We start from the raw sequence: 112,716 nt of genomic DNA on the forward strand, positions 1-112,716 counted from the left end.
CAGCACCTCGTGTTGCTGCAAGACTTCGGCGTACAGCTGCAGCATGCGCTCGCTGCGTTTTTGCCAGTCGAAGTGCTGTTCGGCACGCAGGCGGGCGGCCTGGGCACGTTGCTGCCAGGCTGGCGCGTGCTGGCAGATGTCGGCAAAAGCCGCCTGCAGACCGGCGATCAGGCCCGCCTCGTCGCTGGCGGCAATCTTGCGGCCAACCTCATCATCAACCAGCTCGGCCGGGCCGCCCCAGTCAAACACGATGCAGGGCCGTGAGCAGGCCATCGCCTCCATCAGCACGGCACCGCCCGATTCGCGCAGCGAAGGCAGTACCAGCGCGTGCCAGTCGCGCATGCTGGCGGCGACGGCATCATGGGGCAGCTGACCGAGAAAGCGCACGGCAAGCTGGCGGGCGCTGGCCTGATGTTGCAGGCTGGCGCGCAGCGGGCCGTCGCCGACGATGTCGAGCGTCACCGGCCAGCCCTGTTCCTGCAGGGCATGGCAGGCATCCAGCAAGAAGGTGATGCCCTTGACCGGAATCAGCCGGCCGACAAAACCCAGTTGCAGCGGGCGTTGCTGTGAAGGCGCCTCCGGCCACGGCAATGCCTGAAACTGGCGGATATCGACACCGTTTTCCAGCATGGCAGTGGCGTGCGGCAAGGCTGAGGCCGGCAGGCTGTCACGGGTGGCGCGGGTGGCGTACAGCACGCGGCTGGCCTCGTCACTGCTGTGGCGCAGCCGGTCCAGCCAGCGGCCGAGGGCGGCCAGCGGGTAGGCCCAGCCGTGCTCGGCACGCAAGGTTGCCTTGAAGCCGGCAGGACGGCCAAGGCCGCCATTAAGCGGGCCGATGATGGTCGGGTAGCCCAGCCGTGGCAGCAGGCTGGCGGCACTGGGAGACACCGGTGTCACCCGGTGCAGCACGGTATGCGCCGGCATCGGCAGGCTGCGCAGCTGCTGGCAGGCCAGATAGTCGAACAGGAAATAATCGAGCGAGGCCAGCATGAAGCGCACATGCTCGCTGCGCGGAAAAAGCATCTGCGACAGGCGGTAGAGCGGGCCGGCAAACCATTCGCTGTCGATGTAGACAATGCGGCTGTGCGCCAGCGGTGCGCCGGCTTGCTCGATCGCCGTGCGGTTGCGCACATGGGTAATCAGCGTTACCGGCAGGCGGGCGGCGAGGCGCTGATACCATTCCCAGCCTATCTGCGACACCGAGCCTTGCTCGGGCGCGCACTGGTAGGCCACCAGAATCAGATGGGCGGGCTGGCTCATGATTTCGGCTCCTGGCGGTATTCGATCAGCGACACGCGCTGACCGTGCCGCCGCGCCCAGTGATAGGCCAGTTGGCCGCAGGCAATCGGCCATTGCTGGAAGTGGGCATGCACGCCATAGGCAAACAGGGTCGCCAGCTGATTGCTGCGCCAGCGATGCCGCCACATGGTGCGCAGTACCAGCAGCAGCGGCAGTACCAGCAGCAGCGGCTGCCACAGGCACAGCAGCATCAGCATGCTCAGCAACGTGGCCTGGCGCAGATTGTGGCGGGCAACGTCCTGCCACAGCGGCTTGTCGCTGTCGCGATCGCGCCAGCTGACTTCGGCATAAGCATGGCCGGTGCGGAAGGCGCGCCGCCAGTAGGCGCGAAAACTGGTGATGCCCAGATCGTGGCGTGTCATCGGCAGGTCGGCATGCAGCACCTTGCCGATGGCGGCGAGGCGCCGGCCCAGCTCGGGATCTTCGCCGGCGATCAGGGTTTCGTCATAGCCGTAGCTGGCTTCCAGCGCGCTGCGCCGTACCAGCGCATCCCCGGACAAGGTATTGCTGGGGCCGCAGGGCTGCAGCCAGTCCAGATCCAGCACCCGCATATACCAGGACTGGCGGCTGCACGCCTCGCGGCGATGGCCCCACAGTGCGACCAGTTGATCGTCCTCGACAAAGCAGGGGATGCTGGCCAGCAGGAAAAGCGGGTCCAGCTCGGTATCGCCATCAAGAAACAGCACCAGCTCGCCGCGTGCGCGCCACCAGCCGGCATTGCGGCCAACTGCGGCGCAGGGGCGTACCGGCTGCATCGCAATTACCTCGGCACCCAGTGCGGCAGCCAGTGCCGGGCTGCCATCCTGCGAATGGCTGTCGACATAGATGATCTCGCGTTGCCAGTGTGGCGGCAGCAGCGCCTGTTGTGCCGAACGCAGGCAAAGCGGCAGGCGGCGGGCCTCGTTACGGCCAATCACCACGATGGAGAGCAGGCGGCTGTTCATGATCAGACTCCCAGAAGTTGTTGCCAGGCGGCGATGGCCTGGCGGCCGTTGTAGCAATCCTGCAGGCGGCGGTGAGCGGCAGCGCCTTGTGCGAGGCGCAGTTCGGGGGCCAGTTGCTGGTAGTGCAGCAAGCCTTGGGCGAGGGCGGCGGCATTGCCGGCGGCAAAGTGGCGGCCGCTGCTGTCATCCCGTACCAACTCGGCGGTGCCGCCCTGATCGGGCACCAGCGCCGGTAGGCCGGCGGCCATCGCCTCCAGCACCACCAGACCGAATGGCTCCTGATCGCACAGATGCAGCAAGAGATCAGCCTGTTGCAGTCGTGCGGCGACATCGCCAACCACGCCGTGCAAGGTGACATTGGGAAAGGCCAGCGCGAGGCCTTGCAGGCGCACGAAGTCACTGCCCTGGCCGTAGATGTCAAAACGGATATCGCGCAGTGCAGCCTGCTGCTGCAAGGCGGCGAACAGCAGATCGACGCGCTTGATCGGGTCCAGCCGCGAGACCACGGCTACTCTTTGCAGTGTGCGCGGCGGGCGCTCGGGCAGGGGCGGGATCTCGCTGAGGAAGTTCTCGATCACATGAATGTCTTCGGGCGTGGCACCATGGCTGAGCAGGCGCTCGCGCACAAAGCCCGATACCGCCACCAGCGGAATGCCCAGCCGGCTCAGCCACGGCTTGCGCGCATAGCTGAGTTTTTCGTCGGCACCGCCGTGCACCACCTCGAACAAGCGCACGCGGCAGCCGCATAGCCGCGCGGCCAGCAGCGCACACATCGCCAGACTGACACCAGTCGACAGCACGGTAATCTCGCGCTTGCCGCGCCACAGCTGGCACAGGCGGCGCAGCAGCTCGCCTTTGCTGTGAAAGTCATGATGGGCGATGCCTTTTTGCCGGCAATCGTCGGCCAGCGGGCCGGGCGGAGACAGCAAGGTGCTGTGGCAGGCATCCGCCAGACCGTGGGCGGTGGCCTGTGCCATACGCTCGGTGCCGAACAGCATGCCGCTATGCAGCAGGTAGTAGAGGTTTTGCATGGCTTAGCTCCGGGTAATGCCTTGCGGCCAACGTGGACGATATTGCTGCCAGATGCGGCGCAGGCGCTGGGCAGGGGTGAGTCTCGCGGTCTTCTGGCCGCTGTTGAATTCTTCGACCAGCTGGGCGAGGTAGCCGCCGCCGTGGTAGACCGGCACGCGGTTGAGCACCACGGCAAACAGCTCGGGGCCCAGTTTTTCCATCACCCGGCCAGCGCGTAGCGCCTCGCCGCGATTGATGCCCAGCGCTTCGGTCACCAGCATGGCCTGGCGCAGCTCTCGGATCAGGATTTCGGTATCGGCCGACAGCAGAATCGGCGGGGTATCCAGCAGGATGATGTCAAACTGCTGCTGCAGCTCGGGCAGACGGCCCAGCAGCGCCGGCATGAAGCCCAGATTGTGCTGGCCGTCATGCTCCAGTCGCATGCGTTCGCCGAATTGCTCGTTGGCCGGCGCGATGCAGTTGGCCGCAGTCTGCTGGTTGGACAGCCAGGCACGCACGCCGGGCTGTTCGCCATAGCGGGCATCGCTGCTGAAGGCATTGAGCTCGATCACCAGCGTGCGTTTGCCCAGCTGGCTCAGGGTCTTGCCCAGGCGCAGCGCCAGCGTGCTGGTGCCGCCACCGGGTTTGGCCGAGCTCAGCAGCAAGGTCTGGTGCGGGCCGTTGGCCAGGCCGGCAGCAACGTTGGCCGCAAGGCGGCGGTATTGGTCGATGGCAAAGCGTTCGGTGGCGGCGTTTTCGGTCTGCACGATCCAGCCGGTCGGTGCAAAGCCGAACAGGCCGTGCAGATCGTTGACGTTGTGCAGACGACGGTCGCTCATATCCAGCGCGATCGGGGCAATCAGCGCGGCCAGCGGCGCCAGCAGCAGCACCATGATCAGCAGCTTGCGGCGGCCGCCTTCGCTGGGCTGGTACGGTGGCAAGGCCAGGCTGTTCAGACGGACAAAGCCCGGCGCGGTGCTTTCCAGCTGCAAAAAGCCGATGCGCTGGGTGATGTCGTCCATCTCCTTGCGGATGCCGCCGACGTCGGCATTGAGATTCAGCGCCTCGTTGTAAAGCGTGCTGTAGCGGCTGCTGCGCTGGCGTTGCTGCTCGATCACCTTGTTCAGCTCGTCCAGCACCTGTTGCGCCTCCAGCACCGCGCTCTGGTAGCGCTTCTGCTTTTCGGCTACCACACTGCCGGTCAGCTTGCTTTCCTGTTGTGCCAGTTCGCGCTCGATGTCGGCGATTTCCTGTTCGGCGGCAATGCGCGCCGGGTGGCGCTCGGTCAGCCCGCTGATCTGGCTGATCAGGCTGGCGCGGCGCTGGTTGAGATTGGCTTTCAGGCTGTTGAGGCCGGGATCGACCTGCACGATCTCGGCGACGGCGCGGCTGTTGTCGCTGGCCGTGCCGCGCTTGCTGAACGATTCAAACTGCGCCTGCGCCTCGATCAGCTTTTGCTTGGCCGCCTGCTGGCCGGATTGCAGCTCGACCAGCAGCTGGTCGTAGGGGTTGATCTGGCTGTCGATAAAGGTGGTGACGCCGAGTTCTTCGGCGATGGCGGTGCGGCGCTGGTTCTTGCCAGCCACCTGCTGCAGCAACTCTTTCTGGCGCAGCTGCAGATTGCGCACCCGTTTGTCGGCAGCATAGATATCTTCAGTCTGCGCAATCACCAGATAGCTGCGCAGCACCGCATTGATGCTTTCGGCCAGGCCGGCGGGCTTGTCGCCCGCCAGCGAGACTTCGATCAGATAGGTATCCGGCACGGCACGGATGCGCAGCGAGTTTTGCAGCGCGCCAATCACCTTGCGCTGGTTGGTTTCCTTGCGTGTCCAACCGGCGAGATCTTGCGGGAAGTTTTTCAGGGCGGCGGCCAGTACATCATGGCGGCGCAAGGAGTTCACCTGCTGCTCGACATACTGGCGGTATTGCGAGTTGGACTGGAAGTCGAGTTCCTGATCGTCTTTCAGGTTCTTGATGAAGCGTGGCGACACATACAGCGAGCCACTGGCCACGTATTGCGGCGTGCCCTTGAACCAGGCAAACGGTATCCCGAGCAGCAGCACCAGCAAGAGCACGGCTGCGGCCAACCTTGGGTGCGCGCGCAGGCTGACCCAGGGTTTGATGCCGCGACCGGCGATGGCGCTGTTGCTGACCGGCATGATGCTCTCCAATATTTCATTTTTTTCATTATTATCAATTTTTGGAGAATGCCAAGGCGAATTTTCCTTGCCTGATGGTAAGGGCTGGCAGGCGTGCCGGTGAGCTGGGCTGATGCGTGGCGGGCAGGGCTGATGTCAGGTGAGCCGCAGGCTGTATCGGGGAGCGTCAGCGGGCTTAGTGGCTGCTTAGCGGCAGCCACAGCGTGAAGGTGCTGCCTTTGCCGTGCTCGCTGCTGAGGCTGACTTCACCATGCAGGTTTTGCATGATTTCGCGCACCAGCGCGAGGCCGAGGCCGCTGCCGGGTGTGCTGCGGGCCGAATCGACGCGGAAGAATCGGTCGAATACTTTTTGCTGCAGATGCGGTGCAATGCCCGGCCCCTGGTCGCTGATCGACAGGCCCAGCCGCGGCGGGTGGCCGTTTTCAGCCGGACGCAGTTGCAGCGACAGGCTGACAAGGCCGTGCTCGGGCGAGTATTTGTAGGCGTTGAACAGGATGTTGTTCAGCGCCATGGTGAATTTCTCGCTGTCCAGCAGCACCTCGGCAGCCGGGATGAACTCGGGCAGCTGCGGCGGCTGGCGGCCGGCCGGAGTCGGGAAAGTGGCGAGATAAGCCCGCAGCCAGCTGGTGAAATCATGTGGCTGGATGTTGAAATCCTTGCCGGCCTTGGCTTCCAGTCGTGCCAGATCCAGCAGCTGGTTGACCAGTGACACCAGATGGCGTGACTGGCGATGGATGGTATCCAGCAAATCCTGTCGCGTTTCCTCGTCAAACTGGCGCTGGGTGATCAGCTCGGCAAAACCGAGGATGTTGGCGACCGGTGTGCGCAGTTCATGCGCGGCGGTGGACAGGAATTCGCTCTTCATGCGGTCAAGATCGGTCTCGCGCGTGATGTCGCGCAGGTAAAGAATGCCGCCGCTGTGGCGGCCGCGTTCGGTCTGCTGCAGGCGCAGGCTGCGTTTGAGCACCTGACGATGTGGCTTGATCAGTGTGATGCTGTCGGTTGCGCCGTCTTCGAGCTGGCTGATGGCCTGATAGGCGGCCGGGTCGTGGCTGGCATTCATCAGCAGCTGATCAAGACCGGCCACATCGCGTGGCAGCAGGCTGCTGTCGTCCAGCCCCAGCATGGCCAGCAAGGCCGGATTGGCCATGGTGACGCGCTGCTGGGTGTTATAACTCAGATAGCCATCGGGGCTGAGGTCGAGAATGGTTTTCAGCTCGCTGCCCAGCTGGCGGATGTGCGCCTCGGTGGCCTTGCGTTCGGTAATGTCACGCAACACCACATTGAAGTGCTGTTCATCCTGCTGTGACAGACGGGTAATGGCGAGTTCGACAGGGAAGCGCTCGTGCCGGTCGCGCAGGGCATAGACTTCGAGCAGGCGGCCGTTGAGCATGCTGTCCTGGTCTTCGCCGACCCGTGCCAGGGTCAGGCGCAGGTCATCCTGATAATCTTCGGCCAGCAGGCTGGCGATGTGGTGTCGCAGCAGGTCGTCTTGTTCGCGGCGGAAAATCTGCCGTGCGGCCTGGTTGGCCGACAGGATGCGGCCGTGCTGATCCAGCATCAGCATGCCGTCGGTCGAGGTTTCGACAATGCTGTGCAGGTATTGCTCGCGCTCTTGCAGCAGCTGTTGTGCCAAGTCGAGCGCCGCGCGGCTTTTCAGCGCCAGCAGCAGTTGGCCGCAAGTACGTAATAGTGGCCCCAGCAGCTCCAGTTGCCTTGAACTGAAGCCCTCGGGGTGATTGGCCAGCGCCACGCTGCCGATGACTTCATTGCCCAAAATGATGGGCATGCCCAGATAGTTGTTCAGCGGCGGGTGGCCGTGCGGCGTTCTGGCACTATCAGCCAGCGGCTGATTATGCAGGATGGGCTGGCGGGTCATCACCGGCTGGCCCAGCAGATTGTGCATATCGTCAAAATAGATCGGCTCGCCGGCCAGATGGCCCTGATAGATCGCCTGGCTGGATTCGTTCCAGCTGATATCACTGAGTGCCAGAATGCGCAGGCGGTTTTCCTGCGGCTGGTATTCGGAAAGCAGGCCGAAACGGGCACCGGTCAGGTTCAGCAGAATCTGCAGCGCTTCGTCAAACAGCGCCTGGTGGCCCATATTGGCGATAAAGCACTCCTGCAGACGGTTGATCGCATCGAGCACCTGCTGTTTCTGCAACAGGTCACGCTCGCGTTGTTTCAGCGCCTCGGCACTGGCTTTTTCGTGCTCGAGTGCCTCGCTCATCAACTGATGGCTAATTTCGAGTTCGCGCGACATCTGGTTAAAGGCATGGGCGGTCCTGGCCAGCTCGTCCTGGCCGCTGACCGGAATCTGGTAACCCAGATCGCCGCTGCTGATGGCCTGGGTGGCCTTGCCCAGTATCGCCAGTTGGCGCGTCAGATAGATGCCCAGCAGCAGCGACATCAGCGCCGTCAGCACGATTTCCAGCAAGGCCAGCGAGAAACCGCCCTGGCGTGCGGCGGCCATCAGCTCTTGATGGCTGGCAATGCTGAAGCCGACCTGGACGCGGCCAACCTCTTGCTGGCCGATGCGGATGATGGCTTCGCTGTCCAGCAATTGGTCGCTGGCAGCCGATTCGATGCTGTCGTCTTCCCTGAACGGCTTTTGCAGCAGTGCCGCATCGCCGGACTGGGCCAGTACCCGGTTGGTCGCCAGAATGCGGACATAGCCGACTTCCGGGGTGCGGTCGAACTCCTCAGCCGCACCTTGCAGCGTGGCCAGATCCGTACTCAGCACCGCATTCTGGATGGCCTGGGCGAACAGCTCGGTCATGCCCTGACTGCGTTTTACCAGCTCGTCACTGCCGTTCTGGTCTATCAGACGCAGACCAAAATGCAGCAGCATGCCCAGCATCAGGATTTCGATCAGGGCAATGCCGAGTATGGTCTTCAGCCGGAAGCTCATGGTTTGGTGTTCTGATCGCGCGACAGTTGGCGGATATCGTCCCAGTCGCTATCGCGTGCAGCGACAAAGGGGCCAAAACCGGCGGCTTTCAGCAACTGGCGGCCGGCGTCATCCTTGCCCAGTGCCAGCAGGGCCTGCAGCAGCTTGTTGCGCTCGGCCGGCGCTACCCGGCTGTGATAGACCAGCGGATGCGGGGTGTAGCTGGCGGTTTGCCACAAGATGCGCAAGCGGGCGCGTTGCTCGGCTGGCAGATTGTTCAGCGTGCGGGTAATGCCGCCACCGGCCGGCACCAGCCCTTCGATTACGGCGAGATAAACCGAATCATGCGAGCCAACATAGCGCGAGCTGAAGCTGATCTTGCGTTGCCTGAGTTCGGCTTGCGGCAATACGGTGGCGGCAAAGGCCGCCGGTGCGGGGAAGGCCAGCGCCTTGCCCTGCAGTTCGTTGATGTCCTGGATCGGGCTGTTGGCCGCGACCACCAGAATGCCTTGCAGACTGCTGTTTTCGCGCGCCAGTGCCTTGTAGCCGGGGTTGCGCGAGAAGGACACGAAATGCAGCGGGTTCATATAGGCAAAGTCGTATTCGCCCTTCAGCACTCTTTGTTCGAAGGCGGGGATGTCGGGGGCGGTGGCGAATTGCAGTTTGAGGCCGCTCTTGGCCGACAGCTGATTCAGCAGGGGCAGCCAGGCGGCGGCGAGGGTGACGGCGGCCTGTTGCGGCACCACGCCGACGATCAGCGCTCGTTCGGCCGCTTGCACGGCAAAGCTGCCCAGGCACAAAAAGATCAGCAGCAGGCGTTTCATCGTGCCCCCTTTCGCCGGCTGGCGGCTATGCGCTTTGGCTGGTGCCTGACAGCCAGGATTCGACATGCTGGCGCAGTGCAGTGAAGTCCAGCGGCTTGTGCATCAGCGTGCAGCCTTCCGGCAGGCCGCCCTGATCGTGCACATCAGCCGCGCTCATCGCGGTCACCACGATGGTATGCAGGTCGTTGAAGTCGGCATTGGCATTCAGCGAGCGCAGCATGGCAAAGCCGTCCATGCCCGGCATCATCAGGTCGGTAATCACGATGTCTGGCCGCTGCTGGCCGATCTGCACCAGCCCTTCAAAGCCGTTGCAGGCGGTGACGATGTCGGCATCCAGCCCCCAGCCGCCAATCAGCAGGCGGTAGAGCTTCAGCAGGTCCGGTTCGTCTTCGATGATCAGCACGCGCTTGCGGGCCGGCTTGTCAGCCTGGACGGCGCTGTCGGCCTCGGGCTGGATCGCGTGCTGTTTTTCCTGCAGCAGCTTGTCCACCGAGTCACGCGATACGCGGCGGTGGCCGCCGGCGGTTTTCCAGGCGCGCAGCACGCCGCTCTCCACCCACAGCTGGATGGTTCTGAGCGAGACGCCTAGCAGGCTGGCCGCCTCTCGTGTGCTGAGCAAATCGGTCTGTTTGTTTGGCATGGTCATTGTTCCGTTTTTTAATTGTTATCATATTTTGCACAGAATACGACTTTTATCTGGCGAACGGAAAGCGCTTTGCCCGATGCCCCTTTCGACGAAGTTGCCGGCTGTTGCGTGGCAGCTCGTGCGGTTTCAGTGATGCGCGCGGCGCTGGGCGGCCTGCCACAGAAAGCGCAGATTCCCCAGCAGATAGCGCCGCCACAGCCGGCTAGGCTCCTGATACAGACGGAACACCCACTCCAGCCCCATTTCGCGCATCCACACCGGTGCACGCGGAATGCGCCCCGAGTAGTAATCAAACAAGCCACCCACGCCCATCGCCAGCCGGCAGGGCAGTTGCGACTGATAGCGGGCTATCCATTTTTCCTGTCGTGGTGCGCCCATGCCGACCAGCAGCACATCCGGCTGACAGGCGGCCAGATTTTGCAGGATGGCAGGATCAGATTCGAAACCGTGGCAATGTCCGGCAATGCGCAGGCGCGGGTAGTGGCGGCGCACCCACTGGCTGCAGTCGGCGGCGACGCCAGCTTGGCCGCCGAGCAGGAAGACCGACCAGCCTTCGGCCTCGGCCAGCGCCAGCAGATGTGGAAACAGGTCGGTGCCGTTCAGATTGCAGCGCAGGCGCTGGCGGGCAAACCAGGCGGCGGCCAGCTTCACGCCGATACCGTCAGGCAGCACCAGCGGCAGGCGTTGCAGAATCGCCCGATAGTCCGCATCAAGGTTGGCCGCATTCAGGCAGTCGGCATTGGCAAAAGCCACTTGCTGGCAGCCTTGCCGCCGCGCAAGCAGGGTACGCAGACGCAGCATGGCTTGTGGCAGGGTCAGGTTGTCGAGGCGGGTGCCCATGATCTGCAGCGTATTGCCATGCTGGCGGCAACGTGGCAGCAGCCAGCACAGCGCATAGCGCAGCAGTAGTGTGAGGCGTGCGCGCTTGCCGGGGTGGCGGCAAAACAGCAGATCGGCCTCGGCGCTGTCCAGTGACAGACCTTGCCGGCGCAGCAGGCCGCCGGGCGACAGCAGCCCCGGGCGGCGATGGCAGCGGGTCCACGCTGGTCTGGCCTGTGCCTGCCATATCATGGACGGGCCGGTCAGCCGCAGTTGGCCGCAGGCAATCGCGCGCAGCACATCCAGATAGTTGAGGCACCACAGCCAGTGGCCGCGCGGCCAGCGCCGCTCGCAGCGATAGGCCAAGGTGCTTTGCAGCGGGCCATGCAGCCGGATGGTGCGTACACGGCGTAGCGGCTTGAGCCGGCACAGCGGATAGAGCAATGCCCACAACAGGGCGGCCAGCAGGCGTTCGAACAGGGCGATCAGCATGTCTGCATCCTCCAGCCGTGATGGTGGGTATGGCTCAGCAATAAGGGGTCGTCTATCACCAGAATGCAGTGACGGAAGGGGTCGATCACGCGGTTGCCATCGACAATCTTGCGGTACAGATGCATATGGCCGCCGATGTGGCTGCCGGGCAGGATGATGCTTTGGTCGATCTCGCAGTTCTCGCCGATCAGGCAGTCATGGCCGATCACGCTCTGGCGCAGCACGCAGCCGGCCTCGACCCGCACAAAGTCGCCCAGCAACAGCGCATCATCCAGCAGCACGCTTTCGTCGAGTTTCAGATGATGGCCGGCCAGCATCTGTTCGCCGATGCGCCGTTCGTAACGCTGCCAGTGCGGCAGATGTGCGAGCGCCTGCATATGCGCCTCGTAATAGCGCATCACGCCATCCAGCTCGGCCACCGGTTCGACACCGATTTCCAGCCAGGCGTGGCACGGTGCATCTTGTGCCAGGGCGATGGCGACCAGCTGGCGGTCAGGCACGCTGATGCCTTGCAGATGATGCTGGCTGCTGACGGCCAGCATGGCTTGCAGCGAGGCCTGATAGGGCAGGCAATCGAGTGACAGCAGCAGCTCGCGCTCGCTGCGATCCGCCAGCATGCGTTGGCCGGCGAGTGCCTGCATGCTGCTGGCGGCCTCGCAGCCGGTGATTTCGATGCCGAAGGTCTGCGCCTCGTCCAGATCCGGCAAGTCCTGGTCTGGCAGGTGCAGGCTGAGCTTGCCGACCTGCAGTGCGGCCAGCAGGTGCAGAAACTGCTGCCACAGCGAGCGGTTCATGAAGGGCAGGTCGGCGGCCGGGCGGCCGTTGAGCAGGCTGGCCAGCGCGGCATGATGTTGGCCCTGGCAAAGACGGGCGTGCAGGGTATTCATTTCAGTAAGCTCCACGACCGCTGATGACTGCCTGCGGGGTAGCCAGCAGGATTTTCCAGTCGGTCAGCAGCGACTGCTGGCCGATGTAGTCGATATCGAGTGCCACTTGGCCGGCAAAGTCGATATCGCTGCGGCCGCCGATCTGCCACAGGCAGGTGAGGCCGGGCTTGACCCACAGGCGCAGGCGGTCGTGCGGACTGTATTTGGCGACTTCATTTGGCAGCGCCGGACGCGGGCCGACGATGGCCATATCACCGCGCAGCACATTCCAAAGTTGCGGCAGCTCGTCTATCGAGAAGCGGCGGATAATGCGGCCAACCCGGGTGATGCGCGGGTCGCGGCGCATCTTGAACAACACACCGCCGGCCGATTCGTTCTGCTTCAGCAGCAGGGCTTTCTGCGCATCGGCATTGGGGATCATCGAGCGAAGCTTGTACATGCGGAACAGGCGACCGCGCTGGCCGACGCGTAATTGCGAATACACCAGGTTGCCGCCGTCCTCGAGTTTGATCGCAGCAGCAACGGCCAGCAGCAGCGGCGACAGCAGCAAGAGCGCGCTGCCGGCCACGGCAATATCGGTGGCACGACGCAGGCGGTTTTCCAGTGTGCGCCAGAAGTCGGCACGCGGACGAGGCTTGGCAACGGCCGGCTGTTCAAAGCGCTGGCGCATGGCCTGATGGCTGCGGGCAGTCATGTCGGCTTGCAGGCTGGCAGGTAGCGGGGTGGTGGGCTTGGCCATGATTTGCTCCTCGGGAAGTCGCACAGCGTTGTATCACTATTTTGTTTTATATCATTTTTATCATTTTCCAAGATTTATCTGCGGCCAGATCCGGCGCATAGCCCATCGCGGGTGCGGCCAACATTGTCGGCTGCAAAGTCGCGGGTTAAGCTTTCCGTATTAGCCAGACGGGATACCGCATCATGAAAATACCGCTCGCCGACAGTCTTTCCCTGCTGCATGCCTGCGACAGCATTGCGCTGGCCACTCATTCGCAGGCGGTGCCGGGCTACCCCTTTGCCACCGTGCTGCCGTTTGCGCTGGATAGCGCTCACCAGCCCTGGGTGCTGATGAGCGAGCTGGCCGAGCATTGCCGCAATGTGCGGCTGGATGGCCGCGTCAGCATGCTGTTCAACGAATCGGCCGAAGAAACGCTGACCGCACGGCGCATGACGATAGTTGGTGATCTGTACGCGCAGTCACCTGATGCGCTGACACGCCAGCGCCTGCTGCGCTACCAGCCCGAATTCGAGGATTATCTCGAGCTGGGTGATTTCAATTTCTTCCGCCTGCAGCCGCGCCGCGTGCGCTATATCGGCGGCTTTGGCCAGATGGGCTGGCAAGAGGCCGACAGCTGGCAGTGGCTGCCAGTGCTCGACGGTGCGGTGGAGGAGGCGACGCTGGCGATTCTGGCGGCGCAATATCCCGAGCAGCGCTTGCTGGGGGTGGATTGTTTCGGGCTGGATCTGCAGCAGCACGGCCGCCGTCTGCGTCTGGATTTTGCCGAGCCGGTCGGCAGCGGCAATGTGCTGGCGGCCGCCCAGGCACTGCTGAAGGCATAAGGCCAATCAGCTTGCGGCCAAGCTTGTGTCGAGCCGATCTGCAATGACAAAGGTCAAGGCCGCGCCGCAGGCGCGGCCTTGACCTTTGCTACGCGAATACTCTTACCACTTGCCGTGCAGCTTCAGCCACAGCGAGCGTCCCGGCTCGTTGACCCGTGTGCTTTGCGCGTAGCCGGCCACCATCGCGCCGGCCTTGCTGACAAACTCGGCATAAGTCTTGTCAAAGACATTGTCGATGCCGCCGGTTAGCGTCCATTGCTTGCCGGCGCGCCAGCCGGCATGCAGGGCCAGCACGCCCAAGCCGCTGCTGGCGGCGATATCACTGCCGACGATATTGCCTTGGCCTGCGGCAAAGCGGTGCTGCGGCGCAACCAGTCGCCAGTTGCCGCCAAACGCCAGCTGGCCATCATCCCACATCAGCCCCAGATTGCCCTCCAGCGGTGGCGTTTGCGCCAGCGGTCGCTGGTCGCTGCGGTTGTCGCCACGGCTGTAGGCGAGGCTGGCACGTGCCTGCCATTGCGCAGCCAGACGCCAGCTGGCCTCCGCCTCGAAGCCGTAGCGGCGTGCGTCGATATTGCGGGCCTGGCCATCGGACTGGATCAGGATGAAGTCGTCGATGCGGCTCAGATAGCCGCTGAAGCTGGCCTGCCAGTTGCCGTGCTGGTAGCGGCTGCCAAGGTCAAGCTGGCTGTTTTGCTCCGGGCGCAGGCTTTTGCTGCGGTTGCGCTCCCAGTAGTCGGGCGTGCGTTCGGCATGGCCGAGGGCGACATAAGGCTGCCAGCTGCCCCATTGCCCCTCGTAACGGGCAAAGCCGGCGCGGGTGCGGTAGTCCTGTACCGTGCTGGCAAGGTTGGCCGCATCCTGATCGTAACGTGCGCGGGTGTGATCCTGTCGCCAGCCGGCCAGCAATTTGCCGTGGTGGATGGCGCGGCTGCCCTCGATAAAGTAACCCTGGCTGACAAAGCTCTGGTCGGCGACAAAAGCCTTGTCGGCATAGTCGGTGCCGCTGCGAAAGCGGTGGCGGTCAAACTGGTAATTGCTGCCCACAGTCAGTGCGTAGCTGCCCAGCGCCAGATCGGCCTCTATGGCGGCGGTGTCGGTCTGGCGATCGGGATTGCTCAGCCGGCGCATGGCGGCGGCGGTGCCGTTACGCAGGCTGAAATTGTCCATGATGTGATCGACATAGCTGCGGCCAGCCTGCAGCCGCACCGCTTCCAGCCACGGGCTTATCGCTTGTTGCTCCAGCTTGAAGGCAAAGGCATCGCGGTCGAACTGGCTGCCATCCATCATGCGGTCGGCGTAGGCGGCCTCGCCACGGCTGCGGTCGGCAGTCAGGCTGATGCGGGTGTAATCGGCCGGGGTAAAGCCGACGGTCAGCGTCTCGCTGCGCCGCTCGAAGGCCGAGTGCACGGCCTTGCCATCGCCATCGTGATAATCAGCGCCACGGTTGTGGCTGAGCATGGCGCGGACATAGGCCTGCTCGTTGCCGGCACTGGCTTCGGCAAAGGCATCCAGCCGGCCGCGGCTGCCGGTCAGCACGCTGAGCTGGCCCTTGCTGCCGCCCTCGGCAAAGCGCGGCTGCTCGCGGCTGAAATTCACCGCCCCGCTGATCAGCGCGCTGCCATAACGCACCGACTGCGGCCCCTTGATGATGTCGATCTTGTCGTAGGCATCAGGAAAGATATACGCGGTTGGCGGGTCCATGCGGCCGCCGCAGCCACCGTACAGATAGTCACCATCGGCCAGAATCGCCAACCGCGAGCCGCCCAGCCCGCGCAAGAGCGGGTCGCCACTGGCGCCGCCTTTGCGGATCACGCTGATACCGGGCACGGTTTTCAGCAGGGCGGCGCCATCGGGTGCGGCCACCGGCTGTGCGGCCTGTTGCGGGTCGATCTGGCTGTGCAGCGGCCGCACGATGTGCGGTGCAGTAACAATGATGGCATCGAGCTGAGTTGGCGCTTGCTCGGCCCAGGCCTGGCCTACAGCCAGGCTCAGGGGCAGCATCAGCAATATGGTTTTCGGCATGAGGGCTATCCGCACAAGAAAACCGCAATGCTAGTAGGGGATAGGTCCAGCCGGAATGTGGCATTTTGTCGCAGCAGTCAGGCGGCGAGGCTGGCTCATCGCCGCAGCCGTGGTTTGCGCAAAATTCAAACAAGTGTTTTACTGTATCGAGATCAAGCTCGGCCAACACGGGCAAACGCACACACGAGGAATCCCACCATGCTGCACGGCCAACCCCGCAAAGTCGCCATCGTCGGCGCCAACCGTATTCCGTTTGCCCGCTCCGGCACCGCCTACAGCCAGCTGTCCAACAGCACCATGCTGACCGACACCCTGAAAGGGCTGGTCGACAAGTGCGGCCTGCAAGGCAAGCTGCTGGGCGAGGTGGTCGGCGGCGCGGTGATGAAACATGCGCGCGACTGGAATATGGTGCGCGAATGCGTGCTGTCCAGCGGCCTGCACCCGCATACGCCGGCCTACGACATCCAGCAGGCCTGCGGCACCGGCCTTGAGGCCACCATCCTGATTGCCAACAAGATTGCGCTGGGCCAGATCGACGCCGGTATTGCCTGCGGCACCGACACCACCTCGGACGCGCCGGTGGCGGTCAGCCGTGGCCTGCAGCGCGCGCTGATGGACATCAACGCCGCGCGCAGCACCGCCGCCAGGCTCAAGCTGCTGCCGCGTCTGCTGAATCCGGCCAACCTCAAGCCCGAACTGCCGGCCAACGCCGAGCCGCGCACCGGCAAGAGCATGGGCCAGCACGCCGAGTTGACCGCCCAGCGCTACGGCATCAGCCGCCAGGCGCAGGACGAGCTGGCGCTGGCCAGCCACCAGAAGTTGGCCGCAGCCTACGACCGCGGCTTTTTCGACGATCTGGTGATGCCTTATCACGGCCTGACGCGCGACAACAATCTGCGCGCCGACAGCAGCCTCGACAAAATGGCCAAGCTTTCGCCCGCCTTTGCCCGTAATGGCGGCAGCATCACTGCGGCCAACGCCTCGCCACTGACCGACGGTGCCTCGGCGGTGCTCTTGGCCAGCGAAGACTGGGCGCGAGCCAATAATCTGCCGATTCTGGCCTACATCACCGCCGGCGAAGTCGCCGCCGTCGACTACATCGACGAGCGCGAAGGCCTGCTGATGGCCCCGGCCTACGCCATTCCGCGCATGCTGCAAAAACATGGCCTGACGCTGCAGGACTTCGACTTCTACGAAATCCACGAAGCCTTCGCCGCCGTGGTGCTGTGCACGCTGGCCGCATGGGAGTCTGACGATTTCTGCCGCAACAAGCTGGGCCTGTCGGCCGCGCTGGGCAGCATCGATCGCAGCCGTCTGAATGTGAATGGCAGCTCCATCGCCGCCGGCCACCCGTTTGCAGCCACCGGTGGCCGCGTGGTGGCCACGCTGGCCAAACTGTTGGCCGAAAAAGGCAGTGGCCGTGGCCTGATCAGCATCTGCGCCGCCGGTGGCCAGGGCGTGACGGCGATTCTCGAACGCTAAGGCTTTGCGGCCAACCCTGGCTATAGCTGGCCAGCATTGCCGCCCGACAGGCTTTCGGCTAGAATCCGCCTCCTGTCTGTGCCCGAGTGGTGAAATTGGTAGACACAAGGGACTTAAAATCCCTCGGCTTCGGCTGTACCGGTTCGATTCCGGTCTCGGGCACCAGACAACACAAACAACCCGCTAACGAGCAATCGTGGCGGGTTTTTTGTTTGCCTTGGCGTAGCCGTGCACGGCTTTACCTTTGTGCCTTGCCATGTTTTGATGCCGCTTTTGAGAAGTGCGGGAGAGAACCATGCGTTATGGCAAGGCGGGCGGGCTGGTTTACAGCACCGAACATGGCCAGATGTGTCCGGCCTGTCGTCAGCCGCAGGCTGCGTGCACCTGTGCCCAGGCGGTGCTGCCCAAGGGCGACGGTGTGGTGCGGGTGGCGCTGGAGCGCAAGGGGCGCGGTGGCAAGACGGTGACGCTGGTGCGGGGCGTGCTGTTGCTGCCTGACGAGTTGGCCGCACTGGGCAAGGCCTTGCGTAGTGCCTGTGGCAGTGGCGGCACGGTGAAGGACGGCGTGATCGAGGTGCAGGGCGATCATGTCGATCTGCTGCTGGCGCAATTGCAGCAGCGTGGCTTTAGCACCAAACGCGGTTGAGGCGGTTGCCTGACAACCAGCCGGCCGCTAGCGCTGGTCTGGTAGTTTGAAACTGTCTATCTGTTGTTCCAGTTGTCTGGCCATGCCGTTGACCTGCTCGGCGGTGGCGGCCAGCTCTTCGCTGATCGAGGCGTTCTGCTGGGTGGCGCTGTTCATCTGCTGGATGGCTTGCGAAATGTGGCTGACGCCATCGGCCAGCTGCCGGCTGGTTTCGCTGATCTCGAGCACCAGTGTTGAGGTCTGGTCGCTGCCGCTGGTGATGTCCTGCAGCGCTCGGCTGGCGGTTTCGGCCTGGCCAAGATTGCTCTGGGTCGCCTCGGCAATACTGTTGGCTATCTGCAGGCTGCGGTCGGCCAGCTTGCGTACTTCTACTGCGACCACGGCAAAGCTCTTGCCATGCTCGCCGGCCCGCGCCGCCTCGATGGCGGCATTCAGCGCCAGCAGGCCGGTCTTGTAGGCGATATCGTCCACCAGCAGGATTTCACGGTTGATGTCGCGCAAGCGGCTGACGGTTTCCTGCATGATTTCCTGCCCGCGCTGGGCATGGCTGGCGGCCTCGCTGGCGATGCGGGCGGTGCTGCTGGTGTTTTCGTTGGCCAGCATGATGGACGTGGCCATCTCATCCAGCGCACTGGCGCTTTCTTCCACGCTGTTGGCGGTGTTTATGCTGCTTTGTGCGAGCAGTTGCGAGCTGTCGGTCAGCTGGCCGGCCGCGGCGACCAGCTGCTGGCTGGCTTCCTGGACATGCGCCAGCGTGGCGGCCAACTTGCTGCTCATCTGGTTGATGCTGTCCTGGATGGAGCCGCGCGGGGCCGGCAGTGGCGGGCTGCGCAAATCACCGTCGGCGATACGGGCCAGCAGCTTGCGTGCGGCACGCGGGTCGTTGCCGATTTCACGCAGTAGCTGGCGCGACAGCAACAGCAGGATGCCGAGACTGACAATGACCAGTGCCAGCAGGGTACTGCCTGTCCACAGCAGGGTATGGCGGAAGGCATCGGCCTGCTGCTCGTCGTGCCTTGCACTGGCGGCCAGATGGTGTTGCAGCAGTTTCTCGCTGGCTTCATCGAGCATGCTGTTGCTGGCGCGATCGACACCGCGCAGGCGCTGGTCGATTTCCTTGCCGATCTCTGCACGCTCAGGATCAAAGTCGAGCAGCGTCTGCTGGTACGCGCTGTTGAGCACTTTCATCGACTGGCGGATGGCGGCAATGTCGATATCACGAATGCCCAATTGCGGCAGACGGCCTTCTACCTCTTGCAGCAGCTTGTCGGTCTCGGCACTTTCTTGGTCAAACTGCTGGCGATAGCGGCCAAAGGCCTCGAGATTGTTGCCGCGCAGCAGGATGTTTTTCCATTCCTGAACCTGTATCTTGAAGTGCACCTGGGCGGTACGCAGCGTCAGCATGCTGTCGTTCAGGCTATTGATGCGCTGGCTTTCACTGCGAATCTGCTGTTCCAGCTGGCCGAGTTGATGGTAGTTGAGCGCACTGGCCAGCATCAGGGTCAGCAGTAACAGGGCGCCGAAAAGCGACAGACGTTGTTTGAGCGTCAGGGCCATGATTGCACTCCGTCATCGGCAAGCCGAGGGGCTGCCGGTGGTGATTTCATTTTTTATAGTTTTTCGGGAGGCGTATGTCACTGCATCCGCAACTGGCGAATTGGCTGGCGCAAATCAATCTGATTACGGCGCAAAGGTTGGCCGCAGGCCAAAAGCTGACACCGATAGGTGCGCGCGAGGCGCTGGCACGGCTGATTGCCGCCTATGTGCCGGCCGGCCCCGAGTTGCCGTGGGTGAACGAGACCATGGTGGCGGGTGACTATGCGGTGCCGGTGCGCGTTTATCATCCGGCACCGGACGAGGCGCTGCCGGTGCTGCTGTATTGCCACGGCGGCGGCCATATGGCGGGCAGTGTCAGCAGCTACGACCCGCTGTGCCGGCGGCTGGCGAAGCAACTGCGCCACGTGGTGGTGTCGATCGAATATCGCCTCGCGCCCGAGTGCCGCTACCCGGCGGCGCGGGATGATGTCGCCACGGTGCTGCGCGGCTGGCAGTCTGCCTTGCAGGCGCTGGGAGTGCGCTTTGCCGCTGGTGCGCCGGTACTGGCCGGTGACTCGGGCGGCGCGGCATTGGCTGCCACGTTGGCGCAGAGGGCTCAGCGCGATGCCAGCCTCGCCATCAGCAAGCTCATGCTGATTTACCCTAGCGTCGATTACCGCATGGTGTTGCCGTCGGTGAGCGCGCTGGGTCAGGGCTATCTACTGGAAGCCAGCCGCATGGCCTGGTATTTCGATCATTACTTCGCACCGGATGCCGACCGTCTCGCCGCCTCGCCCTTGCTGGGCGACATCACTGCAGATCATGTGCCGACGCTGATCCTGACAGCCGGCCTCGACCCCTTGCGCGACGAGGGGGCGGCCTATGCGCAGAAGTTGGCCGCAAGCGCGGTGGCAGTTAGCCATCACTGTGCCGAAGACATGATTCACGCTTATCTCTTGCTGGAAAGCCTGGTGCCCGAAGCCTGCGACAGGGCGTATGCGCAGATGGCGGCCTTTGTGGCCGCTTAATCCAGTGTGCGGCGATAACTCTTCACGCTCAGCAGCAGCACCACCAGCATGAATAGCACGATTGGCCACAGCTGCGGCCACAGCAGCGCGAGGCCGTTGCCCTTCAGCAGGATGCCCCGAACCAGTACCAGAAAATGGGTAAGCGGCAGCAGCTGGCCGATGGCTTGCGCCCATTCCGGCATGCCGCGAAACGGGAACATGAAACCCGACAAAAGCATGGATGGCAAAAAGAAGAAAAAGGTCAGCTGCATCGCCTGCAGCTGATTGCGCGCCATCGCGCTGAAGCTGATGCCCAGCGTCAGATTGGCGAGGATGAACAGCAACACCACCGCGTACAGCAGGGCAAGGCTGCCCAGCATCGGCACCGCAAACAGCCAGCGTGCGGCCAACAGGATCAGCGTGACCTGGATCAGCCCGATCAGCACATAAGGCATGATCTTGCCGGTCAGCACCTCCAGCGGCGTGGCCGGCGTCGCCAGCAGGGTCTCGAAGGTGCCGCGCTCGCGTTCGCGCGTCATCGCCAGCGAGGTCATCATCACCATGGTCATGGTCAGGATTACCCCCATCAGCCCAGGCACGATGTTGTAGGCGCTGATGCCTTCGGGGTTGTAGCGGCGCTGTACCTGCCATTGCACCGCCGGCTTGCCCGCGCTGTGGTGCAGCGCCGGATAGTCGGCGGCCAGCACCTGATTGCCAAGATGGCTCAGCGCCGCCAGCGCGCTGGAGGTTGCCGCCGGGTCGGTGGCGTCGGCCTCGACGAGGATGGCCGGCGTCTGGCCGCGCACGATCTGGCGGTGAAAGCCGGGCGGAAAAGTCAGCACGAATTGCACCTCGCCGCGCTGCAGCAGCTCGGCAGCCTGTTGTTCGCTGACCGTGCCGTGTATGGCGAAGTAGTTGCTGTTCTGCAGCGCCGCCACATAGCTGCGGGCAAAAGGGTCGGCCTCGGCCTGCACGATCGCCGTCGGCAAATGGCGCGGGTCGCTATTGATGGCAAAGCCGAACAGCAAGAGCTGGATCAGCGGAATGCCGACCACCATGCCGAAGGTCAGGCGGTCGCGTCTGAGCTGGGTGAATTCCTTGATCAGGATGCCCAGCCAGCGGCTGAAGGAAAATCCGCGCATCTCAAGCCTCCATCGGGTCGCTAGCGCTGTTCATCAGATGCATGAAGGCATCTTCCAGAGAAGGCTCGGCCGGCGTCAGCATCAGTGCGTGTTGCCGGCAGAACGCCGTCAGGCTGGCCGCCAGCGTGGCATGGTCACGGCCGCTGATGTGCAGGGTGTTGCCGAAGCTCGCGACCTGCTCGACCGCCGGCAACTGGCGCAGCTGGCTGGCCAGCAGGCTGTCATTGTGCGGCAGCGCAATCTGCCAGGTGGCCAGGCCTTGGGCGGCGATGATGTCGGCGACGCGGCCGTGGGTCAGCAGCTTGCCGTAGGCGATATAGGCAAGGCGATGGCAGCGCTCGGCCTCGTCCATATAGTGGGTGGACACCAGTACGCTGATGCCGCGCGCGGCCAGACGGTGGATTTCCTCCCAGAAGTCGCGCCGCGCCTTGGGGTCAACCCCGGCGGTCGGTTCGTCCAGCAGCAGTAATTGCGGCTGGTGCAGCAGGCAGGCGGCCAGTGCGAGGCGCTGCTTCCAGCCGCCGGACAGGGTGCCGGCCAGCTGCTGTTGCCGCCCGGCGAGGCCCAGTTCTTCCAGCGTCTGCGTCACGCGTTGCTTGCGGTCCGGCACCTCGAACATGCGGGCGACAAAATCGAGATTCTCGCGCAGGCTCAGGTCTTCCCACAGCGAAAACTTCTGCGTCATATAGCCGACGCGCCGCTTGATCTCGCCGCTTTCGCGCAGCACATCAAAGCCCAGACAATGGCCGCTGCCGCTATCAGGGGTCAGCAGGCCGCACAGCATGCGGATGGAGGTCGTCTTGCCGCTGCCATTGGGGCCGAGAAAGCCGTAAATCTCCCCGCGGCCAACTTGCAGCGCCAGATTATTGACCACATGTCGCGGGCCGAAATGCTTGTTGAGGCCGCTGACATCGATAACCAGCTCGCGTTCAGCCATGTCCGGCCTCCGCGCTGATATCTACCGGCTGGCCGGGTAGCAGTCGCGCAGCATCTTTGGCATCCGGCCGTGCCTCGACGCGGAAAACCAGCTTGTCGCGCTGGCTGCGGTTGTACAGCTGTGGCGGCGTGTATTCGGCCTGTGGCGACAGATAGTCGATGCGGGCGCTGAAGGGTTGGCCGCAAGCCTCGCAGCTGACACGGATACGGCTGCCGGGGCGGAACTGGGCCAATTGCGGCTGGGCAACATAAAAACGCACCAACCGGCCATCGTCGGGCAGCACGCTGAGCACCGGCTGGCCGGCAGCCACCCATTCGCCGGGGCGGTAATAGCTGTCAAACACCACGCCGCCAGCCGGCGACTTGCCTTCGCGCTGTGCCAGCAGCCAATCCTGGCGTGCGCGATTGGCGGCGCTGGCACTGGCATCGGCACGGGCGGCGCGTACTTCGGCCGGGCGGCCGATCTGCTGGCGCGCCAGCTGCAGCTGGGCGCTGGCGGCTTCGCGCTGGGCGCGTGCCTGCTCAAGGCCGCTGCGGGCGTTGTCCAGCACCGCATTCGAAACGAACCCCTGCTTTGCCAGCTGTTGTTGTCTTTGCAGGGTCTGGCTGGCCAGCTGTTCGGCGGCTTGCGCCGCGGCAAGGTTGGCCGCCAGTGCCGCCAGCTGCGGCTGGCGCTGGGCGCTGTCCAGATTGTCGGCACGGGCGTTGGCCGCCTCGCCTTGCGCGCGGGCGATTTCGCTGGCGTAGCGCTCGTTATCGGCGCTGAGGCGGAACAGCAATTGCCCGGCGCTGACGTGTTGGCCTCGCGCTACCGGCAAGTCTTGCAGATAGCCGGCAAGCGGGGCGGCAAGGTAGCGGTATTCGCCTTCGATATAGCCGGTGAGGGTGTCTGGCGGGGTGGGTGCTGGCGTACAGGCTGCCAGCACAGGCAGGACCAGCAGCAGGGCGTTTTTCATGATGCAGCTCCGGTGGCGGGCTGTGCGTCATGGCCAGCCTGTGCTGATTATGTCATGTCATCCCTCGCCCTGCCTTTGCGAGCGCGCAAGAAAAAAGGCGCGAAGATTCGCGCCTTTGGGGATTGTTGCGGCCAACTTAGCCGAGGAACTTGATGATGTTCCAGATCGACAGGCCTGAGATCAGGATGCCGACGATGAACATCAGCGCCCGCGCCGGCAGATAGCGGGTGGTGTAGGCGGCCAGCGGCGCGGCAATCATGCCGCCGATCACGAGACCAGCGATCAGCTGCATCTGCTCGAACACGCCGATAAACACCGCAAACGAAGCCGCACCAGCCACCGACAGGAAGAACTCGGCCGCATTCACCGAGCCGATCACAGTGCGCGGCGTGCCGCCACGGCCGATCAGCGAGGTGGTAACGACCGGGCCCCAGCCGCCGCCGCCAATGGAATCCAGTGTGCCGCCGAGAAAGGCCAGCGGGCCGATGCGCTTGGGTTCTTTGCGTTCGCCGATTTTCTGCATCGCCTTCAGCAGGATGTAGCCGCCCATGATCAGCAGATAGCCGGACACCAGCGGCTTGATGATGGCCACATCGACATAGGCGAGGATGGCCGCGCCGAAAATGCCGCCGAGCACGCCCGGAATCACCAGACGCTTGAACAGTGCCTTGTCGATATTGCCGAATTTCAGATGCGACAGGCCGGAGGCACCGGTGGTGAAAATCTCGGCCAGATGAATACCGGCACTGGCCGCGGCCGGTGGTACGCCAACCGAAATCAGCGCGGTATTGGCGGTGACGCCATAAGCCATGCCCAGCGCACCATCAACGATTTGCGCGGCAAAGCCGACCGCGATGAAGGTCCAGAACAGCGGGTCGGATGTCCAGCCGGCCGCCGTGATGCTCAGATGGGTGGCCGCTTCGCCAAGATGCAGCACGCCGGCCATGTGAATCAGGGCGGCGGTGGCAACAACAGCGAGGACGGAATAGAACGTCCAGTGACGGCGCAAGCGATGGAGCATGGTATGGGCCAGATGCGTGAATGAGGCTGCAGTGTAGCTGGCCTTCTTATGCTTCAAAATCTTGATTTGTGCTTTCTTTATCATGAATTTGCATAAGTTGGCCGCTGTTGCAAATGCCTGTTTTCATTGCCTATCCAGCCGGCATGGCGGGGGCTTGGTACGGATGTGGCAGATGTGGCCGTCGGTACGGTAGCCAGTCGTGCGCTGCTGCCGTGCAACAGGTATCATGCCGGGTCGCGGCTTGTGGGCGCAGGCAGGGAATATTTTCGCCGCGATCAGGATCCATCTCCCTTGCCTATGCTTTTTTCTGTTTTGAAATCAATATGATGAAGTTTCTGGATGCCAGCCCGGCCGGGCTGGACGAGGCGGCCGCCATTTTGCGGGACGGCGGCCTGGTCGCATTGCCGACCGAAACGGTTTATGGCCTGGCGGCCGATGCGGCCCAGCCAGAGGCTGTACGCAAGATTTTTGCTGCCAAGGGCCGGCCGGCGGATCATCCGCTGATCGTGCATGTCGCGCATCTGGATGATCTGGCGCACTGGTGTGCCGAGGTGCCACCGCTGGCGCGACAGCTGGCCGAGGTTTTCTGGCCCGGCCCGCTGACGCTGGTATTGCCGGTGGGTGACAAGGTGACACCGCTGGTGACTGGCGGCCAGCCGACCATCGCCGTGCGCATGCCGGCGCATCCGGTGATGCTGGGCGTGCTGCAGCGGCTGGGTAGTGGTCTGGCCGCGCCATCGGCCAATCCGTTTGGCCGCATCAGCCCGACCACGGTCGAGCACGTGGCGCAGGGCTTGGCCGAGCGTATCGACGCCGTCGTCGATGGTGGTGCCTGTGGTGTCGGCATCGAATCGACCATTCTGGATCTGAGCTCGGTGCAGGCGGCGATCTTGCGCCCGGGTGCGATTACCGCCGAGATGCTGGCACCGTATCTTGAGGTGCAGCAGCAACCGGCGCGCGAGGCGCCGCGTGTGCCGGGCGCGCTGGCGTCGCACTATGCGCCGCGCACGCCGACTTATCTGTTTGCCGATGCCGCCGAAGCGGCGGCGCTGATGGCCGCTACCGGGGCGCAGCGCGTCGGCGTGCTGTCGTTTGCGGCCAACCCTGTGCCGGCGCATTGTCACTGGACTTTGCCGGCCAGCGCCGAGGATTGCGCACGCGAGCTGTATGCCTTGCTGCACGAGGCGGATCTGTCGGGCTGTGATCTTTTGCTGGTCGAACGCTTGCCAGAGTCCGACGACTGGCTGGCGGTGCGTGACCGTCTCAATCGCGCAGCACTGGCCGCGCCGGCGCTGTGATTGCCTGTGATTCAGTAAACAAGAAAGGGAGCCGAGGCTCCCTTTCTTGTTGGCAAGGTTGGCCGCAAGGCTGGCGGCCAACCTTGTTCAAGCCTTGTTGCTGGCGGCTTCGCGTCGCGCCGGCCACAAGGGCTGCTTGCGCTGGCTCAGCATCACCCCGGCCAGAATCAAGCCGCCACCCAGCCAGTGGTAGCCGTGAATGGTCTCCCCCAGCAGCACGCTGGCGAGCAAGGCGGTAAACAGCGGCAGCAGATTCATGAAGATGGCGGTGCGATCGCTGCCAAGGCGTTGCAGACCCTGCATCCAGAAATAGGCGGCCAGAATCGACGAGGCAATGCCGGCAAACAGCACCAGCGGCCAGGCGGCTGGCGCGATCGCCAGCGATTTAGCCGTACTTGCCAGCGGCAGCAGCACCAGCAGGGCCAGCAGGATCTGCACATACAGATTCAGCCACTGGCCAAACGGCGGCGACCAGCGCTTGAACAGGATGCCATACAAGGCATAGGCGCTCGAGCCGATCAGCATCAGGCCGTCACCGGGATTGATGCCATGCGCCAGCAGACTGGCCGGATTACCCTGGCCCAGCAGCCACAGCACGCCAGCCAGCGAGACCACCACGCCGATGGCGCTATTACCGCTCATGCTCTGGCGAAACACCACGGTATTCAGCAGCAGGCCCAACAGCGGAATCAGCGCGCAGATCACCCCCATATTGGTGGCGGTGGTCAGATGGGCGGCGTAATAGGCGAGGCACTGGTAGGCAACCATGCCCAGCAGGCCCAGCACGGCAAAGCGCGGCAGCCACGGGCGAATGGCAGCGCGCTGTCGCCACAGCGGAAGCAGCATCAGCGGTGTCAGCACCAGTGCGGCCAACAGCCAGCGATAAAGCGAGATGGCGGCAGGGTCCAGCACGCTGGCGGCGGCCTTGGATACCACGGTATTGCCGGCCCAGATCAGGACGGCAAACAAGGGAAACAGCATCGGCATGGTAGGCTCCGGTAAGCGATGGCTGCCAGTGTAGGGCTGACTGTTTTGCGATGTATAATGATTTTCAGACATAAACTGTCACGAAACCGGACAAGATGCACGACTACCTGCCTGCCGATCTGGCGCTGCCCGAGCCAGCGCCCATGTATTTCCGCTACGCGCAGTTTGCGGCCAACACCGACTACAGCGCGCATGTGCATCCGTGGGGGCAGCTGAACCGCATCAGCGTCGGGGTGATGAAGTTCACCTTTGCCGAGGAAGAGTGGCGGGTACCGGCGGACTATCTGGTGTGGATTCCAGCCAATGTCAGCCACGGTGCGCATATCCGCGAGGCGATGGATTACCAGTCGGTGTATCTGTCGGCCGAGGTGGCGGCATTATTGCCGGCCCGGCCGTGCCAGATCCGGCAAAGCCCGCTGATTCGTGCCTTGCTGGACGATTTTTCGGCGCGCAGCGTGCAACAGGCCAGCAACGAGCTGGACAGTCTGCAAGCCCGGTTGTTGGCCGCACATCTGCAAAGCGCGGGTGCCGAGCAGCGTTATCTGCCCGACAGCCGCGACCGCCTGCTGGCTCCTTTGCTGGATGCACTGCGCGAGCGGCCGGGTGATACCACCAGCCTGTCGCAATGGGCACAGCGGCTTTACAGTACCGAGCGCACCCTGGCGCGGCGTTTCGAGCGATTGCTGGGCATGAGCTTTGTACAATGGCGGCAGCGCGCACGGCTGCTGCAGGCACAGGTCTGGTTGCAGCAAGGGCGTAAGGTGGGCGATATCGCCGCCGAGCTGGGCTATGCCGGTGCCTCGACCTTTATCGCGCTGTTCGTGCGCGAGCTGGGGCAGACGCCACAGCAGTATCAGCGACGTTGCCAGCATCTGGCACGCGCTTTGCCGTAAGATCCGGCCCGTCCGGACGACTGATCACCACAGGGCTGCACGGGGCAGCAAGGAGAACACAATGCAAGCAACAGCAACATTCGGCGGTGGCTGCTTCTGGTGCACCGAGGCGGTATTCCAGCAATTGCGCGGCGTCAGCGATGTCAGCAGCGGCTATGCCGGCGGCGAGGGGGATGCGCCAAGCTACGAGGCGGTCTGTCGCGGTAATACCGACCACGCCGAGGTGGTGCAGCTGCAGTTTGATGACGAGTTGATCAGCTATGCCGATCTCTTGCGCATTCACCTGACGACCCACGATCCGACCACGCTGAACCGGCAGGGGGCAGATCAGGGAACCCAGTATCGCAGCATCATCCTCTATCACGACGAGGCGCAGCTGGCGACGGCCAGAGAAGTGCTGGCCGAGATGGCCATGCATTTCAGCGAGCCCATCGTGACCGAGTTGGCCGCGTTCCGGCAGTTTTACCGGGCTGAAGAACATCACCAGAACTACTATCGCGACAACCCGTATGGCGGCTATTGCATGGCGGTGATTGCGCCGAAACTCGCCAAATTCCGCCAGCTGTTCAGCGATTATCTGCAGCGTTAAAGATGTCGCCAATCAATAGCTTGCTGCCGTTTAAGTGAAATGCAAATGTGGCCCGGTGGAGGATAATGCCAATATCTGAACGGAGGACGCAATCATGGCACAATTTATCGTCTTGTTTCTGCTGACGGGTTTTGTTTCGGCACTGCTGGGCGGTGCCTGGGTATTGTGGCACGGTAATCTGCGCCTGCCGCAAGAGCGGCGCATGCTCAAGGGCTGGCATCCGCTGAACCCGTTCTACAGCCTGTCGCCGTATCATTTCGGCAAGCGCTGAAACGAATAGGGATAAAAAAAACAGGGCAGACCGATGGTCTGCCCTGTTTTTTATTGTTTGCCGGATTACAGGCCCTGACCGCTGACGCGCAGCACTTGTCCTGGCTGAATCTGGAAGGCCGTCATCTGCGCATTCCAGCGCTGAATGTCGCTGAAGTGCACGCCAAAGCGGCGCGCAATGCTGTAGACGGTATCGCCGGCCTGGACGGTGTAGGTGTTTGCCGGGATTTTGCTGCTTACAGAAACGGTTGCAGATACCGGCAGGATATTGCTGACCGGAGCGTTGCCCAGTGCTTCGCCAAACACACGCAGGTTCTGCCCCAGCTTCAGGGTGTCATCATCCAGCCCGTTCAGGTTTTTCAGTTCGGCCACAGTCATGCTGTAACGACGCGAGATATTGAACAAGGTATCGCCAGTGGCCACGATATGCTGTTCGACACGGGTAACCGGACGGGTTGGCAATTCGGGAGCGGGTGGCTGGCTGGCAGGCGGGGTAACTGCGTTGGCAACCTTGACGATGCGCGGGCTGCCGTCAGGCAGCTGTTGCTGCATGCGCACGGTACGGACTTCGACTGCTGCTTCGCTTGTGCCGGTATTGACTGGTACGACTGGCGTATTGGCGACAGCCACGACAACAGGAGCCGGTAGCGGTGCCGGTGCGGGGGCGACTACCGGTGCAGCCGGCTTGATGACGGGTGCGGCCGGTTTGCTGGCGGCAACCTGGATGATTACCGGCTGGTCCGGTGCCACGGGTCTGGCCGCAGGGGCGCTATCCGGTGTGGTGTCAAAGCCGGAGGATTCGTCACGAACGTTGGCCGCAGCCACCAGCAAAGGCTGGCCCGCGGCGATCTTGCGGCTGCCTTGCAGACGGTTGACGGCAATCAGCTCGTTCGGATTCATGTCGAAACGCTCGGCAAGCTGGCTGGCGTCCTGATCACCCTCGGCGACATGCACCTGCCAGGTCAGCAGCGGCTTGTCCCATTTGGCCAGATTGCGCTCGAAGTTGTGCAGCTTGTTGGCCGGCAGCAGCAGCTGACGACCGCTCTTGTGAGCGTAGACTGGCAGATTGAAAGCGGGATTCAGCTCCTTGATTTCTGTCAGCGGCGTTTCGGCCAGCTTGGCAGCAATCTCGATATTCATGTGTTTGCCGGTGCTGACGGCGACAAAGGCCGGCTTGTTCGGCAGTACGTCGATGCGCAGGCCGAACTTGGCCGGATCGGCCATGATGTTGCGGATCGCCAGCAGCTTGGGGGCGTAATTGCGAGTCTCGGCCGGCAGTGTCAGGTTTTCGTAGCTGACTTCTTCGCCGCGAGACTGTACACGGGTGATAGCCCGGCCAAGATTGCCCTGCCCCCAGTTGTAGGCTGCAAGTGCGAGGTTCCAGTCGCCGAAACGATCGTTGAGCAGCTGCAGATAGTCGAGGGCGGCGCGGGTGGACTCAAGCACATCACGACGGCCGTCATACCACCAGGTTTGTTCCAGATTGAAATCGCGGCCGGTTGCCGGCATGAATTGCCACAGGCCTTCGGCACCAACCGGCGAGCGCGCGGTCGGCACGAATGAGCTTTCTACCACTGGCAGGAAGGCAAGCTCGGTTGGCATGCCGCGGCGCTCGACTTCATTCAGGATGTGAAACAGGTATTTGCGGCTGCGATCCAGCGTGCGCTTGAGGTAATCGGGACGTGCGGTGAAATAGCGCTCGTGCTGACGAACCAGCTCCGGGTTGACCTCGGGGATCTGGAAGCCTTCGCGGGCGCGCTGCCAGACGTTGTCGCCATTTCGCAGCTGGCTGGTGTTGGACAGCATCATGTCGAGGCCGGCCGCCAGACCGTCATCTACTGCCACACTGGCCGGAAAAGTCACGGATGCCTGGTTGGCATGTGCCCAGTTGGCCAGAGCAAACAGGGAAGAGATAACGAGAGCGGTTTTTTTCATGGTGCGCGCCTGGGCAAAGCTTATCCGCGGAATGCTACCACGCAACTTGCCAACGTCAATTGGCAATTTGCAAGCATTGGTTACTTGGGAGCAATCCTGTATGGTTTTCGCCAAAAGCAACATTATTGATGGCGGGGCTGTTGATTGATTAAAAACGATTTTTCCATTCGCGCAATGCCGAAAATACGCCAAGCGCATCGGCGGTGCAGCCCGTGTGTCGTTGTACTTGCTGGCTGACCCCGGCGTGCTGGTGTCGCAAGAAGGGATTGCTGAGCAATTCGAGTGACAGCAGGCTGGGCACGGTCGGCCTGTCGGCGGCGCGCAGCGTTTCGCAATCCTGCTGACGCTGGCGGATCACGGCATTGTCCGGCTCGACCGTAGCGGCAAAACGCAGATTGGACAGCGTGTACTCATGCGCCGGATAAATCAGCGTGTCGGGCGGCAATGCGGCCAACCTTTGCAGGCTGTGCATCAGCTGGGCGGCGGTGCCGTCAAACAGCCGGCCGCAGCCCGCCGCAAACAGGGTGTCGCCACAGAACAGATGTTGGCCGCAGTGATAAACCAGATGGTTGGCCGTGTGGCCGGGGGTTTCGTAGACGCGACAGGGGCCGAGCGGGCTGGCCAGCTCGCTGCCTTCCATTACCGGCTCGGTCACTTCGACCAGCGAGGCCGGGCCGTAAACAGGGCAGGCAGGGGCAAACTCGCGCAAGGCCGCGATGCCGCCGACGTGATCATGATGACCGTGGGTCAGCCAGATCGCGCTCAGGGTCAGCTGTTTTTCGGCGAGAAAAGCCAGTACGACCTCGCTCTGGCCGGGGTCAACCACCACGGCGTGACGGTCGTCATGCAAAACCCAGATATAATTATCAGCAAAGGCTTTCAGAGGGGTGATAGCGGCAATGTCGCTCATGCGTAATCCTGTTGAAATGGCGGTTTTCGGCCGCTGGCTGGCATCTTCCGAGCTCGGGCAGTACTTGCTGGCTCGGGAGCAGGCATTCTATGCGCAAGCGGTGCAGGATGCTTTCGGTTTTCGTGCCGTGCAACTGGGCTTGCCGGGCGTGGACCTGCTTGCCGATAACCGCATTCCGTGGAAAGGCTATGCGGCCAACTACGGTGATGCCGGTGTGCATTGCGACAGCCATGCCTTGCCATTTGATAGTAATAGCCTCGATTTGCTGTTATTGCCGCACGCGCTGGATTTCACCGAGCATCCGCATCAGGTCTTGCGCGAGGCCGAGCGGGTGTTGCTGCCGGAAGGGCGGCTGGTGCTGACCGGTTTTAACCCGCACTCGATGTGGGGCGCTTGTCGCTGGCTGCATGGCCGGACCGGCTGCCCGTGGTCGGGTAATTTCCTGTCGCAGGGACGGGTGGAAGACTGGTTCGAACTACTGGGTCTGGAAGCCGAGCAGACCCGTTTCATGGCATACTCGCCCCCCTTGGAACGGCGCGAGTGGCGGCAGCGCTGGCAGTTCATCGAGCAGTTTGGCGAAATGTGCTGCGCACCGCTGTCCGGCGTTTACGGCCAGGTGGCGGTAAAGCGTCGCCGTGGCATGCGGCTGATCAAGCCGCGCTGGGAGGCCGTCAAGCCGGCCCCGTCGCTGCTGGTCAGCGGCAGCAGCGATCGCCAGCCGCGCCCCGTTCATCATCAACACGAGAAACCACATGACTGAAGCCATTGTCGAGATCTATCCGGACGGTGCCTGCAAGGGTAATCCGGGCCCGGGCGGCTGGGGCGTGCTGTTGCGCTACAAGGGGCAGGAAAAAGAACTGTTCGGCGGCGAGCACAATACCACCAATAACCGCATGGAGCTGATGGCGGTCATCCAGGGTTTGTTATTGCTGAAGCGCCCGTGCCATATCGTGGTCTACACCGACTCGCAGTATGTGCAAAAAGGCATTTCCGAGTGGATACACGGCTGGAAGGCGCGCGGCTGGCGCACCGCCAGCAAGGAGCCGGTAAAAAATGCCGACCTGTGGCAACGTCTGGACGACTTGCGCAACGGCCACCCGCAAGTCGAGTGGCGCTGGGTGAAGGGTCACGCCGGCCATGAGTTCAACGAACGTGCCGATGCGCTGGCCAATGCCGGCGTTGACAGCCTGTCGGCCTGAGTCAGGGCAAGGAAGCGACTGCTATGCGTCAGATTATTCTCGATACCGAAACCACCGGCCTGGATCCTAACCAGGGTCATCGCATCATCGAATTTGCCGGGTTGGAGATGGTTGGCCGCAAGCTGACCGGCCGCCATCTGCATCTGTACATCCACCCCGAGCGCGATATCGATCCGGACGCCGAGCGCGTGCACGGCATCTCGCTGGCCAGCCTTGATGGCAAGCCGCGCTTTGGCGAAGTGGCCGAACAGCTGGCGAGCTTTATTGATGGTGCCGAGCTGATTATCCATAACGCGCCGTTTGACGTCGGCTTTCTGAATGCCGAATTCCGCCGGTTGGGCATGGCCCCGGTCGATAAACTGTGTGGTGGCGTAATCGACACGCTGGCGATGGCGCGCGACAGCTTTCCGGGCAAGCGCAACAGCCTGGATGCCTTGTGCGACCGCTTTGAAATCGACCGTAGCAACCGTACCCTGCACGGCGCGCTGATCGACTGCGAACTGCTGGCCGATGTCTACCTGTGGATGACCCGTGGTCAGGAAAGCCTGATGATGGACGTGGTCAGCGAAGAGGGCGACGGGGCTGGTGCGCTGGATCTGAGCTTCGAGCGCAAGCCCCTGCTGGTGCTGGCGCCGGACGAAAACGAGCTGACCGAACACGCGGCGTATCTGGATACGCTGGACAAGTCGGTGAAGGGCAGCTGCCTGTGGCGTAGCATTGAAAACCCGCCAGCGGCGGAGGGCGCATGAGCCGCCGTATCGCGCTGGTGCCGGCTGCCGGCCATGGCAGCCGTTTCGGTTCGCCCACTCCTAAGCAGTATCTCGACATCAACGGCCGGCCGCTGCTCGCGCATACCCTCGCCGTACTGGCGGCCAACCTTTTGATTGACGCTGTCGTGGTGGTGATTTCGCCGGGCGACGAGTGGTTTGACAGTTTTGACTGGCCACAGACCAAGCTGCAATGCCTGCGCGTAGGTGGTGCCAGCCGTGCCGAGAGTGTGGCCAATGGCCTCGCGGCACTGGCGTTGGCCGCCGATGACTGGGTGCTGGTGCACGATGCAGCACGTTGCTGCCTGTCACCGCAGGCCTTGCAGCGTTTGCTGGACGAGATCGGTGACGACGCGGTGGGCGGCATTCTGGCCCAACCGGTCGCCGACACCGTCAAGCGTGGCGATGGTGCGGCGCGCATTGCGCAGACGGTTTCGCGTGAGGGCCTGTGGCTGGCGCAGACGCCGCAGATGTTCCGCGCCGGCCTGCTGCAGACAGCGCTGGCCGATGCGGCCAACCCTGCGATTACCGACGAAGCATCGGCTATCGAGTTGCTTGGCCATGCACCGCGACTGGTGGTGGGCGAGGCGCAGAATTTCAAAGTGACCTGGCCGGGCGACCTCGCGCTGGCCGGGGCGATACTGGCAGCAAGAAAGGATAAGGCATGACCCCGTTCCGTATCGGACAAGGCTATGACGTGCACCGGTTGGTAGAAGGCCGGCCGCTGATTCTGGGCGGGGTGACGATTCCGCACGACAAGGGCTTGCTCGGTCATTCCGATGCCGATGCCTTGCTGCATGCGATTACCGACGCGGTACTGGGCGCGGCGGCGCTGGGCGATATCGGTCGCCACTTTCCCGACACTGATGCGGCGTTCAAGGGCGCAGATAGCGGCGTGCTGCTGCAGGAGGCGATGCGCCGCGTGCGGGCCGCCGGCTGGGAGCTGGTGAATGTCGACAGCACCATCATCGCGCAACAGCCCAAGCTCGCACCGCATATCGACGCAATTCGCGCCCGTGTAGCCGAGCTGCTGCAGATCAGCGTCGATTGCGTTAACGTCAAAGGCAAGACCAACGAGAAACTGGGCTATCTGGGACGCAGCGAAGCGATCGAAACCCAGGCGGCCTGCCTGCTGGTGCCGGCCAGTCGCTGATGCGGCCAACCTTGTACCAATACCGAATTTTCTGTCATCTTCACACTTACCCAGGAAACATCATGGATCAGAATCAACTGAAGCAACTGGTTGCCCAGGCCGCCATCAAGCATGTGCCGGACGATTGCATTGTCGGTGTCGGCACCGGCAGCACCGTGAATTTCTTCATCGACGAACTGGCCAAGATCAAGGGCCGCATCAAGGGCGCGGTGTCTAGCTCCGAGGCGTCGACCAAGCGTCTGAAAGAGATCGGCATTCCGGTGCTGGATCTGAACAGCGTGGGCCCGGGTGAAGTGCCGGTGTATGTCGATGGTGCTGACGAGGTCAATCATCAACTGCACATGATCAAGGGCGGTGGTGCGGCGCTGACACGCGAGAAAATCGTGGCAGCCGTGGCCGAAAAGTTCATCTGTATCGCAGACCAGAGCAAGTATGTCGAGATGATGGGCGCCTTCCCGCTGCCGGTTGAGGTAATCCCGATGGCGCGAAGCCATGTGGCGCGCGAGCTGGTGAAACTGGGCGGTCACCCGGAATGGCGCATGGGCGTAACTACCGACAACGGCAACATCATTCTGGATGTACATGGTCTGAAAATTGTCGAGCCGGTGAAGCTCGAGCAGCAGATCAACCAGATTGTTGGCGTGGTGACCAATGGCCTGTTTGCCGCTCGTCGTGCCGATGTGTTGCTGCTGGGTACCGCCGAGGGTGTAAAAGAATATCGCTGAGCGATGACCTGAAATATTCCTGTCATGTTGGCTCGCTAGCATGACAGGCTTGATGCCCATTATTCGACGAGGTTGATATGCCTGATCACATTTCCAAGCAGTTTGACATGGAGCTGGAGAATATCCGTACCCGGGTATTGCAGATGGGGGGGCTGGTCGAGCAGCAAATCCGCGCCGCCATGGAGGCCCTGCTTGATGGTGATCTGGATCGCCTGGATCGCGTGATTGCCGATGATGCCAAGGTGAATTCGTTCGAAGTCGAAATCGACGAAGACTGCCAGCACATCATCGCGCGTCGCCAGCCGGCTGCCAGCGACTTGCGCATGGTGATTACCGTGATCAAGACCATTACCGATCTTGAGCGTATCGGTGACGAAGCACAGAAAATTGCCCGGGTTGGCCGCACGCTTTACCAGGCTAACCGTGGCGCCGCGCCGCGCTTCCGCGAGGCCGACAAGATGGCCAAGGTGGCACTGGGTATGCTGCACCGTGCGCTGGATGCCTTTGCACGTCTGGATGCCAGTGCCGCTGTCGAGCTTGCTGAAGAAGACCTGATGCTGGACGAGGATTATGCATCCGAGCTGCGTGCGCAGATCACCTTCATGATGGAAGACCCGCGCACCATCACCATGTCTATCGATACCCTGTTTATCTGCAAGGCTATCGAGCGCATGGGCGATCACGCCAAGAATATTTCCGAATACGTAGTCTATCTTGTCAAAGGTAAGGATATCCGCCATACCTCGCTGGAAGACAAAAAGCGCGAGGTTCTGCCTGATAGCAACGCCTGATTTGCGTGCAGGATACTGGCTACGGCGGTAACATTCGTTACCGCCGTTTTTTTTGGCAAAACCATTTTCACAAGAAAAGGGGTAGTGTGTGACCATCAGTAAACCCCAGTTTGATGTACTGGCTACCGTGGACCTGGGCTCCAACAGTTTTCGCCTGCAGGTTTCCCGTGTGGTGGATGACCAGCTGTATACGCTGGATGTGCTGAAAGAAACTGTCCGCCTCGGGGGCGGGCTGACGGAAGACAAATACCTGATGCCGGAAACTTACGACCGCGCACTGGCTTGTCTTGCCCGTTTTGGCGAGCGTCTGCGCGGTTTTGACCCGCGCCAGGTGCGGGTGGTCGGCACCAATACCCTGCGTGTCGCGAAAAATGCCGCCGAATTCATTGCCGAGGCAGAGCGACGCCTCGGCTTCCAGATCGAAATCATCGCCGGCCGTGAAGAGGCGCGACTGATTTATCTGGGGGCAGCCCATTCACTGCCAGCGACCAAAGAGCGCCGCCTGGTGGTGGATATCGGCGGCGGCTCGACCGAGTTCATTATCGGCAGCCAGTACAAGGCACATGTCACCGAAAGTCTGCCCCTGGGCTGCGTCACTTACAGCCTGCGTTACTTCCCGGGCGGACGTATCGGCAAGCAGTCATTCCGCGATGCCGAGTTGGCCGCAGCCGGCGAGATCCAGCGCATCGTTTATGAGTATCCGCGGCATGAATGGCAGCTGGCGGTCGGGACTTCGGGTACCGCGCGTTCCTTGCGCGACATTCTCGAGATCAATGACTGGACCAGCGGCGAGATTACCCTGAAAGGCATGCAGCGCCTGCGGGACGAGCTCTTGCGTTTTGACAGCTTCAAACAGATCGACATCAATGGCCTGAAGCCGGATCGTGCGCCGGTGATTTGTGGTGGCCTTGCCGTGATGATGGCGATTTTCCAGGCGCTGGATATTGATCGCATGATCGTGACCGATGGTGCCTTGCGTGATGGCGTACTCTACGATTTGCTTGGCCGGCAGCGGGAGAAGGACATGCGGGATTCGACCATTACCCAGTTCAAGCGTCGTTATCATGTGGATACTGCGCAAGCGCTGCGGGTCGGGGCGCTGGCCGAGCACATCTATGCCAAGCTGGCACCGCAGGGGCGCTTGGGCAAAACGCTGGCCTGGGCGGCCAAGGTGCACGAAATTGGCCTGAGCATCGCGCACACCGCCTACCACAAGCATTCGGCCTACATTCTGAATAATGCCGATATGCCCGGTTTCTCGCGCCGCGAGCAAAGCGAGCTGGCGACCATTGTGCTGGGGCATCGTGGTGATATGGGCAAGATGGGCAAGGAAATCAGTGACGAGGCATTGTGGCCGGCTGTCTTTGCCATCAGGTTGGCCGCATTGTTCTGCCGCAGCCGCAATGATGTCGATACCTCAGCCATTCTTGATGTGGATGCGAGAGTCGATGGCTATGCGATTACCCTGCCACGTGGCTGGCTGGAAGCAAATCCCTTGACGGCCAGCGTGCTGCAGCAGGAAATGGGGCAGTGGCGCCGGGTAGGTATGCATTTAAGCTTGCTTGAGGCTTAGATTTACTTGAAAATAACCCGCTTTCGTTTTAATTTTATCTAATAGATAGAATAATTCGGAGGGGCTATGTCTAGTTCATCGGTCAGTCGTCGGCTGATTACCCCGAAAAGCTGGGGCAAGCGGGACGGCGATAATTTCAATATCCCTGCGCGGGAAAGAGTCTGCCGGCATTGTTTTCACAAAGGCTTGTCAGAGGTCAGGACCATAGCCGGGCAGATGTTCCGTTGTCCGCGTTGTCAGCAGCTGCAGTTCTGACGACGGTACCAACAAAAAAAGCCACCTTGCGGTGGCTTTTTTCATTCGCGAGGTGCGAATCAGGCGCGCTTCTTGAATTCGCCGGTACGAGTATCGATCTCGATTTTCTCGCCGGTGGTCACGAAGGCCGGAACCTGTACTTCGAAGGTGGTGCCAACCAGACGGGCAGGCTTCAGAACCTTGCCGGAGGTGTCGCCACGAACGGCAGGCTCGGTGTACTCGACTTCGCGTACAACGGTAGTCGGCAGTTCTACGGAGATGGCTTTGCCATCGTAGAAGGTAACCTGGCAAACGTCATCCATGCCGTCAACGATGTAGTTGATGGTGTCGCCCAGGTTGTCGGCTTCAACTTCGTACTGGTTGAATTCCTGGTCCATGAACACGTACATCGGGTCAGCGAAATAGGAGTAGGTGCAGTCTTTGCGATCCAGAACGATCACGTCGAACTTGTCGTCAGCGCGGTAAACGGTTTCGGAACCGGCGCCAGTCAGCAGGTTCTTCATCTTCATTTTTACAACGGAGGCGTTACGGCCGGATTTGGAGAATTCGGCTTTCTGCACAACCATCGGCTCGCCGCCGACCATGAATACGTTGCCTGCGCGGAGTTCCTGTGCGGTTTTCATGCGTAAGAGTCCTAAAGTCTTGAATCGGAACCGTAAAACACGGCTCGCTTGGAAACCGGCTATTGTAGCCGTTTTTCGGCAAACTGCACCAGTCTCGTCGCAAGATCACCATCTGCCAGCAGCTTTTGCGGCCAACTGTGGGCAAATTGTTGCCACTCGGGCAAGCGCGGCAACAGGGTATGCCAAGCGTGACCGGCATCCTGATCCTGATTCCATGCCAGCCACCACGTCCTGATTTGTTGCCCGAGCTCGTCTGGCAGCGGGGCAGTGTAGTGACCGAGAAAGGCCTCCAGTTTTTCGAGGTGAGCGTTTTCTTCCTGGCGATAGATGTGCCACAGCATGGGTTTGCCCGCCCATTGCGCGCGCAGGAAACTGTCTTCGCCGCGCACGATATTGAGATCGCAGCTCCACAATAGCCGGTCGTAAGTCTGCTGATCCGTCATCGGCAAGATATGAAGCGTCAGATTGCCGTGGCGGATGCAATCGCCCGGCTGCAAGGGGCCGGCAAGTCCGAGGGCTGCGGCAAGATCTGGCAAGACTTTGCCGGCAGGCACCAGCAGGCGGGTGGCTTGGGCTGACTGCGCCAGCGTATTGACCCAGTAAGCAGCAGAGGCAGATTCATAGCAAAACAGGCTGATGCGAAACTCACCCGCACCTCTGGGAGGGAGGCCAAGGCTTTGCCACAGGGCATTTTCATTGTCCGAGTCGGCTTGCCAGGCTTGGCAGTCGCGAATCAGCGCACGTTCGCAAGGCAGCCCGCCGGTGCTGGGGCTGAAACCGGGGAAGAAAAAATACTTGGTGATGGGTAATTGCGGGTGAGGCGAACTGAGCCCGTGGCAGTCTTCAACCCAGGCCTCGGCTGACAGGTATTCCAGATTGATCCAGACGGGCTTTTGCGCACGTTGTGCCATGGCTGCTATGCGCGAGTCTGGCAGGCGGCAGCCGAATGCCTCGATAACCAGATCACCTATCGGGCTGTCTGGCAAGTCATCTTGCGGCCAACGTTTGACGCAGATGCCTTGCTGCCACTGGGTTTCGACAGAGGGGTCAATGGCAGGCAGGATGGCCTGAAAACTGGCCAGGTCATCAACCCATAGAGTGAGCTGGAGCTGATGTTCGAGATGCAGCTGGCGGGCAAGCCGCCAGCTGACGCCGATATCACCGTAGTTGTCGATGACATTGCAGAATATTTCGCAGTGCTGAAGAGGCATGGCAAGTCGTGATGATGCGGAGTATCACAGTTTGCCACAGACGGGCCTTACCAGCAGTCGCTGACGACAACGCCGGTGCCGCTGACAGTTTTGGTGCCGGTGCTGTCGAGTGACATGCTGCTGCACTTGTCGCCAGCCTGTGTGCCTTGCGGCGTGGCTGTGGCGCGATATGGGCCACCACTGGCAATGGTGTTGGCCGCGTCGGCATTGTTGATGGCCAGCTGGTAATAGCCATTTTCGGTCACCCAGTTGGCGCCGGAGGCTTTGAGTCCGGTGACACTCAACGAGGCAATGTTGTTATGGTAGCGATTATTGATGGCGAAGTAGCGCTCTTGTGCCAGTGACAGGTTGGCCAGCGCCACTTTGGCTTCGGTGCGATTGGTCTTCAGCACGTATTGCCGGTAATTGGGGACCATGATGGCCGCCAGAATGCCGACAATTGCCACTACCACAATCATCTCGATCAGCGTGAAACCCTGGTTCTTCATTGCCTTGTCCATGTCATGGTTATTCAACCGAGATTACCATTTCGAGTCGGGTGACGGAAGTTGTACGGCCGCCCCAGCCAGTGGCCTGAACGCGGTAGTAAGTCACACCACTGGCATTTTCCTGGCAGTTGTTGATACAGGAAATGGTGTAGCCCGGATTTGAGGCAACACCGCTGATATTGACGTTTACCGCACTGCTGTAAGGCTGGCTGCCCGACGACACGGGGATATCATCTACCGTGCCAAGATAGATTTCGGCCTCACGCAAGGCGGCTTCGGCAGCAAGAAACGAGATGTTCTTCTCGTTATTGTTACCGGTAATCTTTTCCTGGATCAGCGTGTTTTGCACGGCGCTGAAGCCCAGCAGGGCAAGAATGATCAGGAAGACCAGCACGACAAGTAGTGAAAAGCCGTTTTGCCGCATCATGTTCTACCCGAGTTTCTGAGATAGATGGTGGTCTGGTAACGCCGTGCAATGCGATTGTTGCTGATGGCGGTATTGCCGTTATTGCAGTCGGCAACAGTCATCGCATTGGGTGATACATTGCTTTCCAGTGAAGCAAGCAGCAGGCAGACGTTGGCCGCACGCACATTGCTCCAGTTACCCGGAGTGGCCGTGAAACTGTTAGGAATGCCGTCACTGTCGGTGTCCTCTCCGTAGGAGAGAACAAGTTGCAGCACACCGGGCACCAGTTCGTTGCCATCGCAACGCAGCCTGTCATTGCCATCACGATCAAAGGTATGCGATTTCATTGTGCCGCTGGCGACGGTGCCTCCTTCGCAGTCCACGACATTGCCATCATCGGCACCGCGAAAGCGCACGGAAACACTGCTGGCATTGCCGGTGATGATGTGCCCGGCAGTTGCCCAGGTTACGCCGCTGGCCGGGAAGTTGGTGGCGTTGGCATTGGGTAAATTAGTGGTATCGACATAGCCGGCCTGACGTAGCTGTTGCTTGAAGACATAGAGCGCAAACTGGCCACGATCCTGGATATCGGCAAGGCTGCGCTGGGTGCGATAGCTGTTGCGGTTGCTGTCAAAAAACTGGGCAACGATCAGCACGAGAAACAGCGATAGCCCGATCGAGAGCATCAGTTCGACCAAGGTGAGACCATATTGTCTGGTGCGTAGCTGTCTCATCTGACGAAATACTCCACATTACGCATGCCGGACGAGGCATTGTCGCTGGACTCGCGCCAGTTCACAACGACGGACAGCGAGCAAGGCGTGTTGCTGCTGGTGCCGCTGGCAAAAGAGTAGTCACAATTACTCAGGTTGATTGCCGAGGCCACTACGGCATTATTGCGCCAGAGGCGAACGCTGATACTCCCGGAGGCGAGTTGCTGGGAAACATCAGCCGTTTGCGAGGCAAGATAGCTGCGGTTGAGGTTTGACTGGGTGGTGTTGCCGCAAACCGTATCGGCATTGCTGACAACTGCTGAGGATACAAAGCAGGCTACCGAACTGCTGATATGGAATACCGGCGAGTCGGCGTTTGCATCGTACTGGTAAAGGCTGTCGGCGACGCTGACACGGATTTTTTCGGCCAGTGCTTCGGCATTGGATAGGGCAATACTACGTACATAGGCCTCGCTGGCTTGCTTGCTGGCGCGGCTTTGCAAGGCAGACATGCCTAGCAGCCCGAGGCTGATCACGATGACCGAGACCAGTACTTCAATCAGGCTGAAGCCAGCTTGCCGGCCCGGATGTCTAGTCATGCGCACGACCATAGCTTTCTACCGTGATGGTTGATGAAGCACGATTGTCCGGCGTACTGAAAGTAATAGTGAAGTCACTGCCACCACTTACCCGGCCACTTTGGGCGAAAGTCATTGATGCCGTTGAGGCGCTGGCTATCATGGTTTGCTCCGGTGCGAAGCTCAGTAACAGGCTGGTGCCGGAAGCCGTGGTTGTGTAAACCCGCCAGCCATTACTCCAGCTGCCGGTGTTGGCCGCGCACGAGGCTGCCGAGGCCTGGCCACAGATGGTCACGCTGCCACCAAGACGTATCGCTTCGGTACGTGCCGTCTGTGCGGCACGCATGAATTGTCCGGCTGTCGTTTGCGTCATGCTGCGTGCCACAAAGTCACGATAGGCAGGCACGGCAAAGGCCATCACCATGCCGGCAATCGCCAGCACGATAATCAGTTCGACCAAGGTAAAACCGCTTTGCCTGAATGCGTGCGTGCTTGATTTCATACAATTATTGAAAATTGGTTTTCACATTGCTTTAATTTGAAGCTTAGCAGGTTTTCATTGGCTGATGAAATCACTGCTGTTTATTTCAGCACAGTTGGCCGCAGCTTGCCGGCACAGATTGGCCAGTTCACCGACTCTGGCCAGTGCATGGCAGAAGCGTTCGTCCAGTGGCTGGCAGCAGGAAATACGGATCGCATTGCGATAGCGGCCGCCTGGAGAATACAAGGGGCCGGGTGAGATGCTGATGCGTTCTTCGATCGCCAGCTTGAACAGCTTTACCGTGTCGTATTGCTCGGGCAGTTCGACCCAGATCAGAAAGCCGCCACTCGGGTGAGTCGCGCGCGTGCCCTCAGGGAAATGATCGGCAATCAGCGCCCGAACTTTATCAATATGCTGTGCATAGCGTCGCTTCAGGCTGCGTAGGTGATGATCGTAACCGCCGGATTCGAGGAACGCCCCCAGTGTTTCGCAAAGCACCAGCGGTTCGGCGATCGAGCTGGCAAATTTCAGTTTCTTGATTGCCTCGCCAAAACGTCCGCCCTCCAGCCAGCCGATACGAAAATCGGGTGCCAGCGTCTTGGTATAGCTCGAGCAGATCAGCACCCAGCCATGCTGGTCAAAAGCCTTCACTGCCGGTTGCAGGGCATCGCCAAACTGCAGCTCGGCATACAGCGCATCCTCGATCAGCGGAATCTCGTAACGGTTGACCATCGCGGCCAACCTTTTCTTGTTGTCGGTACTCATGCTGCAGCCCAGCGGGTTGTGCACGTTCGGCATCGCCACCAGTGCATTCAGCCGTTTCTCCTGCAACAGCATCTCAAGCGCATCAAGCGACAGGCCGTGCTGCGGATCGGTCGGGATCTCGATGGCCTTGAGGCCGAGGCTGGCAAACAGCGGCAGCAGGTTGAAATAAGTCGGCGATTCGATGCCTACGGTGTCACCGGGGCGGGTAATGGCACGCAGGGCCAGCTGCAGCGCCTCCATTGCGCCATGGGTGAGGATGATGTGCTCGGCCTGCAGCGACATGCCCAGCTCGATGCCGCGCCGGGCGACCTGGGTGCGCAGCTTCAGCGAGCCAGGCGGTAGCGCATAGTTGCTGACCAGGCCGGGGGATTTGCGCAAGACCTGGCCCATCAGTCTGGCCAGCTTGCCCGAGGGGTAAAAATCGCCGCCGCGCGGGCAGGCCAGCGCGATGTCGATATAGCCGGGCGTCTGCTGGGCCTTCAGTGCCTCGCCAATCAGATCCAGCACTTCATCATCGGTGCCGCGGGCAGGCCCCGGCTGGCCGTCAGACTGACGGGCGGGCGAGGGCAGGCGCGTGCGCACGTAATAACCGGATTGCGGTCGCGCCTCGACCAGACCGCGATCTTCCAGCACGCGATAGGCGGCCACCACGGTGTTCAACGAAAGCTGGCGGCTGTGTGCGGTCTTGCGCACCGAAGGCAGGCGCGAGCCCGGTGGCAAGGTGCCACGGGTGATGGCGCTAGAGAGGTCTTCGGCAAGCTGATGATAGAGCGTGGTGCTTTCCATGATGGCGAACAATGCTGTGTGGTTTGCGTGGTAACAGTTGCAATATATCCGAAATTGTCACCATGACAATAATCGATTCTTGCGGCTGTAACTATGCTGCGTAGCCGCTTACGCTGTATGCGTGCTGATCGTGAAAGGAAGTGTCATGCTGACAGTGGCTTTGCTGGGCTATGTCTCGTTGATGTCGGTAACGCCGGGGCCGAATAATCTGATGTTGGCCGCATCCGGTGTCAATTTCGGTTTTCGCCGTACCTTGCCGCATGTGTTCGGTATCAGCAGCGGGCATGGCATCCAGGTGGTGCTGGTGTCGCTGTTTCTGTCCTGGGTGCTGGCCTTTATGGCCAGCTGGCGTCTGCCGCTAGCCTTGCTGGCTTGTGCCTATCTGCTGCGGCTGTGCTGGCAGATCTGGCAGGCCGGCCCGATACAGAGTCGCCAGGCTGGCCACCGCGCCATGGGTTTCTGGGCGGCAGCGGCATTTCAGTGGGTGAATCCCAAGGCCTGGGTGATGGTGATCAATACCGCAGTACTGTTTTTGCCGGCCAATGCCGGGCCGTCGCAAGCCTTGCTGCTCGGTGTGCTTTGTGCGCTGATCAATCTGCCTTGTATCGTGCTGTGGGCAGCGGCCGGCAGTCTGTTGCGTGAGTTTCTGGCGCAGCCTCACTGGCGCAGATTGTTTAACGGCGTGATGGCTACCTCCCTGTTATGGGTGACCTTGTTATTGTTGCGTGATGAATTGTCTGCTGCGGGAGTGTGGTGATGTCAGAACAAAGATTGCTGGGCATATTGGGCGGAATGAGCTGGGAGTCCACCGCCAGTTATTACGCGGGGATCAATCGGGGCGTGCAACAGGCCAGAGGCGGTCTGCATTCGGCCAGGCTGCTGTTGCATAGTGTGGATTTTGCCCCGATTGCGGCGATGCAGCAGGCCGGGCAGTGGCAGCAGGCGGCGCAACAACTGGGCAAGGTTGGCCGCAAGCTGGCCGAGGCGGGCGCCGGTGCCTTGCTGATTGCCAGCAATACCATGCACAAGCTGGCAGATGACATCGTTGCCGAAGCCGGCATTCCGCTGTTACACATCTGCGACCCGATGATTGCCGCTTTGCGGCAAGCCGGTGTGTCGCAAGTTGGCCTCTTGGCGACGCGCTTCACCATGGAGGATCATTTTTACCGGAAAAGACTGGAGCAAGCCGGTATTGCCGTGTGTGTGCCGGCGCGTGAAGCGCGAGATCTTGTCCACCGAGTGATTTTCGAGGAGTTGTGCCGTGGCGAAGTTCGTCCTGAATCAAGAAGCGCGTTTGCCGGGATTGCTGATGATCTGGCAGAGGCCGGTGCACAAGGGGTGATTCTGGGTTGTACCGAGATCGGCATGTTGCTGTCGCCAAAAGATACCCGTCTGCCACAATTCGACAGTGCCAGCCTGCATATCGCTGCAGCAGTTGACTGGTTGCTGGCGGCTGATTGAGCAAAATGTCTGGTCGTCAGGCCGGTAATACTTGCTAAGTCTGATTGAAAGTTGGGATGTGAATCGATGGATGCTACTGTTAGGATGTCATGTCGCTGTCAATAGCCGGGGCCCTGTCGATGTTAGCCAGACTGTTGTTGTCATTCCTGATGTTGCTGCCATTACCGCTGTTGGCCGGTACGCTCAGTCTTTGCGCCGAGCCGTGGCCACCCTATATTTATCCCGAAAAAGATGGCCGCCCGCAGGGGCTGGCTGTCGAGGCAATGAAGGTCGTGGCGCAAAAGCATGGTTACCGCGTGCGCTATATGTTCATGTCGGCGGATGCCTGCTACAAGCTGATGCGTGGGCAGAAGGTCGACATTATGGCTTTTGCGCTAGGCAATGACAGTCCGCCAGACTGGATTCAGACTCGTGAACCGCTGGTGTACTGGGTGCTGCGAGCCTGGGTGGCGCAAGCCAGCCCGATGCAGGAATTCAAGGAGCTGGCGCAGTTCAGCGGTGCCCGTGTGGCCCATGTGGCGGTCTACGATTATCCGGCAGCCATTCAGGGCAAGCAGGATTGGCAGAGGGTACGCTCTGCCGACTCCGACATGTCGGTACGCCTGCTGGCCACCGGCAAGGTTGACGTGATTTTTGAAGACCAGCTGACGATAGAAAATGCCCTGCCGGCGCATCAGCAGGCGATCAGGGGCTTGTCGCCGGTGGTAGCCGGTATTGCCCAGCCATTCTCGATGCGGGCCGATCTCGAGACCTTGCGCGCTGATCTGGATGCCATCTCCGTGCAGTGGCAGAAAGATGGCAAACTCGACCGGTTTTACCGCCGCTATTTCAAAAGCAGCTTTAGCGCCGTGCGCGAGCACGAAGCCAGACCCTGAGACAGGATCTGGCTTGCCAGTGCTTATTTGCCGCGCATGAACAGATTGTCGAGGTCGCGCATGCTCAGACGCGACCAGGTTGGCCGCCCGTGATTGCACTGGCCGGAACGCTCGGTTACCTCCATATCGCGCAATAGCGCATTCATCTCGGTCAGTGTCAGCTGGCGATTGGCGCGTACAGCGCCGTGGCAGGCCATGGTGGCCAGCAGCTCGTTCTGGCGTTCGGTCAGCACGCGGCTCATGCCGAATTCACGCACTTCCTTGAGCACCGAACGGGCCAGCTCGACCGGGTTGCCGTCTTTCAGCCATTGCGGCACGCCGCGTACCGCGATCTGGGTGGGCGATAACGTGGCCATCTCGATGCCCAGCTGTAACATCGCCTCACCTTGCTCTTGCACGGTGGCGACTTCAAAACGATCGGCCGCAAACGATACCGGCAACAGCAAGGGCTGCATCGGGATGCGGTCGCTATCCAGCGCTGATTTCAGTCTTTCGTAAACAATGCGCTCGTGTGCGGCGTGCATATCCACCACGATCAGGCCGTCGGCGCACTGGCTGAGGATGTACACCCCGTGCAGCTGCGCCAGCGCAAAGCCCAGGGGCGGAATGCCGTCTTCGTCACTGGCTGGCATGGCCGGATTCGGCGCGACGTTTATTACCTGTGGCGGACGTGCTGGTGTCAGCTGCTGTTCTTCGGCACGCAGACCGGCGAACTGCTTTTCGTAGCCCTGCAGCGCCTCGCGCGCAACATGCAGCGGCATGCTTTGCTGCTCGTAACGGGGTTGCTGGAAAGGCTGGCGCGAGGGCTGGCTGCTGCTGATGTTCAGCTTGTCGTCGCGCAAATCACTGTCGGAGCTGCTGGGCTTGGCCGCAAGCGCAGGCTCGGTCGACTCGGTCGGTTCGGCGAGGCTGACGGCCGGGCTGGCGCCGGCGGTGGTGCTGGCCAGCGCCTTGTGCACACTGTGAAACAGAAACTGGTGGATGCCCTGGCTTTCGCGAAAGCGCACCTCGATCTTGGTCGGGTGCACGTTCACATCGACATTGGCCGGATCCAGCGTGAAAAACAGCGCATAAGCGGCATGGCGGTCGTGATGCAGCACATCGCGATAGGCCTGGCGCAGTGCATGCTGTGCCACTTTGTCGCGCACGAAGCGGCCATTCACATAAAAAAACTGCGCGTCGCGGCTGGCCTTGGAATAGGTCGGGCTGGCGACAAAGCCCTGCAGGCCAAGGTTGGCCGCATGGGTATCGACCGGCAATGCCGATTCGACAAAATCCTTGCCCAGCAGCGCTGCGACGCGGTCGGCCAGACTTTGCTGCGGCAGGCGGTGTACCACCTTGCCGTTGTGGCGCAGGATGAATTCTACGTGTGGATGCGCCAGTGCAATGCGTTCGAAAGTGGCAGCGCAGTGCGCGTATTCGGTGGCCTCGCTCTTGAGGAATTTGCGCCGCGCCGGGGTGTTGAAATACAGATCGACCACTTCGACGCTGGTGCCGGGGGCATGCGCGGCCGGCTCGACCGGATGCAGGGTGCCGTCAATCGCGATGATCTGATGCGCGTGCTCGGCATCGTGCTGGCGGCTGACCAGGGTCAGGCGCGACACCGAGGCCACGCTGGCCAGGCCCTCGCCACGGAAACCCAGTGTGGCGACGCTTTCCAGCTCGTCGAGGCTGGCAATCTTGCTGGTGGCGTGGCGATCCAGCGCCAGCTGCAGATCATCGGCGGCAATACCATTGCCGTTGTCGCTGACGCGGATCAGCTTGATGCCGCCTTGCGCCAGATCGACGCTGATCTTGCTGGCGTCGGCATCCAGGCTGTTTTCCAGCATTTCCTTCAGGGCCGAGGCGGGGCGCTCGACGACTTCACCGGCGGCAATCTGGTTGACGAGGTGATCGGGCAGTTTCCGGATGCGCTTCATGACTTGCGTGTGGCCATTTTCATGCGAGCGATTTCGATCACGCCGGGCAGGATGGAGACGATGATGATGCCGAAGATCAGGTATTCGAGGTTTTTCTGCACGAAGGGCATATTGCCGAAATGGTAGCCGGCGTAAGTAAAGCCCATTACCCAGACAAAGGCGCCGATCACGTTGTAGCTGATGAAGCGCTTGTAATCCATGTGGCCGATGCCGGCGACAAAAGGCGCGAAGGTGCGCACGATGGGCACGAAGCGCGCAAAGATGATGGTCTTGCCGCCGTGGCGCTCATAAAAAGCATGGGTGCGGTCAAGATAGGACTGCTTGAGCAGGCGCGGAAAGCGCTGGAACAGCTTGAGTCCGACATGCTTGCCGATGCTGTAGTTGACGCTGTCGCCCAGGATGGCGGCCACGATCAGCAGCGCGACCAGCAGATGCACATCCATCTTGCCAAGCGCAGCGAGGGCACCGGCGACGAACAGCAGCGAGTCGCCAGGCAGGAAAGGAGTGACGACGAGACCGGTTTCGCAAAAGATGATCATGAACAGGATCAGGTAGATCCACGGCCCGTAATTGGCCACCAGCTGCGCCAGATGGCTGTCGATATTGATGATGAAGTCGATCAGAAAGAGGATGATTTCCATGATGTTCCGTTCCGGGATTTGTCCGGATGGTACTGCGGCAATGCCATCCGGACAAATGCCAAAGGTTGGCCGCATGCGGCCAACCTTTGTTTGTGACAGGCAAAAACGATCAGACGACCGCTTCTTCCTTCGGCTTCACAACCTTGATCATGTGCTCGCGCTTGGTGCCCAGTGCCAGTGCCAGCGGGCTGGCTACCAGTACCGAGGAGTAGATACCGAACACGATGCCGATGGTCAGGGCCATGGCAAAGCCATGCAGCGCCGGGCCGCCGAAGAACAGCATGGCCAGTACCATGGTCTCGGTCGAGCCGTGGGTAATCATGGTACGGCTGATGGTGGCGGTAATCGCATTATCCATCACCTCTGCCGTGCTCTTGCCACGCATTGCCGGGCGGCGGAAGTTCTCGCGTACCCGGTCAAACACCACCACCGACTCGTTGACCGAATAACCCAGCACCGCCAGCACACCGGCAAGAACTGTCAGGTTGAACTCCCAGCCGAAGAAGGCAAAGCAGCCAAGGATGATCACCACGTCGTGCATATTGGCCACGATGGCTGATACGGCAAGACGCCATTCGAAGCGTGCAGCCAGATACAGCATGATGCCCACGCACACGAGCGCGATGGCGGTCAGGCCGTGGGTTACCAGCTCGTCACCCACGCTCGGGCCGACAAACTCGACCTTGCGCAGCTCAACCGCCGGATCACCGGCTTTCAGCTGGACCATGACCTTTTCCGACAGCTGTGCTGAACTTTCCGTACCCTTGTTGGGCAGGCGGATCATCACGTCACGGCTGCTACCCAGGCTTTGTACCTGAACCTCACCCAGCTTCAGCGTTTCGACGCGATGGCGGATGTCGGGCAGGTTGGCCGCCTGTTTGTACTGCACTTCCATCACCGTACCGCCGGTAAACTCCACCGACAGGTTCAACCCTTTGGTAAACAGGAAGAACACGGCCAGGATGAAAGTCACCAGAGAAATAGTGGTGGTGAGCTTGCCGTAGCTCATGAACGGGATGTCCCGTTTGATGCGGAAAAACTCCATCTGTGTCTATCCTTATTTGCTATCCGGCTTCCAGATCTGACCGATCGAAACCGAATTCAGACGGCGGCGGCGGCCGTACCACAGGTTGACGATGGCACGCGATACCAGCACGGCCGAGAACATCGACGAGATGATGCCCAGGCAGTGCACCACGGCAAAGCCGCGAACCGGACCAGAGCCGAAGATCAGCAGGGCGATACCGGCGATCAGGGTGGTGATGTTGGAGTCCAGAATCGTGGCCCAAGCATGACCATAACCGGCATGAATGGCCGATTGTGGCGGTACGCCATTGCGCAACTCTTCGCGGATACGCTCGTTGATCAGCACGTTGGCGTCAATCGCCATACCCAGCGTCAGCGCAATTGCGGCAATACCCGGCAGGGTCAGCGTGGCTTGCAGCATGGATAGCATGGCTACCAGCACAAACACGTTGGCCGCCAGCGAAATCACCGAAATCACACCGAACGCGCCATAGTAGATCACCATGAACACGGCGATAGCGGCAAAGCCCCACAGCGTGGACTTGAAGCCTTTCTCGATGTTTTCCTTGCCGAGGCTAGGGCCGATGGTGCGCTCTTCGACGATATTCATCGGCGCAGCCAGCGAGCCGGCGCGCAACAGCAGGGCAGTGTCGTTGGCTTCGGCAGGGTTCATGCTGCCGGAAATCTGCACGCGACCACCACCGATTTCGGTACGGATAACCGGCGCGGTGACCACTTCCATGCGGTTTTTCTCGACCAGAATCATCGCCATGCGTTTGCCGATGTTCTGTGCGGTTACGTCGCGGAAGATGTTGGCACCGGTGCTGTCGAGGTTGATGTGTACGGCGGCGGCACCATTCTCGTCAAAGCCCGGCTGGGCATCGTTGATATTGTCGCCGGTCAGCTCGACATCCTTGCGCACCAGGATCTTTTGCGGGCCATTCGGATTGGCTTCGTCCAGCAGCTCGAAGCCGGCTGGGACATTGCCGGCCAGCGCCTGCTGTACCTGTGCCGGATCATCCTCGACCAGACGCACTTGCAGCGTGGCGGTACGGCCCAGAATATCCTTGGCCTTGGCCGTGTCCTGCACGCCTGGCAGCTGTACCACGATGCGGCTTGGGCCAGCTTGCTGGATTACCGGTTCGGCTACGCCCAGTTCGTTGACGCGGTTATGCAGGGTAGTGATGTTCTGCTTGACGGCATCGCCCTGGATGCGGGTGATTTCTTCCGGCTTGAGGCTCAGCGTGATGCGGAACAGCTCTTTGTCGGTGGTGAAGCTCAGCGTCGGCAGATCGCGCGCGAGCTTGTCGGCAGCGGCCTTCAGGGTTTCTTCATCACGCAGCTGGATTTGCAGGCTTGTTTCACCGGTACGCTTGATGGCACCGTAGCGGACCTTGGCAGCCTTCAGCTCGCGGCGGATGTCGCCGGCGTAGCGCTCCATGGTCTTGTCGACAGCGGCTTTCATGTCGACTTCCAGCAGGAAGTGAACGCCACCGCGCAGATCGAGACCAAGGAACATCGGGTTGGCATGCAGGCGGGTCAGCCAGTCAGGGGAGGCCGGCAGCAGATTCAGCGCGATGATGTAAGTCTCGCCCAGCTCTTGCTGGATAAGATCGCGGGCCTTGATTTGCGTGTCGGTATCGTTAAAGCGCACCTTGAGGCTGTTGCCATCGAGTACTACGCCAGCCGGCTTGATGCCGTGTTGCTGCAGCGAGCCTTCGATGCGTTGCATCAGCGAGGTGTCGACTGGTGCGGCCTGGCGGTTGCTGGAGATTTGCACGGCCGGCGTTTCGCCAAAGAAGTTTGGCAGGGTGTACAGGGCCGAAACAAGCAACGCCAGGGCAATCAGGAGGTATTTCCAGATCGGGAAGCGGTTCATGGGCTTTACGGGAAAACGGGCCGCCAGGGCGGCCCGATGGGATTACAGGGACTTGAAAGTGCCTTTTTCCAGCTTGGCTGCTACGGCGCCGCGCTGAACGTGAATTTCCACGCCGTTGGCGATCTCGATGGTCAGATATTGCTCGCCAGCCTTGCTGACGCGGCCAACCATACCGCCCTGGGTGATGATTTCGTCACCTTTGAGGATTTCGGACAGCATCTTCTGGTGTTCTTTCATCTTCTTCTGCTGCGGACGGATCAGCAGGAACCAGAACAGGATGAAGATGACAACCATGGGCAGCAGGCCCATGAAATCGAAGCCGCCGGCAGTGGCAGTATTGGCATAAGCTGGGGTGATGAACATCAATGGTCTCCCTGTTTGAAAGAGTATTTTGGAATCGGGTTTGAATGCATTTCACCGGTGGGCGATTGTAGCCACGCCCATCCGGATTTCCAACTTTATTCCTGTTATCTGCCCATGATGGGCGCAGGATGTGACAAGGTTGGCCGCAATCAGTTCACGCCGCGTGCGCGACGCTCGTGGAAGCTGGCCTTCCAGTCTTCAAAGCGATCGGCATCAATGGCGTCACGCATTTCCTGCATCAGCGCCTGATAGTAATGCAGGTTGTGGATGGTGTTCAGGCGGGCACCCAGAATCTCGCCGGTGCGATGCAGGTGATGCAGGTACGCACGACTGAAGTGGCGGCAGGTATAGCAAGTGCAAGTCTCGTCCAGCGGCTTTTTGTCATCCTTGTAGCGCGCATTCTTGATCTTGACGTCGCCCCACTGGGTGAAAATCCAGCCATTGCGTGCATTGCGGGTTGGCATCACGCAGTCGAACATGTCGATACCGTTGGCCACGCCGTGTACCAGGTCTTCCGGCGTGCCGACGCCCATCAGGTAGTGCGGCTTTTCGGCCGGCATCATGTCCTTCAGTTCGGTCAGCATGCGGTACATCTCGGGCTTGGGCTCGCCCACAGACAGGCCGCCGATGGCGATGCCGTCAAAACCGATATTCATCAGGCCGTCCAGCGACTCGCGGCGCAAGTCGCCATACAGATTGCCCTGAACAATGCCGAACAGTGCATTCGGGTTTTTCAGGTCGTCAAAGGCACGGCGCGAGCGTTCGGCCCAGCGCAGGCTCATGCGCATCGATTTGGCAGCGGTGGCGTGGTCAACCTGGCCCGGAGTGCATTCGTCGAAAATCATCACGATGTCCGAGTTCAGCACCTTCTGGATTTCCATCGACTTTTCCGGTGACAGGAACAGCTTGTCGCCGTTGACTGGACTCTGGAAGGTTACGCCTTCTTCGGAAATCTTGTTCAGCGCACCCAGGCTGAAAACCTGGAAGCCGCCGGAGTCGGTGAGGATGGGTTTGTCCCAGCCGATAAAATCATGCAGGCCGCCGAACTGCTCGATGATCTCGAGGCCCGGACGCAACCACAGGTGGAAAGTGTTGCCCAGAATGATCTGGGCTCCGATGTCGTCAAGCTCGTGCGGGCTCATGGCCTTGACCGAGCCGTAAGTACCAACTGGCTGGAAAACCGGGGTCTCCACTTTGCCGTGGTTCAGTTCCAGGGTGCCGCGGCGCGCGCCACCCGATGTCTTGTGCAGGGTAAACTTCAGCATGTGCTTGATAATATGGCGGTAATGGCAAAATCAATGCCGAAGTATACACCCGCGCCAAGGGCTGGCGCATAAAAAGCTTTATTTTGTGCTTGCCAATGCCCGGATGTCTTGCTAGTATCGGCGTCCTTGATTGCAGGCACGTAGCTCAGTTGGTTAGAGCACCACCTTGACATGGTGGGGGTCGTTGGTTCGAATCCGATCGTGCCTACCAGTATTCAGCAGGAGTGATTGATATGTTGCAAACCACTACAACCCGTTCCTCGAAATAACGAGCCGAACGGAACGGTTTCAAGAATGAAACCACTCCATGCAAGCAAAAAGTGCGGCTCAGGCCGCACTTTTTTTTTATCCTTCCGAAACACCACACTGAAGCGGGGTTGTCATGCCAGATATTCGTTTGCCAGATGGTTCCATCCGTTCCTTCGAGCAGCCGGTAACGGTTCATGAGGTGGCTGCATCTATCGGCACCGGGCTGGCGCGCGCCGCGCTGGCTGGCCGAGTTGATGGTCGCCTGGTTGATACTTCTTATCGCATCGAGGCTGATGCCGATTTGGCCATCATTACCGACAAGGATGCGGATGGCCTGTCCATCATTCGTCACTCGACTGCCCACTTGCTGGCTTATGCCGTCAAGGAGTTGTTCCCGGAAGCGCAGGTAACCATCGGGCCGGAAATCGAAAACGGTTTCTACTACGACTTTGCCTATAAGCGTCCGTTTACCCCGGAAGATCTGGTGGCCATCGAGAAGAAGATGACCGAGCTGGCGAAGAAGGATATTCCGGTCGAGCGCTACGAGTTGTCGCGCGACGAGGCGGTTGCCTACTTCAAGTCGATTGGGGAGGCGTACAAGGCCGAGATCATCGAGTCCATTCCGCAGGGTGAGGTACTGTCGCTGTATCGCGAGGGTGAGTTCACTGACCTGTGCCGTGGTCCGCACGTACCGTCAACTGGCAAGCTGAAAGTCTTCAAGCTGATGAAGGTGGCGGGTGCTTATTGGCGTGGCGACAGCAATAACGAGATGCTGCAGCGCGTTTACGGTACTGCCTGGGCGAAGAAGGAAGACCTCGAGCAGTATCTGTTTATGCTGGAAGAGGCCGAGAAGCGCGATCATCGCAAGCTGGGCAAGCAGCTGGATCTGTTCCACCTGCAGGATGAGGCGCCGGGTATGGTGTTCTGGCATCCGAAGGGCTGGTCGCTGTGGCAGAGCATCGAGCAGTACATGCGCAAAACGTTGGCCGCAGCCGGTTATCAGGAGATTCGCACCCCGATGGTGATGGATCGCGTGATGTGGGAGCGTTCCGGTCACTGGGAAAACTACCGTGAGGGTATGTTCACTACCGAGTCGGAAAAGCGCGACTACGCGGTGAAGCCGATGAACTGCCCGGGTCATGTGCAGGTGTTCAATAGCGGTCTGCGTTCTTATCGCGACCTGCCGATGCGTCTGGCCGAATTTGGTGCTTGTCATCGTAATGAGCCATCCGGTGCGCTGCATGGCATCATGCGTGTGCGCGGTTTTGTGCAGGATGATGCGCACATTTTCTGTACCGAAGAGCAGATCATCAGCGAAGCCAAGGCTTTCAATGAGCTGGTGATGAAGGTTTACGAGCGTTTCGGTTTTGACAAGGTGGCAGTGAAGCTGTCGCTGCGTCCGGAAAAGTACGCGGGTAATCTGGATACCTGGAATCGAGCCGAAGAGGGTCTGCGTGAGGCGATGCGTGCGTGTGGCATGCAGTGGGAAGAGTTGCCGGGCGAGGGTGCCTTCTATGGTCCGAAGATTGAGTACCACGTAAAGGATGCGCTGGGTCGCTCCTGGCAGTGCGGTACCTTGCAGCTGGATTATGTGTTGCCTGAGCGTCTCGATGCCGAGTATGTAACCGAAGAAAACGGTCGTGCCCGTCCGGTGATGTTGCATCGTGCAGTGCTGGGTTCGCTGGAGCGTTTTATCGGCATCCTGATCGAGAACCATGCGGGTGCCTTCCCGCTGTGGTTGGCGCCGATTCAGCTGGTGGTCATGAACATTACCAGTGCGCAAGCCGATTATGCTGCAGATGTGGCGGCCAAATTGCGTGAACAAGGCTTCAAGGTTGAACTTGACTTGAGAAACGAGAAGATCGGCTATAAAATTCGCGAACATAGCTTGCAGAAGATTCCTTATCAGATCGTCATTGGCGAGAAAGAGAAGGAAGGCGGGCTGGTGGCGGTGCGTTCGCGCGGCGAGGATCTCGGTCAGATGACTGTTGATGCCTTGTTGCAGCACCTGCAGGCTGCAATGCCGCAGGATTAAGCAACCGCTTCGGATATTTTTTACAGGAGTAATGGCTATAGCTCAGGAACGCGAACCGCGGATCAATGGCGAAATCACCGCCCGTGAGATCCGTCTGGTAGGAAATGATGGCGAGCAGCTCGGTATTGTCAGCTTGCGCGAAGCGCTGGCGCTGGCAGAAGAGCGTGATGTGGATCTGGTCGAGATCTCCCCGACGGCTCAGCCGCCGGTGGCCAAGCTGATGGATTACGGCAAGTACAAGTACGAGCAGTCCAAAAAGCGCCACGAGGCCAAGCAGAAGCAGAAGCAGATCCAGATCAAGGAAATCAAGTTCCGTCCGGGTACTGATGATGGTGATTACAACGTCAAGTTGCGTAACCTGATCCGTTTCCTGACTGAAGGCGACAAGGCCAAGGTCACGCTGCGTTTCCGCGGCCGCGAGATGGCGCACCAGGATATCGGTCTGGCGCTGCTCAAGCGTGTCGAGGCTGATCTGGCTGAAGTGGGTACTGTTGAGCAGTTCCCTAAGCTGGAAGGTCGCCAGATGGTCATGATGATTGCCCCGAAGAAGAAATAACCGGTATAATCATCGACTTCCATACACGGCAGGGTAACCTGCCGTGTTGGTTTTGCAGCGCGGAGTAATCTGCGTTGTATAAAAGCGTGATACTGCGGTTTCAAGTGCCTCGGCCACCGCGTGTCTAATCTAACGAAATTCAGCAGGAGATTTCCATGCCGAAGATGAAAACCAAATCGAGCGCGAAAAAGCGTCTCAAGGTATTGGGCAATGGCGGCGTTAAGCGCTCCATGGCTTTCAAGCGTCACATCCTGACCAAGAAAACCACCAAGAACAAGCGCCAGTTGCGCGGTACCGCCATGGTACACGCTACTAACATGGCTTCTGTTCGTGCCATGCTGCCATACGCTTAAGGAGACCTAATAGATGCCACGCGTAAAACGCGGTGTAACCGCACGTGCTCGTCACAAGAAAATCCTCGCCCTGGCGAAAGGCTATCGCGGCCGCCGGAAGAACGTCTATCGTATCGCCAAACAGGCGGTAATGAAGGCTGGTCAGTACGCTTACCGCGACCGTCGCCAGAAGAAGCGCCAGTTCCGTCAACTGTGGATTGCTCGTATCAACGCTGCAGCTCGTGAAAACGGTCTGCCGTACAGCAAGTTCATGAACGGCCTGAAGAAAGCCCTGATCGAAGTAGACCGCAAGGTTCTGGCTGATCTGGCTGTGTTCGACAAGCCGGCGTTTGCGGCCATCGTTGAAAAAGCGAAAGCCGCCCTCGCTTAATGGCAGGACACTAAAAAGGGAGGCTGATGCCTCCCTTTTTTTTCGATTTTTCCAATCAGAACCGGCAGAAACCTGACCAGAGCGACCAACGTTCCGGTCAGTTTTCTGAACGCTACGGGTGCGACTCATGAGCAATGTGGACGAGATTCTCAAGGAAGGTCTGGCGGCGCTGGATGCCGCCCAAGACCTTGTCGAGCTGGAACAGGTCAAGGCCCGTTATCTGGGCAAGAGCGGCGCGCTGACCGAGCTGCTCAAGCAATTGGGCAAGCTGTCGCCGGAAGAGCGCAAGAGCGCCGGCGCCATCATCAATGCCGCCAAGCAGGCATTTGAAAGCCGCCATAACGAAGTTCGCGATGGCTTCAACGCCGCCAAGCTGGCCGCACAGTTGGCCGCAGAGTCGCTGGACGTAACCCTGCCGGGTCGCGGCAGCCGGCCTGCCGGCCTGCATCCGGTGGCGCTGACGCAAGAGCGCATCGTCAATCTGTTTGCCAGCATGGGCTTTGCCGTCGCCGACGGTCCGGAAATCGAGACGGATTTCCACAACTTCCAGGCACTGAATATTCCGGAAAACCATCCGGCGCGCGCGATGCAGGACACCTTCTATGTAGAAGGTGGCGATGTGCTGCGTACTCATACCAGCCCGATCCAGGTGCGTTACATGCTGGATAACAAGCCACCGATCAAGATCGTGGCGCCGGGCCGTGTGTACCGCGTGGATTCCGATGCGACCCACTCGCCGATGTTCCACCAGATGGAATGCCTGTGGATCGACGAAAACATCAGCTTTGCCGACCTGAAAGCCACTATTACCGACTTCCTGCGCCGCTTCTTCGAGCGCGATGATCTGCAGGTACGTTTCCGTCCGTCTTTCTTCCCGTTCACCGAAACTTCGGCGGAGATCGACGTGCTGGCCGAGAACGGCCGCTGGCTGGAAGTGGGTGGTAGCGGCATGGTGCATCCGAATGTGCTGCGCAATGTCGGCATTGATCCGGAAAAATATACCGGCTTTGCCTTCGGTATCGGCCTTGATCGTTTTGCCATGCTGCGCTATGGCGTTAACGATCTGCGCCTGTTCTTCGAGAACGATCTGAACTTCCTCAAACAATTCAACTGATCGCGACGGAGAGACATCATGCAATTTTCCGAACAGTGGCTGCGTAGCCGTGTAAATCCGTCGTTGACCACCGACGAGTTGTCCTACCTGCTGACCATGGCAGGTCTGGAAGTGGAAGAAGTGACCCCGGCTGCACCGGCTTTCAGCGGTGTGGTGATTGCCGAAGTCAAAGAGTGCGTGAAGCACGAAAACGCCGATCGTCTGCGCGTGACCAAGGTAGATGTCGGTACCGGTGAGCTGGTACAGATCGTCTGCGGCGCACCGAATGTAGCTGTCGGCGTGAAAGTGCCGTGCGCCTTGCCTGGTGCGATCCTGCCGGGTGACTTCAAGATCAAGCCGACCAAGATGCGTGGCGTCGAGTCCGGCGGCATGCTGTGCTCCGGCAAGGAACTGGGCGTGCCGGAAGATGTGGACGGCCTGATGCTGCTGCCGGCCGATGCGCCGGTTGGCCAGAGCATCCGCGACTATCTCGGTCTGGATGACAGCCTGTTTACCCTGAAGATTACCCCGAACCGCGCCGACAGCCTGTCGATTCGCGGCATTGCGCGCGAAGTCGCGGCGCTGACCGGCAGCGAACTGGCTGGCTGGAATATTTCCCCAGTGGCCCCGCAAACCGACAGCAAGCTGGCGGTGAAGATTGCCGACAAGGCGCCGTGCGGCCGCTACGTTGGCCGCGTGGTGAAAAACGTCAATGCTGCTGCGGCAACGCCAGACTGGATGAAGCGCCGTCTGGAGCGTTCCGGCCTGCGTTCGATTTCGGCGATTGTCGATATCACCAACTACATCCTGCTCGAGCAGGGCCAGCCTATGCATGCCTTTGATCTGGCCAAGGTCCCTGGTGGCATTACCGTGCGTATGGCTGCGGCTGGCGAAAAGCTGGTTTGCCTGAACGAGAAAGAAGTCGAGCTGACGCCGGATCTGATGGTGATTGCTGACGACAGCAAGCCTCTGGCGATTGCCGGCATCATGGGTGGTCTGGACAGTGGCGTGACTACTGGCAGCACTGACATTTTCCTCGAGAGCGCCTTCTTCCATCCGGCTGCGATTGCCGGCAAGGCACGTGCCTTGGGCTTCGGTTCTGATTCCAGCTATCGCTACGAGCGTGGCGTGGATTTCGAACTGCAAACCGAAGCAATCGAGCGCGCGACCGAACTGGTACTGCAGGTTTGCGGTGGTGAGGCCGGTCCGCTGACCGAGACCGTTGGCGAGCTGCCAGCGCGCAAGCAGGTTGCTGTACGCACCGCGCGTGTTGCTCGTGTGCTGGGGGTGACCTTGGCCGCCAGCGACATCGCCGACATCTTTACCCGTCTGGGCCTCGCGCATGAAGCGACCGCTGACGGCTTCGTGGTGACTTCGCCGAGCTTCCGTTTCGATATCGAGATCGAGGAAGACCTGATCGAAGAAATCGCGCGCGTTTACGGTTACGACAATATCCCGGCCAATGCCCCGGTCGTTGCGCAAAGCATGTTGCCGCTGCCGGAAGGTTTGCGCCTGCGCAATGATGTCCGTCGTCTGCTGACTGGTCGTGATTTCCAGGAAATCGTCAGCTATGCCTTTGTTGACGAAAAGTGGGAACGTGATTTTAGCGGCAATGCCGATCCGGTTCGCCTGATCAATCCGATTGCCAGCCAGATGAGCGTGATGCGCTCCAGCCTGATCGGTGGTCTGGTTGACGTACTGGCGGCCAACCTGAACCGCAAGCACAACCGCGTGCGCGTGTTTGAGCTGGCGCGGGTGTTCCGCAAGCAGGCGGATGGCAGCGTAGTCCAGCCAGAAGTGCTGGCCGGTCTGGCGTTTGGCAGTCGTGTTGCCGAACAGTGGGGTAGCAAGGCCGAGCGCGTGGATTTCTACGATATCAAGGCCGACGTGGAAGCGCTGTTGCATCCACGTGTTGCCGAATATCGCAAGGCCGCACATCCGGCCATGCATCCGGGCCGCTGTGCTGAAGTCCTGCTGGACGGCAAAGTTGTTGGCGTGCTGGGCGAATTGCATCCGCAGTGGGTACAGGCTTACGGCCTTGGTAATGCGCCAGTACTGTTCGAACTGGCAGTCGAGGCGGTAGAGCAGGTTGGCCGCGTCAAACTGGCGGCAATCAGCAAGTTCCAGCCGGTACGTCGTGATCTGGCACTGGTGGTGGATGAGGCGGTCGAGACTGGGACCATCCAGCAGGCGATGCAGCAGGCTGCCACCGCCGAGGTGAAGGAGCTGGCCTTGTTTGACGTGTATCGCGGCAAGGGTGTGGACGAGGGCAAGAAGAGCCTGGCCTTCCGCATTATCTTGCAGTCTGCCGAGCGTACGCTGGTGGATGAAGAAGTCGAGCAGGCAGTGGCGGCGATGTTGGCCGCAGCCGGTTCAGTGGGTGCGGTTTTGCGCAGTTAAGTGTGTTTGAGTGCGGCAGGCCGGGGGTGGCTTGCCGCAAGTGGTTATGTGGTGAGGCAGAAATGACATTGACAAAGGCGGAGTTGGCCGATTTACTGTTCGACAAGGTTGGCCTCAACAAGCGTGAAGCCAAAGATATGGTCGAGTCCTTCTTCGAGGAAATCCGTGCAACACTAGAGACTGGTACCAGCGTCAAGCTGTCCGGTTTTGGCAATTTCCAGCTGCGAGACAAGCCGCAGCGTCCGGGCCGCAACCCGAAGACCGGCGAAGAGATTCCCATCACTGCACGTCGCGTGGTAACTTTCCACGCAAGCCAGAAACTCAAGGGAATGGTTGAACAACATCATGCAGCAAAACAAGGCTGAGCTGCCGGCAATTCCGGCCAAACGTTATTTCACCATCGGTGAAGTGAGCGAACTGACTGGCGTCAAGCAGCATGTCCTGCGTTACTGGGAACAGGAGTTTTCCGAGTTGCGCAATGTGAAGCGCCGCGGCAACCGTCGTTATTACCAGCATCACGAAGTGTTGCTGGTGCGCCGGATTCGCGAGCTTTTGTATGATGATGGTTTTACCCTTCATGGCGCGCGCCAGCGTCTGGATGGTGGCCGGCCGGCAACGGCAACGGCCGCAGAAGTGCGTGGCGAGCTGCAGTCCATCCTTGATTGGCTGGATATCATGCTTGGCAAAAAATAGCGTGTAAGCTATTATGCGCTCCTCGTGTCGGAGTGTGGCGCAGCCTGGTAGCGCACCTGCATGGGGTGCAGGGGGTCGAAGGTTCGAATCCTTTCACTCCGACCATTCAGACATAAAAAAGCCGCTTGCTTGCAAGCGGCTTTTTTACTTTTGGGTTCACATCATGACCGATGCCATCGAAAGTCCGTGCATTGGTATCTGTTCAACCGCAATCGGCGACGAGCTGTGTCTGGGTTGTTTCAGAACCTTCGCGGAAATCAGCCATTGGCTGGAAATGCCTTTGAGCGAGCGTGAGGCGGTGCTGTCTTGCCTTGCCATGCGCGGCATCTGGCTGAAAATCGCGGGCTTGATGGATGCCAGGATTGTTGCCGTGCAAGGCGACTGGGCGAGCCTGGCGATTACACCGAGTTTTACCATCCGGCTTGGCCTGCCATATCGCGATGGGACCAATCGCCTGATTGAGGTATCACTGCCTTGCGGCAAAGCATTCTTGCTATGTATTTCATCCGAAGACTGGCTGACCGTGTTGTGGCAATCATTTTTTGACTGAACCCTTGCCTTGATGAGCAGGATTGCAAGCTGAGACGGTTTCATTCAGCATGTAATGTCACTCTTCGAGAGAGGTTTTCATGCAGGATAGTAGCGAACAGCACTTCTGGGACCAGCGTTACCAGCAAAACGTCACACCATGGGAGCATGCAGGCCTGCCTGCCCAGTTTGAACATTTTGCTGCCCTGATGCCGCAGCAATTACAGCGCGTATTGATACCAGGCTGTGGCTCGGCCGCCGAGCTGGCTTACCTTGGCGCACAGCACAAAGATGTCATGGCAATCGACTTCAGCGAAGAAGCGATCTGCAGGGCCCGCGCACGTTTGCCAGCAGCCTTGCATGCGCACTTGCAGCAGGCAGATTTTTTTGAGCTTGACGAGCAGCAGCCCTGGGATTGGGTGTATGAGCGGGCATTCTTGTGCGCATTGCCGCAAACCCGCTGGTCTGCTTATGTTCGCAAGATGGCTGCATTGATCAGGACAGATGGTGTGCTTGGCGGCTATTTCTTCTTGCGGCCAACCTTTCGCGGGCCGCCATTTGGTTGTGATCTGGACTCCTTGCAGCAGCTGATGGCACCGTATTTTGAGTTGGCGTCAGAGCAGCATGTCGTGGGCTCGATGGACGTATTCAAGCCGGATGAATATTGGTTGAACTGGCGTCGTTGCTAATTTGTTTCTACCAAATGATAGATTGATCAATCTTCTGTTTTTTTAACGAAATTGCGTGTACAAAGTAAACCTAAGCAAATGTGTAAAAAGTTTGCCGCATTGTAAAGGAGACAATGTATGCAGTGGTTCTGGGGGACGTATACCTGGATCGAGAAGACATTCTGGAATTCTCTGACCAAGAAACTGTGCAGTTTTTTCTTCATCAGCCTGTTCCAGCTTTTGCTGGTTTGTTATGTGTATTTTGCACTGGATGAAATCAGGGTCATGCTGCATGCGCAGAATCTGACTGACGAGGCCAGGCAGCATGCAGTGGCTTTGCTGGACCAGACGATATTCTGGGCAGTGGCAATCTGGGGTGTTTCGCTGCTGTTTATCGCTTTCATGGTCTGGTATTTGCGCTTCCTGATCGTGCGGCCATTGAACATGATCATTGGGATATTCAGGGAAATCGGTGCGGGTGAGGGCGATCTTTCGCGTGAAATCCCGACTGTCACTTTCGATGAAATCCGTGATTTGTCACTTGCATATAATCTCTTCCTCAAAAAAATGCGCGAGATCATCGGCAATGTCCGCCTGATGACGATCCGCATTGCGATGGACTCCACCAAGACCCGCAAGAATATTGGCGAATCACTGAGTAGTGCGCGGCAGCAATCAGAGCTGGCCAGCGAAGTCAGTGACTCGAGCAATACGACAACGGCAGGTATTACCCAGGTTTCTGCCGAAACTCAGTCCATTTCCAGTACTACGCTGACCAATCTCGAGCTTGCCCGCACGTCCTATTCGGAGTTGCAGAATGCCGCCTCGCGTATTGGCCAGATCAGCAATCGGGTATCGAGCTTCAATGTAACGGTCGACGAGCTTAATAGTCGCTCGGCCAGCATCAAGACCATTGTGGATCTGATCAAGGATATTTCCGAGCAGACCAATCTTTTGGCGCTGAATGCGGCAATCGAGGCGGCACGGGCTGGCGAGACTGGCCGTGGCTTTGCCGTAGTGGCGGATGAGGTCCGGAAGCTGGCTGAGCGCGTTCGGGTCGCAACCGAAGAAATCTCGCGCAATATTGACGGTATGCTGGGGCTGGTTTCCCACACCAAGGATGAGACGGCGCAAATCACGACGGATACCAGTGATGCACTGATTGTGGTGAATCGCTCTTCATCCCATTTCGGCAATATGATGGGCGACTTTGAAGGCACCGCGCGCAGTCTCAGCGAGATTGCCCAAGCCATGGAAAAGTTTGCCAGTCACAATTTGCAGGTCAACCAGAATGTCGGTGAGATTCACCATTTGAGCCAGCAGGTTTCGAATCGGTTGAATTTTTCGGAAGAAGTCTCGAACAAACTGTCGGTTGCGGCCGAGTCGGTACAAGAGCTGGTTTGCCGTTTCGTGCTGGGTGAAGGTGAGTTTGATGCCACGATTGCGGTAGCCCGGCAGGCGCGCGATGGCCTGGCGAAGATGCTTGAGCAAGCCAAGAAGGATGGCTTGGATATTTTTGACCAGAGATATCGCCCAATTGCCGGTACCTCGCCAGCCAAGTATCACACCGCTTACGATGAAAAGCTGGAGGCAGTCCTGCAGAAGATCTACGACGGGGTAGTCAGCAGTATTTCCGGTGGCCGCTTCTGTCTGGCGGTGGATGTGAATGGTTACGCGCCCACTCATAACAGTTTTTATTCGAAGAAACCGAGTGGGGACCCACAGCAGGATCTGATCAACTGTCGGGACAAGCGAATTTTTAATGATCCGACCGGTGGCAAATCTGCACGCAATACCCAACCCTTCCTGTTGCAGACCTATATGCGGGATACCGGCGAGATCCTTTCTGAAATTGCCTTGCCGATTCATGTCGCAGGCCGGCACTGGGGGGCGATACGTGTCGGTTTTGATCCGAGCAATCTGCTGAAGGGCCTAAACTAAGCACTTGCCGCACAAAATAAAAAAAGCGTCTGGAAACAGACGCTTTTTCCTTTTGGCAGAGGCTCAGTGTTTCGTGTTTTTCGCCTGGGCGCACTTGTTCGGGCAGCTGGCACATTGCTCAGAGAAGCCGACACCTTCCAGGGATTGCTTGAGTGCGCAAACCGAGCGGCGACAAGCGATGAAACGGATGTTCTCTTCGTTGGCCAGCTGGCGGAAGTGTTTCATCACGTTGTGGCCGAGAAAGTCGGTAAACAGAATCAGCAACTCAGTGCCGGCTGGCAGTCTGTCTAGTTTGCGTTGATGCGAGCTGTTGCGACCGCTCAGGTGTTTGTGAATATTGATGCCGAAGTTATCGAGGACGCCCGGGATATTACCTAGTGTATCGGCGCCAACCAGCATTGCGTTCATGAGTATCTCCAGTTGTTTTGCTAATGATATTAATTCTCATTAGAGATTGCAACTGAATGATGCGATGTTGTGTGCTGCTATGCAAAATAACTACAAGTGTTTGCCGGCTCGCCAGATCGACCAGATCAGCCAGAGGCTGTTGAAAAAGGCGACCATAAAGCCGAGGAAGCCGAACAGGGGCAGTCCGAGCAGGGTCGGGCCGCCTTTGACTGTCATGACGATGGAGGAGCCGATGATCAGGCAGCCGGTGACGATACCCATGGTCAGCCGGTTGACGCTCTTGTCGATCTGCTGGCCAAACTGCTCGAGTCGTTTCAGGTCAAGGTTGATGCGGAATTTGCCGTGCCGGATGTCGCGGGTCATGCGAATCAGGTCGCGCGGTAGCGAGGTCAGCATATTGAAGCCGTCCTGCAAGGTTGCGCGACTGCGCTGCAGGATGGCCTTGGGCTTGTAGCGCGCCAGAACCAGCTGGCGTACAAACGGGGCGAGGTGATCCACCAACTGGAAGTGCGGATCCAGTTGGCGTCCGAGCCCTTCCATCGTGATGAAGGCCTTGAACAGCATGGCCAGATCGGCTGGCAGCATGATGCCGTGATTGCGGATCAGCGACATGATGTCATTGATCAGTTGCGAAATATTGAGATCCTTGAGCGGTACATGGTCGTACTGGAAGAACATCTCGCCGATGTCTTCGGCAAATTGCTCTTCGTCGACGGGGCTGCTGCCGGTCCAGTCTATCAGCACGGACAGCATGCCGTGTTCGTCCCGTTCGGCCAGGGCCATCAGCAAATCAACCAGCTCGTCCCGCCGTTTGTGTGACAAACGGCCGGTCATGCCGAAGTCGATGAAGGCGATGCGATCTTCGGGTAAGAACAGCACATTGCCGGGGTGAGGGTCGGCGTGAAAACAGCCATTGAGCAGGATCATCTTCAGCACGGCATCCGCGCCGCGTTTGGCCAGCAAGGTTGGCCGCAATTGCTGATCCAGCAGGCGGCTGACCGGGTTGGCGCTCAGGCCGGGGATGAAGTCCTGCACATTCAGATCAGCCTTGGTGAACTCCCAGTGCACGGATGGAATGACGATGTAAGGATCATCCTTGAAGTCGCGACAGAAGCGTTCCATATTGCGCGCCTCAGCCGCCAGATCCAGCTCGCGGCGCAGAGACTTGGCAAACTGGCTGACAAACTCGCTTGGCGAATAGCGGCGTGCATCCGGAAACTCGAGCTCAAGCAGATGTGCGATATGCGCAAGGATGCGCAAATCGGCCTCGACCTTGGGCACGATGCCCGGGCGACGCAACTTTAGAACGACCTCGCGGCCATCATGCAGGGTCGCTTGGTGTACTTGGGCGATGGAGGCGGCACCGATGGGTTGATAGTCAAAGCTGGCAAAAAGCTCTTCAGGAGCTTTGCCCAGCACCATTTTCAGGTAGGCAGGCAGCTGATCGGCCGGAATGGGCGGCACCGTGCTTTGCAGCTTTTCGAATTCGACAATCCACTCCGGTGCAAACATGTCGACTCGGGTGGAAAGGATCTGGCCCAGCTTGATAAATGTCGGCCCCAGTTCTTCAAACGCCTGGCGTAGCCGAACCGGCGTGGGTAGACTGTTGGCCGGGTCCGGCAGGGGGATGTGCAGCCATTCACTGGCTTTTTCCATGGCAGCCGGCAGCTTGAGTCTTTGTACAAACTCACCCATGCCGTGCTTGAGCAAAATGGCAGTGATTTCTTTGAGGCGCGGTAGGTCGCGCATGGCAATCAGCGTTTCTCTGAGCATGGTTTGCTACCTGTCATGATTGCTTTACAGTACCTGTAGGCTTCGTTACAGTGCAAGCCTATGAAATTGCATTTTCACCTATTTGCCATTCTGCTGGCAGGATGCATTAGCTTTGCGCATGCGGAGCCTGAGAATTCGCCGGCAGGAAAGCCCAGTCTGGGGCTGTTAGCTGACCCGATTGCCCAGTTCGCCACGCCCGGTGAAGAGGCGGTTGGTGACTTGCTGCTGCAAGCCATGAGTCTTCTGGGCGTTGCCTATCGCTTTGGCGGCACCAGTCCCGAGTCCGGCCTCGATTGCTCGGGCTTCATCCAGTATGTGTTCCGCAAATCCCTGCATGTCAATTTGCCGCGTACTTCGGCCGAAATGGCGCGTGCCGGTGTCGAGATCGAGCGATCCGAGCTGGTGCCGGGCGATCTGGTGTTTTATAACACTCGCGGCTTCAAGTATTCGCACGTCGGCTTGTATCTTGGCGGTAACAAGTTCATTCATTCCCCGCGCACCGGCAAGTCGGTTGAAGTGGTCAATATGAACGGCAGTTACTGGGAAAGCCGCTGGAACGGTGCCCGCCGCGTCAAACGCAGTGGCGTGGCTTGGAAAGAGCCGGAAAGCGCCAGGGCAATGTCTGTTAAGAAAAAGGCTGAGCCTGACACCGGCAAGAAAGATATTGTGACCGGCAAGAAAAAGTCTCGCGCTGAAAGCAGCAAGCCTGAAAAGCGTGAAGCCAGAAAGAAAGACAGATCAAACAAATCCGAGAAAAAACCGGTACGCAAGACTGACAAGTCCAGCAGCCAGAAGAAAAAGACCGACCGGTAACACTTTCCCCCTGAACAGACACGCAGCCCTTCTCAGGGCTGCAGTCATTTGAACTGGAACGAATATGAGTTTGCAATTGCCGGTATGGCATGCGCCGGATGGCAGCGTGGTGGCTTGCACCGAGAAGATCAAAGTGATGACCGAGAATTTGGAAGAGCTGCAGCAGACGGCGCAGGATGCCTTCGAAGACGCCATCCTGATGGGCTGCGACCCGCAGCAGGTCAGGGCGTTTCTGGTGCAGATGATGCAGCAACTGGATAACCCGTACACGGATTGAGCCTGACCATGTCCTTACCTTTCGAGGCGATGGTTGGTCTGCGCTATTTGCGCGCCCGCCGTCGCAACGGTTTTATCTCTTTTATTTCGCTGATGTCGGTGATCGGCATTGCGCTGGGCGTGGCGGCACTTATCGTGGTGCTGTCGGTGATGAACGGTTTCCAGAAGGAAATCCGCGGCCGCATGTTGTCGGTGGTGTCGCATCTGGAGCTGGGCAGCTACGACGGCAAGCTGGCCGACTGGCAAACCTTGGCCGGCAAGGTAGCACCGCTGCCGCATGTGAATGGCACTGCCCCCTTCATTAACGCCCAGGGTTTGTTGTCCAGTGGTGGTTCGGTGCGCGGCGCGATGGTGCGCGGTGTCTTGCCCGAACAGGAAAAACAGGTGGTCGATCTGGCCAGCCAGATGCTGCGTGGCAAGCTCGAAAGTTTGCAGCCGGGTGAGTTCGGCATTGTGCTGGGGGCCGAGCTGGCACGTCAGCTGGGGGTTGAGGTGGGCGACAAGGTCACCCTGATCACACCGCAAGGCAATATCACGCCGGCCGGCATGATGCCGCGCCTCAAGCAGTTTACCGTCAGCGGTATTTTCAAGATCGGTATGTTCGAGTACGACTCGGCGCTGGCCATGGTGCATTTGCGCGATGCGCAGGTGCTGTTCCGCATGGGGCAGAGTGTCAGTGGCGTGCGGGTAAAGCTGGATGATCCGATGCTGGCGCCCGAACTCAAGGCACAGCTGCAACAGCAGCTTGCGGCCAACGTTTATGCCAGTGACTGGACGGACATGAACAGCAATTACTTCCGTGCGGTGCAGATCGAAAAGCGCATGATGTTCATCATCCTGACGCTGATCGTCGCGGTGGCGGCTTTCAATCTGGTATCGACCCTGGTGATGGTGGTCACCGACAAGCAGGCCGATATCGCCATCTTGCGTACCTTGGGTGCAAGTCCGGCCAGCATCATGCAGATCTTCATGATCCAGGGCTCGATTGCCGGCATTCTCGGCACCTTGTCCGGTGTCGCCGGCGGCCTGCTGCTGGCGCTGAATCTGGATGTCATCCTGCCCGCTATCGAAAACCTGCTGGGCATGAAATTGCTGTCGGGTGAGGTTTACATGATCGACTATCTGCCATCTGATGTGCAGCGTAGTGATGTGCTGACCATTGCGCTGATTTCGCTCTTGCTGTCCCTGCTGGCTACCCTGTACCCGAGCTGGCGTGCGGCCAGAACCCGTCCGGCGGAGGCCTTGCGCTATGAGTGAGATCCTGAATTGTCGTGGTCTGGGCAAGACCTATAGCGAAGGCAAGCTGCAGACGCCGGTATTGGCGGGTATCGATTTCACCCTGTCGCGTGGCGAGCGGGTGGCCATTGTTGGTGCCTCCGGTTCGGGCAAGAGCACCTTGCTGCACTTGCTGGGCGGGCTGGATCAGCCGACCAGCGGCGAGGTCAGCATGCTGGGTCAACCGCTGGCTGGCCAGTCAGAGCGTCAGCTGGGCGAGTTGCGTAATCGCCACCTGGGATTTGTGTACCAGTTCCATCATCTCTTGCCCGAGTTTTCCGCGCTGGAAAACGTGATGATGCCTTTGCTGATTCGCCGCATGGCGCGTGCCGAGGCGGCAGAGCAAGCTGCTGCGATGCTGGAGCGGGTTGGTTTGGGCCACCGTCTGCAGCACAAGCCGGGCGAGTTGTCAGGCGGCGAGCGCCAGCGTGCGGCGATTGCGCGGGCGCTGGTTACCCAGCCAGCCTGCCTGCTTGCCGACGAGCCGACCGGCAACCTCGACCAGCACAATGCCGCGCTGGTGTTTGACTTGCTGATGTCGCTGAACGAGACGCTGGGCACGGCACTGGTGATTGTGACCCATGATTTGTCCCTTGCCGCTAAAGCCGGCAAGGTGTTGTTGTTGAATGCCGAAGGGTTGGCCGCAAGGCCGGATCCGGACGCCTGATCTTGATATAAGGAGACCCCCGCAGGATGGAAAGCTTCGTTGCTGATCTGACCCCGAGCGTAACATTGCAACACCTAATGCAGGTATTGCACGGTGAAACCGGCTGGGCCGAACTGGCCTTGGCCGCGCTGGCGATTGTTGCCGGCTGGATGCTGGCTGGCTTGCTGTACCGCCGCTACTTCAAGCAAAACGAGCAGCATGAATGGTCATTCGGCAAATATCTGCTGTATCGCCTGCGTTTCCCTCTGCTGGCCCAGGTGCTGACCCAGATTCTGGGGGCTGTGTGGCAGCTGAGTAATGGTCAACCAGCTATTGTGCTGCAGCTGGTTGCGGTCTTGCTGTTCTGGATGTCGGTTACCCGCGTGCTGACAGCCATTTTGCGTCATGCCTTGCCGGATGGCCGCATTGAGCGCGGCACCGAACATGTGCTGGCACTGCTGCTGTGGCTGGCATTTGCGATGTGGCTGACCGGGCTGGACATTCTGCTGACCGACTGGCTGGAGTCCTTCCGTTTCAGCATCGGCAAGAATCAGCTGAACCTGCTGATGATACTCAGTGCCCTGCTGTGGGTGACGGTGATCATGATCGGTGCGTTGTGGGTCAGCAAACTGGTCGAGAAGCGGGTGATGAAGCTTGGCGACATCGACATGAACCTGCGCTTCGTGATCAGCAAGCTCACCCGCACGCTGATGATCATCGGCGCGGTGATGATTGCCCTGCCTATCGTTGGTATCGACCTCACCGTACTGTCGGTGTTTGGTGGTGCCTTGGGTGTCGGTCTGGGTTTCGGCTTGCAGAAAATTGCCAGCAACTATGTGTCGGGCTTCATCATTCTGCTGGATCGTTCGATCCGTATCGGTGACCGGCTGATGGTGGATGGCCGCGTCGGCTACGTCAGCAAGATTACCTCGCGCTATGTGGTGCTGAAGGGGCTGGATGGCAGCGAAGTGCTGGTGCCGAACGAGTCGCTGATTGCCAATACGGTGATCAACCAGTCTTATACCGATACCCGTTTGTGGATCAGCCTGCAGGTGCAGGTGGCTTATGATACCGATCTGGAAGTCGCGCAGCGTCTGTTGTGCGAGGCGGCCCAGCATCCTCGCGTGCTGAAAGATCCGGCCCCGGCGGCCTTCGTTAGCGCCTTTGCCGACTCCGGCATCAATATGGATCTGGGCCTGTGGGTGTCGGATCCGGAAAACGGCCTGATGGGTCTGCGCTCGGATATCAATCTGCGGATCTGGAAGCTGTTCAAGGAACACGGCATCCAGATTCCTTTCCCGCAACGTGAAGTCCGTTTGCTGGGCGGTAGTGACAAACAGGGGTAAGACATGATGAAACTGGCCATCATTGATGACGATGCCGCAGTCAGACAATCCTTGCTCTGGCTGCTGGATGCCGATAACCGGCAGTTGGCCGGTTTTGAAAGTGCCGAGGCCTTTCTGGCCTCGCCGGACGCACATGACTTCAATACGCTGATCATTGATCTGCGCTTGTCCGGCATGAGCGGCATTGTCTTGCTGGAATCCCTGGCCAATTGGCCGTATTGCCCGCCGGTCATCATGCTGACCGGCCACGGCGACGTGCCACATGCCGTGGCCGCGTTCAAGCTGGGGGTGGTCGACTTCCTGGAAAAGCCGTTTGACGATCAGTATCTGCTTGATCGGGTAGAAGAGTGTCTGGTCAAGGATCAGGCCGCCAGAACGCGGCATGATCAGGACCGGCAGTTATTGCAGACACTGGCAACACTGACCGAGCGCGAGCGTGAAGTCATGCAGCTGGTGCTGGCCGGCCTGCTTAACAAGCAGATTGCCGAGGCACTGAGCATCAGCATGAAAACCGTGGAAGTACACCGTGCACGGGTATTCGAAAAAATGGGCGTGAAGTCAGCTGTCGAGCTGGCTGGCCTGATCGCCAGCCTGGCAGGGAAGGGTGTGTAGTTGGGTAAAGCTTTCAAACAGCCGGTATCGGTGCTGGTGGTGATTTATCGCGCGCAGGGCGAGATCCTGTTGCTGGAACGTGCCGACAAGCCGGGTTTCTGGCAGTCGGTCACCGGCAGCCGTGAAGGCGAAGACGGCTTGGCCGAGACCGCTTGTCGTGAAGTGGCCGAAGAGACCGGCATCAGGCTGTCAGTCGATGAAATCGAGAACTGGCATCAGCAGAATGTCTACGAAATCTACCCGCACTGGCGGCATCGTTATGCGCCGGGCGTTACCGAAAATGTCGAGCATGTTTTCAGCTGCTGCGTCAGTGACGGGCAAGCAGTAAGCATCGCTCCCGGCGAACACCTGCAATATGCGTGGCATGGCTGGCAAGAAGCGGCCAGCAAGGTATTTTCCCCCTCGAATGCCGCGGCCATCTTGCAACTGGCGCGGCGTCAGCAATGGGCCGGCCATTCCTAGTGTGCTTATTGCACGCTTGCCCTATCTGTTAATTGTTCCATCATTAAAGCGATGCGCGGTATCTGCGGGCCAGTCATGGCCGCATCTGATCATTGCGGCAGAATGATAAGGAATAATCATGCAAGTGCTTGCCGGCCTGGGGAAGAGCGTCGCGGCAATCAGTCGGGCAACCTTGTTGATCCTGCTGCTGGTTGGCGGCATTCAGCTGTTGGTGACAATCTGGCTGGGCAATGCTGCCTGGCAAAGCATGCACTGGCAGGACAGGGTTGTCAGTCTCGAGCAGGCAAACCACCAGTACTTTGATCTCGGCGTAACCTTGCTGCGCGAGAATGTCACGCAGCTTGATGTGTTGTTGGCCGCCAAGCCGGCTGAGGATAAAAAACTGCGACTGCTTGCACTGCAGCAGCAGTCGCTCAAGGTGCTGGATGCCTTGCGCGAGGCGGCTGAAAGCAACCCTTTGCTGGGAGGCATCGCGATACGGCAAGAACTGTTCTATCGTGGCAATCAGCTGGCACAACAGCGTAGCCTGCTGCGCGGCCTGGCGACATCCGAAGACGAAAACCGTATCTACGCCTGGCGGCTGGCCATGTCGGGCTTGCAGGATTCGGTCGACAAGATGTTGATGGCCAGTCGCACCCTGCAGGATGAAATACCCGACCGCAGAGTGGTGCTGGCCTTGCAGTTGCGCCAGCAACTGCTGCAGTTTGGCCGCATTCTCACGCTGGAGCAGGATAGCCTGCAGCAGCAGTTGTACTTTGGTCGTCCCATCAATACCACCATCCAGTACCAGATCAGCAAGAACCGCGAAACTGCCGAGGTCCTGCTGCAGGCCTTGCGTCAGGCTGCCGGTACACTTGAAGACGATGATCTGGCCTTGCGTATCAGCAATCTGGCCGAGCAGTTGTGGCGGGTGCAAAGGCTCAGTGACGGCCAGCTGAAAATCATGCAGTACTCGGGTGCAGCCCAGGCCGATGCCGAGCTGCAACTGCAGCAGTTGGCCGCAAGAACGGATGGGCTGCTGGCAGATAACTTTGCCTATACGCAGGAGGTGGCCGCGCGAGAACGCACACGCATGCAGGACGAGCTGCGCGAGTCCATCATCTTGCAGATCACGTTGATCCTGCTGATCTTGTTGCTGAATGCCGGTCTTTATCTGTTTTTCCGCCGCCGGGTGTTTTATCCCTTGCAGCATATGAGCGCCGTACTTGATGCCTGCAGCGATGCCATCCTGACCGTAGACAAGCAAGGCAAGATACTTGCGGCCAACCTTGGTGCCGCCAGAATGCTGGCCTGCCAGCCGGCACAGCTATTGCGCGAGAATGTTTATCGCTTGTTGCGAACCGGCTCCGAGTCTGACTGGTTGGGCAAGGAGGACGGCGAGCAGCAGTTTGCGGCCATGCTGAACAAGCTGGATGGCAGCAGTCTGCTGGTGTCGGTCAGTGTCAGCCCTTTGCCGAGTGTGGGGAATGGCCTGAGCTTGCTGGTCGTACACGACGAAGACCAGCTCAGAAGGGTGGAGCGCCTGCAGACAAGGCAGCTTGGGCTATTGACCGGCATTCAGGGCATGGAGGCGATGTTGCTGGCGCGCAAACCGCGTAATGTGATCTACCGCGAAATGCTGCATGTGTTTCTCGACTACCTGGAGAGCCGGCAAGGGGTCATCGTTGCGCTGGAGAAAGGCCGCGAAGAAACCAGCCGCTTCATCGTGCAAGCCAGACATTGTTCCGGCGACAACCCTGAGTGGATACAGCGTTTTTGCGAGATGCCGGTCGGCATGGCGCTGAAGAGCGGCCAACAGCAGATGTACAGTGTGGAAAATGACTGGTGCTATCTGTTTGTCGAGGTCGAGGCCAGAACCGTGATGGTGGCCGCTGTGGCGATGCAGGGCATCAGCGAAGAGGCGCTGCAGGCCATTCGCCCGCTATTGGTTGCCTGCGGGGCGATCGTCAGTTACTACCTCGAGGAAGACAAGCGCAAGAGCACCGAACGCCATCTGCGCGAGCAGCTGAAGCTCGATGAAATGGTATTTCTCGCCATGCCGGTGGCCACTGTGCAGATGAACCGCATGTTGTTGCTGACGCGGGGTAACAGTGCTGCCGAGGCGCTGTTCCATTGCGGGCAGGATGGCTTGCTGGATCTGCCCCTGCGCGAGTTGTTGGGACGGGTGCCCGGCTGGCTGGAGCTGAGCGCAGCGCTGATGTCGCTTGACGCGAGTCAAGACAGGCTAAGCCGGGTATTGCCGTTGGAGAGCGCAGCTGGCGAGACGCGCTGGCATCTGCTTGAAGCCGTACTATTGCTGGGGCAGACTGATAACCCGAAAATCGTGATGACGTTTACCCAGACGGGCAAGAGCGAAACCACCATGCCATCTGACCTGCCCCCCTCATCGCGACAGACATCTGTGTTGACGACAGATACATTCGCCACCAAGCAAATCGGGAAAGCATGACAGCCAATCCAGCCGCGCTGAGTCTTGTAACTTTTAACCTGCACAAGGGCATGTCGCCACTTAACCGGCGGCATCACCTGTCAGAAATGGCATTGGCGCTGCAAAAGCTGCAGCCTGATTTGTTGTTCCTGCAAGAAGTGCAGGGACGCAATATCCGGCCCGGGCGGGCAATGGCCCATCTCGGGCAGCATGACTATCTGGCCGATGCCATGGCCTTGCATGCCAGCTACGGGTTGAACGCCAGCTATGATCATGGCCACCATGGCAATGCGGTGTTGTCACGCTTTGATATCTGCAAGATCAACAATCACGACATCTCGGTCAACCGGCTGGAAAAGCGCGGCATTCTGCATGTCGAAATTCTGCCGCCGGGTTGGCCGCAAAGCCTGCATTGCCTGTGTGTGCATCTGAATCTGCTGGCACATGACCGTCGCCAGCAATACCGCATCTTGCGTGAATACATCAGTCAGGTCATCCCGCAGTCGGCATCACTGGTGCTGGCCGGTGACTTTAACGACTGGCGCAAAGAGGCGTCTTCACACCTGCGTGAAGACGTAGGGTTGACCGAAGTCTTCAGTCAGCTGCATGGCCGTTATGCGCCGACCTTTCCGGCCCGCATGCCCTTGCTATGTCTTGACCGGGTATATGTGCGCGGGCTGGAGATTGCGGCGGCCGAGGTTTGCCGCGGCTGGCCATGGTCGCATCTGTCAGATCATCTGCCCTTGCGTACCAGCTTGTTGCCGCAGGCAAGGGCCTGAGCGTCTTGATATCAGGCTGCTTGGCAAGCGGGTCAGGCAGACAGCATTTCAGACTTGAGTTCATCCAGCATGCGTTCCAGCATCAGCTGCTCCATCACATGGTAGCCATGGCCTTTTTTCTGCAGCAGATTCAGCGCGAAGATCGCTCCGGTACCGAATGCTTCGCGGCTGATCGAGTCGTGAGTCAGCCGGACAGTCTGGTAGGGAAAGCCGAACACGACTTCATGATGGCCGATCACGCCACCCAGCCGCAGTGAAGTAATGTCTTCTTCGGGAACGCCAAGGCTTGCGGCCAACCTTTTGGCGGTACCGGAAGTCTCGGGCTTGCTGCGAAAGTGTTCTTCGACAATGGCGACATCAACATGCGGTGCGAGGTTTTGTAGTGCCTTGGCTGCCAGCAGCAAAAAGTTGATACCCAATGTGATATTGGGGCAGCACATGATGCGGGTCTGGCTACCCAGGGTGCGGGCAAAGGCCAGCTGTTCGGCCGAGTGTTCCGAGTTGGCCGACAGGATGGTGATGCCGCGGGTCGCAGCTGCCGCGCCGTACTGCAGGATGGCGCTGCCATTGGAAAAATCGATGATGGCATCAACCGGGGCTTGCTCGAAGAGGCTGGTAAACGCTTGTGGTGTACCTGCGTGGTGGATAGGGGCAGGGGGTGGGTTGGCAGTGCCTGTTTGGCGCTTGATTATCCACTGCAAGGAAATATCGTGAGCTCTGGACAGTACCGAGGCAACTGCCTGACCTGCCTTGCCATAACCGATGAGGCCGACTTTCAGCATTGAGTGTTCCGCGCATTTAGTGAACAGGCTGTTAGTTTTGTTTAAAACTAACAGCCTTGGCAAGACATTTTTAATGCACGGCGGGTGGCTCAGTAAAAACCTAATGCCCCCAGCAGGCTGAAAATCAGCACAAAGCAGGTGACACCGGTCAAGAGCAGATTGGTCTGCTTTTCCTTGTGCAAGGAAACCTCCAGCGAGTGTTCCTGTGATTGCACACTATGCAGTTTCTGTTCGAGTTCTTGTCGTTCGGTGTCTTGTTTGGCAACCGTTGTCAGCAGGGCAATCAGGGAAATCTCCGTCACTTGCGCACTGTCCCAGCCGCTGATCAATTGCCGCACCTTGGATTTGTAATATTTGCCGTTGCTCTGCGTCGCATCATCCCATTCAAAATCAAAACCATGTGCAGCCAGCCGGCTGTTGCGATGGGCACGCGCGTCATCCCCCTCGGTTTCTGGCGGCGGGACGGTGCTGGGCAGCACGGTAAAGTCACCATAGCGTGTTTTCAGCCAGTCGATAGCTTGTGAGTAGGCATAGGCCGACAGGCCAAGGCCACTGATTTCACGGCTGAGCGTGAAGCCGGATTTCGGCCCGAAACGCACTGTGCGGGAGGGGATGTCGACACTGACTTGCAGACAGTTGCGCATATTCATCCATTCCGCCGCTTCGCCCTTCATCGGAATCCATTTACTGCCCTCGGTACGGACGTGGGTGGCAAACTGAATGCGGAAATAGTCTGACTGCAGGGTGTGACCGGTGCTGATACGGCTGAACAGATAAATCGGTACGCTGCCATCCATCAGCGCAAGCAGCTGCTCGGCATGCGGGCGTGCATTATTGGCCAGATGGGTTTCATCTTCCGGCGGCGGCAGCGGAATGGCTTCCGGCTCGCTATTGCTATCGGTTTTCTCCGGGCGACTGAGTGGTGGTTTCAGGTTTCGGCTGTTCATTGCATTCGGCATTTCGATGGATCGCCATGGCAGCGTACACGATTTGTCGGACAAAGAGCAGTGTGGCGAGGGCAGGTAGCATAAAAGCGTGGCGACCTGCCCACCGGATCAGCCTTGCAATAGCGGCAGGGGCTTGAAGCGGCGTGTCAGTACACGCTGGCTGGGCAGCTGCCACCAGTCATCCATGGCCGTGGCGTAGAGCTGACGAAAGTCGACGGCGTGCGGCAGATTGCCATCGCTGATGCCGGCCAACTGTGGGGCGGCACCGTACAGCCCGCCTTTTACCCGGCCGCCCAGTACGAAATGGGCATTGGCGGTGCCGTGGTCAGTGCCTCGATTGCCATTCTCGCGCGGACGACGGCCGAATTCGGCATAGCTCATCACCAGCGTATCCTGCCATTTGCCTTGCGCCTGCAGGCCTTGGCGCAGGGCGGCCAGGCCTTCAGCCAGCTCGGCCAGCAGTCTTTGCTGGGTAGCAGCCTGACCGTTATGGGTGTCAAAACCGGTCAGTGTCAGGCGGGCAACGGCGATACGGGTGCCTTGGTTGAGCGTTTCCAGCAGGGTCGTGATGCTGCGGCCAAAGGTGCCCGGTGCATCGGGCACGCGGCCCGGGTCGCCGGCATTGGCATCAGGCTTGGCCATATTGCCGATGTCTTGCGCCGCACGCTGGATGTCGGCTTCCACCTTCAGCACATGCGCCAGCGCATTGTCGCCGTGGTCCATGCCACCCTGTGCGCTGGCAAGTTTCGCCTGTCTGGCAAAGCCGGCAGCATCGCGCAGCACCACCGCACGTGCACCACCCGCCAGCGGCCCCAGCGTGTTGCTGCCCAGAATCACGCCATCACTGGCCAGCGCATTGCCGGTCGGATATTGCGCAAACAGGCGACTGAGCCAGCCGACGCTCAGCGTCTCGTCGCTGTCGCTGGCGGTGTCCCAGATGTCGATCGAGCGAAAGTGCGACAGATTCGGCTGCGGGTAGCCGACGCCCTGCACGATAGCGAGTTGCTTGTCCTGCCACACGGGCAGTAATGCCGCCAGTGCCGGATGCAGGCCGGTGTTTTCGTCCAGTTGCAACACCTGCTCGCGTGGTATGGCCAAGGTTGGCCGCAAGCGGTAGTAATCGCTGCTGGCAAAAGGAATCACCGTATTGAGGCCATCATTGCCGCCCTTGAGTTCGACTAGGATCAGCAGGCGGCGATAGTCGTGCGGGCCGGCCACGGCATAGGCGAGGCCAGGCAGTTGTACGGTCAACAGGCCGGCAGCGAGAGATTTGAGCAAGCTTCGTCTTTGCATGATGGCTTCCTTATTGCACCTGATAGGCCGGGTCGAGCAGCAGGGCGCGGATTTGCTGCGCCGGGGCCAGGTTGGCCGCCAGCGGCATGGCCGGTGGCGTGGCCAGCAGCAGGTTTTGCCATTGAGCCGGCGGGTAAGGGTTTTGTTGCTGCCAGCTGCGGGCATCGAGGCTCAGCTGGTAGAGACCGCGGCTTGCCATCTTGTCGGCGGGCTTCATGCCTTGGCTGGCGGCTTGCGCCAGATCCTGGCGCATTTCTTGCCGCTTGCCGGCAGCCGGTCTGCTCAGCCGCTCCAGAAACTGTTTGCGCAGCAGCAGGCTGTCGCTGTTGATCCAGGCGCTGCCACCCGGCCAGCCGCGCACATTGGGCGGGTCGAACAGATCTTGCCCCAGACTGCGGTTGAGCATCGCCAGGCTCTGCCAGTTGTCGACGGTAATGCCGAAGGTGTTGATGCTGCCGACAGTCAGCTCGACGGACGATTTGATCTGCTGGCCGGCACTTTGCCAGAAGGCCTCGCTGAGCAGCAGCGAACGAACCAGCGGCTTGATTTCGTAGTTGGCCGCAAACCTGACGGCCAAGCTTTCGACCTGTGCCGCGTCGGGTTGCGGCGAGATCAGGTATTGCCACAACTTGCCGGTGATGAAGCGGCTGGTTTGCGGTTGGGCCAGCAGGAGATTGATGATGTCGTCGCCGTCAAGATTGCCGGTTTTACCGAGTACGGTCTTGCTGCCATTGTCGTGCTGGCGCGGGCGGGTCACGAATTCGCCGCTGGCCGGGTCCAGCGCCCAGCCGGTAAAGGCACGAGCGGCCTCACGGATGTCCTGCTCGCTGTAATGACCTTCGCCCAGGGTAAACAGTTCCATCACCTCGCGCGCGAAGTTCTCGTTCGGCTGGCCCTTGCGGTTGGCCGCGGTGTCGAGATAACGCATCATCGCCGGGTCTTTGGCAATGCCGTGCAATAGCGTGGCGAAATTGCCCAGCGCCTCGCGCCGCAGCAGCACATTCTGCCGGTACATCAGCTCGGCCAGCTTTACCTTGCTCTGGCCGGAGACAAAATGGTTGTGCCAGAACAGGGTCATTTTCTCGCTGACCGGGCTGGGCGTAGTAGCCATTTCCTGCAGCCACCAGCTGCGTAATTCCAGCCCTTGCTTGAGCTCAAGCCGGCGCATGGCGGTTTTTTCTTCCTCGCTCATGTCCTTGCGTGGCGCCAGTTGCAAACGGTTTTGTGCCCACTCAGGCGTGGGTGTGGTGGCCTCGCGGCTGATCTTGGCAAGCACACGATCAACAGCGGCGGTACGTTCCAGCGGGGCGAAGCGGGCGATTTGCGCCGGGCTGGCACCAAAGCCGGTGCGTTGCAGCAAGAGGCGGGCACCATCAGGGCCGATGGGCTGGGCGAGAGCCAGGGCGGGCAAGCAGCCAAGCAAAAGGGCAGTCAGGGCGGTTTTTTTCATGATGTCTCCATGATTTCCCCGCATCTTAGTCCGGAAAGTCGCGAATTGTCTGAAGCGGCCCGCGCAAAATATTAAAGATTGTGTGAAGCGCGCTATACTCGCCGCTCCATCACCGGGGGTGCTTGCGCAAGCGGGCTGAGAGATACCCCAACCACCTGATCCGGGTAATGCCGGCGGAGGGAGCGTGAGAGGGCAGCCTGCCCCTATCCCGCTTTTTGGTGGCCTTATTGACCAAAAAAGGATGTCTGTCGATGTTCAAGAAAACCGTCTTGTTGCTGGCCATGGCCGGCCTGTCTGCTGCAACGTTGGCCGCAGAGTTGCGCGTGATTACCCATAGCTCCTTCAGCCTGCCCAAAGAGCGTATCGCCGAGTTTGAAAAGCAGTCTGGCATCAAGCTGTCCTTCATCAAGGGCGGCGATGCGGGCGAGATGCTCAACAAGCTGATCCTGACCCGCGCCAATCCGGTGGCCGATGTGGTGTACGGCATCGACAACACCCTGGTGGCCAAGGCCAATGCGGCCGGCGTGATCGAGCCGACCACTACCAGCGTGGGCAAGGCTGTGGCCGAGGCCGTGCTGCCGGGCATGGTGGCGATTGACTACGGCTATGTGACGCTCAACTACGACAAGGCGTGGTTTGAAAAGCAGAAACTGGCCTTGCCCAAGACACTGGATGATCTGACCAAGCCAGCCTACAAGGACTTGCTGGTGGTGCAGAACCCGGCCACCTCCAGCCCGGGCCTGGCGTTCCTGCTGGCAACCATTGCCGGCAAGGGCGAGCAGGGCGCGTTTGCCTGGTGGGAAAAGCTGCGTGATAACGGCGTGAAGGTGTCCAAGGGCTGGAGCGAAGCGTATTACACCGACTTCAGCCGCAACGGCGGCAGCCGTCCCATCGTGGTGAGTTACGCCACCAGCCCGGCGGCAGAAGTGTTCTACAGTAAGGAAAAACTGGAAGTCTCGCCGACGGCCAATCTGCTGCTGAAGGGCGGCGTGTTCCTGCAAGTCGAAGGTGTGGCGCGAGTGAAAGGCGGCAAGGAGCCGAAAGCCGCCCAGGCTTTTATCGACTTCCTGCGTAGCGAGCCGGTACAAAAAGGCCTGCAGACCGAAATGTGGATGTACCCGGCCGTGTCTGGTGTGGCGCACGATCCGGTGTTCAAGCACGCGCAGAAGCCGGCCAGCTTCAATAATCCTGATCTGAAATCCATGCAGGACAAGACTGCCGGCTGGGTAAGCCGCTGGCAGCGTGTCGTGATCAAGCAAGTCAAGTAAAAGGCAACAAGGCCGGCGCAGCCGGCCTTGTCCATCCATGCACCGAATTTCCGTTTCCTGGCTGGCCTTGCCGCCGCTCGTGTTCTTGCTGTTGCTGGTGGCCATGCCGCTGGGGCGCTTGCTGTACGAGGGGGGCCTGGCCTTCAACTGGGCCTTGCTGGCCGATGATTATCTGCAATGGCGTTTGCTGTGGTCGCTAGGCCAGGCGCTGGCGACCTGCACGCTGGTGTTGCTGCTGGGCCTGCCGCTGGCCTGGGTGCTGGCGCGTTACCAGTTTGCCGGCCGCGAGTGGCTGTTGCGCATCCTGATGCTGCCTTTCGTGATGCCGACGCTGGTGGCCGGCATGGGCGTGCTGGCGCTGTTCGGCCCCAAGGGCATCACCGGGCTGAATGGCCAGGACACGCCGTGGCTATTGCTATACGGCAATCTGTTTTACAACCTGCCGCTGCTGATCCGCGCCGCCGTGGATGGCCTCGAACAGGTGCCGGCGGCAAGGTTGGCCGCCGCGCGCACGCTGGGCGCCAGTCGCTGGCAGGCGTTCTGGCGCATCGAGTGGCCGGTGGTCGCGCCGTGGCTGGCGTCAGCGCTGTGTCTGGTGTTTCTGTACTGTTTTGCCGGCTTTGGCCTTGTGCTGCTGCTTGGCGGCCAACGTTATGCCACGGTCGAGGTCGAGATCTACAGCCTGGTCGCCTACGAGCTGAATCTCGCCGATGCCGGCTTGCTGTCGCTGCTGATGTTGCTGGTGTGTGCGCTGGCTGCCGGGCTGTATGCGGCGATCGAGCAGCGGCGCAGCCGGCCGCAACGACAGCTGCCGACCCTGCGCCAGCGCGTCAAGGGTTGGCCGCAACGCTTGCAGCTGGGTATCACGCTGTTGCTGCTGTTGCTGTGCAGTGCGGCGCCCTTGCTGGCGCTGCTGGCAATGGCTGTGCGTGCCGACAGCAATCCGTGGCACTGGCTGACGGATGAAGAGGTGATGCTGGCGCTGGGCAACACCCTGCGTTTTTCGCTGGCGGCGCTGGGCTTCGCGACCGTGCTGGGTGTGCTGCATGGCCTGGCAGGGGCTGCCAGTCGTGGCTTGCGTGCGGCGCTGTTCCTGCCTTTCATGGTATCGCCGGTGTGTCTGGCCTTCGGCCTCTTGCTGCTTTACCCGTCTTACGGGGCCAGCATTGTGCTGCTATTGGCAGCTTATACCTTGCTGGCTTACCCCTTTGTCGCCAAGGCGGTGGCGGCGGCGCGGGCCGCTCAATCGCCGCTGCCGGCACAGGCCGCACGCACGCTGGGGGCCGGGCGCTGGCAGGTTTTCTGCCGCATTACCCTGCCGCTGCTGCGCCCCGCCTTGCGCCGCGGCATGGCCTTTGCCGTGGCCACTACCATAGGCGAATTCGCCGTCAGCCTGTTCTTGTCGCGGCCCGAGTGGCTGACGCTGACCACACTGATTTATCAGCGCCTTGGCCGGCCCGGTGCGGCCAACCTCGAGCTGGCCACCCAGCTGTCCTGCCTGTTGATGTTGCTGGCGCTGCTGGCCTTTATGGTCATCGAGTGGCCGGAGAAGAAAAACCATGTTGCAACTGAATGATCTGAGTGTGGCCTTTGGCAGCAAGCGCGTGCTGGACGGCCTGAGCCTGCAGGTTGCCAGCGGCGAGACGCTGGCGCTGCTCGGCCCCTCGGGCGAGGGCAAATCCACCTTGCTGAATGTGGTGGCCGGCTTGCAGGCGGCCAGTCAGGGTGAAGTCTGGCTGCATGGCCGCCGGCTCGATGGCCAGCCGCCCGAGGCCAGACGCATCGCGATGATGTTCCAGCAGCATGCGCTGTTTCCGCATCTGGATGCGGCGGCCAACGTCGCCTTCGGCCTCGAAATGCGCGGCGTGGCAAGGCGTGAGGCGAGGCGGCAGGCCGAGGCGGCATTGGCTGCTGTGGGCTTGGCTGGCCGCGAGGCGGCGCTGTGTCACCAGTTGTCCGGCGGCGAGCAGCAGCGCGTGGCCTTGGCGCGCGCGCTGATTACCGCGCCGCAGCTGTTCTTGCTCGACGAGCCGTTTTCCAGCCTGGATGCGCATCTGAAGCAGCAACTACTGGCCGATGTGCGGCAAAGGTTGGCCGCAGCCGGCCAGCCAGCCTTGCTGGTCACCCACGACAAGGCCGAGGCGTTTGCATTGGCCGATCGTATCGCCATCATGCAGGGCGGCCGCATCCTGCAGCAGGGTACGGTGGCCGAGGTGCTGGCCGCACCGGCTAGTGGCTGGGTGGCGCGCTTTCTTGGCTTTGCCAATGTGTTTGACGACTATTGCATCCCGCCGCAGGCCTTTGTGCTGGCTGAGGATCAACCGCAGCGCGAGATTCTGGCGGTAGCGGCGCAGGCCGAAGGCTGCCTGTTGACACTGGCCGGTGACGACGGCCAGCACTGGCAGCTGCTGCTGGGTATGCGCGAGCTGGCCGGTCGGGCCTGGCCGCAAGTGGGCGAGCGGCTGGCGCTGGGGCTGGATGGCAGCCAGCTGTTACGCTGGTAAGGATAGTCGCTGCCAGAAGCCGAGTCTGGCGCTGTCCGCTGCCATCAGCGCCAGATAGGCGAGGCAGGCCTCGTGCTGCATGAAGCGCTCGCAGATGCGGCGGGCGCATTCGTGGCTGTCGGCCAGCACCATATCGGCCCACAGGCCGTCATCACCCTTGAGCAGCGCGTGCTCGACAAAGCCGGCTTCGTGTTGCAGAAACTCCTCGCGCATGCGCTGGCTGGCGGCCAGCAGCTGTGCATCGCTGACGCCGGGTGCTGCCCGGAAGGTGGCAAATTCGCAGCCGGCAAAACGGATTGCTTGCATGGTGTACTCCTGACAAGGTTGGCCGCAAGCGGCGGCCGCGCAATGCCAGTATGGGGATGGGCGCTGACAGCGTACTGTCAGTAGCCATGCCGGTTTTTTCTACTCGCCTGCAATTTTTTTGACCTTGCTGCACTAGGGGGTGAATCGCGCGGCCAGCACGGGTAAAATGCGCGCTTGACGCTAATCACGAGATACGCCCGTTTATGAAACCGCATATTGTTGCCACCCTGACCGAAGCGCGCAGCGCGCTAGACAATCTGCTGGCCAACCCGCAAGCCCTGGCGGCCATCGGTGCTGCCGGTGATGCGCTGGTGAATGCCTTCCGTAATGGCCGGCGCGTGTTCAGCTGCGGCAATGGCGGCTCGATGTGCGATGCCATGCACTTTGCCGAAGAGCTGTCCGGCCGCTACCGCAATGACCGCCGCGCACTGCCGGCGGCCAGCATCAGCGACCCTAGCCACATCAGCTGCGTCGGCAACGATTACGGCTACGAGGCGATTTTTTCGCGCTACCTCGAGGCGCATGCCCAGGCCGGTGATGTGCTGGTGGCCATCAGTACCAGCGGCAGCAGCAAGAACATCCTCGCCGCGGCCAAGGCCGCCAAGGCGCAGGGCGTGACCGTGGTTGCGCTGACCGGCCGCGCGGATTCCGTCATCGGCCAGCTGGCGGATATCGATGTCTGCACCCCGGGCGGCCAGTACGCCGACCGCGTGCAGGAGCTGCATATCAAGGTGATCCACATCCTGATCGAGTCCGTCGAGCGCGAGCTGTTCCCAGAGAACTACGCCTGATTGCTGGCGAGGATAAAAAAAGGCGATGCCGTGGCATCGCCTTTTTTTATCTGTACTTGTTGTGTGCGAGACTCAGGCCGGCTCGGTAACCGGCAGCTGGCACACGCTGACCCAGCGCTGCTCGAACAGGCTGCCCAGTTGCGCCACCGCGATGCGCACTGCTGTGTGGACATCACCGGCGGCCGGCAGCACCACATCAAAAGCCTGCAGTGACTCGTCCAGATACACCGGCAGATCGGTGGCGAGGCCAAAGGGGCAGACGCCGCCAACCGGATGGCCGGTCAGTGCTACCACATCTTCGCCGGGCAGCATCTTGCCCTTGCCGAAGGTGTCCTTGAAGCGCTTGTTGTCGATGCGGGCATCGCCGCGAGCCACCAGCAGGATAACCCGCTCGTCCGCGAGGCGAAACGCCAGCGTCTTGGCGATGCGACCCGGCTCGACACCATGGGCTTCGGCCGCCAGTGCGACGGTGGCAGTGCTGGTTGCCAGCTCGATGATGGGGATGTCGAGCGCCTTGGCAGCAAAATAGGCGCGGACCGAATCCAGACTCATGCCGATCTCCTTGTCTTGTGTGAAGGCCCAGTCTGCCACGACGCCGGCAGCAGGAAAAGCTTGCGGCCAACCCTGGCTGGCAAGGTTGGCCGCAAAAGGGGCGGGCCGTTTCAGTTGGCGGCGATGCTGGCGATCTTGTCGGCAATGTCCTGGGTGGTGACGGCCTGCTCGTCACTGGCCTTGGCCATCTGCAGGATGAAATCGCGCATCTGGTTGATTTCGCGGTAGATGGTGTCCAGCGCCTGCTCGGCACGGATGAAGTCTTCTTCGGTAGCGGCTACCTGTTTGCGGCCTTCTTCTATCGTGGCGACGTTTTGTCGCACCTCTTTCTGGATCTCGCCTATCATGCCGCCGATTTCCTGAGTGGCATTGGTGGTGCGCTCCGCCAGTTTGCGCACTTCGTCGGCCACCACGGCAAAGCCGCGGCCGGTTTCGCCGGCACGCGCAGCTTCGATGGCGGCGTTCAGCGCCAGCAGATTGGTCTGGTCGGCAATGTCCTTGATCACATTGACGATCTGGCCGATGGTTTCCGAGCGATGGCCAAGTGACTCCAGATTGTCAGCTGTCGTCCTGACCATGCTTGCCACACCGCTCATGCTTTCGCTGGTGTGCTTGACGATGGCGACGCCGCTTTTGGTTTCGCGCAGCATGATTTCGGCCGAGTCGGATGCCGACGAGCTCTGGCTGGCGACCTGGCGGATGGTGCTGCTCATCTGCTGCATGGCCAGCGAAATCTCGTTGACGCGGGATTCGAGAAACTGTTTGCGATTGGTATTTTCCTTGGCCAGCGCATCACTGCGGACGCGGGCGCTGACATCCAGAAAGCTGGCCATGAAGCAGGCAACCTGTTGCGGGTTTTTCTCGTCCCAGATCGGGTAGACCTTGGTCTCGAGAAAGATATCGCCGACCGGAATCAGCGCCGCGTGCTCGCTGATACGGCGGCTGGCCAGGTCGGCCAGGATCTTGCGGATACGATCCGGGTCTTTGTGAAACTGGTGGATGGAGTGTTTGAAGGCATTTTCGACATCGACACCGGGTCTGAACTTCTCGTTCATCATGCTGCGGTGTTGGCTGAGCACCTGTCGCGCCGTGCGGTTCATGTAGAAAATGGTGTTGTCGGGCGTGGTGTCGGCCAGCATCACCATATTGTCCGAGTGATCAAGCATCAGCATCAGGTAGTGCAGCTGGATACTGTCTGTCTTTTCGTCGCTTGCCTTGGCTTTGCGAAATAGTCCGAACATGGGGCTTCCTTGGCGCGGGTGGGGGCACAGATCGATTTATAGGTAAAAATGATAAAAGTTGCACTATGGTGTGCAACTTTTATCTTGTTCTGGCTGATTTGTGTGGTGTTACCAGTTGCTTTCGCGGTCAGGCGTAGCGGTAATGTTGTGTATCGACAAATCAGCGCCGTTGTATTCCTGTTCGTCATCAAGGCGGATGCCGACCAGTTTCTTGAGGCTGGCATATACCAGCCAGCCGCCGCCAAAACCAACGATGATGCCGGCGCTGGTACCGATCAACTGGGACATGAAGCTCACGCCGCCCGCGCCGCCCAGCGCATGCTGGCCAAAGATGCCCGCCGCAATGCCACCCCAGGCACCACACAGGCCGTGCAGCGGCCACACGCCGAGCACATCATCGATTTTCCAGCGGTTCTGGGTGAGGGTGAACAACCAGACAAACATCACACCGGCGATGCCGCCAACGACCAGTGCACCAAGCGGGTGCATGATGTCCGAGCCGGCACAGACGGCAACGAGGCCGGCCAGCGGGCCGTTGTGAATGAAGCCCGGGTCATTGCGGCCCGCCCACATCGCGGTCAGCGTGCCGCCGACCATGGCCATCAGCGAGTTGACGGCGACAAGGCCGGTGATGCCCTCGACCTTTTGCGCACTCATCACGTTAAAGCCGAACCAGCCGACAATCAGGATCCACGCGCCAAGTGCGAGGAAGGGAATGGAAGACGGCGGATGCGCACTGATGCGGCCTTCCTTGCTGTAGCGGCCACGACGCGGCCCCAGCAGCAGCACGGCGGCGAGGCCGATCCAGCCGCCGACAGCATGCACCACAACCGAGCCGGCAAAGTCATGGAAGCTGGCGCCGAAGGTTGCGGCTAGCCAGTCCTGGATGCCGAAGTGGCCGTTCCAGACTATGCCTTCGAAGAAGGGGTAAACGAGGCCGACCAGCAGGAAGGTTGCCGCCGATTGCGGATGCAGGCGTGCCCGCTCGGCAATGCCGCCGGACACGATGGCCGGGATGGCGGCAGCAAAGGTCAACAGGAAGAAGAATTTGATCAGCTCGTAACCGTGGTTCTGGCTGATGTGATCGACGTCCTGCAGAAAGTGCACGCCGTAGGCGATGCCGTAGCCGACAAAAAAGTAGGCGAGGGCAGAAATGGCGAAGTCGGTTAGGATCTTGACGAGGGCATTGACCTGGTTTTTCTTGCGTACCGTGCCTAACTCGAGGAAGGCGAAACCGGCGTGCATGGCCAGTACAAGAATGGCACCGAGCAATAAAAACAGCACATCATTGGCATTGGGTCCTGGCATGAATCTCTCCCTTGGTGCAGCACGCTTGGGCAGCTGCTATTGATTTGCCAGGGGATGTGCAAGAATGGTGCCAGTAATATTAATTCAATTAAAACAGTGAGTTATTTTGTTTTGTGGCCATGATTGTGGTTGTGCCACTGCCTGATGTCGGATGATGGTGCATGGCAGCAGTGTGCTCTGCCCGATACTGGTGCAAGACTATAGCGTCAGGAATTCCACTGCATCATTGCGGTGCAATACCTGCTGCAGAAAGCGGGGCATGCTGTCGCCGCTGCCGGTGCTGATAAAGCGGTATTGGCTGCGGCCAACGTTGGCCGCATGGCCTTCAGGCAGTAGGCGCAGTGTCTGGCGCACCACGGCGGGTGAGGGTTCGATGATGTCGATATGGCCGGGCAGTTGCTGACGGATCAGCTCGGCGAGGAAGGGGTAGTGGGTACAGCCCAGCACGATGTGATCGACATCGGCAGCCAGCAGCGGTGCCAGTGCCTCGCTGACAATGTGGTGTGCGGCGGCGCTGTGCAAGTCGCCGCTTTCTACCAGCTCGACAAAGCCCAGTCCGGGCTGGCTGATGATGGTGGCGTGCTCGGCCAGCTGTGCGGACAGTTGACGGAATTTGCTGCCGCGCAGCGTGCCTTCGGTGGCGAGTACGCCGACTTTGCCGCTCTTGCTCGCCAGCGCAGCCGGCTTGATGGCCGGCTCCATCGCGACGATGGGGACATCGGGGTGACGTGCCCGTAGCTGGGCGGCGGCGGCGCTGGTGGCGGTATTGCAGGCAATCAGCAGCAAATCCGCCCCTTGCGCCAGCAGATAGTCGGCAATTTTCTCGCTGCGCGCGATGATTTCTGCCTCACTGCGGCCACCGTAAGGGCAGTAACCCTGATCGGCAAGATAGATAACCGTTTCCTCGGGCAGGGTAGCGACGAGTTCACGCCAGACCGAGAGGCCTCCGAGGCCGGAATCAAACATGCCGATCATGATTTTTGACGATTAATTGTTCTGGACGACGATTTTCGGGAATTTACCAGAGAAATCACGTGCCTTCTCGCCAATTTTTACTGCCAGCTTGCGCGCGATCTGGCGATAGCGTTCGGCCGCCGCACTGTCTGGCTCGGACACCACGGTCGGGCTGCCCTGATCGGTCGCCTGACGGATGGCCAGCGCCAGCGGCAGCGAGCCCAGAATCTCGACACCGTACTCGGCTTTCATCTTTTCCGCGCCGCCCTGGCCGAAGATGTGTTCTTCGTGACCGCAGTTGCTGCAGGTGTGCATTGCCATGTTCTCGATCACACCCATGATGGGCACGCCGACCTTCTCGAACATCTTCAGGCCTTTTTTGGCGTCCAGCAGCGCGATGTCTTGCGGTGTGGTGACGATGACGGCGCCGGTAACCGGCACTTTCTGCGACAGCGTCAGCTGTACGTCGCCGGTGCCCGGCGGCATGTCGATCACGAGATAATCCAGCTCGTTCCACAGCGTGTCGTTCAGCAGCTGCTGCAAAGCCTGGCTCACCATCGGGCCGCGCCACACCATCGCCTGGTCGTCATCCACCAGATAGCCGATGGACATGGTCTGCACACCATGCGCCGGCAGCGGCACCAGCTTGTTTTCGATGACTTCGGGCTTGTGGCCTTGCAGACCCATCATCAGCGGCTGCGACGGGCCGTAGATGTCGGCGTCGAGGATGCCGACCGAAGCACCTTCGGCCGCCAGTGCCAGCGCCAGGTTGGCCGCAGTGGTCGATTTGCCGACGCCCCCCTTGCCGGACGACACCGCAATCACGTTCTTCACGCCCGGCATCAGGTTCACGCCACGTTGTACTGAATGGCTGGTGATCTGGCTGCGCACTTCAACAGTCAACTCGCGGCCTTCGGCCAGCGGCTGCAGCAGGCTGCGGAATTCGGCCTCGATGGCGGCAAAGCGGCTCTTGGCCGGGTAGGCGAGGCAGACGTCGACCCACAAGGCGGTGTCGTCGTTCTGCTTGATGCTACAGGTTTTGTAAGGCTTGCCGGTGTCCGGGTCAGTCAGTTGGCCCAGTTGCTGCAGGATGTCTTTGTCACTGACGTTCATGGTTGCGGTCCGTGTGGGGGCGCTGTTGGCGCCAAAGAGTTTGCCGAGTCTGGATAACATTGCGTGCCTGCTGAAGGTCAATACCCGACTATTTTAATCGGATTAAGGTGGTCAAACAATCTGTGAAATCTTGCGTTTGTCATTGGGGCGGCTGGCCGTAATTCAAGGTTTCGATAATCTGAAACTTTCGTAAGTGTTTGTTCCGGCGTATACTCTTGCGCTTTTTTCCTCGCGCATCACCTGCGCAGAATAGGTCTTTACTTGTCAGTTGCTGCTTCCAGCCCAAGTCAGCGCCACCGCTTATTATTCCCGCTGGCACTGGTTTTGTTCGAGTTTTCCGTGTACATCGCCAATGATATGGCGCAGCCCGCCATGCTCAAAGTGGTGGACGAATTTTCTGCCGGCGTGTCCTGGGTACCGCTGGCCATGACCGCCTTCCTGCTGGGCGGTGCATTGCTGTCCTGGCTGACCGGCCCGCTGTCTGACCGTATCGGTCGCCGTCCGGTGCTGCTGGCAGGGGTCGCCTATTTTATCGTGACTTGCCTGGCGACGTATCTGGTCAGCAGTATCGAAGCCTTCATGGTGTTGCGGGTGATGCAGGGCATCGGCCTGTGTTTCATCAATGCCGTCGGTTATGCCGCCGTGCAGGAGGCATTTGAAGACAACAAGGCCGTGCAGGTGACGGCGCTGATGGCGAACGTTGCGCTGATCGCGCCGCTGGTTGGCCCGCTGGCCGGTGCCGCGCTGATCGAGTTTGCGCCTTGGCGCAGCTGCTTCCTCGTCATTGCCGTGCTGGCGCTGTTTGCGCTGATCGGTCTGTGGCGCAGCATGCCGGAGACCGTCAGCAAGACTGCCGTGCGCGAGCCGCTGTCCGGCATGGCAGGGGATTATCGCCGTCTGTTCAGCGATCGCCAGTTTCTGGCCGGCATGATCTGCATGCCGCTGCTGACCATGCCGCTGATGGGCTGGATTGCGCTGTCGCCGGTATTGCTGGTGGAGGAGCTGGGCATGGATATGCGCGGTTATGGCCTGTCGCAGCTGCCGGTGTTTGCCGGCCTGATTGTCGGCAACTTCGTGCTGGCCGGCATGGCCGAACGTTGGCCGCTGGGCCGCAGCGTGCTCTTGGGCATGTGGCCGCTGCTGGGCGGCATGTTGCTGATGTGGCTGGGCCTGAGTCTCGATGATCAGCCGCTGTTTTATCTGCTGGTCGGCATGAGCCTGATGGCGTTTGGCGAGGGCCTGTCTTTTGCCGTGCTGTACCGTTTTGCCTTGATGCGTGGCCAGGCCGGCAAGGGCACGGTATCGGCGGCGATGAGCATGGGCTCGATGGCCGGTTATGCGCTGGGGATCGAGCTGCTGCGTCAGGCTTATATTGCTGGTGGCATGGCGGGCTTTGCGGCCCTGGCGGTATTCACTTCGCTGCTGTTCGTGCTGGTGGCGCGGCCGCAGGTGAAGGGCGAGCTGGCACGGCGCGAGCTGGCTGCCGCAGCAGTCTGAAAAAAAGTCTGCGGCCAACGTTGGCCGCAGGCTTTAATCGCTATAATCACCGGCTCGGGATTGTTTATCAAGGACAGACACTCATGACAAAACGCCAGATTCTGGTTACCAGCGCACTGCCGTATGCCAACGGCGCCATCCACTTGGGTCACATGGTTGAACATATCCAGACCGATGTCTGGGTGCGCTTCCAGAAAATGCGTGGCCACGAGTGCTACTACGTGTGTGCCGATGACACCCACGGCGCGCCCATCATGCTGGCGGCCGAAAAGCAGGGCATCACGCCCGAGCAGTTGATTGCTCGCGTACATACCGAACATACCGCCGACTTTGCCGGTTTCCATATCGGTTACGACAATTACTACAGCACCAACAGCCCGGAAAACAAGGCGTTTGCCGAGCAGGTCTATCTGGCGCTGAAGGCCGATGACAAGATCGCCAGCCGTACCATTCACCAGCTGTTCGACCCGGAAAAGCAGATGTTCCTGCCGGACCGCTTTGTAAAAGGCGACTGTCCGAAGTGCGGCGCGCACGACCAGTACGGCGACAACTGTGAAGTCTGCGGCGCGACCTACAGCCCGACCGAACTGAAAAACCCGCGCTCGGCCGTCTCTGGCGCGACGCCGGTGCTGAAAGAGTCCGAGCATTACTTCTTCCGTCTGGGTGAATGTGCCGACTTCCTCAAGGGCTGGACCAGCGGCAGCAGCGTGCGCGGTGACGGCGTGACCCAGCCGCATCTGCAGGCCGAATCGCTCAACAAGATGAACGAGTGGATCGAAGGCGGCCTGCAGGATTGGGACATCAGCCGCGATGCACCGTATTTCGGTTTCGAGATTCCGGGTGCGCCGGGCAAGTACTTCTATGTGTGGCTGGACGCGCCTATCGGCTATATGGCCAGCTTCAAGAACCTGTGCGACCGCACCGGTATCGACTTCAATGAGTGGTTCAAACCGGACAGCAAGACCGAGATGTACCACTTCATCGGCAAGGACATCCTGTATTTCCACGCGCTGTTCTGGCCTGCCATGCTGCATTACGCCGGACTGCGCGCACCGACTGGCGTGTTCGCCCACGGCTTCCTGACCGTTGATGGCCAGAAGATGTCCAAGTCGCGCGGCACTTTCATCACTGCCAAGTCTTATCTTGACTGCGGTCTGAACCCTGAGTGGATGCGTTATTACATCGCCGCCAAGCTCAATGCCCGTATCGAAGACATGGACCTGAGTCTGGATGACTTTGTTGCGCGCGTGAATTCGGACGTGGTCGGCAAGTTCGTCAACATCGCCAGCCGTGCTGCCGGTTTCATCACCAAGCGTTTCGGTGGTCAGCTTGCGGCCAACGTAGCGGACGAAACCCGCCTGATCGGCAATATCGCCGGCGAAGCCGAGAATATCGCCGCTGCTTACGAAGCGCGCGAATACGCCAAGGCACTGCGCGAAGTGATGGCGATTGCCGACATCGTCAACGGCTATGTTGACGCCAACAAGCCTTGGGAGCTGGCCAAGCTGGAAGGGCAGGAGGCGCGTCTGCATGAGGTGTGCACCGTGCTGATCAATGCCTTCCGTCTGCTGACTATTTATCTGAAACCGGTACTGCCGAAGCTGGCCGAGGGTGTCGAGGCTTTCCTCGATATCGCACCGCTGAAGTGGGCGGATGCCGAAGAGCCACTGTTGGGCCACACCATCAAGCCGTATCAGCACCTGATGCAGCGCGTTGACCCGGCCCTGATCGAAAAACTGATTGAAGCAAACAAGCAATCCATGGAAACACAAGCATCGGCCGCTGCGGCCAACTACGAGCCACTGGCCGAAACCATCAAGATCGACGACTTTGCCAAGCTGGACCTGCGCGTCGGCAAGGTGCTGGCCTGCAACTTTGTCGAAGGTTCCGACAAGCTGCTGCAGTTCACGGTGGATCTTGGTTTCGAGCAGCGCAATATCTTCTCCGGCATCCGTTCCGCTTATCAGGAGCCGGAAAAGCTGGTTGGCCGCAAGGTGATCGTGGTCGCTAACCTGGCCGAGCGCAAGATGCGTTTTGGCGTGTCGCAAGGCATGATCGTGTGCGCCTCTGGTGTGGAAGATGGCGCCGGCCTGTTCCTGCTGGATGCTGACGACGGTGCCCAGCCAGGCATGCGCGTCGGTTAAGTACTGCGCTGCCCCAGTCAAAACAAAAGCCCCGTGGATGCGGGGCTTTTGTTTTGTGCTTCATGGGTCTGTCATCTGTGTTGGTTAATCTGTTATCACACCAAGCGGGAACTTAGTAGTTTTACGGATAGTCAAGAAAGAGTCGCAAGACTATGTTGAAATTTCCTGCCAATGAAGGCAGATTAGTAATCTCGTAAGAAGAATGAAAAAAGGCCAAGATATGCGAATCAATGAATTGCAACCAGGGCAGAGCATCCTGGAAACCACCGACAGCGGCGATGTGATCCGTTTTGAAGTCATCAAGGTGCAGCCCTTGGGCCGCCGTTATGAAGTAACCTTGCGCACAGCTTCCGGGCTTGAGAGCGTGATTTATCCGGGTAATGCTTACGTACAGATTGCAGCCTGAACAAGATATCGCTTGACGTGATTCGTGCTTCACGTTATGATTCATTTCTCTGTCGCGGGATGGAGCAGTCTGGTAGCTCGTCGGGCTCATAACCCGAAGGTCGTAGGTTCAAATCCTGCTCCCGCAACCAAGAATTTAACGCCCAGCAAATTTGCTGGGCGTTTTTCGTTTCTGCACCATTTTTATGGTGTCATGTCTGCTTGGGTTCTGTTTTAAGTCCTTACCCTGATGTCACAGGGAATCTTGCTTTGGTGTGATTCACCGCCCATGATGAATATGAGAAAAATGAAATCATCGGGAGCGCATCATGCCCAATCGTCTGGACAATTTGCACATCCTGGTTGTGGATGATCAGATGCTGGTTCGCAGCCTGCTGACCCAGACACTGAAGGGCATGGGTGTGCCTGTCGAGCATATTCATCATGCGGTAGATGGTGCAACAGCCAAGCGCACCCTTGATGTCAAGCGAATTGATATCGTGCTCTGCGATTTGCAGATGGAACCTATCAATGGCATGGATCTGCTCAAGGAAATCCGTTGTGGCTGCACGATGAATCAGTCGAACATGCCATTCGTGTTTTTGTCTGGCCATTCCGAGCGTCACAATATCCTGCTGGCCGCACAGCTGCATGCTGACGGCTTTGTGATCAAGCCTCCAAAACCTGCCGAGCTGGAAAAAAAGCTGCTGGGCGCGATCAGCTCGCCACGGCCAGAGGCCAATCCCTTCATTTATTATCAGGTCGCAACCGGCACCCCTTATGACGAACACTGGTTTGGCGAACGGATGCGGGCAGCGGCAGCTGCTGTGGATAGTGGAAGCACGCCGAGTCGCGATGTGGTGCTGGCTGATGTGAAGCCGGGTGATGTTCTGGGTGCTGATCTCTACAACCAAAGCGGGCAGTTGTTGCTGCTGCGAGGGGCAGCCATCACGGCGACCCAGCTTAAAGCACTGCGCGAAGCACCGGCCCGATTTGGGGTGACGGTGCTGCAATTGCAGATTCAATCAGATCATCGCGGCATTCCTGTGGGCTAAGTCAGCATGAAGCTACCCTCTGTCCTGGCAAGGATTCGTTTGGGGCGTGCAGTCAATGCCGGCCTGATCGGTATCGGGTTGTTCTGGCTCTTGCTGCTGTTTCTGGTTTTTGGGCGCGATATCGGCGAGTACAGCAAGAGTGAAGAGCTGATCACCCGTGCCGAGCGTTTTCGCCAGTTACAGCGACTGGGGGCGGAGCTGGCGGTCGAGCACTATCAGCTGACGCGCTATCTGTCCGGTGCACCGGGCGTACTGCCTGCATTGAATAGCCAGAAGCAGCGGGTTGATGCGGAGTTCCAGCAATGGCGTGTCAGTCAGCTGGATGGCGAGCAAATGTCGGGCTTGAACGAGCTGGTGTTGGACTTGTCACGAAGACGGCAAGAGGCTGTGCAGAAAAACAGCGAGCGTGGCCAACTCTATGAGTGGCGGCAGTATTATCTGCAACTCTCTTCGGCAATCGAGGCGGAGTTGCGGCGCGAGTACGCGGTAATCCGTTTCAGTCAGGAGTCGGGCGCCCGGGGGCTGGTCAATCTTGGCTGGCAGGCCTGGGGTATCCAGCAGGCCGGACTGTGGCTGGCTAATGGCATTGCGCAGCGTTTTCAGGGCAAGATACCGTTGACGCTGGAAGAGGATGCTTTGTTGCAGCTGAAGCGACGCGAGTTGCCGGCCATGATGGACATGCTGACCAATTCGGTGGCGGCTGCTGCTGATTCGCAAAGCATGGTCAGTGTCAGACAGGCCAATTTCTATTGGCAGCGCATGCTGGACTCGTCAGATGCCCAGCTGAATTTGCGTGTTGGTTCGACCTTTCAACTTGGCGAATCACAATACCAGCAACTGGGCGAGGCAGTGATCAATGCGGCACGGGCACAGTTGTTGCAGCTGCACGAGCAGGAGCGCCAGTCCTGGCACTCTTGGGGGGAGCAGCTAAGCCGTCGGGTCTGGATTTCGCTGGCATTCAGTCTGACTTCCTTGCTGCTTTATGGCTGGTTCTGCTGGCTGATCCTGCAAAGAACCCTGCAGCCACTGCATCGCATGCGCATGCTGCTGGATTCTGCTGCTGATGCCATTCTCACCGTTGATCTCGAGCGCAAGGTGGTTTCTGCCAATCAAGGCGCAGCCCGGTTGTTTGGCTATGAGCGGCGCATGCTGAAGGGCATGCCGATTGGTGAGTTGCTGGTGGTGGATTCGGACAACCCGGACTGGATGGATTGCGGCCGTGGCATGGAAGACCGGCTGCCGGGCCGGATATTGCGGCAGGATGGCAAACTGCTGTTTGCCGATATTGCGATCAGTCTGCTGTCCAATAGTCGCCATGACAATAACCACTATCTGCTGATCGTCCGCAACGAAGAAGACCGGCGCTCTGCCGAGCACTCTCTCGGGCGTACTCTTGGCATGTTGTCTGCCATACATCGGGTCGAGCTGCTGCTGTTCAGCCAGGCCAGTCGTGCGCAGGTATACCGCGAGGTGCTGTCTACCCTGCTCGGTTTTTTGCGGGCCGAGCAGGGGGTGGTGGTAGCGCTGGAACGCAGTCGCGATCGTGGCGGTGCATTCCAGGTGCAGGCGCGCAAGGGTGAGGCAGTGCTGCCGGCCTGGCTTGACAGTTTTATGGCTTCGCCCTTGTCCATCTCGATGCAAAGCGGCCAGAGTCAGGAGATTGTCGAGGAAGATGGCTGGAGCATCATTCCGGTGAATGTGGATGTGCGAACCATGATGGTCGCTGCGGTGCATGGCATCCATATTGACCATCAGCAGCTGAAAGACCTGCAGCCCCTGTTGGCCGCATGCGGCAGCATCGTCAGTTTTTACGCCGAAGAAGACAAGCGCAGAGCATCCGAGCAAAGTCTTCGCGATGTATTGCGGCAGGAAGAGGCGCTGTATCACGCTTCGCCGGTCGGCATGCTGCGGCTTTCTGTCGATAACGTAGTACAGAAAGGTAATCCGGCGGCATCGGCACTATTTGCGATCGGGTTGGCGAGCATGCAGGGCATGCGCTTGCCGGCGTTATTGCATAGTGATCAGGCTTGGCAGGCCTTGTCCGAATCACTTGGCCGGATGCGGGCCGATGGTGGGGCTCTGCGACTGGAGTGCGAATGTCGTTCGGCGGCAGGAGAACCATTGTGGATACTGTTTGCCGGGCAGCAGCTTTTTGCCTCGCAAAAAGACAGCGATGTGATTCTGGCCTGTATCGACATTACGGATAGGCGCAAGGCAGAGGCTGCAACGCGGCTGGCCAGCGAGCAGGCGGCTGCGGCCAGGGGCCAGCTGCTTGGTGCGATCGAGGCACTGGATGAGGCCTTTGTCTACTTTGATGACGAAGACAAGCTGGTGTTGTGTAACCGGCGTTACCTTGAGCTGCTTGGTGCCACGGACGCGCAAGCGCTGCAGGGGCAGGATTTTCTCAGCCTGCTTGAGCAGTCCTGTCAGGCAGGCGAGTCCCCGGAGACGGGGTTTGATCGCGAGCGCTGGCTGGCGGAGCGTTTGCGTAGACACCGAGAAGGCATTTCGCCGTTTTCGGTGCAGATCGGCATGCGCTGGTATCAGGTCAGTGACCATGCGATGCCTGGTGGCGGTTCAGTGATGATTTTTTCGGACATCACCGGCTTGAAGCAACAGGAGCAAGACCTGCTGCAGGCGAGAGATCTGGCCGAGCAGGCCAATCATGCCAAGAGTGCATTCCTTGCGACCATGAGTCACGAGATCCGCACGCCGATGAATGGTGTGCTGGGCATGCTGGAATTGCTGTCCCTGACCCGGCTGGATAGCGGGCAGCGCGATACCTTGCATACCATTCAGGACTCGGCCAAGACCCTGTTGCGGCTGATCGACGATATTCTTGACTTTTCCAAGATCGAAGCCGGCCGGATGGATATCCTGCCAGAGCCTGTCGATGTGGCGGAGCTGCTGGACAAGGTTGTGCAGCTGTATCGCGAGATGGCGGACCGCAAGGCCTTGTCGTTTGACTTGCAGATAGACGAGGCCTTGTCGCCGGCCTTGTCGGTTGATCCTTTGCGTCTGCGGCAGATTCTGAACAACTTCTGCAATAATGCGATCAAGTTTACCCATGGAGGGGGCATCCGGCTGGCCGTAACCGTGCTGGAGGATGGTGCCTACTGGCAGCGTGTGCAGTTTGATGTTGAAGATAGCGGCATCGGCATTTCGCGCGAGAACCTGGCCAGATTGTTCGAGCCGTTTACCCAGGCCGAGAGTTCGACGGCGCGCAAGTTTGGCGGTACCGGCCTCGGTCTGGCCATCTGTCGTCGTCTGGCTACGCTGATGGATGGTGATATCGCGATATCGAGTGAAGAGGGTATCGGCACGCGGATATCGCTGGTGCTGAAGCTGGGCAAGGCTGACCGGTTGCTGGTCAGCAAGCCGGCAGCGTTGCGAGAAGTGTCCGAGGTGGTGCCGGCAGGCCAGCAAATGGCCGCCATCGCACCAATCCTGTTTGTCGAAGACAACCCGACCAATCGCAAACTGACGCTCAAGCAACTTGAGTTGCTTGGCTATCCGGTGATTGCTACCGGCAATGGTGTCGAGGCGCTGGAGCAATGGCATAAAAGCGAGTTTTCGCTGATTCTGACTGACTGCCATATGCCGGTGATGGATGGTTATGAGCTGGCGCGGACGCTGCGCTACTACGAGTCGATCGTGTTTGACTCGGGTCATATTCCCATCATTGCCTGCACTGCCAATGCCGATATGGAAGAAATGGAAAAAACCCGTGCGGCGGGCATGGATGATTTCATGACCAAGCCATTAAGCTTGGCGGCTTTGCGCAGCATGCTGGAGAAGTGGTTGCCAAGTGCCACAGAACCCGTTGTGCCGGCTGGGCGAGTCGTCACGGTGTCCGAGGCGGTCGAGGTGCCAGCCTTGGCTGTGCAGGTCGCGGCAAAGGATACTTTGATTGATGCCATGCAGCCGGTTGATCGTTCGGTGCTGGAGGTTTACAGCAATGGCGACTGGGCGATGGAGCGAGGCATTCTGGATGAGTTCATGCAGGGCAATGACGAGGATGTCGGGCAGTTGGCCGCAGCCATCGAGGCGGAGGAGCTGCAGCAGATCGTCAAGTTTGCCCATCGTGTGAAGGGTGCCAGCCGGATGGTCGGGGCCAATATGCTGGGTGATGCTGCCGAAATTCTCGAGCGGGCGGCCAAGGATGGCGACTTGCCACAAATCCGGACCGAGTGGCCGGGCTTCGTCCAGACGCTCGAAGTGCTCAAGTTCTGGCTATCCACCCAGCCGGCGGTCTGAGGCCTGCGGCCAACCTTGTCCGCGGGCGTCTGGATTACTTGTTACTGATGGCGGCGACGGCGGCCTCAATCTGTTCGCGAGCAGTGGCAATCGCCTGCTGACGGGATTCGGCACCCATGGCCACGGCCTCGGCGCGGATGAAGTTCACATCGCTGATGCCGAGGAAGCCCAGCACGGTGCGCAGGTAATCTTCCTGGAAGTCCATGGTCTGGCCCTGTTCGTTGCTGTAGACGCCGCCGCGTGCCGACAGTACGAATACCTTTTTGCCACCAGCCAGGCCGACCGGGCCATTCTCGGTGTACTTGAAGGTGCGGCCGGCGACAGCCACGCGGTCGATCCAGGCCTTCAGCTGGCTTGGAATGCTGAAGTTGTACATCGGGGCGGCAATCAGCAGGATCTCGCTTTCCAGCAATTCATCAATCAATTGTTCGCTGCGTGCGCGTTCTTTGCGCTGCAGCTCGCTCCAGTCACTTTCCGGAATAAAGCTGGCAGTCAGGATCTCGTCAGACAGATGCGGGATCTCGTCGCGTACCAGATCGTGGTAAATCACGCTGGTAGCGCCAAAAGTCTGTTGCAGCGCATCGCGCATGGCATTGCCCAGTTCTTTGCTGACGGAGTTGTTGCCGAGGATGCTGGAGTCGAGGTGCAGGATTTTCATGTGACGTTCCTTATTCAGGGTTGGCCGCATGTCCGCGGCGTTGAGGTAAAGATAAATTGTTCGCGGCTGTATCACTAGATGGCTAAAATCGGATTAATTGTTCTACTGGTGGGATAATCATGCAGGCAGACCTCAATGACATGCTGTATTTCGCTCGGGTGGTCGAGTTCGGCGGCTTCAATGCCGCCAGTCGCCAGCTCGGCATTCCCAAGTCTCGACTGTCACGCCGGGTAGCCGGTCTTGAGCAGCGTTTGGGGGTACGGCTATTGCAGCGCACGACGCGCAAGCTCGCGCTGACAGCAGCAGGGGCGCAGTATCTGCAGCATTGCCAGGCGATGCTGGAAGAGGCGCAGGCGGCAGAGGAGGTGGTGGCGCGCATGGTGGCTGCGCCGCGAGGCCTTGTGCGAGTCAGCTGTCCCGAGTTATTGGCCAAGTTGTTGCTGGCGCCTTTGCTGCCGCGTTTCATGCAGCAGTACCCCGAAGTCCGTCTGGCATTGGAGGTTACCGGCCGTCGGGTGGATCTGGTTGAAGAGGGCATCGATATTGCACTGCGTGTGAGGCAGCAGCTGGATGACAATGCCAGCGAGATTGCCCGTCCTTTGTCGCGAACCACCTCGGTACTGGTGGCCAGCGCGGATTTTCTGGCTGCCCGCCCGGTTGCCTCGCTGGCGGCCCTGGCGAATGTGCCGGCGCTGGTGATGAGCCGGCCGGATGGCAAGGGCCTGTGGCAATTACAGGATGAAGTCGGCCAGCTGCACGTGATCCAGATCGAGCAGCCGGTATTGATGACGGATGATCTGCTGGTATTGCTGCAGGCGGCGATTGCCGGCTGCGGTGTGGCGGTGTTGCCGGAAATGGTCTGCCGCCAAGCCTTGAAGCATGGTTTGCTGCAGCAGTTGTTGCCCGGTTTTTCTGCGCCAGGTGGCACATTGTATGCCTGCTATATTGGCCGCCGCCATCTGGTGCCCGGGGTGCGGGCCGTGATCGATTTTCTGCTGGAGACTGTGCAGGATCAGCTGGAGGAGGCGAGTGTCGCGCCGCTTGCCTGTATCGAGCGCCAATAGCACGGGCCAGGGCTTGTCAGCGAGTTGGCTCACGGGTACAACATCTGCTGTTCCCATTTTTACCCGAGGCGTCACAATGAATCCGGCCGATGCACGTTCTGCTGCCATAACTCTTGCTGCCCGTCGCCTGAGCGGCAGTCAGGGGCCCTTGCTGTCAGGTGCGCAGGCACCGGCCAGCCTTGCCGAGGCACTGGAAATCCAGAAGCAGGTATCTGCCGTGCTGAACGACGGCATTGGTGGCTGGAAATGCGGCTTGCCAGCCGAAGGCAAGCAGGTGTTGGCCCCCATCTATACCAGCATGGTGCATCATCGTTCGCCATGTCCGGTGTGGTTGCGCAACGGTGTGGCACGGGTCGAGCCGGAACTTGCCTTTGTTTTTGACGAAGGCCTGCCTGTGCGTCGCAGCAGCTATCAGCCTGCTGATGTGCAGGCCGCCATTACTCGTGTGCATGTCGCACTGGAGTTGATCGACAGCCGTTTCGAGCCAGCCGCCGAACCGACCTTCTTGCAAAGTCTGGCGGATGGTCTTGTGAATCAGGGTTTGTTACTGGGGCCGGAGATTGCGCCGGCGCAGGCATTTGACTGTGTGCAATTGCCCTTGCAGCTGGCGTTTGACGGGCAGTCGCGGCAGTTTGCCGGAGTGCATCCGGCGGGGGGGCCTCTATTGCCGCTTTACTGGCTGATCAGCCATCTGGCCGAACGTGGCGAAGCCATCCTGCCGGGGCAGGCGATCATTACCGGTTCATATGCCGGCGTTATCGAGGTGCCAGCCGGGCAGCCACTACAGTGGCAGTTTGGCGAGCTGGCCAGCTGGAACTGTGAATTGCAACCACGCTGATTTGGCTGGCAGTGTGGCGCGCTAGCCGCGCTTGAGATCGCGTGATTGCCTGGGAGCTCAGGCATTTTTGCCGATGAGACATCGAAAATGGCCGCTATGCGTAGCGGCCATTATTGCGATGGGTGGTGCGTTTTCCTTATCTTCTTGCCTGGATATTCCATAGTGGGTCAGCTTGTGCCAAGGCATGGTGGCTTATAACTATGCAGTGCTTTAAATATCGTAAAATTATATAAAATTTCGTATTTACTTCGTTGAGTAATATGGATACGATCTCCAATAGCTGATTGACACAAAGGAACATTTAATGTTCAATTGTGATCAACATTTGATTGACGCCGATTTGAAAACAGCTTGCGGGCGTAAAACAGCTAAAGCGTGAAATTGTTCTTCACAAAACAATTTCTGGATTTTCAAAAGTGAAAATCTTGCCAAAGCAGCCCGCCAAGCAAACCGGCGGGCTTTTTGCTTTTGGAGTCCGGAATGATTCACCTGAAAAACGTGCACAAGCGCTTCAAGCGCCCCGAAGGCGGCTGGTTTGATGCCGTGCGTGACACGACCTTGCACATTCGCGCTGGCGAAATTTTTGGCCTGATCGGCTTTTCCGGTGCGGGCAAGTCCACCTTGCTGCGCCTGATCAATCTGCTGGAGCGGCCGGATAGCGGTGTGGTCGAGGTGGATGGCAAGAATCTGACCGCGCTGACTGCCAGCGAGCTGCGTCAGGCTCGCCAGAACATCGGTATGGTGTTCCAGCAGTTCAACCTGATGGCCAACCGTACCGTTGCGGCCAACATTGCCTTCCCGCTGGAGATCGCCGGCTGGTCGCGTCAGGATATCGACAAGCGCGTCGCCGAATGCCTGGAAATCGTCGGCCTGTCCGATCGTGCCCAGCATTATCCGGCCCAGCTGTCGGGCGGCCAGAAGCAGCGTGTCGGCATCGCCCGCGCACTGGCTCCGCGTCCGCATGTGATTCTGGCCGATGAGCCGACCTCGGCGCTCGACCCGAAAACCACCCAATCCATTCTCGATTGCCTGCAGGACATCAATGCCCGTTTCGGCGTCACTGTCGTCATCGTGACCCACGAAATGCATGTCGTGCGTTCGATCTGCCACCGAGCGGCCTTGCTGGATGCCGGTGAAGTGGTCGAATTGCTGGAAGTCGAAGCGCGTCAGGTCAGCGCCAAGTCCGATCTGGCCAAATCCCTGCTGGAGGCCGCGTAATGGAAGAACTGACTTTGGCTCAGGCACTGAGCAATCTGCATGATCTGGCGCCGGAAATCTGGCAGGCCAGCAAGGAAACCGGCCTGATGCTGGGCATCGGTCTGACCGTGGCGATTCTGGTCGGCGGCCCCTTGGGCATCCTGCTGTACCTGACCCAGCCGGGCCAACTGTTCGCCAACCGTATCGTCAATGGCGTGCTGGGCTGGTTCGTCAATCTGGTGCGTTCCTTCCCCTTCATCATCCTGATGGTGTCGCTGGTGCCGCTGACCCGCATCATTGTCGGCTCCACCATTGGTCCGGTCGCTGCGGCGGTGCCGCTGTCGTTTGCCGCGATTCCATACTTTGCCCGTCTGGTCGAGCAGACCCTGCGTGAGATTCCGCGTGGCGTGGTCGAGGCAGCCGAGGCGATGGGTGCGAGTCCGGCGCAGATTATCTGGAAAGTCTTGCTGGGCGAGGCGCGTGCCGGCCTGATTTCCAGCCTGACGATTCTGACCATCAGCTTCCTCAGCTATTCGGCGGTGGCTGGTGTGGTCGGTGGTGGCGGTATTGGTGACCTGGCCATCCGTTACGGTTACTACCGCTTCCAGACCGAAGTCATGGTGGCGATGGTGCTGTTGCTGGTCGTCATCGTGCAGATCATCCAGCTGGCGGGCAATTATCTGGCGACCCGTCTGGACAAGCGTTAAGTCATTCATTTCATTGTGGTATGCCGGCAAGGGCTGGCAGCCAAACCGGTTTACAAGGAGAACATCATGCGTCGTTTCGTACTGAAATCCCTGGCAGTTGCCACTCTGGGCCTGACTTTTGCGGCCAACGTTCACGCCGCTGATCCGGCCAAGAAAGAAATCGTGATCGGCACCACCGTTGGTGACTTCGGCGATATGGTCAAGCTGAGCATCAAGCCGCTGCTGGAAAAGCAGGGTTACAGCGTGAAGCTGGTCGAATTCACTGACTATGTACGCCCGAACCTGGCACTGCAGGAAGGCTCGCTGGACGTTAACGTGTTCCAGCACAAGCCTTACCTGGACAACTTTGCCAAAGAAAACAAGCTGACCCTGAAAGAAGTGTTCCAAGTGCCGACCGCGCCACTGGGCATCTACGCCGGCAAGCTGAAGTCCATCAAGGGCGTGAAGGAAGGCTCGACCCTGGCTGCGCCTAACGATCCGACCAACTTCGCCCGTGCGCTGGTGATGCTGAACGATCTGGGCTGGGTCAAGCTGAAACCGGGCATCAACCCGCTGACCGCTTCCGAGCGCGACATCGCGGTTAACGTGAAGAAGATCAAGATCGTACCGCTGGAAGCTGCCCAGCTGCCACGTTCGCGCGCCGATGTGGACTTTGCCGTGATCAACGGTAACTACGCGGTAAGCTCCGGCATCAAGCTGACCGAAGCGATCTACCAGGAAAAGAGCTACGCCTATGTGAACTGGGGCGTGATCCGCGCCGGTGACGTGAGCAAGCCATGGGCCAAAGACGTGATTGCGGCTTACAAGTCCAAAGAGTTCCGCGCTTGGGCCGAGCCACGCTTCAAGGGCTACAAGCTGCCAGCTGACTGGAAGTAATGTTGTGCCCGGCCGGTAGTTGCCGGCCGGTTCCTTGATCCACTCCTGGCATTCAAGGCTGCTTTGCGGACCGCATGGTCCGCATTTTTTTTGCCCTTGTCTTCAGGCCTCAATGTCTATAGTGAAGCTGTAAAAACAGACAGGAGGCATTGATGAGCCAGATCGTATCTGCCATCACCTTGCACGACGAGGATGGACTGGGCATTCATTTTACTTTGGGGTTGCAGGGGAATCAGGAGCTGGTGCTGAGCCGCGATCTGGTGGGCGAGATGTCGGTGCCGCCGGAAGACCGCGGCATTGTGGTGCAGTCGCCGGATGATGATCCGGGCGAGCGCTTGCTGGTTGTGCGCTGGTCGCGCGAGCAGCTGATCCTGCAAACAACACACAAGGAATATGTGCTGGATACCGCCCATGTCAGCAGTGACGAGTTGGCTTCGGCGCTGGCGCAGTTACGCGAGATGGATCCGGATGAATCGGCGGTGATTACCACCGAGCCGCGCAAGCCGGCTTGACCGTCAAGCTGTCTTGAAATGTAAAAAGGCCAGCCCGCAGGCTGGCCTTTTGTCGTGACGACGCGATCAGGCGCGCAGGCGGCGCAGGACTTCTTCCTTGCCGATCAGTGCCAGCACGGCATCAACCGACGGGGTTTGCGTGGTGCCGCACACCAGCACGCGCAGCGGCATGCCCAGCTGGCCCATCTTGATGCCTTCGTCGGCGCAGAAGGGCTTGAACAGCTCGTGAATGGTTTCGGCAGTCCAGCTCTCCAGTGCGGCCAACCTGTCGGCAAAGCGACCCATGCGGGCAACAGCATCGCCAGCCAGATGCTTTTCGACATCGGCGGCAGCCGGCTCGCGCTTCTGGTAGAAGTAATCGACTTCCAGTGCCAGCGCGTTCAGATCCTGTACACGCTCTTTCACCAGGCCGAGCACCTCGGTCAGCGCCGGGCCGCTGCTGGTGTCAACGTTGGCCGCAGCCAGACGCGAGGCAATCAGCTCTGCCAGACGGGCGTTGTCGGTCTGCTTGATGTACTGCGCGTTCAGCCACAAGAATTTCTCGTTGTTGAAACGGCTAGGCGAGCCGCTGACCGCCTCCAGTGTGAACCACTCGACAAACTGCGGCATGTCGAACAGCTCGTCGTCGCCGTGGCCCCAGCCCAGACGCGCCAGATAGTTGAGCAGCGCTTCCGGCAGGATGCCCTTGTCGGCGTAATCAACCACGCTGACTGCATCGCGGCGCTTGGACATCTTCTGGCCGTTTTCGTTGAGAATCATCGGCAGGTGGGCATAAACCGGCAGCGGTGCACCCAGCGCCTTCAGGATGTTGATCTGGCGCGGGGTGTTGTTGACGTGGTCGTCACCGCGGATCACATGGCTGATCTGCATATCCCAGTCGTCTACCACCACGCAGAAGTTGTAGGTCGGGCTGCCATCGGGGCGGGCGATGATCAGATCGTCCAGCTCTTCATTGCTGATCTCGATACGGCCTTTTACCGCGTCATCCCACACCACCGAGCCGCCGATCGGGTTCTTGAAGCGCACCACCGGCTGCACGCCTTCAGGAATCGCCGGCAGGGTCTTGCCGTCTTCCGGACGCCATACGCGGTTGTAACGCGGCTTTTCGCCACGCGCTTCCTGCTCGGCACGCAGCGCGTCCAGCTCTTCACGGCTCATATAGCAGTGGTAAGCGTGGCCGCTGGCCAGCAGTTGCTGGATCACGTCCTTGTAACGGTCAAAACGATGTGTCTGGTAGAACGGACCTTCGTCGTAGTCCAGGCCGACCCAGTGCATGCCGTCCAGAATCGCCTTTACCGACTCCGGGGTCGAGCGTTCGAGGTCGGTGTCCTCGATGCGCAGCACGAACTGGCCGCCGTGCTTGCGAGCAAAGGCCCAGGAAAACAGGGCGGTGCGAACGCCGCCAATGTGCAGGAAGCCGGTAGGGCTGGGGGCAAAACGGGTGCGGATCATGTTTCTTAACCGACAGGAATCGTAAACGCCGTATTGTACGCCGAGCCGAAAATGGCGGGCAAACCATAAGCAATCCATCTCGCTTCATTTGGTGAAATGATGTCATCGGGTTATTCTGTCGGGATTGCAATCAAGGAAAGACAAGATGAACAGGCGGCTTTTTCTGGCAGGTGGTTTGCTGACATTGACGGGCTGTGTGACCAGCTCGCTGGTCGACAGTGTCAATCGCAAGGAGTATCGCGATGAGGAAGAGCGCATCCAGCAATTCCTGATTTCCGCGGATTCGGCCAACCTGGTGATTCTTGGCGAGCATTATCACTATGTGATGGTGGTGCCGGCGGTACTGCAGCAGGTGATGGCTTCGCCGCTGCGCAAGCAGCTGGAGGCATCTTTCAATCACTTTACCGTGGCTGTTGATGGCAAGGTCAGCGGCCGCTATCGCATCCAGTTCATCAGCAGTAATGAGGCCGAGCGTCGCGAAGCACTGGCGATGGGTTTCAAGCTGCAGAAAAACGGCGAGATCGTTACCGAGGCGTGGATACGCGGCCAACGTTATGCCGTCGAGCGCAAGCTGGAAAACAGCAATGCCCAGGCACTCAATCGCGAATACCGCATTGCCCTGCGCGTCGAGCAGCCGCGCGGCGTCAAAGTGCTGCGCTATGCGCTGACGCCGGTAACGTTGGCCGCAGATGGTGTGCTGATGCTGGCAGCGATTCCGTTGATTCCGCTGGCCTATCTGGCTTTGAAAGACCAGCGCTGGAACTAGCGCCGGCAGTCTGGATGTTTGACGAAGGATGAGTGTTGCCGGCAGCCCGGCAATGTGTCGTGATGTTCAAACGGAGCATGAGAATGAAACTGGAAACCCTGGCCGTGCATGGCGGCTACAGTCCTGACCCGACCACCAAGGCGGTGGCCGTCCCCCTGTACCAGACCACCAGCTATGCCTTTGACAGCACCCAGCACGGTGCCGATCTGTTTGATCTCAAGGTGCAAGGCAATATCTACACCCGCATCATGAACCCGACCACTGACGTGCTGGAAAAGCGCGTGGCGGCACTGGAAGGCGGCATCGGTGCGCTGGCCGTGGCGTCCGGCATGGCGGCCATCACTTACGCCATCCAGACCATTGCCGAGGCGGGTGACAATATCATCGCCACCCGCACGTTGTATGGCGGCACTTATAACCTGTTTGCCCACACCTTCCCGCAGCTGGGCATTACCGTGCGCTTCATCGATCCGGCCCGGCCGCAGGATATTGCGGCCAACGTTGACGAGCGCACCAAGGCAGTATTCTGCGAATCCATCGGCAACCCGCTGGGTAATGTAGTGGATTTTGGCGCCTTTGCCACCGAGGCGCATCAGCATGGCCTGCCGCTGATCGTTGACAACACCGTACCGTCGCCGTATTTGTGCCGCCCGTTCGAGCATGGTGCCGATATCGTGGTGCACAGTCTGACCAAGTATCTGGGTGGCCACGGCACCAGCATCGGCGGCATTATTGTCGACAGCGGCAAGTTTCCGTGGGGCGAGCACAAGGCGCGCTTCGTGCGGCTGAACACGCCGGATGTCAGCTATCACGGCGTCAACTATGTCGAGGCCTTGGGCGCGGCGGCATTTATCGCGCGGGCGCGTGTGGTGCCACTGCGCAATATGGGTGCGGCGATTTCACCGTTCAATTCGCAGCAGATCCTGCTTGGTATCGAGACGCTGGCGCTGCGTATGGATCGTATCTGCGATAACGCATTGGCGGTGGCCAAAAAGCTGGTCAGTCATCCGGCGGTGGCCTGGGTGGAGTATGCGGGTTTGCCCGAGCATGCTGACAAACCGCTGGTCGACAAATATATGGGTGGCCGTGCTTCGGGCATTTTGTCCTTTGGCATCAAGGGCGGGGTCGAGGCAGGTGGTCGCTTTATCGATGCGCTGCAGCTGGTGACCCGTCTCGTCAATATCGGCGATGCCAAGAGCCTGGCTTGCCATCCGGCATCGACCACGCATCGCCAGCTGTCGCCGGAAGAGCAGCTGCGTGCCGGCGTGCGGCCGGAGATGATACGCCTGTCCATTGGCATCGAGCATGTCGACGATATCCTCGCCGATATCGAACAGGCGCTGCGTTTCGCGGCCAACTAGCTCTGGTGCGGGCCAGCTTCTGTGGTCAGGGGCTGGTCGACAGCCGGCGGCTGTTGGCAGTAGGCCAGATAGTCGTGCTCGGGCAGAGGCCTTGCCAGCAGATAGCCCTGAATGTAATGACAGCCATGGCGATGCAGGAAGTCGTATTGTTCTTGCGTTTCAACGCCTTCGGCCACGGTGCGGATGCCGATGGCACGCGCCAGTTCCAGAATGGCTTTGACGACCGCCTGATTGCGCGGCGAGTTGAACAGCGTCCAGATGAAGTGCTGGTCGATCTTGACCTTGTCGATCGGCAGCTCGACAAGGTAGTTGAGCGATGAGTAACCGGCACCAAAGTCGTCGATCGAAATGCTGAAGCCGGCGGTGCGCAAGGCCTGCAGATTGGCTTTGGCGGTGGCCAGATCGCTGATCAGTGCCGACTCGGTCAGCTCCAGCTCGATGGCGTTGGCCGGCAGGCTGTGGCGATTCAGCATGGCTTTCAGCGCATAAGGCAGGTTCTGGTCACTCAGTTGCCGCGCCGAAATATTGATGCTGACTGTGCGGTTGATGCCTTGGCTGCGTGCCTGGCGCAGCATCTGGCAAGCCCGCTCGACGACCAGATTACTGATCGGCTCGATCAGGCCGTGCGACTCGGCAAACGGAATGAATACTCCCGGTGAAATCATGCTGCCATCGGTTTGCGGCCAACGTATCAGGCTCTCGGCATAGCTGGCGTGATTGTCGTCCAGCGCGATAATCGGCTGGTAATACAGCACGAACTGGCTTTCTTCTATGCCCTTGCGCAGCAGGGTATACAGTGTCATTTCTTCTTTGAGGCGGATGGCAATCGCGGTTTCGAAGAAACAATACTGGTTTCTGCCCTGTGACTTGGCCTGATACATGGCGGCGTCGGCATTTTTCATCAGCGTTTCGGAGGTATTGCCATTGTCCGGGTAAAGGGCAATGCCAATGCTGGCGCCGATTTCCATTTCCCGGCCATCCAGCAGGAAAGGGCGAGCCAGGGTTTGCAGGATGTTTTCGCAGGTGAGTGCTGTGTCGGATGCGGAGCTGTGGCGCAGCAGCAGGCAGAATTCGTCGCCGGATAGGCGCGATACCGTGTCGTCCTGATGGACGGCGGCCAGCAGTCGTTCGGCGGTTTCGCCCAGCAAGGTGTCGCCGGCCTTGTGCCCCAGGGTGTCGTTCACGAATTTGAAGCGATCCAGATCCATGAACACCACGGCAAACTGCTGGTTTTCATTGCGGGCAATCTGGATTTCGTGGGTCAGCCGGTCTGCCAGCAGGGCGCGGTTGGGCAGCTTGGTCAGCGGGTCGAAGTACGCCATTTGCCGCAGCTTGTCTTCGGCATCTTTCAGGCGGGTAATGTCTGACAGAATGCTGACATAGTTGCAGACGCTGCCATCATCGCGGTGGATGGCATTGATGGTCATCATGGCGTGAATCAGGCTGCCATTGGCGTGGCGGTTGACGATCTCGCCGCGCCAGCGGCCATCGGCCCGCAGCCTGTCCCACAGTTGCTCGTAAAAAACCTTGTCGTGATGGCCTGAGCTGCTGATAGGTGGCTTCTTGCCAACCAGCTGGGCAAGATTGCGGCCGGTCAGGCGCTGATAAGCCTGGTTGGCGGTGATGATCACCGCTTCTTCGTCGGTAATCAGTACCGCATCATCGGTGTGGCGGAAGATGGTTTCAAACAGCTTTTGCTGTTTTTCGGCTTCACGCCGCTGATGAATCTCGGCCTCAAGGAAGGCGGTTCTTTCCCTGACCTGGGCTTCGAGCATTTCATTTTGTTGTTGCAGCAGCTGGCGGATGTCACGGTTGTCCTGCAAGGTCTGGCGAAAGTGCTGCAAGCCGGCAAACAGCGGGGCAAAGCTGGCATCGGCATCCGGCAGGCGGATATCGTCCTGGCCATTACTTAGCCGCTTCAGTGCCTCTTCGGCGCTACGCAGCTGCACATTCATGCGGCGGAAGGAGGCGAGCATGAAGAGCGAAATGGCCAGCATGATGCCGGTGGCGATGATTTCCAGCCACAGTCTTTGCCGGTTGTAGTTTTCGTAGTTCTGCAGGGAGGATTTGCGTACTTCGCTGATTTCCTGCTGCAGATGCTCGAACAGCTCGGTCTGCAGATTGCCCAGCACCGGCATCAGCACGACAGCCTCCTCTTCGGCGGCTTCGATATCACTGGCAATCAGCATTTGCAGTTTGGCTGCACTTTGCAGGTATTCTCCCAGCGTGCTCTCCAGCATTTTGGAGGCCTCCGGGCCGCGGTGCTCTCTTTTGAACGCGATAAGTTCCCGCATCTGTCCTTGCAGGCGGGAGAAGCTGTTGCTGATCAGTTTGTTTCGCTGTTTGAGTTCGCCTGCCGACAGTGGGGTGGCTTCATGCTGCTCGATCAGCAGCAGCAGGGCGTTGTGGGTCTGATTCAGGTGAGCCAGCACCTCGGTGTCTTTTTTGACGATCAAGAGTGCATCCGCGTTGAGCGCGCGAAAGCGCTCTTCGAAGTGGCCGATGGCAAACTGATACAACAACAGAATCACGGCAATGCTGCCAAGCAGGCTGAGCAGCAGTACGGTCAGTCTCCGGCTTGGGGTGTGAGAGCGGGTGAAATGATGGGCTGGCAAAGCTGAGCTCCTGCTTGCGGGTCAATTTATTACAGCATGCCAGCTAATCATTGTCAGTTTTTTGATAGAACGCTTGTCAAACTCAGTTTTCTTGCCGGTTTAGCCAGTCGTGGCATTGTTCTGCGGCCAACCTGCCGGTGGCAAAACAGGCAGTCAGCAGATAGCCGCCGGTTGGGGCTTCCCAGTCCAGCATTTCACCGGCGCAGAATACACCGGGCAGGCTGTGTAGCGACGCGTTCGCCGTGCTGCCGAACGCCACGCCACCGGCGGTGCTGATCGCTTCGTCAATCGGGCGCATGCCATGCAGGCGTAGCGGTAGCTGCTTGATGGCGGCGGCCAGCTGGCGCATGTCCTGCATGACGGCTTTGGGCAGGCATTCGTGCAGCAGGGCGCTGCGCGCACCATCCAGCTTCAGCTGCTTGCGCAGATGATTGGCGAGCGAGGCTGCGCCTTTGCCTTGCAGCAGTTTTTGCTCGATCTGGCCGAGTGTCAGGTCTGGCAGCAAGTCCAGCAGAATATCGGCGTGGCCTTGCTGCAGGATGCGGTCGCGCCAGTCCGCGCCGCAAGCGTAGACGAGATTGCCCTCTAGGCCGTGGGCGGTGATCACGCACTCGCCACGGCGCTGCTGTGTGTGGCCCTGCAAATCCTGCCACTGGATGGCGATGTTTTTCAGCGGGGTGCCGGCAAAGCGGCTGGCAAGAAAATCGCTCCAGTTGCAGGCAAAGCCGCAATTGGCGGGTTTGAGCGGGCTGACCTTGGCACCTCTGGCTGTCAGTAGCGGCACCCAGCTGCCATCCGAGCCCAGTTTGCGCCAGCTGCCGCCGCCCAGCGCGAGAATGACGGCATCCGGCTGGATGGCCAGCTCGCCATCCGGATGGTTGATGCGCAGGCTGCCGTCTTCATTCCAGCCCTGCCAGCGATGGCGGACGTGAATGCGCAAGCCCTGTTCGCGCAGATGGCCCAGCCAGGCGCGCAGTAGCGGCGCGGCTTTCATTTCGCGCGGGAAGACCTTGCCCGAGCTACCGATAAAGGTTTCGATGCCCAGCCCGTGCACCCAGGCGCGTAATGCGTCGGCGCCAAAATCCTGCAGGGCCGGTGCCAGCAGGGGCGCAGCTTCACGATAACGACCGAGAAACGCCTCGGCGGGCTCGCTGTGGGTGATATTCATCCCGCCCACACCAGCCAGCAGGAACTTGCGGCCAACCGAGGGCATGGCGTCGTACAGATCGACCTGGTGGCCCAGTTGCAGCAGGCGCTCGGCAGCCATCAGGCCGGCAGGGCCGCCGCCGATAATGGCGATGCGTGAGGTGTGGGAGCTTGTCATGTTTGGTGGCTCGGTACAGGCTAAGGGGGCTGGATTGTCACAGATATAAACAGAAAACCCAAGTATCTCATGGGCTTAATGCTATTGTTGTTTGCTTGGCATTAATTGCGAAGATTAGAATCTGTCCTTGCTTTGCCTATCGGGAAGTCTGGTTGTTGATGAACAATAATGTTGAAAGTCGTTTTGAAAACCGTTTGCCGGCGGATTTGCCACGTCGCGCGACTGCCATCATCGAGTTGCCGGATGGCGTATTGATGACAGCGTTGTCGCATGGCCGTTTCGTATTGCCGGGTGGTGTGTCCGAACGCGGCGAGTTGCGTTCGCAAGCCTTGTTGCGGCAGATTCGCGAGCAGACCGGCTTGCGGATCAACTCCATGTTGTACCTTTTTGATCATATAACCCAGCACAATGCGCATAAGGTTTATCTGGTGATTGCGCAGGGTGTGCCAAGGATGCAGGAGAGCGGCAGCCGACTGACGCTGATTACCTCGCCGGATGCCGAGCAGGATATCCACGTCGAGTCGCGGGCGATCTTGCGCCGCTACGCCAAGATGCGTGGTGAGGAGGGGGTGAAGAGCGAGGCGGTGCGTGCCATGCTGAAGCTGGCGCGTTATATCGCCAAGGTGGATTGATGTTGGCCGCAAGCTGGCAACACTTGCCGCCGGGTGCGGTGCAGCAGTTTTTGCAGC

The 112,716-nt window shown here is 59.8% G+C and carries 106 protein-coding genes, 4 tRNA genes, 1 pseudogene and 1 riboswitch (2 of these 112 running past the window's edge); of the genes and pseudogenes, 62 read left to right on the forward strand and 49 right to left on the reverse strand.

What is annotated here, in order from left to right; translation table 11 throughout:
- From ACZ9W6_RS04310 to ACZ9W6_RS04355, 10 genes are all read right to left on the reverse strand, one after another.
- A protein-coding gene (locus ACZ9W6_RS04310; RefSeq protein WP_465189852.1) for a glycosyltransferase family 4 protein crosses the window boundary here: on the reverse strand, positions 1-1,260 show its 5' portion. 30 nt of this gene lie to the left of the window's left edge; the window shows 1,260 of its 1,290 coding nt (coding positions 1-1,260); its start codon is at positions 1,258-1,260; the stop codon falls past the left edge of the window.
- The gene (locus ACZ9W6_RS04315) at positions 1,257-2,243 is read right to left on the reverse strand and encodes a glycosyltransferase family 2 protein (protein WP_465189853.1); all 987 of its coding nucleotides are present in this window, start codon (positions 2,241-2,243) and stop codon (positions 1,257-1,259) included. The genes ACZ9W6_RS04310 and ACZ9W6_RS04315 overlap by 4 nt, the downstream gene beginning before the upstream one ends.
- Positions 2,244-2,245: 2 nt before the next feature.
- Positions 2,246-3,274, reverse strand: coding sequence for a glycosyltransferase family 4 protein (locus ACZ9W6_RS04320; protein WP_465189854.1), 1,029 nt, complete (start codon positions 3,272-3,274; stop codon positions 2,246-2,248).
- A 3-nt stretch (positions 3,275-3,277) separates the two neighbouring features.
- Entirely contained in the window at positions 3,278-5,413 is a 2,136-nt protein-coding gene (locus tag ACZ9W6_RS04325) for a GumC family protein (RefSeq protein ID WP_465189855.1), read from the reverse strand.
- A 175-nt stretch (positions 5,414-5,588) separates the two neighbouring features.
- Entirely contained in the window at positions 5,589-8,324 is a 2,736-nt protein-coding gene (locus ACZ9W6_RS04330) for an ATP-binding protein (RefSeq protein WP_465189856.1), read from the reverse strand.
- The gene (locus ACZ9W6_RS04335) at positions 8,321-9,127 is read right to left on the reverse strand and encodes a phosphate/phosphite/phosphonate ABC transporter substrate-binding protein (RefSeq protein ID WP_465189857.1); all 807 of its coding nucleotides are present in this window, start codon (positions 9,125-9,127) and stop codon (positions 8,321-8,323) included. Before ACZ9W6_RS04335 ends, ACZ9W6_RS04330 begins: the two co-directional genes overlap by 4 nt.
- A 25-nt stretch (positions 9,128-9,152) precedes the next feature.
- Positions 9,153-9,767: a response regulator gene (locus tag ACZ9W6_RS04340; protein WP_465189858.1), complete on the reverse strand. Its 615-nt coding sequence runs from the start codon at positions 9,765-9,767 to the stop codon at positions 9,153-9,155.
- A 132-nt stretch (positions 9,768-9,899) separates the two neighbouring features.
- Positions 9,900-11,084: a WecB/TagA/CpsF family glycosyltransferase gene (locus ACZ9W6_RS04345; RefSeq protein WP_465189859.1), complete on the reverse strand. Its 1,185-nt coding sequence runs from the start codon at positions 11,082-11,084 to the stop codon at positions 9,900-9,902.
- A complete protein-coding gene (locus ACZ9W6_RS04350; RefSeq protein ID WP_465189860.1) occupies positions 11,078-11,971 on the reverse strand; it encodes a GlgC family sugar phosphate nucleotidyltransferase in 894 nt (297 codons plus the stop codon). The genes ACZ9W6_RS04345 and ACZ9W6_RS04350 overlap by 7 nt, the downstream gene beginning before the upstream one ends.
- A gap of 1 nt (position 11,972) precedes the next feature.
- On the reverse strand, positions 11,973-12,710 hold the full coding sequence (locus tag ACZ9W6_RS04355) for a sugar transferase (protein ID WP_465189861.1): 738 nt from the start codon (positions 12,708-12,710) through the stop codon (positions 11,973-11,975).
- Between the two features lie 182 nt (positions 12,711-12,892).
- Between ACZ9W6_RS04355 and ACZ9W6_RS04360 the strand changes: the two genes are divergently transcribed.
- Positions 12,893-13,531 carry a HugZ family pyridoxamine 5'-phosphate oxidase gene (locus ACZ9W6_RS04360; protein WP_465189862.1) on the forward strand — a complete coding sequence of 213 codons (639 nt, stop codon included), beginning with the start codon at positions 12,893-12,895 and terminating at the stop codon, positions 13,529-13,531.
- 102 nt (positions 13,532-13,633) lie between these two features.
- Here ACZ9W6_RS04360 and ACZ9W6_RS04365 read toward each other — a convergent pair whose 3' ends face one another.
- A complete protein-coding gene (locus tag ACZ9W6_RS04365; protein ID WP_465189863.1) occupies positions 13,634-15,556 on the reverse strand; it encodes a TonB-dependent copper receptor in 1,923 nt (640 codons plus the stop codon).
- Positions 15,557-15,754: 198 nt separating this feature from the next.
- Between ACZ9W6_RS04365 and ACZ9W6_RS04370 the strand changes: the two genes are divergently transcribed.
- The 3 genes from ACZ9W6_RS04370 to ACZ9W6_RS04380 all read left to right on the forward strand — a co-directional run bounded on the left by ACZ9W6_RS04370 (position 15,755) and on the right by ACZ9W6_RS04380 (position 17,684).
- Positions 15,755-17,038 carry an acetyl-CoA C-acetyltransferase gene (locus ACZ9W6_RS04370; protein ID WP_465189864.1) on the forward strand — a complete coding sequence of 428 codons (1,284 nt, stop codon included), beginning with the start codon at positions 15,755-15,757 and terminating at the stop codon, positions 17,036-17,038.
- A gap of 80 nt (positions 17,039-17,118) precedes the next feature.
- Positions 17,119-17,203, forward strand: a tRNA-Leu gene (locus ACZ9W6_RS04375).
- A gap of 130 nt (positions 17,204-17,333) precedes the next feature.
- Complete coding sequence (locus ACZ9W6_RS04380) at positions 17,334-17,684, forward strand: translation initiation factor Sui1 (protein WP_465189865.1); 351 nt, start codon at positions 17,334-17,336, stop codon at positions 17,682-17,684.
- Positions 17,685-17,711: 27 nt separating this feature from the next.
- On the opposite strand, the gene ACZ9W6_RS04385 is transcribed toward ACZ9W6_RS04380, so the two are convergent.
- Positions 17,712-19,241, reverse strand: a complete 1,530-nt coding sequence (locus ACZ9W6_RS04385; protein ID WP_465189866.1) for a methyl-accepting chemotaxis protein — start codon at positions 19,239-19,241, stop codon at positions 17,712-17,714.
- Positions 19,242-19,315: 74 nt separating this feature from the next.
- Here ACZ9W6_RS04385 and ACZ9W6_RS04390 point away from each other — a divergent pair, with 74 nt between their 5' ends.
- Positions 19,316-20,248 (forward strand): alpha/beta hydrolase, encoded by a 933-nt coding sequence (locus ACZ9W6_RS04390; protein WP_465189867.1) that lies wholly within the window; start codon positions 19,316-19,318, stop codon positions 20,246-20,248.
- Here the strand turns inward: ACZ9W6_RS04390 and ACZ9W6_RS04395 are convergent.
- From ACZ9W6_RS04395 to ACZ9W6_RS04410, 4 genes are all read right to left on the reverse strand, one after another.
- Positions 20,245-21,369, reverse strand: coding sequence for an ABC transporter permease (locus ACZ9W6_RS04395; protein ID WP_465189868.1), 1,125 nt, complete (start codon positions 21,367-21,369; stop codon positions 20,245-20,247). The two genes, ACZ9W6_RS04390 and ACZ9W6_RS04395, sit on opposite strands and share 4 nt — an antisense overlap.
- Before the next feature lies 1 nt (position 21,370).
- On the reverse strand, positions 21,371-22,306 hold the full coding sequence (locus ACZ9W6_RS04400) for an ABC transporter ATP-binding protein (protein WP_465189869.1): 936 nt from the start codon (positions 22,304-22,306) through the stop codon (positions 21,371-21,373).
- Positions 22,299-23,261 (reverse strand): HlyD family secretion protein, encoded by a 963-nt coding sequence (locus ACZ9W6_RS04405; protein WP_465189870.1) that lies wholly within the window; start codon positions 23,259-23,261, stop codon positions 22,299-22,301. Before ACZ9W6_RS04405 ends, ACZ9W6_RS04400 begins: the two co-directional genes overlap by 8 nt.
- A 136-nt stretch (positions 23,262-23,397) precedes the next feature.
- A complete protein-coding gene (locus tag ACZ9W6_RS04410) occupies positions 23,398-24,282 on the reverse strand; it encodes a sulfite exporter TauE/SafE family protein (RefSeq protein WP_465189871.1) in 885 nt (294 codons plus the stop codon).
- Between the two features lie 323 nt (positions 24,283-24,605).
- On the opposite strand from ACZ9W6_RS04410, the gene ACZ9W6_RS04415 reads away from it, so the two are divergent.
- Positions 24,606-25,580 (forward strand): L-threonylcarbamoyladenylate synthase, encoded by a 975-nt coding sequence (locus tag ACZ9W6_RS04415; RefSeq protein WP_465189872.1) that lies wholly within the window; start codon positions 24,606-24,608, stop codon positions 25,578-25,580.
- Positions 25,581-25,667: 87 nt separating this feature from the next.
- Here ACZ9W6_RS04415 and ACZ9W6_RS04420 read toward each other — a convergent pair whose 3' ends face one another.
- Complete coding sequence (locus tag ACZ9W6_RS04420) at positions 25,668-26,567, reverse strand: DMT family transporter (protein ID WP_465189873.1); 900 nt, start codon at positions 26,565-26,567, stop codon at positions 25,668-25,670.
- A 95-nt stretch (positions 26,568-26,662) separates the two neighbouring features.
- Here ACZ9W6_RS04420 and ACZ9W6_RS04425 point away from each other — a divergent pair, with 95 nt between their 5' ends.
- From ACZ9W6_RS04425 to ACZ9W6_RS04435, 3 genes are all read left to right on the forward strand, one after another.
- Positions 26,663-27,460, forward strand: coding sequence for an AraC family transcriptional regulator (locus tag ACZ9W6_RS04425; RefSeq protein ID WP_465189874.1), 798 nt, complete (start codon positions 26,663-26,665; stop codon positions 27,458-27,460).
- A gap of 61 nt (positions 27,461-27,521) precedes the next feature.
- The gene (gene msrA, locus ACZ9W6_RS04430; protein ID WP_465189875.1) at positions 27,522-28,049 is read left to right on the forward strand and encodes a peptide-methionine (S)-S-oxide reductase MsrA; all 528 of its coding nucleotides are present in this window, start codon (positions 27,522-27,524) and stop codon (positions 28,047-28,049) included.
- A 94-nt stretch (positions 28,050-28,143) separates the two neighbouring features.
- Entirely contained in the window at positions 28,144-28,320 is a 177-nt protein-coding gene (locus ACZ9W6_RS04435; protein WP_465189876.1) for a hypothetical protein, read from the forward strand.
- Positions 28,321-28,385: 65 nt separating this feature from the next.
- Here the strand turns inward: ACZ9W6_RS04435 and ACZ9W6_RS04440 are convergent, their stop codons facing one another.
- Positions 28,386-30,254, reverse strand: a complete 1,869-nt coding sequence (locus tag ACZ9W6_RS04440; protein WP_465189877.1) for a lytic transglycosylase — start codon at positions 30,252-30,254, stop codon at positions 28,386-28,388.
- A gap of 148 nt (positions 30,255-30,402) precedes the next feature.
- Entirely contained in the window at positions 30,403-31,164 is a 762-nt protein-coding gene (gloB, locus tag ACZ9W6_RS04445) for a hydroxyacylglutathione hydrolase (RefSeq protein ID WP_465189878.1), read from the reverse strand.
- Here gloB and ACZ9W6_RS04450 point away from each other — a divergent pair.
- The 8 genes from ACZ9W6_RS04450 (at position 31,163) to ppx (ending at position 37,372) form a co-directional block, all read left to right on the forward strand.
- Positions 31,163-31,924, forward strand: coding sequence for a class I SAM-dependent methyltransferase (locus ACZ9W6_RS04450; RefSeq protein ID WP_465189879.1), 762 nt, complete (start codon positions 31,163-31,165; stop codon positions 31,922-31,924). The two genes, gloB and ACZ9W6_RS04450, sit on opposite strands and share 2 nt — an antisense overlap.
- On the forward strand, positions 31,917-32,363 hold the full coding sequence (gene rnhA / locus ACZ9W6_RS04455) for a ribonuclease HI (protein WP_465189880.1): 447 nt from the start codon (positions 31,917-31,919) through the stop codon (positions 32,361-32,363). Before ACZ9W6_RS04450 ends, rnhA begins: the two co-directional genes overlap by 8 nt.
- Positions 32,364-32,386: 23 nt before the next feature.
- On the forward strand, positions 32,387-33,112 hold the full coding sequence (gene dnaQ / locus ACZ9W6_RS04460; protein WP_465189881.1) for a DNA polymerase III subunit epsilon: 726 nt from the start codon (positions 32,387-32,389) through the stop codon (positions 33,110-33,112).
- On the forward strand, positions 33,109-33,798 hold the full coding sequence (gene ispD, locus ACZ9W6_RS04465) for a 2-C-methyl-D-erythritol 4-phosphate cytidylyltransferase (protein ID WP_465189882.1): 690 nt from the start codon (positions 33,109-33,111) through the stop codon (positions 33,796-33,798). Before dnaQ ends, ispD begins: the two co-directional genes overlap by 4 nt.
- The gene (gene ispF, locus ACZ9W6_RS04470) at positions 33,795-34,283 is read left to right on the forward strand and encodes a 2-C-methyl-D-erythritol 2,4-cyclodiphosphate synthase (RefSeq protein WP_465189883.1); all 489 of its coding nucleotides are present in this window, start codon (positions 33,795-33,797) and stop codon (positions 34,281-34,283) included. The genes ispD and ispF overlap by 4 nt, the downstream gene beginning before the upstream one ends.
- A 59-nt stretch (positions 34,284-34,342) precedes the next feature.
- Positions 34,343-35,008 carry a ribose-5-phosphate isomerase RpiA gene (rpiA, locus tag ACZ9W6_RS04475; protein ID WP_465190114.1) on the forward strand — a complete coding sequence of 222 codons (666 nt, stop codon included), beginning with the start codon at positions 34,343-34,345 and terminating at the stop codon, positions 35,006-35,008.
- 77 nt (positions 35,009-35,085) lie between these two features.
- Positions 35,086-35,799 (forward strand): phosphate signaling complex protein PhoU, encoded by a 714-nt coding sequence (gene phoU / locus ACZ9W6_RS04480; RefSeq protein WP_465189884.1) that lies wholly within the window; start codon positions 35,086-35,088, stop codon positions 35,797-35,799.
- 94 nt (positions 35,800-35,893) lie between these two features.
- Positions 35,894-37,372: an exopolyphosphatase gene (gene ppx, locus ACZ9W6_RS04485; protein ID WP_465190115.1), complete on the forward strand. Its 1,479-nt coding sequence runs from the start codon at positions 35,894-35,896 to the stop codon at positions 37,370-37,372.
- 314 nt (positions 37,373-37,686) lie between these two features.
- On the opposite strand, the gene efp is transcribed toward ppx, so the two are convergent.
- From efp to ACZ9W6_RS04525, 8 genes are read right to left on the reverse strand one after another with little or no spacing between them, the layout of a single operon-like run.
- Entirely contained in the window at positions 37,687-38,250 is a 564-nt protein-coding gene (gene efp, locus ACZ9W6_RS04490; protein WP_465189885.1) for an elongation factor P, read from the reverse strand.
- Positions 38,251-38,309: 59 nt separating this feature from the next.
- On the reverse strand, positions 38,310-39,461 hold the full coding sequence (earP, locus tag ACZ9W6_RS04495) for an elongation factor P maturation arginine rhamnosyltransferase EarP (protein ID WP_465189886.1): 1,152 nt from the start codon (positions 39,459-39,461) through the stop codon (positions 38,310-38,312).
- Between the two features lie 47 nt (positions 39,462-39,508).
- Positions 39,509-39,949 carry a type IV pilin protein gene (locus ACZ9W6_RS04500; protein ID WP_465189887.1) on the reverse strand — a complete coding sequence of 147 codons (441 nt, stop codon included), beginning with the start codon at positions 39,947-39,949 and terminating at the stop codon, positions 39,509-39,511.
- Between the two features lie 19 nt (positions 39,950-39,968).
- A complete protein-coding gene (locus tag ACZ9W6_RS04505) occupies positions 39,969-40,376 on the reverse strand; it encodes a pilus assembly PilX family protein (protein WP_465189888.1) in 408 nt (135 codons plus the stop codon).
- Positions 40,373-41,089, reverse strand: coding sequence for a PilW family protein (locus ACZ9W6_RS04510; RefSeq protein WP_465189889.1), 717 nt, complete (start codon positions 41,087-41,089; stop codon positions 40,373-40,375). The genes ACZ9W6_RS04505 and ACZ9W6_RS04510 overlap by 4 nt, the downstream gene beginning before the upstream one ends.
- Positions 41,086-41,667 carry a type IV pilus modification protein PilV gene (pilV, locus tag ACZ9W6_RS04515; protein WP_465189890.1) on the reverse strand — a complete coding sequence of 194 codons (582 nt, stop codon included), beginning with the start codon at positions 41,665-41,667 and terminating at the stop codon, positions 41,086-41,088. Before pilV ends, ACZ9W6_RS04510 begins: the two co-directional genes overlap by 4 nt.
- Entirely contained in the window at positions 41,660-42,148 is a 489-nt protein-coding gene (locus ACZ9W6_RS04520; protein WP_465189891.1) for a GspH/FimT family pseudopilin, read from the reverse strand. Before ACZ9W6_RS04520 ends, pilV begins: the two co-directional genes overlap by 8 nt.
- Positions 42,149-42,202: 54 nt before the next feature.
- Entirely contained in the window at positions 42,203-43,678 is a 1,476-nt protein-coding gene (locus ACZ9W6_RS04525; protein WP_465189892.1) for an aminotransferase-like domain-containing protein, read from the reverse strand.
- 145 nt (positions 43,679-43,823) lie between these two features.
- On the opposite strand from ACZ9W6_RS04525, the gene ACZ9W6_RS04530 reads away from it, so the two are divergent.
- From ACZ9W6_RS04530 to ACZ9W6_RS04540, 3 genes are all read left to right on the forward strand, one after another.
- The gene (locus ACZ9W6_RS04530; protein WP_465189893.1) at positions 43,824-44,435 is read left to right on the forward strand and encodes a LysE family translocator; all 612 of its coding nucleotides are present in this window, start codon (positions 43,824-43,826) and stop codon (positions 44,433-44,435) included.
- On the forward strand, positions 44,435-45,139 hold the full coding sequence (locus tag ACZ9W6_RS04535) for an aspartate/glutamate racemase family protein (protein ID WP_465189894.1): 705 nt from the start codon (positions 44,435-44,437) through the stop codon (positions 45,137-45,139). The genes ACZ9W6_RS04530 and ACZ9W6_RS04535 overlap by 1 nt, the downstream gene beginning before the upstream one ends.
- A 119-nt stretch (positions 45,140-45,258) precedes the next feature.
- Positions 45,259-46,014, forward strand: coding sequence for a substrate-binding periplasmic protein (locus tag ACZ9W6_RS04540; RefSeq protein ID WP_465189895.1), 756 nt, complete (start codon positions 45,259-45,261; stop codon positions 46,012-46,014).
- A 23-nt stretch (positions 46,015-46,037) separates the two neighbouring features.
- Here ACZ9W6_RS04540 and mutL read toward each other — a convergent pair whose 3' ends face one another.
- The 6 genes from mutL to tgt all read right to left on the reverse strand — a co-directional run bounded on the left by mutL (position 46,038) and on the right by tgt (position 53,107).
- Positions 46,038-47,933, reverse strand: a complete 1,896-nt coding sequence (gene mutL / locus ACZ9W6_RS04545) for a DNA mismatch repair endonuclease MutL (protein ID WP_465189896.1) — start codon at positions 47,931-47,933, stop codon at positions 46,038-46,040.
- Positions 47,930-48,568, reverse strand: a complete 639-nt coding sequence (locus ACZ9W6_RS04550; protein ID WP_465190116.1) for a DedA family protein — start codon at positions 48,566-48,568, stop codon at positions 47,930-47,932. Before ACZ9W6_RS04550 ends, mutL begins: the two co-directional genes overlap by 4 nt.
- A 115-nt stretch (positions 48,569-48,683) precedes the next feature.
- Positions 48,684-49,619 carry a protein translocase subunit SecF gene (secF, locus tag ACZ9W6_RS04555; RefSeq protein ID WP_465189897.1) on the reverse strand — a complete coding sequence of 312 codons (936 nt, stop codon included), beginning with the start codon at positions 49,617-49,619 and terminating at the stop codon, positions 48,684-48,686.
- A 12-nt stretch (positions 49,620-49,631) separates the two neighbouring features.
- A complete protein-coding gene (gene secD / locus ACZ9W6_RS04560) occupies positions 49,632-51,479 on the reverse strand; it encodes a protein translocase subunit SecD (protein WP_465189898.1) in 1,848 nt (615 codons plus the stop codon).
- Positions 51,480-51,521: 42 nt separating this feature from the next.
- Positions 51,522-51,842 (reverse strand): preprotein translocase subunit YajC, encoded by a 321-nt coding sequence (gene yajC / locus ACZ9W6_RS04565; protein ID WP_465189899.1) that lies wholly within the window; start codon positions 51,840-51,842, stop codon positions 51,522-51,524.
- Between the two features lie 149 nt (positions 51,843-51,991).
- Positions 51,992-53,107, reverse strand: a complete 1,116-nt coding sequence (tgt, locus tag ACZ9W6_RS04570; protein ID WP_465189900.1) for a tRNA guanosine(34) transglycosylase Tgt — start codon at positions 53,105-53,107, stop codon at positions 51,992-51,994.
- A 134-nt stretch (positions 53,108-53,241) separates the two neighbouring features.
- Between tgt and ACZ9W6_RS04575 the strand changes: the two genes are divergently transcribed.
- The 13 genes from ACZ9W6_RS04575 to ACZ9W6_RS04635 all read left to right on the forward strand — a co-directional run bounded on the left by ACZ9W6_RS04575 (position 53,242) and on the right by ACZ9W6_RS04635 (position 63,993).
- Positions 53,242-53,318, forward strand: a tRNA-Val gene (locus tag ACZ9W6_RS04575).
- Positions 53,319-53,489: 171 nt separating this feature from the next.
- On the forward strand, positions 53,490-55,391 hold the full coding sequence (gene thrS, locus ACZ9W6_RS04580; RefSeq protein ID WP_465189901.1) for a threonine--tRNA ligase: 1,902 nt from the start codon (positions 53,490-53,492) through the stop codon (positions 55,389-55,391).
- A gap of 31 nt (positions 55,392-55,422) precedes the next feature.
- Positions 55,423-55,947 carry a translation initiation factor IF-3 gene (gene infC / locus ACZ9W6_RS04585; RefSeq protein ID WP_465189902.1) on the forward strand — a complete coding sequence of 175 codons (525 nt, stop codon included), beginning with the start codon at positions 55,423-55,425 and terminating at the stop codon, positions 55,945-55,947.
- A gap of 155 nt (positions 55,948-56,102) precedes the next feature.
- A complete protein-coding gene (rpmI, locus tag ACZ9W6_RS04590) occupies positions 56,103-56,300 on the forward strand; it encodes a 50S ribosomal protein L35 (RefSeq protein ID WP_465189903.1) in 198 nt (65 codons plus the stop codon).
- A gap of 13 nt (positions 56,301-56,313) precedes the next feature.
- On the forward strand, positions 56,314-56,670 hold the full coding sequence (gene rplT / locus ACZ9W6_RS04595; protein ID WP_465189904.1) for a 50S ribosomal protein L20: 357 nt from the start codon (positions 56,314-56,316) through the stop codon (positions 56,668-56,670).
- Between the two features lie 127 nt (positions 56,671-56,797).
- The gene (gene pheS / locus ACZ9W6_RS04600) at positions 56,798-57,784 is read left to right on the forward strand and encodes a phenylalanine--tRNA ligase subunit alpha (RefSeq protein WP_465189905.1); all 987 of its coding nucleotides are present in this window, start codon (positions 56,798-56,800) and stop codon (positions 57,782-57,784) included.
- 18 nt (positions 57,785-57,802) lie between these two features.
- Positions 57,803-60,163, forward strand: a complete 2,361-nt coding sequence (gene pheT / locus ACZ9W6_RS04605; RefSeq protein ID WP_465189906.1) for a phenylalanine--tRNA ligase subunit beta — start codon at positions 57,803-57,805, stop codon at positions 60,161-60,163.
- A gap of 62 nt (positions 60,164-60,225) precedes the next feature.
- Entirely contained in the window at positions 60,226-60,528 is a 303-nt protein-coding gene (locus tag ACZ9W6_RS04610) for an integration host factor subunit alpha (protein WP_465189907.1), read from the forward strand.
- Positions 60,509-60,856 (forward strand): MerR family transcriptional regulator, encoded by a 348-nt coding sequence (locus tag ACZ9W6_RS04615; protein ID WP_465189908.1) that lies wholly within the window; start codon positions 60,509-60,511, stop codon positions 60,854-60,856. Before ACZ9W6_RS04610 ends, ACZ9W6_RS04615 begins: the two co-directional genes overlap by 20 nt.
- A gap of 28 nt (positions 60,857-60,884) precedes the next feature.
- Positions 60,885-60,961: transfer RNA gene (locus tag ACZ9W6_RS04620), tRNA-Pro, on the forward strand.
- Between the two features lie 58 nt (positions 60,962-61,019).
- Positions 61,020-61,406, forward strand: a complete 387-nt coding sequence (locus ACZ9W6_RS04625; RefSeq protein WP_465189909.1) for a DUF1289 domain-containing protein — start codon at positions 61,020-61,022, stop codon at positions 61,404-61,406.
- 79 nt (positions 61,407-61,485) lie between these two features.
- Positions 61,486-62,073 (forward strand): methyltransferase domain-containing protein, encoded by a 588-nt coding sequence (locus tag ACZ9W6_RS04630; protein ID WP_465189910.1) that lies wholly within the window; start codon positions 61,486-61,488, stop codon positions 62,071-62,073.
- A 117-nt stretch (positions 62,074-62,190) separates the two neighbouring features.
- Entirely contained in the window at positions 62,191-63,993 is a 1,803-nt protein-coding gene (locus ACZ9W6_RS04635) for a methyl-accepting chemotaxis protein (RefSeq protein WP_465189911.1), read from the forward strand.
- A 63-nt stretch (positions 63,994-64,056) separates the two neighbouring features.
- On the opposite strand, the gene ACZ9W6_RS04640 is transcribed toward ACZ9W6_RS04635, so the two are convergent.
- Positions 64,057-64,401, reverse strand: coding sequence for a DUF2325 domain-containing protein (locus ACZ9W6_RS04640; protein WP_465189912.1), 345 nt, complete (start codon positions 64,399-64,401; stop codon positions 64,057-64,059).
- Between the two features lie 90 nt (positions 64,402-64,491).
- Entirely contained in the window at positions 64,492-66,174 is a 1,683-nt protein-coding gene (locus tag ACZ9W6_RS04645; RefSeq protein ID WP_465189913.1) for an ABC1 kinase family protein, read from the reverse strand.
- Positions 66,175-66,234: 60 nt separating this feature from the next.
- Here ACZ9W6_RS04645 and ACZ9W6_RS04650 point away from each other — a divergent pair, with 60 nt between their 5' ends.
- From ACZ9W6_RS04650 to ACZ9W6_RS04690, 9 genes are all read left to right on the forward strand, one after another.
- On the forward strand, positions 66,235-66,987 hold the full coding sequence (locus tag ACZ9W6_RS04650) for a C40 family peptidase (protein WP_465189914.1): 753 nt from the start codon (positions 66,235-66,237) through the stop codon (positions 66,985-66,987).
- Positions 66,988-67,051: 64 nt separating this feature from the next.
- Entirely contained in the window at positions 67,052-67,264 is a 213-nt protein-coding gene (locus tag ACZ9W6_RS04655) for a hypothetical protein (RefSeq protein WP_465189915.1), read from the forward strand.
- Between the two features lie 8 nt (positions 67,265-67,272).
- Entirely contained in the window at positions 67,273-68,520 is a 1,248-nt protein-coding gene (locus ACZ9W6_RS04660; RefSeq protein WP_465189916.1) for a lipoprotein-releasing ABC transporter permease subunit, read from the forward strand.
- A complete protein-coding gene (gene lolD / locus ACZ9W6_RS04665) occupies positions 68,513-69,205 on the forward strand; it encodes a lipoprotein-releasing ABC transporter ATP-binding protein LolD (RefSeq protein ID WP_465189917.1) in 693 nt (230 codons plus the stop codon). Before ACZ9W6_RS04660 ends, lolD begins: the two co-directional genes overlap by 8 nt.
- 26 nt (positions 69,206-69,231) lie before the next feature.
- Entirely contained in the window at positions 69,232-70,530 is a 1,299-nt protein-coding gene (locus tag ACZ9W6_RS04670; protein ID WP_465189918.1) for a mechanosensitive ion channel family protein, read from the forward strand.
- Between the two features lie 3 nt (positions 70,531-70,533).
- Positions 70,534-71,142, forward strand: a complete 609-nt coding sequence (locus ACZ9W6_RS04675; protein WP_465189919.1) for a response regulator transcription factor — start codon at positions 70,534-70,536, stop codon at positions 71,140-71,142.
- Positions 71,143-71,604 carry a dihydroneopterin triphosphate diphosphatase gene (nudB, locus tag ACZ9W6_RS04680; RefSeq protein ID WP_465189920.1) on the forward strand — a complete coding sequence of 154 codons (462 nt, stop codon included), beginning with the start codon at positions 71,143-71,145 and terminating at the stop codon, positions 71,602-71,604.
- Between the two features lie 118 nt (positions 71,605-71,722).
- Complete coding sequence (locus ACZ9W6_RS04685) at positions 71,723-74,053, forward strand: PAS domain-containing protein (protein WP_465189921.1); 2,331 nt, start codon at positions 71,723-71,725, stop codon at positions 74,051-74,053.
- Positions 74,050-74,811, forward strand: coding sequence for an endonuclease/exonuclease/phosphatase family protein (locus ACZ9W6_RS04690; RefSeq protein WP_465189922.1), 762 nt, complete (start codon positions 74,050-74,052; stop codon positions 74,809-74,811). The genes ACZ9W6_RS04685 and ACZ9W6_RS04690 overlap by 4 nt, the downstream gene beginning before the upstream one ends.
- Before the next feature lie 32 nt (positions 74,812-74,843).
- Here the strand turns inward: ACZ9W6_RS04690 and ACZ9W6_RS04695 are convergent, their stop codons facing one another.
- From ACZ9W6_RS04695 to ACZ9W6_RS04710, 4 genes are all read right to left on the reverse strand, one after another.
- Positions 74,844-75,593, reverse strand: coding sequence for a dihydrodipicolinate reductase C-terminal domain-containing protein (locus ACZ9W6_RS04695; RefSeq protein ID WP_465189923.1), 750 nt, complete (start codon positions 75,591-75,593; stop codon positions 74,844-74,846).
- 89 nt (positions 75,594-75,682) lie between these two features.
- A complete protein-coding gene (locus ACZ9W6_RS04700) occupies positions 75,683-76,540 on the reverse strand; it encodes a hypothetical protein (RefSeq protein ID WP_465189924.1) in 858 nt (285 codons plus the stop codon).
- 108 nt (positions 76,541-76,648) lie between these two features.
- Complete coding sequence (locus ACZ9W6_RS04705; RefSeq protein WP_465189925.1) at positions 76,649-77,833, reverse strand: DUF1501 domain-containing protein; 1,185 nt, start codon at positions 77,831-77,833, stop codon at positions 76,649-76,651.
- 10 nt (positions 77,834-77,843) lie between these two features.
- The gene (locus tag ACZ9W6_RS04710; RefSeq protein WP_465189926.1) at positions 77,844-79,283 is read right to left on the reverse strand and encodes a DUF1800 domain-containing protein; all 1,440 of its coding nucleotides are present in this window, start codon (positions 79,281-79,283) and stop codon (positions 77,844-77,846) included.
- 104 nt (positions 79,284-79,387) lie between these two features.
- Positions 79,388-79,483, forward strand: a riboswitch (TPP riboswitch).
- 51 nt (positions 79,484-79,534) lie between these two features.
- On the opposite strand from ACZ9W6_RS04710, the gene ACZ9W6_RS04715 reads away from it, so the two are divergent.
- The 3 genes from ACZ9W6_RS04715 to ACZ9W6_RS04725 are packed head-to-tail and all read left to right on the forward strand — an operon-like array spanning position 79,535 to position 83,055.
- Positions 79,535-80,551 carry a thiamine ABC transporter substrate-binding protein gene (locus ACZ9W6_RS04715; protein ID WP_465189927.1) on the forward strand — a complete coding sequence of 339 codons (1,017 nt, stop codon included), beginning with the start codon at positions 79,535-79,537 and terminating at the stop codon, positions 80,549-80,551.
- Between the two features lie 37 nt (positions 80,552-80,588).
- A complete protein-coding gene (locus ACZ9W6_RS04720; protein WP_465189928.1) occupies positions 80,589-82,127 on the forward strand; it encodes an ABC transporter permease in 1,539 nt (512 codons plus the stop codon).
- On the forward strand, positions 82,111-83,055 hold the full coding sequence (locus tag ACZ9W6_RS04725; RefSeq protein ID WP_465189929.1) for an ABC transporter ATP-binding protein: 945 nt from the start codon (positions 82,111-82,113) through the stop codon (positions 83,053-83,055). Before ACZ9W6_RS04720 ends, ACZ9W6_RS04725 begins: the two co-directional genes overlap by 17 nt.
- Here ACZ9W6_RS04725 and ACZ9W6_RS04730 read toward each other — a convergent pair.
- Positions 83,044-83,361 (reverse strand): hypothetical protein, encoded by a 318-nt coding sequence (locus ACZ9W6_RS04730; protein WP_465189930.1) that lies wholly within the window; start codon positions 83,359-83,361, stop codon positions 83,044-83,046. The two genes, ACZ9W6_RS04725 and ACZ9W6_RS04730, sit on opposite strands and share 12 nt — an antisense overlap.
- A 203-nt stretch (positions 83,362-83,564) precedes the next feature.
- On the opposite strand from ACZ9W6_RS04730, the gene ACZ9W6_RS04735 reads away from it, so the two are divergent.
- A complete protein-coding gene (locus tag ACZ9W6_RS04735; protein WP_465189931.1) occupies positions 83,565-84,152 on the forward strand; it encodes an SIS domain-containing protein in 588 nt (195 codons plus the stop codon).
- Positions 84,153-84,224: 72 nt separating this feature from the next.
- Here ACZ9W6_RS04735 and ACZ9W6_RS04740 read toward each other — a convergent pair whose 3' ends face one another.
- The 5 genes and pseudogenes from ACZ9W6_RS04740 to apbC all read right to left on the reverse strand — a co-directional run bounded on the left by ACZ9W6_RS04740 (position 84,225) and on the right by apbC (position 89,320).
- Complete coding sequence (locus ACZ9W6_RS04740; RefSeq protein ID WP_465189932.1) at positions 84,225-84,704, reverse strand: YbaK/EbsC family protein; 480 nt, start codon at positions 84,702-84,704, stop codon at positions 84,225-84,227.
- 110 nt (positions 84,705-84,814) lie between these two features.
- Positions 84,815-85,228 (reverse strand): annotated as a pseudogene (locus tag ACZ9W6_RS04745) (methyl-accepting chemotaxis protein); the annotation flags it as partial.
- Positions 85,229-86,053: 825 nt separating this feature from the next.
- On the reverse strand, positions 86,054-87,253 hold the full coding sequence (locus tag ACZ9W6_RS04750; RefSeq protein ID WP_465189933.1) for an ammonium transporter: 1,200 nt from the start codon (positions 87,251-87,253) through the stop codon (positions 86,054-86,056).
- 198 nt (positions 87,254-87,451) lie between these two features.
- Complete coding sequence (gene murI, locus ACZ9W6_RS04755) at positions 87,452-88,228, reverse strand: glutamate racemase (RefSeq protein WP_465189934.1); 777 nt, start codon at positions 88,226-88,228, stop codon at positions 87,452-87,454.
- Between the two features lie 12 nt (positions 88,229-88,240).
- Entirely contained in the window at positions 88,241-89,320 is a 1,080-nt protein-coding gene (apbC, locus tag ACZ9W6_RS04760) for an iron-sulfur cluster carrier protein ApbC (RefSeq protein WP_465189935.1), read from the reverse strand.
- A 324-nt stretch (positions 89,321-89,644) separates the two neighbouring features.
- On the opposite strand from apbC, the gene ACZ9W6_RS04765 reads away from it, so the two are divergent.
- The 6 genes from ACZ9W6_RS04765 (at position 89,645) to ACZ9W6_RS04790 (ending at position 98,657) form a co-directional block, all read left to right on the forward strand.
- Positions 89,645-90,817, forward strand: a complete 1,173-nt coding sequence (locus ACZ9W6_RS04765) for an MFS transporter (RefSeq protein ID WP_465189936.1) — start codon at positions 89,645-89,647, stop codon at positions 90,815-90,817.
- Between the two features lie 83 nt (positions 90,818-90,900).
- Positions 90,901-92,961, forward strand: coding sequence for a methionine--tRNA ligase (gene metG / locus ACZ9W6_RS04770; RefSeq protein WP_465189937.1), 2,061 nt, complete (start codon positions 90,901-90,903; stop codon positions 92,959-92,961).
- A gap of 220 nt (positions 92,962-93,181) precedes the next feature.
- The gene (locus ACZ9W6_RS04775) at positions 93,182-93,367 is read left to right on the forward strand and encodes a hypothetical protein (RefSeq protein WP_465189938.1); all 186 of its coding nucleotides are present in this window, start codon (positions 93,182-93,184) and stop codon (positions 93,365-93,367) included.
- A 53-nt stretch (positions 93,368-93,420) separates the two neighbouring features.
- Positions 93,421-93,497, forward strand: a tRNA-Met gene (locus ACZ9W6_RS04780).
- A 177-nt stretch (positions 93,498-93,674) separates the two neighbouring features.
- A complete protein-coding gene (locus tag ACZ9W6_RS04785) occupies positions 93,675-94,400 on the forward strand; it encodes a response regulator (protein ID WP_465189939.1) in 726 nt (241 codons plus the stop codon).
- Between the two features lie 39 nt (positions 94,401-94,439).
- Entirely contained in the window at positions 94,440-98,657 is a 4,218-nt protein-coding gene (locus tag ACZ9W6_RS04790; protein WP_465189940.1) for an ATP-binding protein, read from the forward strand.
- Positions 98,658-98,691: 34 nt separating this feature from the next.
- On the opposite strand, the gene ACZ9W6_RS04795 is transcribed toward ACZ9W6_RS04790, so the two are convergent.
- Positions 98,692-99,315, reverse strand: a complete 624-nt coding sequence (locus ACZ9W6_RS04795; protein WP_465189941.1) for an FMN-dependent NADH-azoreductase — start codon at positions 99,313-99,315, stop codon at positions 98,692-98,694.
- A 119-nt stretch (positions 99,316-99,434) separates the two neighbouring features.
- Here ACZ9W6_RS04795 and ACZ9W6_RS04800 point away from each other — a divergent pair, with 119 nt between their 5' ends.
- From ACZ9W6_RS04800 to ACZ9W6_RS04825, 6 genes are all read left to right on the forward strand, one after another.
- Positions 99,435-100,379 (forward strand): LysR substrate-binding domain-containing protein, encoded by a 945-nt coding sequence (locus ACZ9W6_RS04800; RefSeq protein WP_465189942.1) that lies wholly within the window; start codon positions 99,435-99,437, stop codon positions 100,377-100,379.
- 76 nt (positions 100,380-100,455) lie between these two features.
- Positions 100,456-101,217 (forward strand): hypothetical protein, encoded by a 762-nt coding sequence (locus ACZ9W6_RS04805; RefSeq protein ID WP_465189943.1) that lies wholly within the window; start codon positions 100,456-100,458, stop codon positions 101,215-101,217.
- A gap of 480 nt (positions 101,218-101,697) precedes the next feature.
- Entirely contained in the window at positions 101,698-102,435 is a 738-nt protein-coding gene (locus ACZ9W6_RS04810; protein WP_465189944.1) for a methionine ABC transporter ATP-binding protein, read from the forward strand.
- Positions 102,435-103,121 (forward strand): methionine ABC transporter permease, encoded by a 687-nt coding sequence (locus ACZ9W6_RS04815; protein ID WP_465189945.1) that lies wholly within the window; start codon positions 102,435-102,437, stop codon positions 103,119-103,121. The genes ACZ9W6_RS04810 and ACZ9W6_RS04815 overlap by 1 nt, the downstream gene beginning before the upstream one ends.
- Before the next feature lie 66 nt (positions 103,122-103,187).
- A complete protein-coding gene (locus tag ACZ9W6_RS04820; protein ID WP_465189946.1) occupies positions 103,188-103,997 on the forward strand; it encodes a MetQ/NlpA family ABC transporter substrate-binding protein in 810 nt (269 codons plus the stop codon).
- Positions 103,998-104,149: 152 nt separating this feature from the next.
- Positions 104,150-104,509 (forward strand): hypothetical protein, encoded by a 360-nt coding sequence (locus ACZ9W6_RS04825; protein ID WP_465189947.1) that lies wholly within the window; start codon positions 104,150-104,152, stop codon positions 104,507-104,509.
- Between the two features lie 66 nt (positions 104,510-104,575).
- Here the strand turns inward: ACZ9W6_RS04825 and gltX are convergent, their stop codons facing one another.
- A complete protein-coding gene (gene gltX / locus ACZ9W6_RS04830; RefSeq protein WP_465189948.1) occupies positions 104,576-105,961 on the reverse strand; it encodes a glutamate--tRNA ligase in 1,386 nt (461 codons plus the stop codon).
- A gap of 145 nt (positions 105,962-106,106) precedes the next feature.
- Between gltX and ACZ9W6_RS04835 the strand changes: the two genes are divergently transcribed.
- Positions 106,107-106,727 carry a YidX family protein gene (locus ACZ9W6_RS04835; protein ID WP_465189949.1) on the forward strand — a complete coding sequence of 207 codons (621 nt, stop codon included), beginning with the start codon at positions 106,107-106,109 and terminating at the stop codon, positions 106,725-106,727.
- Positions 106,728-106,810: 83 nt separating this feature from the next.
- Positions 106,811-108,088 (forward strand): O-acetylhomoserine aminocarboxypropyltransferase/cysteine synthase family protein, encoded by a 1,278-nt coding sequence (locus ACZ9W6_RS04840; RefSeq protein ID WP_465189950.1) that lies wholly within the window; start codon positions 106,811-106,813, stop codon positions 108,086-108,088.
- Here ACZ9W6_RS04840 and ACZ9W6_RS04845 read toward each other — a convergent pair.
- Together ACZ9W6_RS04845 and ACZ9W6_RS04850 are read right to left on the reverse strand one after the other, a co-directional pair.
- Positions 108,085-110,703: a putative bifunctional diguanylate cyclase/phosphodiesterase gene (locus tag ACZ9W6_RS04845; RefSeq protein WP_465189951.1), complete on the reverse strand. Its 2,619-nt coding sequence runs from the start codon at positions 110,701-110,703 to the stop codon at positions 108,085-108,087. The genes ACZ9W6_RS04840 and ACZ9W6_RS04845 overlap by 4 nt on opposite strands.
- Before the next feature lie 82 nt (positions 110,704-110,785).
- The gene (locus ACZ9W6_RS04850; protein ID WP_465189952.1) at positions 110,786-112,027 is read right to left on the reverse strand and encodes a TIGR03862 family flavoprotein; all 1,242 of its coding nucleotides are present in this window, start codon (positions 112,025-112,027) and stop codon (positions 110,786-110,788) included.
- 158 nt (positions 112,028-112,185) lie between these two features.
- On the opposite strand from ACZ9W6_RS04850, the gene ACZ9W6_RS04855 reads away from it, so the two are divergent.
- A complete protein-coding gene (locus ACZ9W6_RS04855; protein ID WP_465189953.1) occupies positions 112,186-112,659 on the forward strand; it encodes an NUDIX domain-containing protein in 474 nt (157 codons plus the stop codon).
- Positions 112,659-112,716, forward strand: the 5' end (the start) of a protein-coding gene (locus tag ACZ9W6_RS04860) for a hypothetical protein (protein WP_465189954.1). Its footprint extends 287 nt past the window's final position; 58 of the gene's 345 nt are visible here — the first part of the coding sequence; the start codon lies at positions 112,659-112,661; its stop codon lies off the right edge, out of view. Before ACZ9W6_RS04855 ends, ACZ9W6_RS04860 begins: the two co-directional genes overlap by 1 nt.

The organism is Vogesella lacus, assembly GCF_979366295.1.

Bases quoted from the DNA above. Each gene is read 5' to 3' on its own strand.
- ACZ9W6_RS04315 (WP_465189853.1), bottom strand. From the start codon at position 2,243: ATGAACAGCCGCCTGCTCTCCATCGTGGTGATTGGCCGTAACGAGGCC.
- ACZ9W6_RS04320 (WP_465189854.1), bottom strand. From the start codon at position 3,274: ATGCAAAACCTCTACTACCTGCTGCATAGCGGCATGCTGTTCGGCACC.
- ACZ9W6_RS04325 (WP_465189855.1), bottom strand. From the start codon at position 5,413: ATGCCGGTCAGCAACAGCGCCATCGCCGGTCGCGGCATCAAACCCTGG.
- ACZ9W6_RS04330 (WP_465189856.1), bottom strand. From the start codon at position 8,324: ATGAGCTTCCGGCTGAAGACCATACTCGGCATTGCCCTGATCGAAATC.
- ACZ9W6_RS04335 (WP_465189857.1), bottom strand. From the start codon at position 9,127: ATGAAACGCCTGCTGCTGATCTTTTTGTGCCTGGGCAGCTTTGCCGTG.
- ACZ9W6_RS04340 (WP_465189858.1), bottom strand. From the start codon at position 9,767: ATGCCAAACAAACAGACCGATTTGCTCAGCACACGAGAGGCGGCCAGC.
- ACZ9W6_RS04345 (WP_465189859.1), bottom strand. From the start codon at position 11,084: ATGCTGATCGCCCTGTTCGAACGCCTGCTGGCCGCCCTGTTGTGGGCA.
- ACZ9W6_RS04350 (WP_465189860.1), bottom strand. From the start codon at position 11,971: ATGAATACCCTGCACGCCCGTCTTTGCCAGGGCCAACATCATGCCGCG.
- ACZ9W6_RS04355 (WP_465189861.1), bottom strand. From the start codon at position 12,710: ATGGCCAAGCCCACCACCCCGCTACCTGCCAGCCTGCAAGCCGACATG.
- ACZ9W6_RS04360 (WP_465189862.1), top strand. From the start codon at position 12,893: ATGAAAATACCGCTCGCCGACAGTCTTTCCCTGCTGCATGCCTGCGAC.
- ACZ9W6_RS04365 (WP_465189863.1), bottom strand. From the start codon at position 15,556: ATGCCGAAAACCATATTGCTGATGCTGCCCCTGAGCCTGGCTGTAGGC.
- ACZ9W6_RS04370 (WP_465189864.1), top strand. From the start codon at position 15,755: ATGCTGCACGGCCAACCCCGCAAAGTCGCCATCGTCGGCGCCAACCGT.
- ACZ9W6_RS04380 (WP_465189865.1), top strand. From the start codon at position 17,334: ATGCGTTATGGCAAGGCGGGCGGGCTGGTTTACAGCACCGAACATGGC.
- ACZ9W6_RS04385 (WP_465189866.1), bottom strand. From the start codon at position 19,241: ATGGCCCTGACGCTCAAACAACGTCTGTCGCTTTTCGGCGCCCTGTTA.
- ACZ9W6_RS04390 (WP_465189867.1), top strand. From the start codon at position 19,316: ATGTCACTGCATCCGCAACTGGCGAATTGGCTGGCGCAAATCAATCTG.
- ACZ9W6_RS04395 (WP_465189868.1), bottom strand. From the start codon at position 21,369: ATGCGCGGATTTTCCTTCAGCCGCTGGCTGGGCATCCTGATCAAGGAA.
- ACZ9W6_RS04400 (WP_465189869.1), bottom strand. From the start codon at position 22,306: ATGGCTGAACGCGAGCTGGTTATCGATGTCAGCGGCCTCAACAAGCAT.
- ACZ9W6_RS04405 (WP_465189870.1), bottom strand. From the start codon at position 23,261: ATGAAAAACGCCCTGCTGCTGGTCCTGCCTGTGCTGGCAGCCTGTACG.
- ACZ9W6_RS04410 (WP_465189871.1), bottom strand. From the start codon at position 24,282: ATGCTCCATCGCTTGCGCCGTCACTGGACGTTCTATTCCGTCCTCGCT.
- ACZ9W6_RS04415 (WP_465189872.1), top strand. From the start codon at position 24,606: ATGATGAAGTTTCTGGATGCCAGCCCGGCCGGGCTGGACGAGGCGGCC.
- ACZ9W6_RS04420 (WP_465189873.1), bottom strand. From the start codon at position 26,567: ATGCCGATGCTGTTTCCCTTGTTTGCCGTCCTGATCTGGGCCGGCAAT.
- ACZ9W6_RS04425 (WP_465189874.1), top strand. From the start codon at position 26,663: ATGCACGACTACCTGCCTGCCGATCTGGCGCTGCCCGAGCCAGCGCCC.
- msrA (WP_465189875.1), top strand. From the start codon at position 27,522: ATGCAAGCAACAGCAACATTCGGCGGTGGCTGCTTCTGGTGCACCGAG.
- ACZ9W6_RS04435 (WP_465189876.1), top strand. From the start codon at position 28,144: ATGGCACAATTTATCGTCTTGTTTCTGCTGACGGGTTTTGTTTCGGCA.
- ACZ9W6_RS04440 (WP_465189877.1), bottom strand. From the start codon at position 30,254: ATGAAAAAAACCGCTCTCGTTATCTCTTCCCTGTTTGCTCTGGCCAAC.
- ACZ9W6_RS04450 (WP_465189879.1), top strand. From the start codon at position 31,163: ATGCGTAATCCTGTTGAAATGGCGGTTTTCGGCCGCTGGCTGGCATCT.
- gloB (WP_465189878.1), bottom strand. From the start codon at position 31,164: ATGAGCGACATTGCCGCTATCACCCCTCTGAAAGCCTTTGCTGATAAT.
- rnhA (WP_465189880.1), top strand. From the start codon at position 31,917: ATGACTGAAGCCATTGTCGAGATCTATCCGGACGGTGCCTGCAAGGGT.
- dnaQ (WP_465189881.1), top strand. From the start codon at position 32,387: ATGCGTCAGATTATTCTCGATACCGAAACCACCGGCCTGGATCCTAAC.
- ispD (WP_465189882.1), top strand. From the start codon at position 33,109: ATGAGCCGCCGTATCGCGCTGGTGCCGGCTGCCGGCCATGGCAGCCGT.
- ispF (WP_465189883.1), top strand. From the start codon at position 33,795: ATGACCCCGTTCCGTATCGGACAAGGCTATGACGTGCACCGGTTGGTA.
- phoU (WP_465189884.1), top strand. From the start codon at position 35,086: ATGCCTGATCACATTTCCAAGCAGTTTGACATGGAGCTGGAGAATATC.
- efp (WP_465189885.1), bottom strand. From the start codon at position 38,250: ATGAAAACCGCACAGGAACTCCGCGCAGGCAACGTATTCATGGTCGGC.
- earP (WP_465189886.1), bottom strand. From the start codon at position 39,461: ATGCCTCTTCAGCACTGCGAAATATTCTGCAATGTCATCGACAACTAC.
- ACZ9W6_RS04500 (WP_465189887.1), bottom strand. From the start codon at position 39,949: ATGAAGAACCAGGGTTTCACGCTGATCGAGATGATTGTGGTAGTGGCA.
- ACZ9W6_RS04505 (WP_465189888.1), bottom strand. From the start codon at position 40,376: ATGATGCGGCAAAACGGCTTTTCACTACTTGTCGTGCTGGTCTTCCTG.
- ACZ9W6_RS04510 (WP_465189889.1), bottom strand. From the start codon at position 41,089: ATGAGACAGCTACGCACCAGACAATATGGTCTCACCTTGGTCGAACTG.
- pilV (WP_465189890.1), bottom strand. From the start codon at position 41,667: ATGACTAGACATCCGGGCCGGCAAGCTGGCTTCAGCCTGATTGAAGTA.
- ACZ9W6_RS04520 (WP_465189891.1), bottom strand. From the start codon at position 42,148: ATGAAATCAAGCACGCACGCATTCAGGCAAAGCGGTTTTACCTTGGTC.
- ACZ9W6_RS04525 (WP_465189892.1), bottom strand. From the start codon at position 43,678: ATGGAAAGCACCACGCTCTATCATCAGCTTGCCGAAGACCTCTCTAGC.
- ACZ9W6_RS04530 (WP_465189893.1), top strand. From the start codon at position 43,824: ATGCTGACAGTGGCTTTGCTGGGCTATGTCTCGTTGATGTCGGTAACG.
- ACZ9W6_RS04535 (WP_465189894.1), top strand. From the start codon at position 44,435: ATGTCAGAACAAAGATTGCTGGGCATATTGGGCGGAATGAGCTGGGAG.
- ACZ9W6_RS04540 (WP_465189895.1), top strand. From the start codon at position 45,259: ATGTTAGCCAGACTGTTGTTGTCATTCCTGATGTTGCTGCCATTACCG.
- mutL (WP_465189896.1), bottom strand. From the start codon at position 47,933: ATGAAGCGCATCCGGAAACTGCCCGATCACCTCGTCAACCAGATTGCC.
- secF (WP_465189897.1), bottom strand. From the start codon at position 49,619: ATGGAGTTTTTCCGCATCAAACGGGACATCCCGTTCATGAGCTACGGC.
- secD (WP_465189898.1), bottom strand. From the start codon at position 51,479: ATGAACCGCTTCCCGATCTGGAAATACCTCCTGATTGCCCTGGCGTTG.
- yajC (WP_465189899.1), bottom strand. From the start codon at position 51,842: ATGTTCATCACCCCAGCTTATGCCAATACTGCCACTGCCGGCGGCTTC.
- tgt (WP_465189900.1), bottom strand. From the start codon at position 53,107: ATGCTGAAGTTTACCCTGCACAAGACATCGGGTGGCGCGCGCCGCGGC.
- thrS (WP_465189901.1), top strand. From the start codon at position 53,490: ATGCCAGATATTCGTTTGCCAGATGGTTCCATCCGTTCCTTCGAGCAG.
- infC (WP_465189902.1), top strand. From the start codon at position 55,423: ATGGCTATAGCTCAGGAACGCGAACCGCGGATCAATGGCGAAATCACC.
- rpmI (WP_465189903.1), top strand. From the start codon at position 56,103: ATGCCGAAGATGAAAACCAAATCGAGCGCGAAAAAGCGTCTCAAGGTA.
- rplT (WP_465189904.1), top strand. From the start codon at position 56,314: ATGCCACGCGTAAAACGCGGTGTAACCGCACGTGCTCGTCACAAGAAA.
- pheS (WP_465189905.1), top strand. From the start codon at position 56,798: ATGAGCAATGTGGACGAGATTCTCAAGGAAGGTCTGGCGGCGCTGGAT.
- pheT (WP_465189906.1), top strand. From the start codon at position 57,803: ATGCAATTTTCCGAACAGTGGCTGCGTAGCCGTGTAAATCCGTCGTTG.
- ACZ9W6_RS04610 (WP_465189907.1), top strand. From the start codon at position 60,226: ATGACATTGACAAAGGCGGAGTTGGCCGATTTACTGTTCGACAAGGTT.
- ACZ9W6_RS04615 (WP_465189908.1), top strand. From the start codon at position 60,509: ATGCAGCAAAACAAGGCTGAGCTGCCGGCAATTCCGGCCAAACGTTAT.
- ACZ9W6_RS04625 (WP_465189909.1), top strand. From the start codon at position 61,020: ATGACCGATGCCATCGAAAGTCCGTGCATTGGTATCTGTTCAACCGCA.
- ACZ9W6_RS04630 (WP_465189910.1), top strand. From the start codon at position 61,486: ATGCAGGATAGTAGCGAACAGCACTTCTGGGACCAGCGTTACCAGCAA.
- ACZ9W6_RS04635 (WP_465189911.1), top strand. From the start codon at position 62,191: ATGCAGTGGTTCTGGGGGACGTATACCTGGATCGAGAAGACATTCTGG.
- ACZ9W6_RS04640 (WP_465189912.1), bottom strand. From the start codon at position 64,401: ATGAACGCAATGCTGGTTGGCGCCGATACACTAGGTAATATCCCGGGC.
- ACZ9W6_RS04645 (WP_465189913.1), bottom strand. From the start codon at position 66,174: ATGCTCAGAGAAACGCTGATTGCCATGCGCGACCTACCGCGCCTCAAA.
- ACZ9W6_RS04650 (WP_465189914.1), top strand. From the start codon at position 66,235: ATGAAATTGCATTTTCACCTATTTGCCATTCTGCTGGCAGGATGCATT.
- ACZ9W6_RS04655 (WP_465189915.1), top strand. From the start codon at position 67,052: ATGAGTTTGCAATTGCCGGTATGGCATGCGCCGGATGGCAGCGTGGTG.
- ACZ9W6_RS04660 (WP_465189916.1), top strand. From the start codon at position 67,273: ATGTCCTTACCTTTCGAGGCGATGGTTGGTCTGCGCTATTTGCGCGCC.
- lolD (WP_465189917.1), top strand. From the start codon at position 68,513: ATGAGTGAGATCCTGAATTGTCGTGGTCTGGGCAAGACCTATAGCGAA.
- ACZ9W6_RS04670 (WP_465189918.1), top strand. From the start codon at position 69,232: ATGGAAAGCTTCGTTGCTGATCTGACCCCGAGCGTAACATTGCAACAC.
- ACZ9W6_RS04675 (WP_465189919.1), top strand. From the start codon at position 70,534: ATGATGAAACTGGCCATCATTGATGACGATGCCGCAGTCAGACAATCC.
- ACZ9W6_RS04685 (WP_465189921.1), top strand. From the start codon at position 71,723: ATGCAAGTGCTTGCCGGCCTGGGGAAGAGCGTCGCGGCAATCAGTCGG.
- ACZ9W6_RS04690 (WP_465189922.1), top strand. From the start codon at position 74,050: ATGACAGCCAATCCAGCCGCGCTGAGTCTTGTAACTTTTAACCTGCAC.
- ACZ9W6_RS04695 (WP_465189923.1), bottom strand. From the start codon at position 75,593: ATGCTGAAAGTCGGCCTCATCGGTTATGGCAAGGCAGGTCAGGCAGTT.
- ACZ9W6_RS04700 (WP_465189924.1), bottom strand. From the start codon at position 76,540: ATGAACAGCCGAAACCTGAAACCACCACTCAGTCGCCCGGAGAAAACC.
- ACZ9W6_RS04705 (WP_465189925.1), bottom strand. From the start codon at position 77,833: ATGCAAAGACGAAGCTTGCTCAAATCTCTCGCTGCCGGCCTGTTGACC.
- ACZ9W6_RS04710 (WP_465189926.1), bottom strand. From the start codon at position 79,283: ATGAAAAAAACCGCCCTGACTGCCCTTTTGCTTGGCTGCTTGCCCGCC.
- ACZ9W6_RS04715 (WP_465189927.1), top strand. From the start codon at position 79,535: ATGTTCAAGAAAACCGTCTTGTTGCTGGCCATGGCCGGCCTGTCTGCT.
- ACZ9W6_RS04720 (WP_465189928.1), top strand. From the start codon at position 80,589: ATGCACCGAATTTCCGTTTCCTGGCTGGCCTTGCCGCCGCTCGTGTTC.
- ACZ9W6_RS04725 (WP_465189929.1), top strand. From the start codon at position 82,111: ATGTTGCAACTGAATGATCTGAGTGTGGCCTTTGGCAGCAAGCGCGTG.
- ACZ9W6_RS04730 (WP_465189930.1), bottom strand. From the start codon at position 83,361: ATGCAAGCAATCCGTTTTGCCGGCTGCGAATTTGCCACCTTCCGGGCA.
- ACZ9W6_RS04735 (WP_465189931.1), top strand. From the start codon at position 83,565: ATGAAACCGCATATTGTTGCCACCCTGACCGAAGCGCGCAGCGCGCTA.
- ACZ9W6_RS04740 (WP_465189932.1), bottom strand. From the start codon at position 84,704: ATGAGTCTGGATTCGGTCCGCGCCTATTTTGCTGCCAAGGCGCTCGAC.
- ACZ9W6_RS04750 (WP_465189933.1), bottom strand. From the start codon at position 87,253: ATGCCAGGACCCAATGCCAATGATGTGCTGTTTTTATTGCTCGGTGCC.
- murI (WP_465189934.1), bottom strand. From the start codon at position 88,228: ATGATCGGCATGTTTGATTCCGGCCTCGGAGGCCTCTCGGTCTGGCGT.
- apbC (WP_465189935.1), bottom strand. From the start codon at position 89,320: ATGAACGTCAGTGACAAAGACATCCTGCAGCAACTGGGCCAACTGACT.
- metG (WP_465189937.1), top strand. From the start codon at position 90,901: ATGACAAAACGCCAGATTCTGGTTACCAGCGCACTGCCGTATGCCAAC.
- ACZ9W6_RS04775 (WP_465189938.1), top strand. From the start codon at position 93,182: ATGCGAATCAATGAATTGCAACCAGGGCAGAGCATCCTGGAAACCACC.
- ACZ9W6_RS04785 (WP_465189939.1), top strand. From the start codon at position 93,675: ATGCCCAATCGTCTGGACAATTTGCACATCCTGGTTGTGGATGATCAG.
- ACZ9W6_RS04795 (WP_465189941.1), bottom strand. From the start codon at position 99,315: ATGAAAATCCTGCACCTCGACTCCAGCATCCTCGGCAACAACTCCGTC.
- ACZ9W6_RS04800 (WP_465189942.1), top strand. From the start codon at position 99,435: ATGCAGGCAGACCTCAATGACATGCTGTATTTCGCTCGGGTGGTCGAG.
- ACZ9W6_RS04805 (WP_465189943.1), top strand. From the start codon at position 100,456: ATGAATCCGGCCGATGCACGTTCTGCTGCCATAACTCTTGCTGCCCGT.
- ACZ9W6_RS04810 (WP_465189944.1), top strand. From the start codon at position 101,698: ATGATTCACCTGAAAAACGTGCACAAGCGCTTCAAGCGCCCCGAAGGC.
- ACZ9W6_RS04815 (WP_465189945.1), top strand. From the start codon at position 102,435: ATGGAAGAACTGACTTTGGCTCAGGCACTGAGCAATCTGCATGATCTG.
- ACZ9W6_RS04820 (WP_465189946.1), top strand. From the start codon at position 103,188: ATGCGTCGTTTCGTACTGAAATCCCTGGCAGTTGCCACTCTGGGCCTG.
- ACZ9W6_RS04825 (WP_465189947.1), top strand. From the start codon at position 104,150: ATGAGCCAGATCGTATCTGCCATCACCTTGCACGACGAGGATGGACTG.
- gltX (WP_465189948.1), bottom strand. From the start codon at position 105,961: ATGATCCGCACCCGTTTTGCCCCCAGCCCTACCGGCTTCCTGCACATT.
- ACZ9W6_RS04835 (WP_465189949.1), top strand. From the start codon at position 106,107: ATGAACAGGCGGCTTTTTCTGGCAGGTGGTTTGCTGACATTGACGGGC.
- ACZ9W6_RS04840 (WP_465189950.1), top strand. From the start codon at position 106,811: ATGAAACTGGAAACCCTGGCCGTGCATGGCGGCTACAGTCCTGACCCG.
- ACZ9W6_RS04850 (WP_465189952.1), bottom strand. From the start codon at position 112,027: ATGACAAGCTCCCACACCTCACGCATCGCCATTATCGGCGGCGGCCCT.
- ACZ9W6_RS04855 (WP_465189953.1), top strand. From the start codon at position 112,186: ATGAACAATAATGTTGAAAGTCGTTTTGAAAACCGTTTGCCGGCGGAT.